General features: G+C 62.3%; 102 protein-coding genes and 2 pseudogenes (2 of these 104 running past the window's edge). 34 read left to right on the forward strand and 70 right to left on the reverse strand.

The features are described from left to right. The 3 genes and pseudogenes from RMR13_RS00215 to RMR13_RS00225 all read right to left on the reverse strand — a co-directional run. Window positions 1-207: the 5' portion of a type II toxin-antitoxin system VapC family toxin gene (locus RMR13_RS00215; RefSeq protein ID WP_310598625.1), read on the reverse strand. It extends 183 nt beyond the left edge of the window; 207 of the gene's 390 nt are visible here — the first part of the coding sequence; the start codon lies at window positions 205-207; its stop codon lies beyond the left edge, outside the window. Then, the gene (locus RMR13_RS00220; RefSeq protein ID WP_310598626.1) at window positions 204-446 is read right to left on the reverse strand and encodes a type II toxin-antitoxin system prevent-host-death family antitoxin; all 243 of its coding nucleotides are present in this window, start codon (window positions 444-446) and stop codon (window positions 204-206) included. The genes RMR13_RS00215 and RMR13_RS00220 overlap by 4 nt, the downstream gene beginning before the upstream one ends. Window positions 447-652: 206 nt before the next feature. Next, window positions 653-820: pseudogene (locus RMR13_RS00225) on the reverse strand (transposase); the annotation flags it as partial. A gap of 64 nt (window positions 821-884) precedes the next feature. On the opposite strand from RMR13_RS00225, the pseudogene RMR13_RS15305 reads away from it, so the two are divergent. Then, a pseudogene (locus tag RMR13_RS15305) lies at window positions 885-1,022 on the forward strand (transposase); the annotation flags it as partial. Here the strand turns inward: RMR13_RS15305 and RMR13_RS15310 are convergent. From RMR13_RS15310 to RMR13_RS00240, 3 genes are all read right to left on the reverse strand, one after another. Beyond that, window positions 987-1,334: a transposase gene (locus tag RMR13_RS15310; RefSeq protein ID WP_409070236.1), complete on the reverse strand. Its 348-nt coding sequence runs from the start codon at window positions 1,332-1,334 to the stop codon at window positions 987-989. The pseudogene RMR13_RS15305 and the gene RMR13_RS15310 sit on opposite strands and share 36 nt — an antisense overlap. Before the next feature lie 174 nt (window positions 1,335-1,508). Beyond that, complete coding sequence (locus RMR13_RS00235) at window positions 1,509-2,855, reverse strand: sigma-54 dependent transcriptional regulator (protein WP_310598628.1); 1,347 nt, start codon at window positions 2,853-2,855, stop codon at window positions 1,509-1,511. Further along, window positions 2,845-4,098: an ATP-binding protein gene (locus tag RMR13_RS00240; RefSeq protein WP_310598629.1), complete on the reverse strand. Its 1,254-nt coding sequence runs from the start codon at window positions 4,096-4,098 to the stop codon at window positions 2,845-2,847. The genes RMR13_RS00235 and RMR13_RS00240 overlap by 11 nt, the downstream gene beginning before the upstream one ends. A gap of 375 nt (window positions 4,099-4,473) precedes the next feature. Here RMR13_RS00240 and RMR13_RS00245 point away from each other — a divergent pair, with 375 nt between their 5' ends. Both RMR13_RS00245 and RMR13_RS00250 read left to right on the forward strand, forming a co-directional pair. Then, window positions 4,474-5,562, forward strand: a complete 1,089-nt coding sequence (locus RMR13_RS00245) for a peptidoglycan bridge formation glycyltransferase FemA/FemB family protein (protein ID WP_310598630.1) — start codon at window positions 4,474-4,476, stop codon at window positions 5,560-5,562. A 69-nt stretch (window positions 5,563-5,631) separates the two neighbouring features. After that, window positions 5,632-7,266 (forward strand): ATP-binding protein, encoded by a 1,635-nt coding sequence (locus tag RMR13_RS00250; protein ID WP_310598631.1) that lies wholly within the window; start codon window positions 5,632-5,634, stop codon window positions 7,264-7,266. Window positions 7,267-7,304: 38 nt separating this feature from the next. Here the strand turns inward: RMR13_RS00250 and RMR13_RS00255 are convergent, their stop codons facing one another. After that, window positions 7,305-7,703 carry a GreA/GreB family elongation factor gene (locus RMR13_RS00255; protein ID WP_310598632.1) on the reverse strand — a complete coding sequence of 133 codons (399 nt, stop codon included), beginning with the start codon at window positions 7,701-7,703 and terminating at the stop codon, window positions 7,305-7,307. A gap of 404 nt (window positions 7,704-8,107) precedes the next feature. Here RMR13_RS00255 and rnk point away from each other — a divergent pair, with 404 nt between their 5' ends. Beyond that, window positions 8,108-8,533, forward strand: a complete 426-nt coding sequence (rnk, locus tag RMR13_RS00260) for a nucleoside diphosphate kinase regulator (RefSeq protein ID WP_310598633.1) — start codon at window positions 8,108-8,110, stop codon at window positions 8,531-8,533. Between the two features lie 104 nt (window positions 8,534-8,637). On the opposite strand, the gene RMR13_RS00265 is transcribed toward rnk, so the two are convergent. From RMR13_RS00265 to RMR13_RS00300, 8 genes are all read right to left on the reverse strand, one after another. Further along, window positions 8,638-9,861 (reverse strand): ATP-binding protein, encoded by a 1,224-nt coding sequence (locus RMR13_RS00265; RefSeq protein ID WP_310598634.1) that lies wholly within the window; start codon window positions 9,859-9,861, stop codon window positions 8,638-8,640. A gap of 307 nt (window positions 9,862-10,168) precedes the next feature. Continuing rightward, complete coding sequence (locus RMR13_RS00270) at window positions 10,169-10,324, reverse strand: hypothetical protein (RefSeq protein ID WP_310598635.1); 156 nt, start codon at window positions 10,322-10,324, stop codon at window positions 10,169-10,171. Between the two features lie 74 nt (window positions 10,325-10,398). Beyond that, complete coding sequence (locus RMR13_RS00275) at window positions 10,399-10,713, reverse strand: YdhR family protein (protein WP_310598636.1); 315 nt, start codon at window positions 10,711-10,713, stop codon at window positions 10,399-10,401. Window positions 10,714-10,762: 49 nt separating this feature from the next. Next, entirely contained in the window at window positions 10,763-11,347 is a 585-nt protein-coding gene (locus RMR13_RS00280) for a DNA-3-methyladenine glycosylase I (protein WP_310598637.1), read from the reverse strand. A gap of 74 nt (window positions 11,348-11,421) precedes the next feature. After that, window positions 11,422-11,889 (reverse strand): Cys-tRNA(Pro) deacylase, encoded by a 468-nt coding sequence (gene ybaK, locus RMR13_RS00285; protein WP_310598638.1) that lies wholly within the window; start codon window positions 11,887-11,889, stop codon window positions 11,422-11,424. A 64-nt stretch (window positions 11,890-11,953) separates the two neighbouring features. Continuing rightward, window positions 11,954-12,478 (reverse strand): N-acetyltransferase, encoded by a 525-nt coding sequence (locus tag RMR13_RS00290; RefSeq protein ID WP_310598639.1) that lies wholly within the window; start codon window positions 12,476-12,478, stop codon window positions 11,954-11,956. A gap of 50 nt (window positions 12,479-12,528) precedes the next feature. Continuing rightward, window positions 12,529-13,641 carry a DUF2157 domain-containing protein gene (locus RMR13_RS00295; protein ID WP_409070237.1) on the reverse strand — a complete coding sequence of 371 codons (1,113 nt, stop codon included), beginning with the start codon at window positions 13,639-13,641 and terminating at the stop codon, window positions 12,529-12,531. A 158-nt stretch (window positions 13,642-13,799) separates the two neighbouring features. Beyond that, on the reverse strand, window positions 13,800-15,527 hold the full coding sequence (locus RMR13_RS00300; RefSeq protein ID WP_310598641.1) for a hypothetical protein: 1,728 nt from the start codon (window positions 15,525-15,527) through the stop codon (window positions 13,800-13,802). Window positions 15,528-15,673: 146 nt separating this feature from the next. On the opposite strand from RMR13_RS00300, the gene RMR13_RS00305 reads away from it, so the two are divergent. Further along, window positions 15,674-17,059 carry an SH3 domain-containing protein gene (locus RMR13_RS00305; protein WP_310598642.1) on the forward strand — a complete coding sequence of 462 codons (1,386 nt, stop codon included), beginning with the start codon at window positions 15,674-15,676 and terminating at the stop codon, window positions 17,057-17,059. Between the two features lie 86 nt (window positions 17,060-17,145). Here RMR13_RS00305 and RMR13_RS00310 read toward each other — a convergent pair whose 3' ends face one another. The 3 genes from RMR13_RS00310 to ptsP all read right to left on the reverse strand — a co-directional run bounded on the left by RMR13_RS00310 (window position 17,146) and on the right by ptsP (window position 22,905). Beyond that, the gene (locus RMR13_RS00310; RefSeq protein WP_310598643.1) at window positions 17,146-18,357 is read right to left on the reverse strand and encodes a Xaa-Pro peptidase family protein; all 1,212 of its coding nucleotides are present in this window, start codon (window positions 18,355-18,357) and stop codon (window positions 17,146-17,148) included. Between the two features lie 69 nt (window positions 18,358-18,426). Beyond that, entirely contained in the window at window positions 18,427-20,334 is a 1,908-nt protein-coding gene (gene ptsG / locus RMR13_RS00315; protein ID WP_310598644.1) for a glucose-specific PTS transporter subunit IIBC, read from the reverse strand. A gap of 12 nt (window positions 20,335-20,346) precedes the next feature. Next, on the reverse strand, window positions 20,347-22,905 hold the full coding sequence (ptsP, locus tag RMR13_RS00320) for a phosphoenolpyruvate--protein phosphotransferase (protein ID WP_310598645.1): 2,559 nt from the start codon (window positions 22,903-22,905) through the stop codon (window positions 20,347-20,349). A gap of 255 nt (window positions 22,906-23,160) precedes the next feature. Here ptsP and RMR13_RS00325 point away from each other — a divergent pair, with 255 nt between their 5' ends. Further along, complete coding sequence (locus tag RMR13_RS00325; RefSeq protein WP_310598646.1) at window positions 23,161-24,006, forward strand: 4Fe-4S dicluster domain-containing protein; 846 nt, start codon at window positions 23,161-23,163, stop codon at window positions 24,004-24,006. Window positions 24,007-24,336: 330 nt separating this feature from the next. Here the strand turns inward: RMR13_RS00325 and RMR13_RS00330 are convergent, their stop codons facing one another. Together RMR13_RS00330 and RMR13_RS00335 are read right to left on the reverse strand one after the other, a co-directional pair. Beyond that, on the reverse strand, window positions 24,337-25,647 hold the full coding sequence (locus RMR13_RS00330; protein ID WP_310598647.1) for a multiheme c-type cytochrome: 1,311 nt from the start codon (window positions 25,645-25,647) through the stop codon (window positions 24,337-24,339). Window positions 25,648-25,657: 10 nt separating this feature from the next. Then, the gene (locus tag RMR13_RS00335; RefSeq protein WP_310598648.1) at window positions 25,658-26,170 is read right to left on the reverse strand and encodes a NapC/NirT family cytochrome c; all 513 of its coding nucleotides are present in this window, start codon (window positions 26,168-26,170) and stop codon (window positions 25,658-25,660) included. On the opposite strand from RMR13_RS00335, the gene RMR13_RS00340 reads away from it, so the two are divergent. Further along, window positions 26,169-26,426, forward strand: coding sequence for a hypothetical protein (locus tag RMR13_RS00340; protein WP_310598649.1), 258 nt, complete (start codon window positions 26,169-26,171; stop codon window positions 26,424-26,426). The genes RMR13_RS00335 and RMR13_RS00340 overlap by 2 nt on opposite strands. Window positions 26,427-26,730: 304 nt before the next feature. On the opposite strand, the gene RMR13_RS00345 is transcribed toward RMR13_RS00340, so the two are convergent. The 3 genes from RMR13_RS00345 to RMR13_RS00355 form a co-directional block, all read right to left on the reverse strand. Beyond that, window positions 26,731-27,063, reverse strand: a complete 333-nt coding sequence (locus RMR13_RS00345; RefSeq protein ID WP_310598650.1) for a PilZ domain-containing protein — start codon at window positions 27,061-27,063, stop codon at window positions 26,731-26,733. Between the two features lie 2 nt (window positions 27,064-27,065). Next, window positions 27,066-27,860 carry a murein L,D-transpeptidase family protein gene (locus RMR13_RS00350; RefSeq protein ID WP_310598651.1) on the reverse strand — a complete coding sequence of 265 codons (795 nt, stop codon included), beginning with the start codon at window positions 27,858-27,860 and terminating at the stop codon, window positions 27,066-27,068. A 79-nt stretch (window positions 27,861-27,939) separates the two neighbouring features. After that, on the reverse strand, window positions 27,940-29,103 hold the full coding sequence (locus RMR13_RS00355) for an MBL fold metallo-hydrolase (protein WP_310598652.1): 1,164 nt from the start codon (window positions 29,101-29,103) through the stop codon (window positions 27,940-27,942). A gap of 368 nt (window positions 29,104-29,471) precedes the next feature. On the opposite strand from RMR13_RS00355, the gene RMR13_RS00360 reads away from it, so the two are divergent. Further along, entirely contained in the window at window positions 29,472-31,400 is a 1,929-nt protein-coding gene (locus RMR13_RS00360; protein ID WP_310598653.1) for an ATP-binding protein, read from the forward strand. A 138-nt stretch (window positions 31,401-31,538) separates the two neighbouring features. On the opposite strand, the gene RMR13_RS00365 is transcribed toward RMR13_RS00360, so the two are convergent. The 6 genes from RMR13_RS00365 to RMR13_RS00390 form a co-directional block, all read right to left on the reverse strand. After that, on the reverse strand, window positions 31,539-31,994 hold the full coding sequence (locus RMR13_RS00365; protein WP_310598654.1) for a hypothetical protein: 456 nt from the start codon (window positions 31,992-31,994) through the stop codon (window positions 31,539-31,541). 20 nt (window positions 31,995-32,014) lie between these two features. Continuing rightward, window positions 32,015-33,334: a DUF2201 family putative metallopeptidase gene (locus tag RMR13_RS00370; protein WP_310598655.1), complete on the reverse strand. Its 1,320-nt coding sequence runs from the start codon at window positions 33,332-33,334 to the stop codon at window positions 32,015-32,017. Beyond that, entirely contained in the window at window positions 33,315-34,298 is a 984-nt protein-coding gene (locus RMR13_RS00375; RefSeq protein WP_310598656.1) for a MoxR family ATPase, read from the reverse strand. Before RMR13_RS00375 ends, RMR13_RS00370 begins: the two co-directional genes overlap by 20 nt. 89 nt (window positions 34,299-34,387) lie before the next feature. Beyond that, the gene (locus RMR13_RS00380; protein ID WP_310598657.1) at window positions 34,388-36,406 is read right to left on the reverse strand and encodes a hypothetical protein; all 2,019 of its coding nucleotides are present in this window, start codon (window positions 36,404-36,406) and stop codon (window positions 34,388-34,390) included. 356 nt (window positions 36,407-36,762) lie between these two features. Continuing rightward, window positions 36,763-37,566, reverse strand: coding sequence for an EI24 domain-containing protein (locus RMR13_RS00385; RefSeq protein ID WP_310598658.1), 804 nt, complete (start codon window positions 37,564-37,566; stop codon window positions 36,763-36,765). A 103-nt stretch (window positions 37,567-37,669) separates the two neighbouring features. Then, entirely contained in the window at window positions 37,670-37,954 is a 285-nt protein-coding gene (locus RMR13_RS00390; RefSeq protein ID WP_310598659.1) for a hypothetical protein, read from the reverse strand. Window positions 37,955-38,108: 154 nt separating this feature from the next. On the opposite strand from RMR13_RS00390, the gene RMR13_RS00395 reads away from it, so the two are divergent. After that, a complete protein-coding gene (locus RMR13_RS00395) occupies window positions 38,109-38,483 on the forward strand; it encodes a DUF202 domain-containing protein (RefSeq protein ID WP_310598660.1) in 375 nt (124 codons plus the stop codon). An 11-nt stretch (window positions 38,484-38,494) separates the two neighbouring features. Here RMR13_RS00395 and RMR13_RS00400 read toward each other — a convergent pair whose 3' ends face one another. The 3 genes from RMR13_RS00400 to RMR13_RS00410 form a co-directional block, all read right to left on the reverse strand. Then, complete coding sequence (locus RMR13_RS00400; protein ID WP_310598661.1) at window positions 38,495-38,626, reverse strand: hypothetical protein; 132 nt, start codon at window positions 38,624-38,626, stop codon at window positions 38,495-38,497. A 61-nt stretch (window positions 38,627-38,687) separates the two neighbouring features. After that, window positions 38,688-39,806 carry a radical SAM protein gene (locus RMR13_RS00405; protein ID WP_310598662.1) on the reverse strand — a complete coding sequence of 373 codons (1,119 nt, stop codon included), beginning with the start codon at window positions 39,804-39,806 and terminating at the stop codon, window positions 38,688-38,690. Then, the gene (locus RMR13_RS00410; protein WP_310598663.1) at window positions 39,803-40,654 is read right to left on the reverse strand and encodes a glycosyltransferase family A protein; all 852 of its coding nucleotides are present in this window, start codon (window positions 40,652-40,654) and stop codon (window positions 39,803-39,805) included. The genes RMR13_RS00405 and RMR13_RS00410 overlap by 4 nt, the downstream gene beginning before the upstream one ends. A 193-nt stretch (window positions 40,655-40,847) precedes the next feature. On the opposite strand from RMR13_RS00410, the gene RMR13_RS00415 reads away from it, so the two are divergent. From RMR13_RS00415 to RMR13_RS00435, 5 genes are all read left to right on the forward strand, one after another. Next, complete coding sequence (locus RMR13_RS00415) at window positions 40,848-42,353, forward strand: Rne/Rng family ribonuclease (RefSeq protein WP_310598664.1); 1,506 nt, start codon at window positions 40,848-40,850, stop codon at window positions 42,351-42,353. 80 nt (window positions 42,354-42,433) lie between these two features. Continuing rightward, window positions 42,434-43,810, forward strand: a complete 1,377-nt coding sequence (locus tag RMR13_RS00420) for a M23 family metallopeptidase (RefSeq protein WP_310598665.1) — start codon at window positions 42,434-42,436, stop codon at window positions 43,808-43,810. Beyond that, entirely contained in the window at window positions 43,800-45,302 is a 1,503-nt protein-coding gene (gene lptF / locus RMR13_RS00425; RefSeq protein ID WP_310598666.1) for an LPS export ABC transporter permease LptF, read from the forward strand. The genes RMR13_RS00420 and lptF overlap by 11 nt, the downstream gene beginning before the upstream one ends. 163 nt (window positions 45,303-45,465) lie before the next feature. Then, window positions 45,466-47,028, forward strand: a complete 1,563-nt coding sequence (locus RMR13_RS00430) for an NAD(P)H-hydrate dehydratase (RefSeq protein WP_310598667.1) — start codon at window positions 45,466-45,468, stop codon at window positions 47,026-47,028. 26 nt (window positions 47,029-47,054) lie between these two features. Next, a complete protein-coding gene (locus RMR13_RS00435) occupies window positions 47,055-47,510 on the forward strand; it encodes a CBS domain-containing protein (protein ID WP_310598668.1) in 456 nt (151 codons plus the stop codon). A gap of 2 nt (window positions 47,511-47,512) precedes the next feature. Here the strand turns inward: RMR13_RS00435 and RMR13_RS00440 are convergent, their stop codons facing one another. From RMR13_RS00440 to rplU, 9 genes are all read right to left on the reverse strand, one after another. Beyond that, the gene (locus RMR13_RS00440; RefSeq protein WP_310598669.1) at window positions 47,513-48,817 is read right to left on the reverse strand and encodes a diguanylate cyclase domain-containing protein; all 1,305 of its coding nucleotides are present in this window, start codon (window positions 48,815-48,817) and stop codon (window positions 47,513-47,515) included. A 68-nt stretch (window positions 48,818-48,885) separates the two neighbouring features. Further along, complete coding sequence (locus tag RMR13_RS00445; protein ID WP_310598670.1) at window positions 48,886-50,598, reverse strand: ATP-binding protein; 1,713 nt, start codon at window positions 50,596-50,598, stop codon at window positions 48,886-48,888. A 3-nt stretch (window positions 50,599-50,601) separates the two neighbouring features. Beyond that, a complete protein-coding gene (locus tag RMR13_RS00450) occupies window positions 50,602-53,892 on the reverse strand; it encodes a UvrD-helicase domain-containing protein (RefSeq protein WP_310598671.1) in 3,291 nt (1,096 codons plus the stop codon). Further along, window positions 53,889-54,569: a nicotinate (nicotinamide) nucleotide adenylyltransferase gene (gene nadD / locus RMR13_RS00455; protein ID WP_310598672.1), complete on the reverse strand. Its 681-nt coding sequence runs from the start codon at window positions 54,567-54,569 to the stop codon at window positions 53,889-53,891. Before nadD ends, RMR13_RS00450 begins: the two co-directional genes overlap by 4 nt. 6 nt (window positions 54,570-54,575) lie before the next feature. Continuing rightward, window positions 54,576-55,844, reverse strand: coding sequence for a glutamate-5-semialdehyde dehydrogenase (locus RMR13_RS00460; RefSeq protein ID WP_310598673.1), 1,269 nt, complete (start codon window positions 55,842-55,844; stop codon window positions 54,576-54,578). Window positions 55,845-55,936: 92 nt separating this feature from the next. After that, window positions 55,937-57,112, reverse strand: a complete 1,176-nt coding sequence (proB, locus tag RMR13_RS00465) for a glutamate 5-kinase (protein WP_310598674.1) — start codon at window positions 57,110-57,112, stop codon at window positions 55,937-55,939. Beyond that, a complete protein-coding gene (gene obgE / locus RMR13_RS00470) occupies window positions 57,093-58,121 on the reverse strand; it encodes a GTPase ObgE (protein ID WP_310598675.1) in 1,029 nt (342 codons plus the stop codon). Before obgE ends, proB begins: the two co-directional genes overlap by 20 nt. A gap of 132 nt (window positions 58,122-58,253) precedes the next feature. Next, a complete protein-coding gene (gene rpmA, locus RMR13_RS00475) occupies window positions 58,254-58,517 on the reverse strand; it encodes a 50S ribosomal protein L27 (RefSeq protein WP_309413010.1) in 264 nt (87 codons plus the stop codon). A 23-nt stretch (window positions 58,518-58,540) separates the two neighbouring features. Continuing rightward, the gene (gene rplU, locus RMR13_RS00480) at window positions 58,541-58,852 is read right to left on the reverse strand and encodes a 50S ribosomal protein L21 (protein WP_309413009.1); all 312 of its coding nucleotides are present in this window, start codon (window positions 58,850-58,852) and stop codon (window positions 58,541-58,543) included. A 349-nt stretch (window positions 58,853-59,201) separates the two neighbouring features. Here rplU and RMR13_RS00485 point away from each other — a divergent pair, with 349 nt between their 5' ends. From RMR13_RS00485 to RMR13_RS00520, 8 genes are all read left to right on the forward strand, one after another. Beyond that, on the forward strand, window positions 59,202-59,360 hold the full coding sequence (locus RMR13_RS00485) for a rubredoxin (RefSeq protein ID WP_309413008.1): 159 nt from the start codon (window positions 59,202-59,204) through the stop codon (window positions 59,358-59,360). Between the two features lie 216 nt (window positions 59,361-59,576). Next, a complete protein-coding gene (locus RMR13_RS00490) occupies window positions 59,577-60,281 on the forward strand; it encodes a lipid-binding SYLF domain-containing protein (RefSeq protein ID WP_310598676.1) in 705 nt (234 codons plus the stop codon). A gap of 13 nt (window positions 60,282-60,294) precedes the next feature. Continuing rightward, window positions 60,295-61,446 (forward strand): ABC transporter permease, encoded by a 1,152-nt coding sequence (locus RMR13_RS00495; RefSeq protein WP_310598677.1) that lies wholly within the window; start codon window positions 60,295-60,297, stop codon window positions 61,444-61,446. Between the two features lie 9 nt (window positions 61,447-61,455). Further along, complete coding sequence (locus tag RMR13_RS00500) at window positions 61,456-62,232, forward strand: ATP-binding cassette domain-containing protein (protein WP_310598678.1); 777 nt, start codon at window positions 61,456-61,458, stop codon at window positions 62,230-62,232. Then, window positions 62,229-63,239 carry an MlaD family protein gene (locus RMR13_RS00505; RefSeq protein WP_310598679.1) on the forward strand — a complete coding sequence of 337 codons (1,011 nt, stop codon included), beginning with the start codon at window positions 62,229-62,231 and terminating at the stop codon, window positions 63,237-63,239. Before RMR13_RS00500 ends, RMR13_RS00505 begins: the two co-directional genes overlap by 4 nt. Next, window positions 63,236-63,859 (forward strand): PqiC family protein, encoded by a 624-nt coding sequence (locus RMR13_RS00510; protein WP_310598680.1) that lies wholly within the window; start codon window positions 63,236-63,238, stop codon window positions 63,857-63,859. The genes RMR13_RS00505 and RMR13_RS00510 overlap by 4 nt, the downstream gene beginning before the upstream one ends. 4 nt (window positions 63,860-63,863) lie before the next feature. Next, entirely contained in the window at window positions 63,864-64,346 is a 483-nt protein-coding gene (locus RMR13_RS00515) for a DUF3124 domain-containing protein (RefSeq protein WP_310598681.1), read from the forward strand. Between the two features lie 31 nt (window positions 64,347-64,377). Continuing rightward, complete coding sequence (locus tag RMR13_RS00520; RefSeq protein ID WP_310598682.1) at window positions 64,378-65,226, forward strand: transporter substrate-binding domain-containing protein; 849 nt, start codon at window positions 64,378-64,380, stop codon at window positions 65,224-65,226. Window positions 65,227-65,349: 123 nt separating this feature from the next. On the opposite strand, the gene RMR13_RS00525 is transcribed toward RMR13_RS00520, so the two are convergent. The 10 genes from RMR13_RS00525 to kdsB form a co-directional block, all read right to left on the reverse strand. Beyond that, complete coding sequence (locus RMR13_RS00525) at window positions 65,350-67,140, reverse strand: ABC transporter ATP-binding protein (RefSeq protein WP_310598683.1); 1,791 nt, start codon at window positions 67,138-67,140, stop codon at window positions 65,350-65,352. After that, window positions 67,133-68,923, reverse strand: a complete 1,791-nt coding sequence (locus RMR13_RS00530) for an ABC transporter ATP-binding protein (protein WP_310598684.1) — start codon at window positions 68,921-68,923, stop codon at window positions 67,133-67,135. Before RMR13_RS00530 ends, RMR13_RS00525 begins: the two co-directional genes overlap by 8 nt. 61 nt (window positions 68,924-68,984) lie before the next feature. Further along, window positions 68,985-69,221: a tyrosine-type recombinase/integrase gene (locus RMR13_RS00535; RefSeq protein ID WP_310598685.1), complete on the reverse strand. Its 237-nt coding sequence runs from the start codon at window positions 69,219-69,221 to the stop codon at window positions 68,985-68,987. 417 nt (window positions 69,222-69,638) lie between these two features. After that, the gene (locus tag RMR13_RS00540; protein WP_310598686.1) at window positions 69,639-70,016 is read right to left on the reverse strand and encodes a hypothetical protein; all 378 of its coding nucleotides are present in this window, start codon (window positions 70,014-70,016) and stop codon (window positions 69,639-69,641) included. 232 nt (window positions 70,017-70,248) lie between these two features. Continuing rightward, on the reverse strand, window positions 70,249-71,259 hold the full coding sequence (locus RMR13_RS00545) for a hypothetical protein (RefSeq protein WP_310598687.1): 1,011 nt from the start codon (window positions 71,257-71,259) through the stop codon (window positions 70,249-70,251). Window positions 71,260-71,322: 63 nt separating this feature from the next. Continuing rightward, window positions 71,323-73,287, reverse strand: coding sequence for a response regulator (locus RMR13_RS00550; protein ID WP_310598688.1), 1,965 nt, complete (start codon window positions 73,285-73,287; stop codon window positions 71,323-71,325). Next, window positions 73,280-73,648: a response regulator gene (locus tag RMR13_RS00555; protein ID WP_310598689.1), complete on the reverse strand. Its 369-nt coding sequence runs from the start codon at window positions 73,646-73,648 to the stop codon at window positions 73,280-73,282. The genes RMR13_RS00550 and RMR13_RS00555 overlap by 8 nt, the downstream gene beginning before the upstream one ends. After that, entirely contained in the window at window positions 73,645-75,396 is a 1,752-nt protein-coding gene (locus RMR13_RS00560) for an ATP-binding protein (protein WP_310598690.1), read from the reverse strand. Before RMR13_RS00560 ends, RMR13_RS00555 begins: the two co-directional genes overlap by 4 nt. After that, complete coding sequence (locus tag RMR13_RS00565; RefSeq protein ID WP_310598691.1) at window positions 75,393-77,744, reverse strand: YvcK family protein; 2,352 nt, start codon at window positions 77,742-77,744, stop codon at window positions 75,393-75,395. The genes RMR13_RS00560 and RMR13_RS00565 overlap by 4 nt, the downstream gene beginning before the upstream one ends. 60 nt (window positions 77,745-77,804) lie before the next feature. Further along, window positions 77,805-78,569, reverse strand: a complete 765-nt coding sequence (gene kdsB, locus RMR13_RS00570) for a 3-deoxy-manno-octulosonate cytidylyltransferase (protein WP_310598692.1) — start codon at window positions 78,567-78,569, stop codon at window positions 77,805-77,807. 188 nt (window positions 78,570-78,757) lie between these two features. Here kdsB and RMR13_RS00575 point away from each other — a divergent pair, with 188 nt between their 5' ends. Further along, window positions 78,758-79,546 carry a class I SAM-dependent methyltransferase gene (locus RMR13_RS00575; RefSeq protein WP_310598693.1) on the forward strand — a complete coding sequence of 263 codons (789 nt, stop codon included), beginning with the start codon at window positions 78,758-78,760 and terminating at the stop codon, window positions 79,544-79,546. A 43-nt stretch (window positions 79,547-79,589) separates the two neighbouring features. Here the strand turns inward: RMR13_RS00575 and RMR13_RS00580 are convergent, their stop codons facing one another. From RMR13_RS00580 to RMR13_RS00590, 3 genes are all read right to left on the reverse strand, one after another. Beyond that, entirely contained in the window at window positions 79,590-80,789 is a 1,200-nt protein-coding gene (locus RMR13_RS00580) for a DegT/DnrJ/EryC1/StrS family aminotransferase (RefSeq protein WP_310598694.1), read from the reverse strand. 67 nt (window positions 80,790-80,856) lie between these two features. Continuing rightward, the gene (gene panC, locus RMR13_RS00585) at window positions 80,857-81,717 is read right to left on the reverse strand and encodes a pantoate--beta-alanine ligase (protein WP_310598695.1); all 861 of its coding nucleotides are present in this window, start codon (window positions 81,715-81,717) and stop codon (window positions 80,857-80,859) included. After that, window positions 81,717-82,412: a tetratricopeptide repeat protein gene (locus RMR13_RS00590; RefSeq protein WP_310598696.1), complete on the reverse strand. Its 696-nt coding sequence runs from the start codon at window positions 82,410-82,412 to the stop codon at window positions 81,717-81,719. The genes panC and RMR13_RS00590 overlap by 1 nt, the downstream gene beginning before the upstream one ends. A 401-nt stretch (window positions 82,413-82,813) precedes the next feature. Between RMR13_RS00590 and xseA the strand changes: the two genes are divergently transcribed. Continuing rightward, window positions 82,814-84,220: an exodeoxyribonuclease VII large subunit gene (gene xseA, locus RMR13_RS00595; RefSeq protein ID WP_310598697.1), complete on the forward strand. Its 1,407-nt coding sequence runs from the start codon at window positions 82,814-82,816 to the stop codon at window positions 84,218-84,220. Here the strand turns inward: xseA and RMR13_RS00600 are convergent. From RMR13_RS00600 to RMR13_RS00610, 3 genes are all read right to left on the reverse strand, one after another. Then, a complete protein-coding gene (locus tag RMR13_RS00600; protein WP_310598698.1) occupies window positions 84,193-84,651 on the reverse strand; it encodes a hypothetical protein in 459 nt (152 codons plus the stop codon). The two genes, xseA and RMR13_RS00600, sit on opposite strands and share 28 nt — an antisense overlap. A gap of 121 nt (window positions 84,652-84,772) precedes the next feature. Continuing rightward, the gene (gene cobT, locus RMR13_RS00605) at window positions 84,773-85,852 is read right to left on the reverse strand and encodes a nicotinate-nucleotide--dimethylbenzimidazole phosphoribosyltransferase (protein ID WP_310598699.1); all 1,080 of its coding nucleotides are present in this window, start codon (window positions 85,850-85,852) and stop codon (window positions 84,773-84,775) included. An 82-nt stretch (window positions 85,853-85,934) separates the two neighbouring features. Further along, the gene (locus RMR13_RS00610) at window positions 85,935-87,674 is read right to left on the reverse strand and encodes a hypothetical protein (RefSeq protein WP_310598700.1); all 1,740 of its coding nucleotides are present in this window, start codon (window positions 87,672-87,674) and stop codon (window positions 85,935-85,937) included. Between the two features lie 504 nt (window positions 87,675-88,178). On the opposite strand from RMR13_RS00610, the gene RMR13_RS00615 reads away from it, so the two are divergent. Together RMR13_RS00615 and RMR13_RS00620 are read left to right on the forward strand one after the other, a co-directional pair. Continuing rightward, a complete protein-coding gene (locus RMR13_RS00615; RefSeq protein ID WP_310598701.1) occupies window positions 88,179-88,733 on the forward strand; it encodes a PilZ domain-containing protein in 555 nt (184 codons plus the stop codon). Window positions 88,734-89,766: 1,033 nt separating this feature from the next. After that, a complete protein-coding gene (locus RMR13_RS00620) occupies window positions 89,767-90,474 on the forward strand; it encodes a PEP-CTERM sorting domain-containing protein (RefSeq protein ID WP_310598702.1) in 708 nt (235 codons plus the stop codon). A 1,371-nt stretch (window positions 90,475-91,845) separates the two neighbouring features. Here the strand turns inward: RMR13_RS00620 and RMR13_RS00625 are convergent. The 3 genes from RMR13_RS00625 to RMR13_RS00635 form a co-directional block, all read right to left on the reverse strand. Continuing rightward, complete coding sequence (locus tag RMR13_RS00625; RefSeq protein WP_310598703.1) at window positions 91,846-92,640, reverse strand: PEP-CTERM sorting domain-containing protein; 795 nt, start codon at window positions 92,638-92,640, stop codon at window positions 91,846-91,848. A 559-nt stretch (window positions 92,641-93,199) separates the two neighbouring features. Then, on the reverse strand, window positions 93,200-93,607 hold the full coding sequence (locus RMR13_RS00630) for a PGPGW domain-containing protein (RefSeq protein ID WP_310598704.1): 408 nt from the start codon (window positions 93,605-93,607) through the stop codon (window positions 93,200-93,202). Continuing rightward, window positions 93,604-94,200 (reverse strand): nitroreductase family protein, encoded by a 597-nt coding sequence (locus RMR13_RS00635; RefSeq protein WP_310598705.1) that lies wholly within the window; start codon window positions 94,198-94,200, stop codon window positions 93,604-93,606. The genes RMR13_RS00630 and RMR13_RS00635 overlap by 4 nt, the downstream gene beginning before the upstream one ends. Before the next feature lie 191 nt (window positions 94,201-94,391). Between RMR13_RS00635 and cdaA the strand changes: the two genes are divergently transcribed. The 3 genes from cdaA (at window position 94,392) to glmM (ending at window position 97,546) form a co-directional block, all read left to right on the forward strand. Continuing rightward, window positions 94,392-95,204 (forward strand): diadenylate cyclase CdaA, encoded by an 813-nt coding sequence (cdaA, locus tag RMR13_RS00640; protein WP_310598706.1) that lies wholly within the window; start codon window positions 94,392-94,394, stop codon window positions 95,202-95,204. Continuing rightward, window positions 95,188-96,123 (forward strand): CdaR family protein, encoded by a 936-nt coding sequence (locus tag RMR13_RS00645; RefSeq protein WP_310598707.1) that lies wholly within the window; start codon window positions 95,188-95,190, stop codon window positions 96,121-96,123. Before cdaA ends, RMR13_RS00645 begins: the two co-directional genes overlap by 17 nt. Window positions 96,124-96,193: 70 nt before the next feature. Next, window positions 96,194-97,546: a phosphoglucosamine mutase gene (gene glmM, locus RMR13_RS00650; RefSeq protein ID WP_310598708.1), complete on the forward strand. Its 1,353-nt coding sequence runs from the start codon at window positions 96,194-96,196 to the stop codon at window positions 97,544-97,546. An 87-nt stretch (window positions 97,547-97,633) separates the two neighbouring features. On the opposite strand, the gene RMR13_RS00655 is transcribed toward glmM, so the two are convergent. Both RMR13_RS00655 and RMR13_RS00660 read right to left on the reverse strand, forming a co-directional pair. Then, the gene (locus RMR13_RS00655; RefSeq protein WP_310598709.1) at window positions 97,634-98,818 is read right to left on the reverse strand and encodes a pyridoxal phosphate-dependent aminotransferase; all 1,185 of its coding nucleotides are present in this window, start codon (window positions 98,816-98,818) and stop codon (window positions 97,634-97,636) included. A 95-nt stretch (window positions 98,819-98,913) separates the two neighbouring features. Beyond that, window positions 98,914-99,756, reverse strand: coding sequence for a DnaJ domain-containing protein (locus RMR13_RS00660; RefSeq protein ID WP_310598749.1), 843 nt, complete (start codon window positions 99,754-99,756; stop codon window positions 98,914-98,916). A gap of 499 nt (window positions 99,757-100,255) precedes the next feature. Here RMR13_RS00660 and RMR13_RS00665 point away from each other — a divergent pair, with 499 nt between their 5' ends. Further along, window positions 100,256-100,696 (forward strand): EamA family transporter, encoded by a 441-nt coding sequence (locus tag RMR13_RS00665; protein ID WP_310598710.1) that lies wholly within the window; start codon window positions 100,256-100,258, stop codon window positions 100,694-100,696. Window positions 100,697-100,903: 207 nt separating this feature from the next. Here the strand turns inward: RMR13_RS00665 and RMR13_RS00670 are convergent, their stop codons facing one another. The 4 genes from RMR13_RS00670 to RMR13_RS00685 are packed head-to-tail and all read right to left on the reverse strand — an operon-like array spanning window position 100,904 to window position 105,736. Further along, window positions 100,904-101,344, reverse strand: a complete 441-nt coding sequence (locus RMR13_RS00670) for a universal stress protein (protein ID WP_310598711.1) — start codon at window positions 101,342-101,344, stop codon at window positions 100,904-100,906. A gap of 34 nt (window positions 101,345-101,378) precedes the next feature. Next, the gene (locus RMR13_RS00675; RefSeq protein ID WP_310598712.1) at window positions 101,379-102,944 is read right to left on the reverse strand and encodes a DHA2 family efflux MFS transporter permease subunit; all 1,566 of its coding nucleotides are present in this window, start codon (window positions 102,942-102,944) and stop codon (window positions 101,379-101,381) included. Between the two features lie 31 nt (window positions 102,945-102,975). Next, on the reverse strand, window positions 102,976-104,514 hold the full coding sequence (locus RMR13_RS00680) for an efflux transporter outer membrane subunit (RefSeq protein WP_310598713.1): 1,539 nt from the start codon (window positions 104,512-104,514) through the stop codon (window positions 102,976-102,978). Then, window positions 104,495-105,736, reverse strand: coding sequence for an HlyD family secretion protein (locus RMR13_RS00685; protein WP_310598714.1), 1,242 nt, complete (start codon window positions 105,734-105,736; stop codon window positions 104,495-104,497). Before RMR13_RS00685 ends, RMR13_RS00680 begins: the two co-directional genes overlap by 20 nt. Window positions 105,737-105,919: 183 nt before the next feature. Between RMR13_RS00685 and RMR13_RS00690 the strand changes: the two genes are divergently transcribed. After that, on the forward strand, window positions 105,920-107,458 hold the full coding sequence (locus RMR13_RS00690) for a sigma 54-interacting transcriptional regulator (RefSeq protein WP_310598715.1): 1,539 nt from the start codon (window positions 105,920-105,922) through the stop codon (window positions 107,456-107,458). Window positions 107,459-107,559: 101 nt separating this feature from the next. On the opposite strand, the gene ftsY is transcribed toward RMR13_RS00690, so the two are convergent. From ftsY to RMR13_RS00710, 4 genes are all read right to left on the reverse strand, one after another. Then, the gene (gene ftsY / locus RMR13_RS00695; protein ID WP_310598716.1) at window positions 107,560-109,188 is read right to left on the reverse strand and encodes a signal recognition particle-docking protein FtsY; all 1,629 of its coding nucleotides are present in this window, start codon (window positions 109,186-109,188) and stop codon (window positions 107,560-107,562) included. Continuing rightward, window positions 109,188-111,566 carry an endopeptidase La gene (gene lon, locus RMR13_RS00700; RefSeq protein WP_310598717.1) on the reverse strand — a complete coding sequence of 793 codons (2,379 nt, stop codon included), beginning with the start codon at window positions 111,564-111,566 and terminating at the stop codon, window positions 109,188-109,190. Before lon ends, ftsY begins: the two co-directional genes overlap by 1 nt. 1 nt (window position 111,567) lies before the next feature. Beyond that, window positions 111,568-112,011, reverse strand: a complete 444-nt coding sequence (locus tag RMR13_RS00705; RefSeq protein WP_310598718.1) for an Hsp20/alpha crystallin family protein — start codon at window positions 112,009-112,011, stop codon at window positions 111,568-111,570. Between the two features lie 224 nt (window positions 112,012-112,235). Then, window positions 112,236-112,373: a hypothetical protein gene (locus tag RMR13_RS00710; RefSeq protein ID WP_310598719.1), complete on the reverse strand. Its 138-nt coding sequence runs from the start codon at window positions 112,371-112,373 to the stop codon at window positions 112,236-112,238. On the opposite strand from RMR13_RS00710, the gene RMR13_RS00715 reads away from it, so the two are divergent. From RMR13_RS00715 to selB, 3 genes are all read left to right on the forward strand, one after another. Further along, a complete protein-coding gene (locus tag RMR13_RS00715) occupies window positions 112,372-113,313 on the forward strand; it encodes an Mrp/NBP35 family ATP-binding protein (protein ID WP_310598720.1) in 942 nt (313 codons plus the stop codon). The genes RMR13_RS00710 and RMR13_RS00715 overlap by 2 nt on opposite strands. 84 nt (window positions 113,314-113,397) lie before the next feature. After that, entirely contained in the window at window positions 113,398-114,030 is a 633-nt protein-coding gene (locus tag RMR13_RS00720) for an MBL fold metallo-hydrolase (protein WP_310598721.1), read from the forward strand. 31 nt (window positions 114,031-114,061) lie between these two features. Next, window positions 114,062-114,483 carry the start of a selenocysteine-specific translation elongation factor gene (gene selB / locus RMR13_RS00725; RefSeq protein ID WP_310598722.1) on the forward strand. 1,504 nt of this gene lie beyond the right edge of the window, so the window shows 422 of its 1,926 coding nt (coding positions 1-422); the start codon lies at window positions 114,062-114,064; its stop codon lies beyond the right edge, outside the window.

The following is a 114,483-nucleotide window of genomic DNA, read 5'->3' on the forward strand; positions in this document are numbered from 1 at the left end:
CTGATTGTCCAGGAGTCCGCGTCGGAGTACTTCCGGATCGACCTTGAAATCGCTTCTGCCAAGGCTTTTCTTGATACCTATTTCCCAAATGCTGGCTGGGCTGAAGTACAGCGTGTTGTCACCATCAAGCACCATTGCCTCGGCTTCTTGCGAAAGCGTTCCAGCCGCAGCCCAGAGCAGCATGTGCGTATCAAGAAGCAGCTTCATTCCGTTCCCTCGAACATGCTCTGGATTGCTTCCTTGCCCATGGAGTCGAAATCCTCCGGCACTTCCAGCCTGCCCTTGAGAAAGCCGAGTCTCTTGGCGGGATTGGGCGGCGGCGTATAGGCGCTCACCGTCACCATGGGCTTGCCGGATTTGGCAATGACAAACGACTCACCCCGAACTGCTTTTTCGATCAGCTTCGAAAGATTTGTCTTGGCGTCATGGATATTTACCTGTTGCATACTTGCCCCCACAAATAAACTAAGTCGTTGACTAAGTCTATTTACAGCGGGCTCGTTTGTCAATATGGTTGAATGGAACTCGGTAATTTTGATGGGTATCTCGAATGGCTGCCGAACGGCACGTTCACCACCAACGCCCTGAAAGGAGCCGCAGGAGCGGACACCATAAAGGAAAAGGGCTCTGAATGAAAGTCAGCAATCTTGGTTGGGGTATGGGCCAGGCAAGCGTTGAGTAAGCGGAACGGGAGTTCCGGTTTCCAAAATCTCCGGTTGAACCGGTAGCAGAATTCATCGAGATACTCTTGGAGGTACCGAGACGAAACCCCATGGAAGGTTCCATTGATAAACTTCTTCATGTTACTGCTCATGATATGACCTGTCCCAGAAAGAGTGGACACAAAGTTAAGAGCGTTTAGGATGCCCTTTGGAGATGTTCACATGGAAAAAACAGTACGCCGGCAATACACGGACGAATTCAAGGAAGGGGCAGTCAATCTGGTCACGGATCAGGGGTACAAGATTTCCGAGGCAGCCAGGAATTTAGGTATCCACACCACGCAACTTCGCCGATGGATCACCCAGATGCTTGGATGCTCGAAGGACGGAAAGCCCACCTTTATCCGAGGCCATGAGATAAATAGCCCAGAACCATTTGACCAGGGAAATTTTGGTGGCATGAAACAAAGTGTCCGCAGTTATCGAAACCTGATGACGACACTGGGCACATTGGTACAAATGGCGCGAAGCGATGGGGTAGGCTTTTGTGCCGCCGCATACGGGACACTGAAATCCATTGGCCCAGCGCACCTTGACCAAAACGCGGGCACATGCGCGCTCCGTACCGGACCGTTTCTGCCATTCTAGCAAACTGCCTCCGGGCATCTGCATGGCGAAGCATCCCTTCGAATATCATTTTGATCTTGCATGCAAATATAGACATCATGCTGTTTTTTTGTTCAGAGCCACTTAAAGGAAAGGTGTCCAGGCCTGTAATGGGAACGCTGTTCGGAAGAAGGGAGAAGGAGGCCACGGCGGTCCACCGGATTCCCGGCCGCAACCGCTTCAGCGGCGGGCGTTGATCTTTTCCCGCAGGGTCTTGCGGTCGATTTTGAGGATGGCGGCCGCCTTGGTCTTGTTGCCCCGCACGCTGTCGAGCACTTCCCGGATATATTCGGCCTCGTGCTCGGCCAGGCTGCGGTCCAGGCGCCGCGCCACCGGCCGGGCAGCCCGCATCTGCGGCGGCAGGTCAACGGATTCGATCCGGGCGCCCTCGCACATCAGCACCAATTTCTGCATCAGGTTCTCGAGTTCGCGGACATTGCCGGGCCAATGGTAGGCCATCAGCTGCCGCAGGGCCTCGTCGCTGAAAAAAGGCACCGGCCGGTTGAGGTCCTTGGCGAACCGGGCGTGAAAACGGTTGACCAGCAGCAACAGATCGTCGCCGCGCTCCCGCAGGGGCGGCAGGGGAATGTCGATCACGTTGATTCGATAGTACAAATCTTCCCGGAACAATCCCTGGCCGATCAGTTGCGGCAGATTTTTGTTGGTGGCCACGATCAGCCGGGTATCGACCTGGATCGCCCGGCTCGATCCTACCTTGTAGATCGTCTTCTCCTGGATGGCCCGAAGCAGCTTGCCCTGCATCGCCAGGCTGGCATCGCCGATTTCGTCCAGAAACAGCGTTCCCCCTTCGGCGATCTCGAAAAAACCGGCCCTGGTGCTCCCGGCGCCGGTAAAGGCACCCTTGACATGGCCGAACAGCTCGCTTTCGATCAGGTTCTCGGGAATCGCCGTGCAGTTGACCGAGACAAAGGGCGCGTTCCGCCGCGGTCCGGCGTAATGGATGGCCCGGGCGACCAGTTCCTTGCCCGTGCCGCTTTCGCCGGCAATGAGCACCGTGGCCGTATTGCCGCCGGCCTTGTCGATCGACTTGAAAACATGCTGCATGGCGCTCGAGGCCCCGACGATGCCATGGGTGCCGCCGGCCTTCGCGCTGCCGTGGGCCAGGCGCTTGCGGCTCAGCTTGTCGACGATCGCCGCCACCGCCTGCAGCAATTCCTGCTCGGTAAAAGGCTTGGCCAGGTAGTGCTCGGCCCCGGTCTTCACCGCCTCTACCGCGCCCTCGATGGAGGGATAGCCGGTGACCATCATGATCTCGACATCCTGCAGATTGGCGCGAACGTGCTGGATCAATTCCAGCCCATTGGCCTTCGGCATGCGGAGATCGGTGATGATCACGTCGAAAACGGCGCGCTCAAGCGCCTGCAGCGCCTCTTCCACCCCGGCACAGGTCCGGACCGCATAGCCCGCGTCCTCGAGATGGGTTTGCAGCACCTCGCGCGCATCGGCGGCGTCGTCAACCACCAGGATCTTGATGGGCCCGGCCGGCCTTTCCGGTTCAATCGCCATGGACTGTCCCTCCCTGCGGTTCGTTTGGTGCGGCGGGATCGCCCCTGTCATGTGTTCCCATCCCGGCGTCGGCCCTGGGGCGGCCATCCGCCCCGTCTTCGCCGCGATGGACGGGAAAGGAGATGACAAAGGCGGTCCCCTGCCCGACCGTGCTGCGCACCTCGATGGTGCCGCCGTGGGCCGTGACGATGCCGTGGACGACCGACAGCCCCAGCCCGGTGCCGTGGTCCACGTCCTTGGTGGTGAAGAAGGGGAGAAAAATCTGCTCCACGGTCGGCGAGTCCATGCCGATGCCGGTATCCTCGACGATCATCCGCACCTGCCCGTCGCCGGCGGCCGTGCGCAGGGTCAGGGCGCCGCCGTCGGGCATGGCGTGGATGGCATTGACCACCAGATTGACCAGCACCTGGGTGAGCTGCGAGGCATCCGCCAGGATCGGCGGCAAATCCGGCGCGAAATGCGATTCGAACCGGACCGGCCCCCTGGCGAACCGGGGCTCGATGAACGACATCCCCTCGGCCAGCACCCGGTTCAGGTCCGTCCGGCATCGCTGCTGCGGCATGGGGCTGCTGAACAGCATCATTTTCTTAATGATCTCCCTGGCGAGGAGCGACGCTTGAATGATCCGGTCGAGATACCGGCCCGCCTGGGCCGGCGAATGGATCTTTTTCAACGCCAGTTGCGCAAATCCCAGAATGCTGCCCAGCGGCTCGTTGAGCTCGTGGGCCACGCCCGCGGTCAGCTGTCCCACCTTGGCGAGGCGGTCGGCATGGCGGAGCTGGCTTTCAAGCTGGGCGCGCCGTTCGTTGGCCAGCTTGGTCTCGACCATCAGGGAGACCTGGCGGGCAATGGCCCGCAGCAGCTGGCGTTCTTCGGGAAAGAACCGGTCGCCTGCCGGGCGGGCCGGTTCCGCGCCCTTGAGGTAGAAGACCTCGATCGCGCCGTGGGGGGTGCCCTCCAGGGTCAGGCCCGCGCGGATCACATGCCGGGATTGAGCGAAGCCGTCGGTGGTGAAAACCTGGCCGTCCACCACGATCCGGACGCAGACCCGGTCGGGATGCTGGAAGGCCGAGGGCAGCAGGGCCACGATCTCCCGCAGCACCTCGGCAAAGCTCATCTCGGTGCGGGCGACGATCTTGGCGATCTCGAACAGGCAAGCCAGTTCCTTGTTGCGCTCGATCAGCTTGGCCCGTTCCTCCAGCAAGGCCTGCGCCGGCAGGGGTTGTTTCGTCGCTCTCGCCATGGCGGATCGTTGGGTCTGCGGACGCGGCAAGCGGAACACCTCTGCCGCTGTCCCTGTTGTCGATAAAGTGGGGAAAAATCGGCCGGTGGCCGAAAATTCCCCGGTGCGGGAATGTCGAGCGGCGCCCATCGTCTTGTTGCCGCAGCCGGCCGCGCCTTGCTGCCGGGCCAAGGATTTTCTTGTCCGCAAGCCCCGGCATCGGCCAGGGTACCGGCTCCGTCCCTCCCGGCCCTTCCTGCGGCGCGGCCATCCGCACTCTTCCCGCGGCGCGGGCGACTTGGCATGTTCATTGCTCCGGTATTGCGAACAACACGGCGGCGCCATCATGGCCAATGCCCATTGATTGCAAAAAAAAGACCGCAAGGAGAAGATGTCGTGAACGTGACCATTGTCCCCAAACGGCCGGGAAAACTATATCCGACGGACATTTTGTTTCAAAGCAGATACTGGAGCGACGTCAAGGCCCGGCTGGGCTGGAAGGCCTATGCCTTTGACATCGAATCCACCGGCATCGACAAGGACATGCTGGTGATCGTCAAGCCCTTCGGCCCCCGGGCCGTGGCCGCCTATGTGCCCCAGGGGCCGGAGTTCGCGCCCGACCAGGAAGACTACGGCACCTACCTGGAGGCCCTGTCCGAATCGATCGTCGAGCAAATCGACGCCGACATCTCCTTCATCCGCTACGACCTGCCCTGGGAATCGCCCTATGCCGCCGAAATGCGGCAGCAGAATTGGCACGATTTCCCCGAGTCGCGGGTACGGGAAATGCGGATGAACTTCGGCACCAAGCACTGGAACCTCAAGAAGGCGCCGGTGGACGTGACCGTTGCCAACAGCTGCGTCGTCGACCTGGACGGCGACGACCGCCACCTTCTGGCCCGGATGAAGCCGAAAACCCGCTACAACATCGGGCTGGCGGAACGAAAAGGGGTGCGGGTGCATATCGCCTCCGCCGAGCAACTGCCCATTTTTTATCGCCTGTACTGCCAGACCTCCCGGCGCCACGGATTCCACACTAACGACTACCAGTATTTTTCCGCTCTTTTTTCCGCAAGCAAACGCCATTACGACTCCTCGGAAGTGCTGTTGCTTTTGGCTTGCCGCGGGCAGGAAGCGCTGGCCGGGGCGATTGTCGTCCTGTCGGGAAAAGGAGCCCTGTTCCTCCATGGCGCCTCGGCCGATCACCAACGGGAATACATGGCCTCCTATCTCATGCACTGGAAGGCGATCCAGTATGCCCGCGCCAGGCAGTGCCGCACCTACGACATGGGCGCGGTCTCGCCCAGCGACGATCCCGGCCATTCCTTCCATGGGCTGTATCGGTTCAAAACCGGGTTTGGCGGCCGGATCGTGCACAACAGCGGTTCCTGGGATTACCCGGTCAAGAAGGAGGTCTACCGGGATTTCAGGAATTGGGAGATGGTCCTGTCGCAACATGAAGGCGGACATGCCATCGGCGAATAAGCCCGATTGTCCGAGGAAAATTTCCCCACCAACAAAAGGGTGCCTTGGGCGCCTTCGGAAGCCAACACCATGAAATCTTGCGACCATGACCGGCTCAAACGCATCCTGGCGGTTGGGATCTGCCTCAGCGGCATCGTGCCCGTGGTATTTTTTGCCCTGAGTTCGATGGGCCAGGTCAGGACGCTGGCACTCGACGGCATGGAGCAGGCCGCGCAACGTTCGGTCGAGCGCGGCGCCAACGACCTGCATGCTTTTTTGCACGACAAGACCGTCTTCCTCACCACCCTGATGCGCCTGCATCCGGTCGAGCACCTGCAAAAAGGCGAAAACCTCGACGCTCTTTTCCAGGCGCTCGGCGACAAGGGACATCCGGGGGAAATAGTGGGCCTGGAACTGCTCGATGCCGACGGCATCGCCCTGGCCCGTGCAGGCCAAATTCAGGAAACGGACGCGCCGACCGGGCAGGATGCCGCCTGGCTCCGGCAGGCCCTGGCCCATGGGATCGCCTTCGACGATGTCGGCGCCGGCCGCGGTAACGGCCCGGCTTTAATCATCGCCCTGGCCCACCCGGACCAAACCGCCGTGTTGCGGGCGACCGTCAAGGCCCAGGTGCTCGACGATCTGCTCCTGAACAGCCGGATCGGGCCGCTCTCCCGGGCCACTCTCCTCAATGCCAGGGGAGAAGTGCTGGCGGCCAGCCCCGGCAAAACCGTGGCGCCCCACGCCGGGGCCGCTTCGTTGGCCGACCCGGCCGACAACGCGGAGCGCGGGTTCTTCACCAGTAAGCGCATCGGCGCCGGCAACTGGACGCTTGTCCTCCACCCCGACCCGAACGATTACCTCGGCACCTATTATAAATACTGCGCGCTAATCCTCGTCCTGGCGCTCGTCTCGACCGCGGGAATCGCCCTGATGGCCGCCGGCGTGCTGCGGGCCGTGAGCCAGCGGCTCAAGCGCCTGGACGACCGCCAGAACACGATGTACAAGCAACAGGTCATTCAGGAAAAGATGACCATGGCCGGCATGATCTCCACCGGCATTGTCCACGATCTCACCGAGCCGCTGCTGCAGGCCAAGCAGCATCTCGACAAGATCCACGGCCAGGTCGGCCGGTATAAGATCGAGAACATCAACCTGTTTAAAAACATCCAGTATTCGATCGACAGGATCGACAACAACATCCTCCGCATCCGGACCGTGCTCGATCGGCTGCTCCGCTTTTCCCACTTGTCGCGGATACAGGAGAGCGGCGATCGGGTGCAGGTGAACTGGATTCTCAGGGAGATCCTCTCGTTTTTAGCCACCGAGGCCAGCGAACACAATATCGCGCTCACCATGGAACTGGAGGAGAGCCTGCCGTCCGTTTGGACCAACGGCTCGCAGGTGCAGCAACTGCTGCTCTCGCTGGTCGAGAGCGCCCTGGAGGCCGTCGGCAGCGACGGCCGGGTCCATTGCGCCACCTATTCCACCTCGGATGAGGTGCATGTCCAGATTGCCGACAGCAGTTCGGGAATCACCTCGGAACGGATGAAACAACTTTGGCAGCCGTTTTTCACCGGCCCCGAGCCGGACGACGGCAAGGGCGCCGGTCTCGATCTTTCCCTGTACAGTGCCATCGTCTACAAACTAGGCGGCAGGATTTCCGCCCAGGACCGGCCCCAGGGCGGGGCGCTGGTCACCTTCAGCCTGCCGGTGCCCGGCTGATCGCCGCCTTCCCCGGCCCCAATCCGGTTCCCCCCTGTTCATGACCGGAGCGGGCGCGATACCGACTTGATGGTGAGGGTGCGAATGCCGGCGGCGGTGCGCTCTTCGATGGTCTCCCCCACCTTCCGGCCCATCAGCGCCGCCCCCATGGGGGTGAGCAGGGAAACCGGATTCAGGTGCGCATCCGCCTCTTCCGGAAACACCGGGGTAACGCCGAATTCCCGGCCGGTGGCAGTCTCCTGCAGCACGACATGCGAGCGCGGGGCCGCGACATCCTCGGGCATTTCCCCGGCACCGACCACCCGGCCCTGGGCCGCGTAGAAATGCAGCCTGCGAATGCTCTTTCTCTCCTGCTCCCTGAAGATATCGCAAAAGAGCATGAGCTGTTCGATCCGCTTTTTGTCGCTTTCCGTGATACAAACGATCGTTTCCGCCATCTGGTCCCCCTTGGCGCGACACGGCTCCGCGAGCCGGCTTTTGCGCTTATTCTGGATTCATCCGGCCATCGGCCGATCCTCCATCGTTACTCAAGCACAAGGCGGGCCAGAATGTTCGCCGGGCGACAAACAGTGCGGCAACATGAATAATATCCCAATATTACTAACTAATTTCGTGAACATTTCTTGGCATGGACGACGGCCGGACACTTTTCGGGATTCGCGTCTGTCCCACCCCGTTTTTATCCTCTCGAAAAACTGCGGAATGCGGTACAATTTGCGCCACTGATCGTTGTTTTCCATTTCCCGACGCCTAGTTCCGTGCCCGGCGCGGATCGGTTGCGGAAAAAATACCCGGCCCGTCCGTTTCAGACGCCAGGACATCTCCACTGATTGAGTGCACCATGAAAAAGAAAGAAGCCGCAAAACCGAACATCATCATCTCCACCCTGGATGCCGAACGACTGGGAACCCTGCTGGAAGCCTTGCCGGCCAATTCGTTCCCCTGCCGGGATGAACTGGAAGAAGAGTTGGACCGGGCCGAAATCCGGGATCCCAAGGACATGCCGCCCAATGTGGTGACCATGAATTCGACCGTCCGTTTCAGGATCGCCCCCTCGCAGGAGGAGTTTTGTCTGAAGCTGGTCTATCCCCAGCACATGGATGACAAGGGTGGGGCGGTTTCCATCCTTGCCCCGGTGGGCAGCGCCCTGCTGGGTCTTTCCCAGGGGGATGAAATCGAGTGGCCGAAGCCGGGAGGAGGGGTGTTGCGGGTTCGGATCGAGGAAGTCACCTACCAGCCCGAACGTTCAGGCGACTTTCACCTGTAATCCGAAGAGGCGGCGCACCGTGCCCGGAGGCGGCGGCCGCAGCGCCTTGCCGAGGGGCATGTTTTTTCAAAAAATCGGCTTGAAACGATGTCGTGTTAACTGCTTCAGATCAGGCTCGCAGGCACGTTCCAAGCCTTTGAGCTCAACGGCAGCGCTTGGCTGGCCAGGCAGATGACGCCACCCATGCCGACCGGCATCCCGAACTTTTCCAAAACTGAAAAATGGCGGATGTCGTGCTTGTCCGGCGAGGCGGTTTTCTTGAACTCCAGAGGAAAGATCGTGCCATTCTGGATGATCAGCAGGTCTATCTCTTTCCGATCTTTATCCCTGTAGTAGTAGAAAGGCGGGCGCAGGCCGTTGTGCAGCCAGCTTTTGAGCAGTTCGCCCATGATCCAGGTTTCCAGGATGGCACCGGACATCGCTCCCGCTTCCAGGGTCTCCGGACTTGACCACTCCGTCAGGTAGACGGCCAGGCCCGTATCCAGAAAATACAGCTTGGGCGTTTTGACCATGCGCTTGGTCACATTGGTGAAATACGGCTCCAGCAGATAGATAAGACCGGAAGCCTCAAGGATGGAGAGCCATTTTTTTCCGGTCACAGGCGAAACGTCCGCATCGCGGGCCAATTCGGAAATGTTCAACAACTGGCCGGTACGGGCCGCGCTGGCCCGCAAAAACCGCAAAAAGGCCATTTCGTCGCCCACCTGCGCCAAATCGCGCACATCCCGTTGCAGATAGGTCTGCACATAGGAGCCCAGAAACAGATCCCTGTCCAATTTGGCATCCAGAGCCAGGGCGGGGAATGAACCGCGCCAGATACGAGTATACAACTCCTTGAGTGACAGGGCTTCCGTCTGGCGCGCCCGCTGGGACAGGAACTCCGCGCTCGGCAAAAATGGCCCCTGGTCCGCCCCATCGCCCACGCTTTCCCTCCGGGAAAGACCAAGCAGTTGCAACACAGCGACCCTTCCCGCGAGTGATTCCGAAACATTCCGCATCATTTGAAATTGCTGCGATCCCGTCAGCCAAAAACCGCCAGTTTTCCGGTCGGCATCCGCCGCCATTTTAATGTACGGCAGAAGCTGCGGCGCGTGCTGCATTTCATCGATGAGCACCGGCGCGGGAAAGCGCTGCATGAACAGGGCCGGATCTTCACGGGCCAAACTCAACACCAGAGGATCGTCGAGGGAAACATAAGCGCGTTCACTGCCACTCAAGCGGCGAAGCAGCGTTGTTTTTCCTACTTGGCGCGCTCCGGTCAAAAGGAGAACCGGGAATTGCGCCGCCGCCTTGCCGATAGAGTCTTCAAGAGTTCTTTCCGAGTACATGGCCCCCCGGTTCGTCTATTTTAAAGTTCAAATAAAAAATAGACGAATCAGCACGAGATTGTCAATGCCAGCGCGCATTTTACGGGGAAAGAATCCGCCGGGTGGCGGCATAGCCGCAGCTTTTTTTCCATCACTGCGCGTAGTTGGGCAAGTTGTCAGTTCGGTTTTATCCCGTTTTCTTGTCTATCGCTGGAATTTCCGGAAACAGCAAGAGACGGAACCGTGCCCGGAGGCGGCCCCAGCGCCTTGCCGAGGGGCATGTTTTTCTGGGGTTTGAGGGGTGGAGAGGGTCAAGCTGCCGGCAGGCTCACTTACCGCTGCCATCGCCGGGTTCCAGCCCGGCCGCGTCGTCGGCAGCCGGCTCGGTTGCCGGTGGGGCAATGCAGTAATCGTTGGCGCTGTCCATGCCGGTATGGCCGTGCCAGCTCTCTTCCGCCCAATCTTTTTCCTGAATATTATTCATGCGATACCTCTTTCGCTCCGATTTGGTTGACTGGGCCGCACTCCCCGGCGGGCATCGCCGTCGGGTGTGGGGCTTCAATCGTCGGCAATGATCCGGTCGATGACATTGTCGACCACCACCGGCGTCTCCAGGTAGGTGAGCTTGGGTTCGACACCGTATTTGCCACGGACGAACGCCTTCCACTCCTCGGTATACAGGCGGTCCGCATCCTGGCGGGACTGCCAGAGATACACGCCCCCCGACCTGGTTCCGTCCGGGTCGATGAAGTAGTATTTCCGAATCAAGCCGGCCATGCCTTGGTATTTGGGCGCGGTGCTCAGAAAAATCTCCTTGGCCTGTTCGCGCGAAAGCGGCTGGGCAAGTTCAAATTCCACAATGGCGGTGATCATCGCTTCCTCCTGCGAAGGTGAAAAAAATGTCCGATGCGAGCTGTCGGGTTTACTCGCCCAGGCGGGCGACTTCCCGGTGGCGGAAACAGCCGGCCAAGTGGTCGTTGACCATGCCGACCGCCTGCATGAAGGCATAGCAGATGGTCGAGCCGACAAAGTTAAGCCCTCTTTTTTTCAAGTCCTTGCTCATCAGGTCCGACGCCCGCGTCCGCGCCGGAACTTCCTCCAGTCGCTGCCACCGATTCTGCACCGGCATCCCGTCCACATAGCGCCAAAGGAAGGCGTCGAGGGAACCGAACTCCTCCTTGATGGCCAGAACGCCCCGCGCGTTCTTGACCACCGAGGCGATCTTGAGCCGGTTGCGGACGATGCCGGGATCGGCAAGCAGGCGGGCGAGATCGTCTTCGGTGTACCCGGCCAGGCGCTCGCAGGCAAAGTTCTCCAGGGCGTGGCGATAGTTTTCCCTTTTGCGCAAAATGGTCAGCCAGCTCAACCCGGCCTGGGCTCCTTCGAGCACGAGAAACTCGAACAGGAGCCGGTCGTCATGCACCGGCACCCCCCATTCGGTGTCGTGATAGGCCACGTACAGGGGATCGGCCCCGCACCATCCGCATCGTGTTTTTTCCCGGTCCATTCGCATCGAATCATCTGAAATTATTGAAAACCATTGCCGAAAGCAGTCGCACCCCAGGGGGTACCGCCCAGCACCTATTTGCCGATCGTGACGAACCGGGCCTTGGTCAAGCGTCCCAAATCGGCCGGGGCAAGCTCCACTTCCAATCCCCGGCGGCCGGCGCTGACGAAGATGGTGCCAAAGGTGGCGGCCGAGGCATCGACGATTGTGGCCAGCCGTCTTTTCTGCCCCAGGGGGCTGATCCCGCCCAGCACGTATCCGGTCATCCGCTCGGCGTCGTGGGCCGTGGCCATGGCCGCTTTCTTGGCGCCCAGGGCCCTGGCCATGAGCTTGAGATCCAACTGGCACGAAATCGGCACGATCCCGACGGCGAACTGGTGATTGTCGATTTCGACCACCAGGGTCTTGAAGACCCGGTCGGGTTCGAGGTGCAGCTTATGGGCCGCTTCCTCGCCATAGGACGCCGAGCCGGGATCGTGAGCATATTCATGCACCCGGTAGGAGATGCCGGCCTTCTTGGCCGCATTGATCGCTGGCGTCATGGCAAGGCGATACGGCAGGGGAAGAAATGTCCGGGGTGTTTTCGTGGCGACAAACCGCCCTTCCTCAGGCCGCCTGCGGCCCCTTGGCCATGAAGGCCGGATGGAAATGCACCACGCCTTGGGGAACGGGACCGGCCAGGGGCAAGACGAAAAAAAACTCCGGTGGAATGCCTTCATAGGCCAGCCCCGCGGCACGGACAAACCCGAATCGGCCATAATACTCCGGATGCCCCACCAGACAGCAGCCCTTGGCGTCCAGCCGCCGCACGCGGGTCAGGCCCTCCTCGATCAGGACGGTGCCGATACCCTGCCGCTGGTACGCAGGCAGCACCGAAACCGGCCCGAGCCCGTACCAATCCGGCGTGCCGTCCGACATGGTCACCGGCGAGAAGGCCACATGGCCGACGATCCGCCCTGCCCGTTCCGCCACCAGCGAAACCGTAAGCGCTCCGGCGGCGCGCAGGGCCTCGACCACGAACTGTTCCGTCTGATCGCTGACGGCCAGGGTCTTGAAGGCCGCCGCCGTCACCTCGGCAATGGCGGCCGTATCGCCGGCGGCTTCATCCCTGATACTCGTGGCCGATTGCATGCGACGCTCCCTTGGTCATGTTTTGTGCCGTCCGGATCCGCAAGCCGCGGTCAATCGCGGCCGGCTCCGGGCTGCGGCGGCTCATCGATGCGAGGCTGCGGCCGGTGCTGGCCGAGGCGCCAGATCGCTTCGGCCCGGCTGCCCAGATACCAGAAACTGGCCGCGAGCACCGCGAAAAAAATCGCCTTGTGGGTTGCGTTCCAGAAGTACTCGAAAAACCGCGTGTACAGGTTGATGAACAGGAAGGTCAGGCCAAAGCCGCGCATCACGCCGTCATCGTGTTTCAGGCCATACCAGATGGCCGCGACCGAGGCGGCGGCGAACAGCAGCGACCAATGGAGGAGTTCGTACTGCCGGGCCCGGTACCAGTGGTCGATATCGCCGTAATTGCCGAAGATCGACATGATCCAGAGCGCGATGAACAGGTGCAGCAGGCCGATGACCTTGGTCTGGGGCGACAGCAGCAGCAAGCGGTCGACCAGGCTTGCCCCGCCTTGGCGGCGCGAGGCGTGCTGGCCCGCCACGCCCAGGCCGGTCAGCAGGGCTCCGAACAGGACGAACCGGAGCGGATAATTCATGCCCAGATAGTACATGCCATGCCCCGAGACGTAACCGGTCTCGGTGCCCATCCAGGCCCCCAGGGACAGCAGGCCGAACACCCAGACCAGTGCCGACGGAAACCACAAGCCCAGCAAGGCGTACAGAATCGAGGCGATCAAAAACAACACCGCATAGTGCCCGCTGCCGCTGTCAAAGGCCACCCCGAGAAAGCACACGGCCGCCGCCAGGGCCAGGACCCCGACGAAAAACACGGCTTCGTTGCTGTAGGTGCGATACGGATATTTTTTCCGGAGAAAGAGCCCAAATCGGAATACCCCGGCGGACACGGCCGCGAAAAAGCCGCATTTCATCAGGGGCGGCGTCTGGAAGATGCGCGACAGCAATTCCATCAGCAGGCGGTCGGCCAGGATCGAGCCCACCGCGATCACCAGGCAGCAAATCGCGATCACAAAGGCATAGCGGGCGGCCCGTTGCCAGTCGAAGGGAGCGATGGCGATCGAGCCGGCCAGCCGCGTACCGGTTTGCTCGTCGACGACGCCATGCGTCTGCCAAAGTTTGATCATCCGCGTGACGACGCGATGCTGCCGGCGCGAAATCGCGATGCGCCCCGGCTGTTCCCGTTCTTCCATCTCCATCTTTCCTCCTCGTGTCGGGCGGTTCGTTCCCTCCGGACCATGCGATCCGTACCGCCCTTGTGCCGCCATCTCGGCGGGATCGTAGTGTTGTTTTGTTCAAAACCAACGGCACTTCGCACCCCGGTTCAGCGGGCCGGCCGCCTCGCTTCCCGGAACCAGTCGCGCACCGCCTGCATCTGCTTGGTCTGCGCCGCCGGGGCATGCCGCCGGCATGACGCGTACTCCTCGCTTCCCGGTGCCGCTCCCCAGCGGATCTCGACGCAGTCGTTGGGATTATACCCCATTTCGAAGGCCGATTTGCGCGCCAGCACTTCGGCGACGCTCAATTCCCACCCCTCGCCGTTGCTGCGGGTGTACCGAATGGTCCGCTCCGCGGTCAGACGCGCATGCAACTGTTCGATTTCCCTGCCGGCCTGCGGAGCTTCCTCGGTGGCCAGTTGGAACAACTCGGGGTAGTTCCGCACCTTCTGGGGAAAATCGGCCAGCACGTTCATGGCGATGATCAACCGCATGTCCCGCGAAGGGGTGGAATAGTCTTCCCAAGGGCCGACAGTCTCGAAGATGGCCGCCCCTTGCGGCATGGCAATGGGAGCGCCGTTCTTGCGAAAATAGGCCTCGCCGTTGTCCACCGACTTGACCCGCGTCTCCAGCTGCTCCACCAGGGCGGTCAAGGCCGCTTCATAGGCCTGTTTGGCATCCAGCCCATCGGGATTCATCAGGCCATACATCCGGGCGTAAAACTCCTCGGGCGTCAGTTCGGCCTGTTCCAGGGAATAGTTCGGCAACTCGCTATTGCCCAGCAGCCGGTTGTTGCCGCCAAGGGGGCGGAAGGCCTTGAACCCGGGGCCGGCGCCGGCAACCTGGGCAAACAGGAAGGTGCCTTCCCAGAACCGTTTCCGAGCGATGGAATTGTCCGGCTGGGCATCGACCGCGAACAGGATGCCCGGCCCATCGGACCCCTGATCGACCCATTTCGCCAGCACCAGCACATGGCCGTAGGGGTCGGCGAAAATCGTTCCCGGCCACAGCACCTCGCGCCGCAGGGGCACGGGATAGAAATCGGTTTCCTGGCTGGTAAGCCCGGTGCGGCCGTTGCCCGACTGCACCGCATCCATCAGCCGGGCGCTCACCGCCCTGAAGGCCGAGGCCGGGGCCTGCCGCCGCACGAAGTCGGTGTTGACGACGGCGGCATCGCAGGTGGGCGGCTTGGTTGCCGAACCGCGATTGCAGAACCGGTAGCTGAACGGCAGGCCGTTTTTCCAGGCAAAATAGCTGCGGAGATAATAGGGGAAATCGGCGCAGTCAGGGGTGGCGGGCAGATTTTTGTCTTCCTGCATCCCCAGGGAATTGTGCAGGAAATTACGTTCGGGATCGCGCAGCACCGGCTCCAGGGAAGGAAAACTCAAATCCTGGTCGATCGGCCCGTCGAACAGATGCTCGATCCAGGCGGCGAAAAAGGCCTCGTGCGCCTGATCCCAGACCGGCTTTTCCCGGTCGGTGGCGCCGAGATACAGCTCCCGGCAGGCCGACGAGTCGCTGTTGGTCCGCGCCTCCACCCGGTAATGGCCGTTGTCCGCCAGGGGATCGATGGTGGAGGCGCTCCACCACGGGATGCCGTCCAAACCCAAGGTCGCCATCAGGGCCGTGGTCGTACCCTGGGGATCGGTCAGGAGCATCTCGGTAATCGGGCCGGCGGTGGAAACCGCCATAACCCTGACCGGCACGCCGGGTTTGATCGTCTGGGGGGCGATCCAGATGCGGGTTGCCTCACCCTGAACGCAGTCGGCGGCAAAAGCGCCCTGGCCCAACATGCCGCCCAGGAGGATCGTGACCAGATAAATGATTTTTTTCACGGCGCATTCTCCACAAAAGTGGTTACGTTTCCAGAGAAACCGGCAAGGGAAAAAAGCTGCGACCACGGCGCGGGCCGCATCCGGCGCCCGCCTTCCCGCCCGGCGAATCCCGGCACCGCGATTTCCCTCGCGCAGACGATAATACCATGAGCCGATTGCAAAGCAACTGCATCCTTGTCGCCATCACCGCGGCGATCACCGCCGGCTGCATCTTCCTGTTCAGCGGATGCCTTGTCCAACCGGTGCCGCAGCAAACCGCCCCGATCCAGACCGCCTGTCCGGATGCGGTGGAACAAACGGCGCCGGTCGAGGATCTTCGCACCATTGCCCAGGATATGGCGCCCTTGGCCGAGCGCTTCAGCCAGCCGATGGGCGCCGAGGCCGCATACCGGCTCAAGCAGCAGTTTGACCGGCGCTACTTCGCGCCCTGGACCTCGGCCGAACCGCTGTTCAGGGTCCGGGCGGTGGCCGAAGGAATCGAGCGGCTCGCCGACCGAACCTGGTACGGCGAAAACAGGCTGCGGATCGAACCGGAGCGCATGCGGCAGCTGCTGGACCTGGTCGACCGGGAACACATGCCCTCGATCGACCGGCCGGGCATCGTGGTCAAGCCCGCATTCGTGCGGGTGCTGCCCACCACTCGGCCGTTTTACGAGGCGCCGGACGACGTGCCCTTCGACCAGCTCCAGTTCGCCGAGATCAAGCCCAACGAACCGGTTCGCATCCTCCATGCCAGCAAGGACGGGGCCTGGCTCTACGTCGAGGCTTCCTATGCCAACGGCTGGGTGGATCCCGATGCTATCCGCCTTGCCGATGCCGCCCTGCGCGACCGCTTGCTCAAGGCGGACCAGCTGGTGGTGGTCAGGGATTTCGCGGAGGTGCGGACCGAGCAGGGCAAGATTCTGCCCCAGCCGAAGATCGGCACGCTCTATCCGCTGATCGGCGAGGAGCACGACCACTGGGTGGTGGAGGCCGCAACGGGCGCCGACGACCGCCGCGCCGTTTTCACCGTTGCCCGCATCGCCAAGGCCGATGCCCGCCGCCATCCCTTGCCGTTTACCCCCGAGGCCGTGGCCGATATCGGCAACCAACTGCTCAAGACGCCCTACGGCTGGGGCGAGATGTACCGCAACCGCGACTGCTCGGCCACCACCAGGGATTTCCTGCTCGCCTTCGGCATCTGGCTGCCGCGCAATTCGTCCAAGCAAATCAATGCGGGTCCCTCGGTGCCGCTGACCGGACTCTCCGCCATCGACAAGGAAACGCGCATCCGCGAGCAGGGAATTCCCTTCCGGACCCTGCTCCACTTTCCGGGCCACATCATGCTGTATGCCGGCCTGCGCGACGGCAAGCCGGTCGTCCTCCACACCATCTGGGCGCTTCGCGCCAAGACCGGCAACTGCTCCGAACAAAAATATATCATCGGCAGGACGGTCCTGACCACCCTGGAGGCCGGAAAAGAACTGCCCCTCTCCAAGGGGACCCTGCTCGACCGGCTGGAGGGAATGCTGGTGCTGCCCGTGGCGGATTGACCCCCGCAACCGATCATCCCACCACATTCGGAAACGCGGATTCCCGCCCGCATCGGTGCCGCGCAAGACACACCCAAGCCGCCGGTTCAGGCGACGATCAGCTCGTCCGTTCCGGGCGTCAGGTTTTCCCCGCCCGCGGCGGTGACCAAAAAGGTGTTCTCCACCCCGACCAGGCCGATGCCGGCCAAGCCTTTCTTGGGTTCCAGGGCAATGACCATGTTGGCCTCGAGCGGCGTGTGGATCTTGCCGGCAATGGCCGGGAATTCGTCGATCGCCAGGCCGATGCCATGCCCCAGAAACGGCACCTGGTTGCCGCCGAAGCCCATGAAATGCTCGGCAAAACCGCGACCGTGCACGAATTCGTCCATGATTTCCCGGTACATTTGGGAGGGCACGACTCCGGGCTTGAGGCGGCTGCGGGCCGCCTCCTGGATCTCCAGGCAGAGCCGGTGGGCCGCAAGCGCCTCGGCCGGCGGTGCACCCAAGGAGAAAACCCTTGTTTTATCGGTAAAATATCCCTCGTAGCCGAACCCGACATCGATGAAGATGGGCTCGCCCCGGCCCAGCCGCCGCCTGCCACCCACCAGGGGAAAGGCCGGCGACAGTCCCATCTGGCCGCCCGGCCCCACCGAGGCGGTGGGATAGTTGCCCGATTCGCCGAAACTGACGATCCCCAGAAACAACTCGGCGCCGCTGGCGACAAACCGGGTGATGCCGGTATAGCCCAGGGCCATTGCCTGCCGCTGGATCTCGGCCCCGAGCTCCCATTCGCTCATGCCTTGGCGCAGCATGGCCGGGATGGCGTCGTAGACCTGTTGGTGCAGGAGCCCGGCTGTGCGGATGAGCCCCACCTCGTAGTCGGATTTCACCGCCCGGATCAGGCTGAGGATGTCGGTGATGTCGGTGAAGGCAGCTTGGGGAAAGGCCTTGGCCAGGGTGCGGAACAGCGCGACCGACAGATGTGCCTCGGCCATTCCCAAGGCCGTGGCGGCCAGCCCCAGATCGGCCAGGGTGGCCGGCAGCTGGCTGAACCCTTTCAGGGGCAATACCCTGGACAAGGGCGATTCCAGCCGGGCCCGCTCGTAGCTGCGCCGGACCAGGAAAACCGGCTCCCCGGCCGTCGGCACGAACACCAGCCCCTGCTGCATGGTCCCGGTGTAGTAATACATGTTCAACGGATCGAGGATCAGGGCGCCGTCCAGCGATTTCTCCTCCAGCCGCCGTTGCAGCCGCAGAACGCGTTGGGCGATTTCGCCGGCCGGGACGAGCTGGCCGGGCAAGGGGGCATTGGTGCTCATGGATAACCTCGTTGACCGCGTGTCGCGGCGATGCGGCGCCGTGGACGGTAGCGGGAAATGGATTTCACGTTACGGCCGAAGGGCCAGGGTCATTTGCGCCCGCATCTCGGCTGCATACTGATCCGCATTCAAGCCGACAATCACATGCAGGGTGGCGGAATCGACGAACACCTGCCCCGCTGCCCCGGCCTCGCGCAAGGCGGCCTCCGAGATCCGGCCCGGCTCCTTGACCACGACCCGCAGCCGGGTCGCGGCCGCGGCCTCCACCTGGGCGATATTGTCCTGCCCGCCGAGGGCGGCCAGGTAATCGCGGGCCTTGAGCGGCGCTTCGGGGTCGCGCAGCTTGGGTTCGATACCCTTGGGCTCGTAGCTCACCGCGGCCACATCGGCCTCGCTCAGTTCGGCATCGGCACCGGCCACCTTGAGATATTCCTCGATATCGGTTTTCAGGTTTTCCGACCGGGTGCCGAAAATCGCCTGCATGTTGCTACCGACCAGCACCACCCCGGCCGCGCCGAGCGCCTTCAATTTATTCTGGTCCGCCTTGGCGATATCGGCCAGGCCGACCCGCAGCCGGGTGATGCAGGCATCCAGATCCTTGATGTTGCTGCGGCCGCCAAAGGCCAGCACCAGTTGGCGGGCAAAGTCGTTGGCGGCGTCCGCGCCGGAGCTCCCTTCCGCCGTCGTGGCTTCGCGCCCCGGCGTCTTGAGGTCCATGGCGACGATCATGGTGCGGAACACCCCGTAATAGAGCCCGAAATAGATCGGCCCCAGGATCAGGACCATCCAGGGCTTGGCGGCCAGGGGATAGTAGAGGGCGTAGTCGATGAACCCCTGGGAAAAGGTGTAGCCCAGCCGGGCGCCGAGCATCACCATCAAGGGAAAAGCCAGGCCAGTCATGATGACATGGGCGCCATAGAGAACCGGCGCCACGAACATGAAGGAGAATTCGAGCGGTTCGGTGATGCCGGTCAGAAAAGAAGTCAGCGCCGCCGAGGCCATGATCGAGCCGACCTTGAGCCTGTTTTCCGGTTTGGCGGTATGCCAGATGGCCAAGGCAGCACCGGGCAAACCGAACATCTTCACCAAAAAACCGCCGGCCAGAACGCCGTACTCCTGCTTGCCGTAAAAAAAGCAGGTCAGCCAGCCGGTGGCGGTGGTGCCGTCGCTCTTGACGCATTGGCCCAGTTCGTAGAAAAAGGGCGCGTTCCAAATATGGTGCAGGCCAAAGGGGAGCAACAGCCGCTCGACCGTACCGTAGATCCACACCGCAATGGGCGCCGACCCCGCCGAGGCCCAGCGACCGAAGGCGGAGATCACGTTCTGGATCGGCGGCCAGACGATGCTGAGCGCGATGCCGACGCCGATGGCGGCAAAGGCGGTGATAATGGGGACAAAGCGCTTGCCGGCAAAGAAGCCGAGATAGGGCGGCAGGCTGATGCGGTAGAACCGGTTGAAGAGCGAGCCGGCAATGGCGCCGATGATGATGCCGCCGAAGACGCCGGTGCTGATGGTCGGCAGGCCGAGCATGGTGAAGGGCGCCTGCTGGGAGGTGGCGGGCAGGTGCGGATCCAGGGGGGTGATCAGGCCGAAGTTGATGCCGATGACGCCCAAAGTGGCCGTCATCACCAGAAAGCCGATGGTGGCGGCCAGGGCCGCGACGCCGTCGTTCTTGGTCAGGCCCAGGGCCACGCCGATGGCGAAGATCAGCGGCAGGGCGGCGAAAATGGGGTCGCCGGAATCGCGCATGATCTGCAGGAGCACCTTGAGGGCAAAAGGCAGGTGCCAGCCGTTGGTTTCCGCGCCGGTGAGCACGGCCCCGCCCACGCCCAGCAAAATGCCGGCGACCGGCAGCACCGAAACGGGCAGCATCAAGGCCTTGCCCAGCTTCTGCATCACGCCGAAGATGCGGGTGCCGAGGGTGCTTACTGTCTGGGTTTCGCTTGTCGAAATTGGTTGCGGAACAGTCGTTGTCATATGCTTCCCCCTTTAGATCTCGTCGACCGGTACAAGGGCGCGGACCGCGGCCGCGGAATCCAGCCGCAGGGCCGTTGCCGCCAATTCCTGGCAGTGCGCGAGGGAAATTGCCCGGATCTGCGCCTTGACCGCCGGGATGGCCGGGATGCTGACGCTGAGTTCGTCCACCCCCAAACCGACGAGCAAGGGCACGGCCTGCGGGTCCGAACCGATGCCGCCGCAGATGCCCACCCACTTGCCGTGCCGGTGCGCGGCCTCGACCGCGGTGGCGATGAGCGCCAGCACCGCCGGATTCAGGCCGTCCACCTGGGGAGCCAGCTTGGGATGGCCCCGGTCCATGGCCAGGGTGTATTGGGTGAGATCGTTGGTCCCCACCGAGAAGAAATCGACCTCCGGGGCAAACTGCGCCGCCATCACCGCCGCGGCCGGCACCTCGACCATGATGCCCAGCGGCACGGGATCGACGCCCAGTTTTTCCCGCTCCTCTTCAAACACCTGTTTGGCCAGACGGAATTCCTGCAGGGTGGCGATCATCGGGAACATGACCTGGATTTTGGCGCCGCTCTTGACCGCACCCAGTATCGCCCGGGCCTGCGCCCGGAGGATGTCGGGCCTATCGAGCCCGACGCGGATGCCGCGCTCGCCGAGAAACGGGTTTTCCTCGCGGGGGATGGGCAGATAGGGCAGCGGCTTGTCGCCGCCAACGTCCAGGGTGCGGATGACCAGCGGCTGGCCCGGGGAAAGAACCTGGGCGATGCCGGTGTAGATCTGCGTCTGCTCCTCCTCCGACGGGGCGGTGGCCCGCCCGAGAAAGATGAATTCGGAGCGGAGCAGGCCCACCCCTTCCGCGCCGTGGCCGAGCGCCTCAAGGGCGTCGCGCTGGCTGCCGATATTGGCCACCACTTCGACTTGGTGGCCGTCGGTGGTGACCGCAGCCGCTCCGGCGGCTGCCAAGTCGGCGGCGCGGCGCTTGGCCAGGCGCTCCTGCCGGTCCTTGATCTCCCGGATCTCCGCTTCGGTGACGTTGATCCGCAGCTGCCCCTTGCCGCCGTCCAGAATGACCCGGAGCCCTTCCTCGAGGCCCAGGGCGCGGGCCTCGATGCCGGCAATGGCCGGGATATCGAAGGAGCGGGCGAGAATCGCCGCATGGGACGAGGCTCCGCCCGAGGTGGTGCAGAAGCCGGCGACCCGGGTTCGGTCCATCGAGGCGGTATCGGAAGGGGTGAGGTCTTCGGCGATGAGGATGCAGCCGGTCGGAAGATTCGATTCCCGGTGCGGTTGGCCGGTCAACTCCTCCAGCACCCGCTGCCCGACATCGCGCACGTCGGTGGCACGCCCGGCCAGGATCGCGTTCTTCAGGTTGGCGAGCCGGTTGGCATAGGTTTCATAGGCGTTCCGCCAGGAAAAAGGCGCCGACTTACCCTTGTCGATGAGGCTGGTGGCCAGGTCGAGCAGATCGGGATCGGCCAACAATTCCTGATGGGCGGCGAAGATCGCGGCCTTGTCGGGAAAGGCCTCGGACTTGAGCTGGGTTTCCAGGGCGCGCAGCGCCAGGATCGCCCGGTCGATGGCGGTATTCAGCCGGCGCCGTTCAAGGTGCTTGTCCGGGGCGAACTCCTCCACCTCGATTTCTTTGTGCCGCAACTGCACGATGGTGCCCACCGCCAGTCCCGGCGAGGCCGACACTCCCACCAGGACGTTCGGATCGCCGGAACGCGGACGAACAAGCGGCGCCTCTTCCGCGGCCGGGGGCGCCTGCGCCTCGACCACCGGCACCACGCCCTCCTCGCCCAACCCGGAGGCAATGGCCGCGGCAATGGCCGCAACCGCAAGGTTCGCGTCTTCGCCGTAGGCGATCACCCGCACCGTGTCGCCGTGGCCGACCTCAAGCCCCATCACCGCGACCAGCGATTTGGCGTTGGCCTGGCTATCGCCCCGCTGCAGGCGGATCTGGCAGGCATACTGTTTGGCCAGGGTGGCCAGGGTGGCTGCCGGGCGGGCATGGAGGCCGGTGGGATTGGGCACCAGGATCGCCTCCGACATGACCCGTTGCCCGGCCTGCTGATCCCCTTCCGTTTGGCCGCCGCCCAGAATCGCCCGGGCGACCACCCCTTCCCCGGCGGTCACCGCGCCTGTTTGCGGGATGAATTGACCGAGCAGCTCCGAATTCGAGATCACGATCTGGGTGAGAAGGCTTTTAGCCGAGGTGGCGATGGCGTCCAGGTCGAATTCGATCAGCACCTGGCCGGTGCGGACCGCAGCGCCGAGTTCCACCTTGGGGGTGAATCCGGCCCCCCGCAGCGACACCGTGTCCAGGCCGATATGCATGAGCACCTCCAGGCCGGAAAGGTGCCGCACGGTGATGGCGTGGCAGGAGGGGTGGATGAGGATCACCTCGCCATCGCACGGCGCCAGCAATCGGTTGCTCAAAGGGTCGATCGAAACCCCTTCGCCGACCATTTTTTCAGCGAAAACCGGATCCGGCACCTGCTCGATCGGAACGAGCACGCCGGTCAAGGGGGCGAGGAGCGTGATGCTGCCAGGGAAAGAAGAAGTCGATTGTGCGTCCACGAGGTCCCTCTTGTTCAAATGAATAAGAACAACAACTCTACACAGTCGGACAAAACGTTATTCGGTACCCACGAAAAAGCTGGGAGATGGCCGGCACCTTGACTTGGGCGCCGAGCACCCGGTTACCATGAAGCAACGGTACGCATTTTGGCTGGAAAAAACAGAGCAAACATTTTATTTTCACTACAAATAAACAGAAAACACCCTCGGCCTGAGATCCCTCCGATTCACCCCAGCAAAAGCGAGTCGACTGCCATGCACAAGCACATCGTTGCCTTTTTTTCTCCAGCGGGAACCACCCGCCGGATCGCCCAGATCATCCAGGATCGTCTCATCCGCAACAACTGCGATGCCGTGCTGATCGATCTTGGCCGAAACGAGCAATTACCGCAGGAACAAGTGCCATACATACGGCAAAACGCCTGTTGCCTGTGGATCGGCTCGCCGGTCTACTGCGACCATGCGGTCCCGTTGGTTCATGCCTTCATCGACCGATTGCCCGCGCCTGCTTCCCGCTGCGATGCCGTGCCCTTTGTCACCTGGGGCGGAGTGACCAGCGGCCTGGCCCTGTTGAAAATGGCGCGGCACCTCCAGGAAAAAGGCTATACCCCCCTTGGGGCGGCCAAGGTGCTGGCGGTACATTCCTCCACCTGGAGCGCGGCGCGACCACTGGCGGCAGGACATCCGAACCAGGACGACCTGGCGCAAATCCAAGACCTGGTCGACCATGTCGTCGCCGCCCTTAACCGGCCGCCGGCGCCTGTTCTCGCCCTCGACCGGTTGGACTACCTCTCGCCGGCCCTGCGCGCCGATGCCGCAACCAAGAGTTTGGCTGCGGCCAAGGCGGCCATGCCTCCTTTGGCGGCCGACGAGGAGCGATGCCTGCAATGTGGTGACTGCGCCGAGGGATGTCCAGTGGCGGCCATCACCCTGCATCCTTTTCCCGCAATCGACCGTGCCGCCTGCGTGCTGTGCCTGCAATGCGTTCGCAACTGTCCGCAGCAGGCCTTTCCCTTCAATGGCGAGCAGTTAGCGGCCCGGATTGCCGACATGGCGGCCAAAAGCGACGAGGACAAGGCCACGGAAATCTTCTGTCCGTAAAGGTCCACCCGCCGGTTCGGAGAGCCAGGCACACCTGACAGCCAACGACGCCCCTTGCGGGCACGGTTTTATCGGCGAGATTGTGCCGACGCGGTTTCGACGCCACAAAAAAGGGAGCGGTTTTCACCGCTCCCTTTGTCGATCTCTTCCCTTTTCACTGCAACAACGCAGGGCATCTTCCGGCCGTTTCGACGAACGCCGCAGGCGCCGGCGGGACAACCGGCCCGCCGAAACCTCATCGCGGCAAGTGGCTTCTCCCTTCGGGCGAAAGGAGAAGCCGCTTGCGCCGGGTTTCGCTATTCACATCGCATCATTCGATTCGGAATCGAATCATTCCTCGATGGTCCCCGTTTTCAGCCGCTTGTTATAGATACTCTTGAGTTTGTAGATATCCTGCTGCAGCTCGAAGACTCCATGCCAGTGGGCGTAGTCCGGTCCGTTCATGACCGCACCCTGCCGCATGCGGCGGCCTTCGTGGTGCCAGAGATAGTAGTAGGTTCTCTGGAATTCGTCGTCCCAGGGATTGGCTTTCAGCAGTTTCTTGTCGGCGAGTTCCTTGCGCATGGCCTCGGCCGGCTGGAAGTAGCCCTCGTTGTACAGCTCGACATTGAGGTCGGCCTGCTGGAAAAAGTTTTCGGTGTGCAGCGAGCTGTGGCAGTTGGCGCAGACCGCCATCATCTTCTTGCGCCCTTCCGCCCCGTCGCCGGTAAGCGGGTTGAGGGGATCGGGCGAGTTGCGGATCTTGGATTCCGGCAGCCAGAGATTCCATTTCAACCGTTCCGAGATATTGTGGGTCGTGGTCAGCCCGCCGATGCCGCTCATGTGGCAGACCGCGCAGGTCGGGGCGCGGTAGTCGCCCGGTTCCCAGGCGTCCGGCGCGCTGTTGAAATTCCAACTGGCCCCTTCGGCGTTGTAAATATGCCCGTGCTTGCTGTTTTCGTAGATTTCGATATCGGGATGGTCCGGACCGAGGTGGCAGGAGGCGCAGGCCGCCGGCTTGCGGGCCTCGGCGATGTTGAAACGGTGCCTGGTGTGGCAGGCCACGCAGTTGCCCACCGTCCCGTCGGGCCAGATGGTGCCGATTCCGGCGGCGGGCCATCCTTCCTTGGTCGGCCGCTTGTCGGCGCCGAGCGTAATCTTGGAGCCGTGGCACTGCATGCACCCGGCCATTTCCGGGGCTCGTTTGTATTTCTCGATGCCCTGGGCTTCGTGCTTTTCGATCAAATCGGACATGCCCTTGAAATTCAGCCCTTCCTTGACATTGTATTGCAGACTGCCCCGATGGTGCCCGCTCCGGCCGAACTGCCCCACCTCGTTGGCGTGGCACCGGCCGCAGGTCGCCGGGGTGACCATCACCGTCACATACAGTTCCGTGCCCTTGACGCCGGGACAATTCTGGGCCGCCATGGGCGAGCTTTTGTCCACGCTGTGACAGTCAATACAGGAGACGCCGACATGCCCGTGCCGGCTCGCCGCCCAGTCGGCGACAATGCCCGGTTGCTTGTCCGCGTGGCATTCGACGCATTTCTGCGCATCCGGGGTGAGGCCACGTTCGACCTTGAGGGTCTTGATGCCGCTGTCCAGGGCGAACGCCGGAGCGACCATGCCGACAGCTACGATCACCGCGAGTAGTAAACGCATTTTCCTCCTCCTATGGCTGCTGTTGAGAGAGATATCCCGTGATATCCTTATGACCGACATGCCGATGGCAGTGCACGCAGGATGCGACGATGCCCATCTTGTAGTCCCGATGGGCAAGAAAGGCCTTGGGGATTTGGTAGCGGATGGCGTCTAGGTCGTGGCATTGGCGGCAGCCCGAGGAATAGGTGAATCGTTCCCGGTGCTGGAGATTCCCGGTCCAGTCAAAGGTCTTGACCCAGAACAATTCGCCCAATACGTCCTTGGTGCCGCTGTAGGCCTTGGCAACCACGTAGCTCACAACATTGTCGTGCGGCAGGTGGCAGTCCACGCAGCGGGCCTTGACGCCGAATCTGTTGTGTCCGCCATGGATATCCTCCCGGTAGGCGCGGGCCATGGGCCGCATGGAGTGGCAGGACGAGCAGAATTCGACCCCGGAGGTCCGCTCGATCATTTCGGCACTGCCCAGGGCCAGGCCAATCCCTACCAGGGTTCCCACAAGGAGGAAAAGGAGCATTTTCTTCATGTTTATTCCTGGAATTTGGAAAAATGAACGCCTTACGGTCGCAACCATGAATAAACTACACAATCGCCCTGAAAAAATTCAGCTATGCCGAAAACAATCAGGTCAAACAGGAACCAAGCACTCCATTATGCAACAATCTGCCAACCAGTCTGCTTCAATCATGAAAATGCAGTACAGCATCGAAGCGAATCAAGCAAAACAGAGTTTTATGTCGATGTCAAGTGGTTGCCTGTTGAATATTCATTCGCTTGCATGACCGCCATGGGCACCAATGGCAACGACTGCAGCATGGTGCTTGTCGACACTGAATTAAGAAGAATAACGGAATAGAATATTGGGCGGCTGGCGTATCCGCTCAATATAGTGAATGAAACGGGAGTGGAAACAGTCAACAGTCCCGAACCCGCCCGTGTCGGGGCGTGCGATTCCCGGACCCCGGATAGCTCTGCCAACCGTTTCGTCCCGCCGGGGAAATGCCGAGGCAGAAGGTAAGCGGGAAATCGCTCCGGCGGAGCTGGAAGGAAGGGGGGAGGAAACGGAAACAGGGGCGCCCCAGCGCCCTATTCCGCTTCGTGAAGTTTAACCAGATTGAGGATGTGCAGGAAACTGTCCGGATCGAGCTGGGTAAAGGCCACTGCCAGGCCGTCAGACTCGTGGCGTCGGACCACACCCTGGACAAGGACTTCCATCCGGCTGGTGGTGCCAATCAGGCTGATCTCGACGGTACAGGGTGTCTCCAGGGGTAACCGGACCTCGGTGACGAGGAAAAGGCCGTGGAGGCTGATATTGCGGGTATCGACCTGTACTTCCAACGATTCGTCATCGCCGTAGCGCAACACGGCGGTACTGCTGAAAACAATGCGCTGCGATCGGCGGCGTCCCGGAGTAGTCATGGTCATCGTCCTTGCTCAAAGGTATGCTGCATGGCCAGCTTATGGCTATGCGTCTCCACCACGTACTCACCGTTGTGGACCGACACCTCGGGAACCTGTTTCGATTGCTCGAAGGCGGTGTATCCCGGCTCCAGGGCCTGCCAGAACTTGATCCAGGGAGAGGCGGCGAATTTCTTCAAATTCAGTGGGGTCAGGGGAAAGGGGAAAATATGCACGGCAAAGCGTTCCTGCCCGTTTTTGAGCGCCTCGTGCGCCAGCAAGTAAATCTCTTCGATGCGGCCGTCGGTCATGGCGAAGCAGCCCACCGACTGGCAATCGCCATGCACCATGATCAGGCTGCCGGTCCGGTTTTTGGACATGTCGAACTCGTTGGGATAGCCGACGTCAAAGGCGAGGTGGTAAGACGATTTGGGATTCATCTGTTCGGCACTGACGCTGTAGAACCCTTCGGGAGACTGCCAGTCGCCCTCGTTGATCTTGGGCCCGAGAAAACCCGAATAGTTGCACACCCGGTAGCTCTTGAACAACTCAAACCCCCGGCCCTTGTCCATCCACACTTCCAGGATGCCGGGGAGCTTGAAAATACGGACAAATATCGGCTCGCCCAGGGCAAATCCCTTACTCCGCAGCTCCTGCTGGATCTTGGGCTTGGTTTGGGACATCAGCTGGTCCGCCTTGGGCGTGCTCGGCGGCTCGACGCTGGCGGCCGGTGGCGGACCGCCCAGAGCGGCGATGGTCAACAACGAACAGAACAGCAATCCTTTGCCAATGATCGATCGAACAGGTGTGTAAGCCATAATCCTCTGATGAAAAAGGAGACAAATCTTTCGCCGGCCCGGCAGGCGGGTCGACCCCTTTGCCACCGGCCCGGATTGCTCAGGCGCTCCGGGGTTGCTGCGCCTTGGCGTAGGCCGAGGCGGCACATTCGTTTTTTCCGAGATCCAGTTCCTCCTGCCGTGCCTGCTCCTCTTCGCGAAGATTGGCGTTGACCAGGCGGATAATGGCGTATTCCTCGGGTTGCGGCCGCATGTTCTCCTGAATGAAGGCGACAAACGCGGCCGGGTTGTCGATTTCGTAGATGGCGCGGTTGCGCTCCAGAATCCCGCCCAGGCTGCGGCTAAAGACCAAGTCCTCGTTCGCTTCCCGCCAATCGATGTAATGGCCGGGCAGCACCTGGAGATTCGGGTCGAGGCGCTTGATCGACTGGATCGTCTCGTAGAGCATCACGGCCCATTCTTCCGCCTTGCCGCCCAAATCGGGCCGCCCCACCGAGTCGATAAAAACGGTGTCGCCGGACAAGAGAAATCGTTCGTCGATGAGATACGAGGTGGAACCGGGCGTGTGGCCGGGCGTGAACACCGCGCGCACCTCGGGGCCGCCGAGGCCGAATCGCAGGGTCTCGCCGTCCCGCAGGGAGGTGTAGGAATTGTTTGAAGTCTTGAAATCGCCGTCGTTGGCGTAAAAGGTGGCCCCGGTTTGGCGGGCGATGTCCCGGCTGCCGGCAATGTAGTCGGCCTGGAGGTGGGTCTCGAAGGTCTTGGTGACCATGCATCCCTGCTGCGCCGCGAACTCCAGGTAGAAATCGAGGTTGCGCGAGGGATCGAACAGCATCATTTCCTTGCCGCTGATCAGGCCGTAGCTGCACGAGGCCTTGCCCGGCCGGATGAACTGGAACAGTTCGTAGTCGGCTCCCCGGCCGACCAGCCTCGGCACCAGCAGGTTGCCCCAGGAGGAAATGCCGTCTTGCAGATAGCCGACCCGATCGAATCCGTGCCGGTCGAGAATCTCGGCAACGTAGCGGGCCGAATTCTCCTTGGCGCAGACGATGCGCACCGCGCGGTCCCGGGGAATGCGGGCCACGGCCTCCTCCTCGTCTTCCATGAAATCGAAGTAGGAGATGTTGACCAGGGTGAACGGCCGGGGGCTTTCGACCTGGAACCGGGCGAAATCTTTGGCGTTTCTTACATCAAGCACCACCATGTCCGTCCCGGTGGACAGCCAGTGGAACAGATCCTTGGCCTCATATATATAGATTGCCATGATGCTCCTCCCCTTGATACCGCCCGAAACACGTTCGCAGCAGGCTATCGAACCTGTATGTAATTGTCAATATTATAATGAGGTTACCCCGGACAATCGCCACATTCGCCCCTTCGAACGGCCGCCGGCCCCTTCTTGCCACCCGGCGGCCGCCCTTTGGCTCGATTCCGCATTGGCGGGAAAATGCGAATCCAGGTGGCCGGAACAGGCAACAGTTGGCCGCACCGATTTGACGGCGAATATGCCCTTCCGCCCGGCCAGGCACGATTTCTTTTTGACAGCACGCCAATTTTTTTCATAAGATACGGCATGCTGTCTCATGCGATCCCCCCAGCTCCCCCACGATCCTGACCCGAGGCGCGACCACCATGTTGCGAGCCCTTGCGCTCTTTGCGCATCGCATGCTTTCCCGGAAGCGGCTGACGGCCCGTTTGGTGCGGCTCAGGCTTTCACTGCCGGCCCGGTCCGGCGCGATGATGTCGATCCTGCTTGCCCAGCCGCTTCATGCCGCCACCGCGCCGTGCAATGTGGCTCCCCGGCTCAACCTCGACCTTCCCGATCTCTATACCATCTCCGGTCTGGCGGTGGCCACGCTCCTGATCTCGACCCTCATCGTCCTTAATCTCCGAAAAAAATCCATCATATCGAATACCTCGAAAGCACTTGAGGAAACAGAGGCCCGCTATCGCCTGCTCTTTGAGCACTCGCCCGTGGCCCTTCTCGAAGAAGACTTAAGCACGGTCAAGACCTTCCTCGACCAGTTGCAGGCCCAGGGCGAAACCGATCTTCTGCGCTACTTTGCCGACAACCCCGAAAGCCTGGCCCGCTGCGCCGCCATGGTCCGCATCATCGACGCCAACCGGACGGCGCTCAGCCTGTACGGTGCCGCCGCTCCGGGCTCCCTGGGACAGCTGACCTCGGTGCTGCCCACGGACCAGTTGCTGCAATTCAAAAAGGAACTGCTGGGGCTCATCCGGGATGGCAGGAGCGAAATCGTGTTGGCCAACAGGACCTTGAACGGTGACCCCCTGACCGTCGAACGACGGGCGGTGGTGGCCGCCGGATTCGAGCAGAGCTGGCGCAAGGTGTTCGTCACCATCATCGACATCACCGAGCAGGTCCGGCTGCGCAACGAAAACAAGGCCTTCGAGAAGAAGCTGCAGCAGACGCAAAAGCTCGAGGCCATCGGCAGCCTGGCCGGTGGCATCGCCCACGATTTCAACAACATCCTGGCGCCGATCATGGGCCGGGCCGAGCTGATGCTCATCGAAAACACCGACAACCCGCAGCTGCGCGAGCATTGCCGGGGCATTGTCGACGCCGCCAAGCGGGCGCGCGACCTGGTCAAGCAGATCCTCACCTTCAGCCGCCAGGTCGACCAGGAAATCAGCCCGGTTTCGCTGACCGATATCATCCAGGAGGTCATCGGCCTGGTCCGCCCCACCCTGCCCGCGACCATCGAGATCGAATACGACCTAGCCGACCAATGCCCGCTGGTGATGGCCGACGCCACCCAGCTGCACCAGGTGATCATGAACCTGGTCACCAATGCCTTCCATGCCATGGAAGACCAGGGCGGCCGCCTGTGCTTCCACTTGAAAACTGTCACCCTCGGCAGGGAGGAAGCCGCGGAGCTGTCCATCGGCCCTGGAATCTATTTGCAACTGCGCATCGGAGACACCGGCCACGGCATGGACAAAGCCACCATGGGCAAGATCTTCGAGCCCTATTTCAGCACCAAGCCGCGCGGCAAGGGCACCGGCCTGGGCCTGGCCGTGGTGCTCGGCATCCTGCGGGGATACGGCGGCGAAATCCGGGTGGAGAGCGAGATCGGCCGGGGCACCACCTTCATCCTCTATTTTCCGGTGGTGGAACTGGCCGCCGCCCGACAGTCCGCCGCCTACGACCCGCAACAACCGCTGCCGCGGGGCACCGAGCATATCCTTTTGGTGGACGACGAAAAATCGATTGCCGACGTCACCACCGGCATGCTGGAACGGCTGGGCTACAAGGTGACGGTCCGGATCAGCAGCTACGACGCCCTGGAGGCCTTCCGCAGCCTTTCCGACCGGATCGATCTCCTCATCGCCGACCTGACCATGCCCCAGATGACCGGACTGCAACTCTACCGGGAAATCAAAAAAATCCGCCCCGATATCAAGGTGATCGTCTGCACCGGCTTCAGCGAACAACTGGACGACGGCAGCGCCCATTCCATGGGGATCGAGGGCTTCCTGAACAAGCCGGTGGTCCTGTCCGATCTGGCCCGCTGCGTCCGCTCGGTCCTCGACAGCTGATTGCCCTTCCCGACGTTCCGAGAGTATACTTGGTCAAGGGCCTGAAAATGCGAAAGGACGCCCGGAAAAATCCGTACGTCCTTTTTGTCCTTCCAAGGATCGACAAGCCCCGGAGTCTCCGCGCCGGCATAACGCCGCTCAAAACGCCAGCAACCGTTCCGCGGTAAGTTTGGCGGCGATGGCCCGACGGCCATCCGGGGAGATATCCATGCGATGGCTTTCGCTGATCGGTTCCCAGCTGTAGGCCTGACGCACCACCTCTTCGTGGGTTTCACGCAGCAGGGTAAAGGATTGTTCCACCTCGGGGTAGCTGCCGGATTCGCGAAACGGCAGGCGGATAAAACCGTGGCGGCTGCCGTCGCGGAAAAAGGGGGCGGCCAGCCAGTGGTAATCGAGCGGACACCAGCCGGCGGCCCGTTCGAAACGCCCGGGCAGACAGTACATCTGATGCGGGGCTTCTATGCGAGGAATGAGGCTGCGCACGTTGACCGCCTCCACGGCCAACCGTTGTTCATACTCTTCCAATTCCAGGGTAAAATTGAGACTGGGCCGATAATTGCCCCGTTGTTTTTCGATTTGCCAAACGATGCGCATGGCTGTGCTCCACAATGCGTTCAGGGAAGTGGGGAAAGCGGTTCGAAGGCGGGAAGCGGCACGACCTCGCCAAAAGGCGGGGTCATGCCGCCATCGCCCGCCTTGAGCCAAAGCACCGGATACGCCGGCCAGCGGGCTGGAAAGAGATCGCATTCGAGATCGGTGAGATAGATCAGGCAATCGGGTTGAATCCCCTCCCGCTCGATCAGGGTGAACACCGGCCGGTAATCGGTGCCGCCGCCGCCCTTGGGCTTGAGCAGGATCGACGGCTCGTGGGGTTGGAACAGTTCGCGACGGACAATCGCCAGGTCGCAATACAAAAGATGTACCGTGGCCGGGCACTGTTCCAGCACGGTGCCCGCCTCGGCGGCAAACCGCTGCAATTGTTCCTCGTCGATGCTGCCCGAGGTGTCCACGGCCAGCACGATCTCACCCAACTGGTGGTTGGCCAGCGAAGGCAGATACAGCTGATGGTGCAAGTGGCGCCGATTGGGCCGCACCCATGAGTAATCGGAACGGGCATTGCGGAGGATGAAGCGTTGCAACAAGTCCCGCCAGCTCAACCGGGGAGCGGCGGCGCCGGTGACCAGCCGTTCCAGCCCGGCCGGCAGCAGACCGGCGTCGCGGGCGTTGAGCGCGGCCTGGACCATGGCCCGCTCCCAGTCGATTTGCTGCAGTGGATTGCCGGGGCCGTGTTCGCCGGGGTCGTCACGCACCTCGCCGGCGAATCCCGGATCAAAGGAGCCGGCCTCGTCCGCATCGGCCTGGCCGTCTCCCTGGCCATCACCCGCGCCCTGGTCCGGCTCGCCCTTGCCAGGCTCTTCCTCGTCGAGTTCGGCCTCCTCCTCGCCAACCGGTTCTTCTTCCTCGTTTTCCTCCCCGCGCAGTTGCCGATAAACCGCCTCGGCGCTGGCGTCGCGGTATTGCTCCAGAAAGAGATAGCCCTCGGGCAAGCGCAAGCCGGCATCGAGCAGGAGACCGTTGATCACGTAGTCGCAAGCCCGGTTCCAGTCCTGCTGGTCGCGACCCTGGCGGCGCAGGTGGTGGCCGCAGGCCGGGTGCATCACCAAATGGGCGATCAATCCTTCGGTCTGTTCCGGGGAGAGCGCGTTGACATAGTCGGGATTAAAGCCCATCACCCGCCCGTTGGTCCAGGCGGTTCGACAGGAGGGATCGACCTTGAGCGGCATGCGCAGGGAAAGGGTGGCGAAAAATGGATGCTTGAGGAGCAGCGCCACCCGGGCGCGGGCGATTTTACGGCCGGCACCCTCCTGTTGGCTGGCCGCCGGTTCTGGAATCGGCGACGCCTTATCCTCTCCTTCAGACCAAGACTTCGGCATGGCGCTCGGCCCATCGGGCAAAATCGTCGCTCTCGGCGATCTGGCGGCAGACGCGCACCGCCTCCCGCACCAGCAGCACGCTGAATTCGTCGGGCAGGCGGCTGGCGAAATCGAGCAGGGGGCGGACACGCTCCGCTTCGGCGGCTCGACCGGCCATCTCGCACAGAGCGAAGAGGACCGCCGGGTCGGAGGGGATCTCCAGGTCGTGCGGGTTGGCGAGGATCTCCTCCACTGTGGGCAGGCTGCGGCGGATGTCGAGGAAGGCGCTCAATTCGGCGGCGGCCGCCGGGCCGACGGTGCCGGTGAGCAGATCCCGAACCAGGGGCGGATGCGGTTGCCGCTTAAGCAGGCGCGAGGCAAACTCCCAGGAGCGGGGCGAGGGAAAGGCGCGGCCGCTACGCTCGGGATCGAAATCGTGCAGCAACGAGGGCCGAAAACGCAAAAAAGCGATCACCTCCTCGCTGATGCCGCTCGTCTCGGCCCAGCGCAGCCATTGCTCCAGTTCGACGTCGAAGTCGATATGGACGAAACGGTTGGCCAGGGCCGAAGGCATGCGATGGGCCACGGCCCGGTCGCTCTCGCGGTTGCCGGCGCCGATTACCGTCCACTCCCCGGGCAATTCGTATTCGCCCAGGCGGCGGTCGAGCACCAACTGGTAGCAGGCGGCCTGCACCAGCGGCGGGGCGGCGTTGAGCTCGTCGAGAAAAAGAATGCCTCTGCCCTCCTGGGGCAGAAAGGCGGGGGCGCACCACTGGGCGGTCCCTTCGGCGGTGATGCGCGGCAGGCCGCGCAGATCGACCGGATCGAGCAGCACCGCCCGCAAATCGATCAGTTGCAGGCCAAGGCGTTCGGCACTTTGCCGCACGACCTGGCTTTTGCCGATACCGGGCGGCCCCCAGAGAAAAACCGGTTGCCGGATGGCGATGAGCAATTCCAGGGCCTGGGTGATGGCTGAAGCATTCATGGAAGGTATCGATAATGGGCTAAGGACAATGGAAAACGCACCAGCCCCGCGCAGTATCCGCAAGGCTGGCCGGTGGCGGGCTTACCCGGTTACAGGGAGCGGATGGTGTCGGCCAGTTCGCGATCGCCCAGGCTGCGCATGATCGATGCGGCGGCGGCAAAGCGTTTGTCATGGCCCCCCTCGCCGAGCACCGCCTCGCGGTAGATGCGGCTGCTCCACGGGCTGTCCTGGCAATGCCGGGCAATGGATTCTGCCAGCAAAAGCAAGTCATCGGGCTGACTGAGCGACTTCTCGGCATGTTCGTGCAAAAGGCGCATCAAATCGGGCGAACACAGGCGGCTGGTGGCGACAGCTTTCACCAGGCCAACGAATTCGAGGCCGTTGCGGCACAGGGTTCCTGCCCTTGCATAGAGGGATTCCACCCAGATGCGGTCCTGAAGGCGTTCCTCGATGTAACGGGCCAAAACCGTCAATTCGGCCCGGGTGGTGGCGGCCTGTTCGGCGGCCCGGTACAGTTCCCGGCACCATTCCTTGTCGCCAAGCAGCTCAAGGACACTGTCGGCCAGGCGGATAAAGCAACCCGATTCCACGCATTCGTTTTTTTTGCTCTGGTAAAGGGCATGGGCGCGATCGCGGCCATCGGGGAGCAACATGACCATCTGCGCCACCACCGCGTTGACACCGGCCAGATCGTCCTTGCGCGAGAGCAGCTGCCGATGGATATCGGCGATCCAATCGTTGTCGCCGACATGCCGGGCAACCCCTGCGGCCACCGCCAGCAATTCCTCGAAAAAGACGGCGCGCTGCCGGGCTTTGCCATAGAGGCGGCGGCAGTACTCCACGTCGCAGCTCAACCGATGGACATCGCCGGCCAGGTGGCGCAGACAGGCGCAACTTTGGCACTCCTGCTCCCGTTTCATGAACGCGGCGTACTCGTCCTTGTACTGTTCCCGCAGTGCCAGTTGACGCTTGATGGCCGCGCGCCAGACGGGATCGTCGGTCATGGCCAGGATGGCCTGGGCCACGACGGCAAAGGCAGCCATGGTCGCGGCCACGCCCTCGGCCTTGCGCAAAAGGACGCAGGCTGCGTCGCGGTTGCTTACCTTTTCGGCCAGGGCCGTGGCTGCCGCGATCAACTGCTCGGCGTTGACGGCGGCATCGCCCGCCTGCTGGAACCAGAGATCGGCCAGGGCCTGGTCGCCGGTCACGGCCAGGGCCGATTGCGCCAGCTTCATCAGGCCGGCGTGACCGTCCAGCTTCCGGGCGGCCTGGCGGTAGATCTCCAGGCTCAATTCCTGGTCGCTGATGTGGGCCATCACCGTTTCCGCCAGCTTGATCAATTCGTCGCCGGAAGACGACCGTTCGGCCGCGGCCCGGTACAGGCGGACGGCCGTGGCCGAATCCTGCAACGCCCCGGCGCTGAAATCGGCCAACGCGGCAAGATCCGAGCTCTTTTCCAATTGCCCGGCCGCCTCACCGATCAAGTTCAAAGCTTGGGGCCGATCGTCGAGCACCTCCAGAACGGCACCGGCCAGGGTCTGAAAATCGGCCACACTGGCGCAGACCTGGCGCGCCGACTCAAGCAGGCTCCTCGCCTGCTCCGGCTCCCCGCCGGAACGCAGGACCGCTTTCGCCAATTCGGTGAAATCGCTGCACTTTACGCATCTGTCGGTGGCCATGGCAGCGATTTCGGCGGCCAGTGCGCCGTTCTCCGGCTGTTTGCCGATACTGCGGGCCAGAGAGAAGATTTCCACCGCAGAGGCGCACTTCTCCGCCGCGGCCCAATAGATCTCTCGGGCGGTCTGCAGGTCGCCGGCGGCGGCCGCGGTTTCCGCCAGCCTGCTCAATTCCGCCGGGGTACGGCACATTTCCCTGGCTCTGGCCATGAATCGAGCGCCCAAATCGCCACTGTCCAGCACCCGCAGGGCACAGTCGGCAAAGCCCAGCAACTCTTCGGCGGTCGCCGCCCACTCGGCGCCGCTCTCCAACACCTCCGCCGCCCATTGCCGGTCATCGACATCGTTGACAATATCCGTGGCCAACTGGATGTACTCCTCGCTCACCTGGCAGTCGTCGACCCGTTCTTCCAGTTCCTCTCGCGTGCTCATGTTCAAACCTCTTGTTCAATGGTTGATAGGTGAGAGAGCCGATGGCAACGCGGCAGCGCTCGCAACAGGTATTAGGGAATCGACATTTTATTAGACATGTCTAAAATATATGTCAAGAAAAAATAGCCGCGCAAGGCGATATCCATCCTCCGGCTGCCGCCTACCCTCACCAGGCAAAGCCGTTACCCGGGGGACGGCCGCCCCTACGCAGGGCAAACGACACCGACAAAAATGCGGCGCCGCTCCAGAGCGTGCGTAGAAGCGGGACAAGGCGTAGCGTTGGACGCGCCGGGAAAGCGGCCGCCTCGACGGCAGCCGAGCTCGTCTCACCCAGCACACCGGAGCCCAACCCGTTTTCAGGGAGAGGGGACGATCTCCTTGCGGCCTTCGATGGTCAGGAAATTGAGGGTGGTGTGGATGGTGAACAGGGGGAAGAACAGGGCCATCAGGAAAATATTCAGCAAAGGCACCATGCTGATCAGGGCCGGAAAAATCCCCAGGCGGAAGGCCTGGCCGCTGTGCAGCCGCAGCCAGCCGAGTTTTTGCCCCAGGGTCCAGCGATAGCGGGAGGCGGGATAGTCGACGAACATCAGGGCCGAATAGTAGGAATAGAGCACAAACACCGTGGCCTGGCCGATCACCGGCACGAAGTTGGCGAACAGGGCGGCAGCCGTGACCACAAGGCCCATGGCACCGATCTTGACGCCCTCGCGCAGGTCGACCAGGGCGCCGGCCAGGCTGAACACCGCCTCGCCCTCCCCGGCCGCCTGGGCGCAATAGCGGTTGCCGGCCCAGGTGCTGAGAAAGGCGTAGCCGGGCGTGGTCAGACTGTAGGCCAGAATAAAGGCCAGGTAAAAGGCGGCAACCCGGGTGAGGAGCAAAAAGCCCCATTTCAGGGCGGTCCAGCCCCACAACAGCGGCCAGTGCCAGAATTTCTCCACCGTGGGCGGGGTGGTGAAAAACGAACCGGTGAAGTGGTTGATCAGATCCACGGTGAAAAGATAGCCCAGCCAGGTGAAGGTGCCGGTCAGGAGCACCAGCAGCAAACTTACCCCCAGCAGGCGGGGGTGGCGGAACAGAAAGGCGCAGGAAGCGGAAAACGGCACCCAGGAGGGCGTATGCGGCCGGTTCTCCGGCTGCCCATTGGCTGTATCATGCATGGCGAATCACAAATCTCCGTAGAATGGAAAAGCGTCGAGGAGGGCGGAGCACCGCTCCCGTCCGGTCATCCGGTGCCTGCCCGCCGGGCAGGAAAAGGCGCTATCACCCCTGGTAGACGCAACTGACCAGGTCGGCCGTATCGCAGTCGATCGCCCTGGCGCGCAAGGCCGACACGATGGCCGCGACCTGATCCTTGCCATCGACCTCCAGCACGGTGCCGCGCTCGTCGGCGTGCACGGTGTAGCCGTCCGAGCGCAGAACCGAGAGGGCATCCGCCAGCCGGCTGACCACCAGGCCCAGCCGTGAAAAATCGTTCATGTAGAAAAGCGGCCAATCCGCATGGCAGGCCACCGGCTTTCCTTTCTCGACAATCGGCAACAAACCCATGGATTTCACCTCCTGCTTGTTGTATGGATTGCATCCGGTCCGGGCAAAAACCGCTCCTGGTCCGGTTACGGCCCCGCGTTCCTGCGCCGGCCGGACTGCCTTCGGCGCACGGCAAATCCGCCCGGCCCCGACATTTCCGTCCTGGAGAAACAGTATGTCCTCACTCAACGATCCACGGGTCTTTTTCGCCGCGGAACGCACCCTGATGTCCTGGACCCGCACCTCGCTGGCCCTGATGGGCTTCGGTTTCGTGGTGGAGCGGTTCGGCCTGTTCGTCACGACCCTCGTCAGCCAGCACAACGAACCCCTGCAACGGGGCCTCTCCTTCTGGATCGGCCTTTCCTTCATCCTGCTCGGCGCCCTCGCTTCGATAGGGCCGGCAATGCAATTCCGCTCGGTGCTACGCCGCCTCCGGCCCGAGGAGATTCCCGATGGCTACTTCATCGGCCTGGGCCCCTGCATCAACCTGGCGGTCGCGTTCCTCGGCTTGGCCCTGGCCGTTTACCTGGTTCGAAGCTCGCTGCTCTAAACCGCCAGCTCTCAGCCGGCGACATCCGCCACCTCCTGAGCGGTCTTGGTGCTGGCGGCCTCCACCCGTATCCGGCAGTCGAGGCCGTTGTCCCGCAAAAACCGCTGCATCTGGCGGCAACCGGCCGGCAGTTCGTCGTCCATCCCGCATTCCATGAGCGCTACCATACCCAATGCGGTCCGAAAAACCAAGAGGCGGCCGAACTCATCGCCAGCGGGCCGCCCGGTCGAGCATTGCCGGCAAACCGCCATGGTCGCCGGGGACGAAACCGAACACATCCCGCCAGATCGTATCGTTTTCCATGCAGAAATAGAGGCAGGTCCGGGGATGGACCTTCCGCCCCAGGGCATCGACCAGCATCCGGTACATCTCCACCCGCTGCGGGCGGACATAGCGGCGCTTGCCGTCGAGGCCGTCGATGAACTCCTGATAGAAAAAACGCGAGGCCGGGAAGCGCTCGGCCGCGATCTGCTTGAGCGGCGGCAGGTAGCGCAGGGCCCCCAGGCTGATCCAGGCGATGGCCTCGGCCGGGACCGTGGCGAACAGCCGGTCGACGGTGGCGCGGTAGCCCTCCTGCCAGCCGGGATGGAGGATGACCGGGTCGAAGTGGAAGGCAAGGCTGTATCCCCAGTCGGCGCACCGGGCGGCGGCCTGCAGCCGCTCGTCCAGGGTGGCGGTACGGATCTCCTCCCGGGCCATGATCGGCGGGCTGTTGAGCGACCAGGCGACCACGGTCCGGCCCCGGTGGTCGAGCCCTTCCAGGTTGCCGATGTTGGCGCTCTTGGTTTTCAGCTCCAGCACCGCGTTGGTTTGGCCGGCCATGTAGGCGACCAGGCGGGGACTCAGTCGGGTGAGGCTGTCCAGGGCCAGGCTGTCGGTGAACTCGCCGGTACCGATGCGGAAGAAGCGCTGCGGCTCCGCTGCGAGTGCCCGGTCAAGCTCGGCGAACAGCTCCTCGACATTGACGAAAAAGCTGAGCCAGGGGTTGTTGAGATAGGCCTGGAGGATGCAGTAGACGCAATCCATGGGGCAGTTCATGCCGATATTGAGCACCTGGTAGTCGCAGCAGCGGTACTCGCGGGTGCCCGGACAGGGCTTGAAAAAGATGCCGCGGTTGCGGCAGAGCAGGAGATGGTGCTTGCCGGCGGTGAGATTGGCCGGATAGTCGCCGTCGATGGCCGGCACCTCCCGGGCGCCGACCACGGTCACCGGCAGCTTGGCCCGGTCGACGATTTCCCTGGTGTAGGGCAGATCGAGGCAATCCTCGGCCACGTGGAGCCGGGTGACGAAACGGGCCGGGTCGCCGTAGGACGCCTGGTTCATGCGGACTGATCTCCTGTGGGCCGATAGCGAGCGGCCAGGTTGAAATATCGCTCGCCCTCTTCCGGGCGGCCGTGCTTGTCGCATCCCTGGCCGTAGATTCGGCACTTGCGCGCCAGTTCGGCTGCGGCCGCGCGGCGCTGGTCCGGCCGCAGCACGCCCGAGTCGAGCAAGGCGGCCAGGGCGCGGATGCGAAAGACATCCATGCCCTGGCGATGGATGGCGGAGAGCTGGTCGGGCCGGCCGCCGTCCTTGCCGGTCAGTCGGTCGGGAACCAGCAGGAAAGGCTCGCGGCAACCGATCCGCAGCCAGAGATCGTAGTCCTCGCAGCAAGGCAGCGACTCGTCGAACAGCCCGTACCGGTCGAACAGCTCGCGCCGGGCCATGACCGTGGACATGCCCACCACGCACATCCCCAGGCTGGCGGCAAAGATGTCGCCGTCGGGCGGATCGTGCTTCTTCTTCTGGTTGACCCGCTGCCCCCGGCGAAACCAGATTTCCCGGGTGTGGGCGACGAGCGATTCCGGCCGGGCCGCCATGGCCGCCGCCTGCACGGCCAGCTTGTCCGGCAGCCACCAATCGTCGGAATCGAGAAAGGCGAGCAAGCGTCCCCGCGCCAGGCGGATGCCGGCGTTGCGGGCCGCGGCCGCGCCCGAATTGCGCTGGCACACCAGCCGGACCGGCACGGCGGCGCGCGCGGCCATCCGTTCGACCAGGGCGGCGGTATTATCGGTGGAGCCGTCGTCGACCACGATCAGCTCGCCGCAGGCCAGCCGCTGGGCCAGCACCGAGCCGATGGACCGCTCCAGGAAGGGCTCCCGGTTATGGGTGGGAATGATGGCCGAAATCACCTGGCCCGTGCCGAAACCCCGGCCGCACCAGGCCTTCCCGGCCGGATGGGCGCGGTTGCCGTGGCCAATTTATTATGGCGGTTTGCCCACGGTATAGTATAGTGACACCCTTGATTCATGCTCTCTGCCACGCCTCGGCCCTTGCGTTTCCGGCGTTTTTGGTTGCGCCCCTGGAATTCGATCAAGCTCTCCTATGTACACAGACATTCTCATCAATGCAACCTTCTACGAGAACCGGATCGCCCTGGTGGAAAACGGCAAGCTGCGCGAATTCCACCTCGATCGCATCTCCGAACAGGGCCTGATCGGTAACATCTACCTGGGTCGGGTGGTCCGGGTGCTGCCGGGCATTGACGCCGCCTTTGTCGACATCGGCCTGGAACGCACCGGCTTCCTCTACGTCGACGAGGCCTTCTACATTTTCTCCGAGAATTACCAGCGGCTGGCCAGGGGCCACAAACTGCGGTCCACCCCGCCGACCTTCCTGTCCCCTGCCCCGGCGATCAACGAAATCCTCCGGGAAGGCCAGGAAGTCCTGGTGCAGATCGCCAAGGAGCCGATCGGCTCCAAAGGAGCCCGCCTGACCTGCAACATCACCCTGCCCTGCCGCAACCTGGTGTTCATGCCGCTGACCGACCATATCGGCATCTCCCGCAAGATCGAGGACGAAACCACCCGCCAGCTGCTGCGCGACCGGATCGAGGTGCTGCGGCCTCCGGGCACCGGCTTCATCATGCGCACCGTGGCCGAGCACATCGACAACGAGGCCCTGGAAGCGGACATGGAATTCCTCCTTCTGCTCTGGGACGAAATCCTCACCAACGTGCAGCGGTCGCCGGCCCCCTGCCTCATCTACAAGGATCTCGACATCATCCTCCGTTCGGTGCGCGATTTCTTCACCGAGGACATCAACGAGCTGGTGATCGACAATTTCGAAGTCTACGAGCAGCTGCTGTCCTACGCCAAGACCTTCGCCCCCCAGCTGCAGGACAAGATCACCTACTACGACTCCGACCTGCCGCTGTTCGAGCGCTACGGGGTGGAGGCGGACATCAACAACGCCCTGGACAAGAAGGTGTGGCTGCGCTCCGGCGGCTACATCATCATCGAGACCACCGAGGCCCTGACCGTGATCGATGTCAATACCGGCCGCTACGTCAATGCCTCGGATTTGAACGAGACCATCTTCAAGACCAACATGGAGGCGGTCCACGAGATTGCCCGCCAGCTGCGTCTGCGCAACCTGGGCGGCATCATCATCATCGATTTCATCGACATGGACAACGAGCAGCACCGCGAGGAACTGTTCGCCGCCTTCCAAGAGGCGATGCGCGCCGACAAGAGCAAGGTCAACATCCTCAAGCTCTCGGAATTCGGCCTGGTGCAGATGACCCGCAAACGGCAGTCGGAAAGCCTCATTCAGACCATGTGCGAGCCCTGCCACTACTGCGGCGGCGACGGCTTCATCAAGTCGCGCCGGACCATCTGCCACGAGATATTCCGCAAGATCAGCCGCGACGCCCGCAAGATCGGCGGATCGCACGTCACCATCAAGGTGCATCCCCACATCGCCGAGATGCTGCTCGACGAGGAATCGTACACCATCGAGCAACTGGAACTGCGGACCGCGAAACGATTCACCATCATTCCGGTGCCCGACATGCACATCAAGCGGTACGACGTCATCTGGAACGAATAGGACCCCGGCATGCCCGTCCCGCGGATTGATGCGCCTTGCCGCGCTTTTCGATTTTACGATCATCAACGTACAGACTGACCATGGCACACTACATCCGGCTGCGCCGTTCCTCGCGGAGGGGCGGTTTCCTCAAGACCCTGGCGCTCGCCCTGGCAACGGCCGTCGTCCTGGCGGCGGCGGGAGCGGGCGTGCTGTTGTTCGAATTCGAGAAGCCGACCTTGACGCTGAACAGGGAGATCAAATACCTGGGCGGCAAGGTCGAGCTGCCCCTGCGGGCCACCGACCAGAAAAGCGGCATCCGCTCGCTTACCATCACCCTGACCCAGGGCAAGACCTCGGTGGTGTTGCTGGAGAAATCCTTCCCCCGCCAGGCCTGGTTCAAAACGGCCGGACCGACCTCGCTCGACGAAAAGGTGGTGATCGACGCCCAGAAGGCCGGCATCAAGGAAGGCGAGGCGGAATTGGACATCTCGGTGCGGGATTTCTCGCTCAGCGGCTTGTTCAAGGGGAACGAAACCCTGCGGCGGCTGCCGGTGACCATGGATACCCGACCGCCGGCGGTCAAGATTCTGCACGCCGCGCGCGCCATCCATTCCGGCGGCAGCGCCATGGTTCTCTACACCATCTCCGAACCGCCGGGTAAACACGGGGTCGCCATCGACAACGCCTTTTTCCCGGGCTTTCCGGTCGGCAAGAAAGATGCCTACGTCTGCTACTTCGCCCTGCCCTGGGATGCCGGCCAGCCGGAAAAGATGCGGCTGGTGGGCAGCGACGAAGCCGGCAACGAGGTCCTCCTGCCGCTGCCCACCGTTTTCAAAAAGGAAACCTTCAAGCGGGACAGCATCAATCTCTCCGAGCAGTTCCTCCAGCAGAAAATGCCGGAGTTCGCGCAGCATTACCCGGAACTGAAGGGAACCCTGCTTGAGCAGTATCTCTATGTCAACAACCAGATCCGCCGGAGCAACGCCGAAACCATCGTCCAGCTCAGCGCCGAAACCGATGCGCAGCAGCTGTGGTCCGACCGTTTCCTGCGCATGTTCGGCTCCGGCCGGGCCGGATACGCCGATCAACGCACCTACATGTACAACGGCCGGGCGGTCGACACCCAGACCCATTTGGGGGTGGATATCGCCTCCCTGGCCCAGGCCGAAGTCCGCGCCTCCAACCGGGGCAAGGTGGTGTATGCGGGCTATCTCGGCATTTACGGCAACACCGTCATCATCGACCATGGCCAGGGCATCTTGAGCCTGTACTCCCATCTGAGCAGCATCAGCGCCACCGTGGGCACCCTGGCGGAAAAAGACCAGCCGATCGGGCGCTCGGGTGCCACCGGCATGGCTGGCGGCGACCACCTCCATTTTTCCATGCTGGTGCACGGCATTTTCGTCACCCCGGTGGAATGGTGGGACCAGCACTGGATCGATGTCAACATCAAGTCCGCCCTCAATGCGCTCTGAGTCGACGCTGAACAGAACCGCGACCGCCGGTGACACGGGCGACGGCAAGGGCTGGCGCTGGCGCCCGCCGCTGCTGCTCTACAGCTATATCGCCAACGAGCTGCTGGCCCCCTTCTTCGCCAGTTTCCTCATTCTCTACTGCGTCTTTTTCCTGGTCCGCCTCATTCCGCTGCTGGAAATCGTCCTTTCCCTGCGCATCGGCCTGGCCGACTTCATCCGGCTGTTCGCCTACATCTTTCCGCACATGCTGCTCTACATCATCCCCATGGCCAGCATGGCCGGGGTGATCGTCGGCTTCACCCGTTTGACCAACGACCGCGAAATCCTGGCGTTCAAGGCCTGCGGCGTCAGCCTCAAGCAGATGCTGCCGCCGGTGGTGCTCATCGCCGCCGCCACCGCCTGCCTGACCGGATTCTTCGCCGCCAGCCTGATCCCGGCCGGGGCGCTCGGCGTCAAACATCTGATGTTCCAACTGGCCAAGGAGAAAATCGACAAGGGCCTCAAGGCCAAGGAGTTCACCGAGGCCCTGGGCGACATCGTGCTTTATGTCGATGAAATCGACGACCAGCAGCGCTGGCACGGCGTTTACGTCTCCGACATGCGGGGCCGGACCCAGCCGTTGATCACCGTGGCCCAGTCCGGCCACCTGGAGGCCGACATGGATCGGATGCAGGTGACGGTGATCCTCAACAACGGTACCATCCACAACAACGAGGGGACCGACAACCAGGTGATCCGTTTCGGCCGCTACCAGCTGCAGATCTCCCTCCAGCCGCCGACCCAGATCGGCAAGGAGGACATCACCAGCCAGAGCCGCGGCGCCATGAGCCAGGAACAACTGCTGACCGCGTCGGAAAAGCTGCCGCCGGACTCCAGACTCGCCCGGAGCTATTTGTCCGAATACCACCATCGTCTGGTGCTGCCGGTCGGCTGCTTTATCCTCAGCCTGATCGGCTTGCCGCTGGGACTGCAAGCCGCTCCGGGCCGGCGCGCCGTGGGTCTACCGCTGGGCTTGCTCGTCTTTGTGGGCTACTACATCACCCTGACCGTCTGTCGCAACGTCAGCGAAGCCGGGGTCATGCCCCTGGTGCCCGGCATGTGGCTGCCGAACGTTCTCTTTTTTCTGCTGGCCCTGTATCTTTTTCAGCGGGTGTATGTGGAGCGGCCCCTGGTGCCGGAACGGATCGCCCATCCCATCCAGGATCTGCACGATCGCCTGCTCCTGCCGGTCTGGAAACGGCTTGGCCGCCTGGCGGCCGACATCCTGGCCCGGTGGCAGCCGCAGGCGCCCTCCACGGCGGACCACGATGCCGGCAGGCTTGCGGTGCGCGCCGACCGGACCACCGGCCTGTACCACCTGCCGCACTGCGTCCATTACTACGATGCGCACTGCCGGCTGCAATTCAGGAATGTCGGGATCGCCCGGGAAGCGGGATTCGCCCCCTGCCCTCTCTGCACCGGCGCCGACGAAAACAGGGAGCCGGAACGCTGAGTTGGCCTGCCGGGCATTGCGCCGATGGGCAATTGTCGGCGCATTGAGGCGTTATGCCGCCTGGCCCACCGGGCCCCGGCCGGCCGGCCGTACTGCACGAAGCGCGGAACGATATTTTTTTAGGAGGCTATGACCATCGATGCAAGTTGCTTTGGCAGCGCAGATGCGCGAACTCGATCGGCAGACCATTGAAGAGATCGGTATTCCCGGCATGGTTCTGATGGAAAATGCCGGCCGGAGCACGGTCGACCGGATGGAACAGGTGTTGGGGCCGGTGGCGGGCAAAACGGTCTGCGTTTTCGCCGGTCCCGGCAACAACGGCGGCGACGGCCTGGTGATCGCCCGCACGGTGCACGGGCTGGGCGGTTTTCCCTTTGTCTTCTTTCCGGCCGACCCGGAACGGCTTGCCGGCGACGCGGGCCTGAACCTCGAGATTTTTCGGCGATTGCGGCTGCCGTACCAGGTGCTCGACAACCAGGAAAAATTTTTCACCCTGGCCGACACGGTGCTCACCCTCAACCGGATGCACCCGATCCATTCCCTGGTAGACGCCCTGTTCGGCACCGGTCTCGAACGCGAGATCGGCGGCGGTTTTCTGGAAACCATCACCTGTATCAACACCCTGCGCCACAGCCATCGGTTGCCGGTGGTCAGCGTCGACATCCCCTCGGGCCTGCACAGCGACACCGGGGCCATCCTCGGCGGCGCGGTCCAGGCCGACCTGACCGTGACCTATGGCCTGGCCAAACCCGGACACTATCATCATGGCGGCGACCGCTGCGGCCGGCTGGCCTGCATCGACATCGGCATCCCGGCCAAGCTGGTCGCCCGGATGCAGTTGCAGGGAGCGCTGATCGACCGGACCATGCTGGCCGGCCGGCTAGGTCTGCGGCCCGCCACGGCGCACAAGGGCAGCAACGGCCACCTCCTCGTTCTCGCCGGCTCCAGCGGCAAGACCGGCGCGGCCCTGCTCTGCGGTCAGGGCGCGCTCCGCAGCGGCGCCGGCCTGGTGACCTTCGCGGTGCCCGGCGATCTCAACCCCATTTTCGAAACCGCCGTTGCCGAGGCCATGTCGGTGCCGCTACCCACCTCGAACGGTTTCCTCTCCATCGACGACTACCCGCAGATCGAGGTTCTCTGCACCGGCAAAAACGGCATCGTGCTCGGGCCCGGCATCGGGACCGAACCGGAAACCAGGGAACTGGTGCTGCGCCTCTACGGCTCCTATGCCGGTCCCATGGTGGTCGACGCCGACGCCCTTTCCATCCTGGCCGCCCACCCGGACCTGCTGCGCAATCCTCCCGGTCCCAGGATCTTCACCCCCCACCCCGGCGAGATGGCCCGGCTGCTCGGCACCTCGGTCGAGACGGTGCAGGCGGACCGGCTCAAGGCGGCCCAATGGCTCAATGCCAGCGGCGCGGACCGGCGGCCGCCGATGATCACCGTGCTCAAGGGTGCCGGGACCGTGGTCGCCGCCACCGGCGGCGCCTGGGCGATCAACGCCTCCGGCAATCCCGGCATGGCCACCGGCGGCATGGGCGACGTGCTGGCCGGCATTATCGGCGGCCTGCTGGTCCAGGGCCACGATCCCTGGCAGGCCGCCTGTTTCGGAGTCCACCTGCACGGCCTGGCCGCCGATCGTCTGGCCGCCGACCGACCCTACGGCTACACCGCCACGGAAGTGGCGCTGCAACTGCCGCGGGTCATCGGTTCACTCTGCCCATAACTGTATCAACCGAATAAGGAGAATCCATGCTCAAAGCGAAAGACATCATGACCCGCGAGGTGATCACGGTCAAGGAAAGCGCCACGGTGCGGGAATTGGCCGCACTGCTGCTTACCAGCAACATCAGCGGCGTGCCGGTGGTCGACGACAACGGCAAGGTCATCGGGGTGGTCACCGAAAGCGATTTGATTTTTCAAAACAAGAAGGTGCACCTGCCCACCGCCTTTGCCCTGCTCGATGCCTTCGTCTTCCTCGAGCGGCCGGGCAAGATGGAACAGGAATTGAAAAAGATGGCGGGGTCCAAGGTTGGCGACATCTGCAGCCGCAAACTGGTGTCGGTGGCCCCGGAGACGGAACTGGACGAGTTGGCCACCTTGATGGCCGAGAAGAACATTCACACCTTGCCGGTGATGGACGAAGGGCAGCTGGTGGGGGTAATCGGCAAGTCGGACATCATCCGCACCATCGCTCAGGGAATGTAAGCTTATTCGGTGTAGAGCTGCCAGCAGTTGCGGCCTTTTTTCTTGGCCTCGTACATGGCGATGTCGGCATGGCGGAGCATGGTCTCGGCATCCTGGCAGTCGAGGGGAAAGACCGAGATACCGATGCTGGCGCCGATGAAACAGACGTGGTCGCCCGCCTCGATCGGCTCGTTGAGCGATTCGATCACCTTCTGGGCCACCAGGGTGGCACCGTCGAGGGCCTCGGTGCTTTCCAGGAGGATGACGAACTCGTCGCCTCCCAACCGGCACACCGAATCCGAGGTCCGCAGGACGCTGCGCAGCCGTTCGGCCACCTGCATCAGGACGATGTCGCCGACCCCGTGGCCGAACTGATCGTTGATCGGCTTGAACCGGTCGAGGTCGATGAACAGCAGGCAAAGGATGCGGCCGTAGCGCCGGGCCAGGGAAATGGCCTGGGGCAGCCGCCGCCGGAAATAGTTGCGGTTGGGGAGATTGGTGAGCGGGTCGTGATTGGCCATGTAGCGGATCAACTCCGCCGCCTCCTGCCGCTCGGTGACATCCTGGAACACCAGCACCCCGCCGATTAGCCGGTGTCCCTGACGGATCGGGGTCGACCGGAAATCCACGGGGAAGCTGGTGCCGTCCTTGCGCAGCATCCTGGCTTCGTCGAAGCAGGTGGTGCTCTTGATGTCGGTCTTGGTGAAATACGGACAGCAATCCTCGGAAGACTCCTCGCTGCCGGGCAGGGAAATCTTGAACACCGTCCGGTAGTCGCGCTCCCGGACCTCTTCGATCCCGTAGCCCAGCATCTTCAGGGCGGCGGGATTGATATAGCTGATCAATCCCCGGTCGTCGACCCCGCAGATGCCGTTGGCGGCGGCATCGAGAATCATCTCGTAATTGCGCGACAAGAGTTCCAGTTCCTGCTTGGCCCGGTGCGACCCCAGGATGTAGCGGATGCGGTTTTTGAGAACCGGCCAGCGCAGCGGTTTGCGGATATAGTCCACGGCGCCGGCGCCGTAGGAACGTTCGATGCTCTTTTCGTCGTCAAGGGCGGTCACCATCAGGACCGGCGGCGGATCGGCCATGGCGGAGCGGATGTGCTCGCACACATCCGGGCCGTCGATGCCCGGCATGGCGATATCGAGGATCACCAGGTCAAACGCCTGCTCCGCCAATTTTTCCAGGGCCGCGGGCCCATCCTCGGCCTCAACCACGGCATAGCCCTCGCCCTCGAGAAACTGGCGCATGAGCATGCGGATGACTTCGTCGTCATCGACTATCAGAATAACCGGAGTGGAACCGGCAAGCAGGGAAACGGTCATAAGCAAAAATGAAAAAAAGGGTGGGATATTTCGCGGCTGTACATGACTATTGTATAAATTACAGTCTATTAATCAAGGAGTTCCGTAAAAAAACGTTTTACCCGGTCGACCGAACGGATGATTTGGCCGTGGAGCCGGTCGATCTGCTGCATCTTCCCGCTCTTGCCGATCTGTTCGGCCAACAGGCACAGTTGCGCCAACTCCTCGGCCCCGAACTGGCTGCTGCTGCCTTTCATCGTGTGCGCCACCTTGTTGATTGCCTCGGGATCTCTGGCCCGCACCGCCTTGTCCAGCTCGGCCAGACGCCGGTCGAGCGAGCGGAGGAATACCGCCACCACCGGAGTGATGTCGCCGACATTTTCCCGCAGGCGCAGTAAAACCGCCTCGTTCACCGCCACCGGCTCCCGAACCGCCGGTTTGTCGTTTGCTTCCGCCCCCGCCGCCCCCGGAACGATGGAGCTGGGCAACTCGGGCAGCCAGCGGGCCAGCACCGCCTGCAACTTGTTGAAGTCCAACGGCTTGACCAGGTAATCCACCATCCCCACTTCCCGGCATTTCTGCTGCGCGGCCGTGGTGGCGTCGGCGGTCAGGGCGACCACGGGAGGGACGACGTACCGATGCCGCTCGGCCTCGTCGAGAATGATCCGGGTGGCGGCGAAACCGTCGAGCACCGGCATCTGGCAATCCATGAAGATGAGATCGAACCGGCCGGCCCGGCACAGATCGATGGCCTCCAAGCCGTTGCAGGCCAGCACGATCTCGGCATCGGTGCGGCGAAAGGTTTCCGCCATCACGATGCGGTTGGTTTCTTCGTCGTCGACAATCATGATGCGGGGATTGTGCGGTTCCTGGCAAGAAGGCGGCGGCACGGTTGCCGGCGCTTCCATCGGACTCGGCGCAGCCATCGTTTCCTCCGGGCGCGTTTCTTCGGCGGCCGGCGCCGCCACCTCGTGCGCCGCCGGCATCGGGCCGGCCACCGGCAGGGCGATCACGAACCAGAAGGTAGTACCGCTCCCGTATTCGGACCGCACCCCGAAGGTGCCGCCCATCAGCTTGACGAGCCGGGCGCAGATCGACAGTCCCAGGCCGCTGCCGCCGTAGCGGCGGGTCGAGGAACTGTCCACCTGGCTGAATGGCTGAAACAGTTTGTCGAGCGATTCGGTGGGGATGCCGATTCCCGAATCCTCGACCTCGAACCGGAGCCGTTCTTTCCTGCCCTTTGTCTCCTCCCGGCTCACCCGCAGGGTAATCGTGCCCCGTTCGGTGAACTTGACCGCATTGCCGAGCAGATTGACCAGCACCTGGCGCAGACGGTAGCTATCGCCCTGGTAATGGGACGCCAGCTTGGGATCGATCTCGGCGGCGACCGTCAGCCCCTTGCTCCTGCCGGTCACCTTGTACAGCGACAGCAGCTGTTCGATCAGGCCCCGTAGGTCGAAGGGCTCGATGTCCAGGGCCATCTTCTCCGCCTCGATCTTGCTGAAATCGAGCAGATTGTTGATCAGGGTCAGCAGGCTCGAGGCCGAGGTGCGGATCAGCTGGGCGAAATGCTTCTGCCGGGGCTGCAATTCGGTGTCGAGCAGCAATTCGCTGATCCCGATCACCCCGTTCATCGGGGTGCGAATCTCGTGGCTGATCATGGCCAGGAAATCGGACTTGGCCTTGTTGGCGGAATCGGCCTGCCGCGCCTTCTGCCGCAGGGCACGATTTTCCCTCTCCAGCCGCTGGACCTCGGCCTCAAGCTCGGTAACCCGGTTGGGTGCGGACGTGCTGTCTTCCATGACTCACGAAAAAAGGGAGAGTTGGCGCATCGCGGGTTTCTTGCGCCGTACCCGCGGCTTGAGGATTGGGGAAAAGACGTCGGCGGGCAGCTCGTCCACGAACCGGGACGGTTGCCTGGCCTCGGCCGGCCCGCCATAGAGGGCGCGCGACCGGCACCAGCTGAGGGTCAGGCTGTCGATGGCCCTGGTGATGCCCACGTAAAAAAGGCGGCGTTCCTCTTCCAGCTGGCTGGCCTGCTTCTCCGGGGCTGCCGCTGCCCGCGGCGCCAGCGGCAGCAGGCCTTCCTCGCAACCGGCAATGAAGACCACGGGGAATTCCAGCCCCTTGGCGGCATGAAGGGTCGAGAGGGTCAGGGCCTCGGCGCGCGGATCGTAGAGCACCGAATCGCTGAAGCGGTGCAGATGGACGGCAAATTCGGAAAGCGACCGATCAAAGGTCAGGGCCTGTTGCCGCAGGCGCTCCATGTCCGGCTGCTTGGGATCGAACCCGTAGCGGGCGGCCAGGGCGTCGAGCACCACGGCCACCGGTTCGGTTGTGGCCAGATCGCGCATCTGGATCAGCGTCCGCCGCAGGGGCTCGAGCACCGCGTCGATGGGTCCGCCCATCAACGGAATTGCGGCCAGTCCGCCCCCCTGTTCCCGGGCCGCCTGCCGCAGCACCAGCCGCATCAAGCGCAAGGCCTGCTCGCCCAGCCCCTGTTCCCGCCGCACCAGCCCCAGCAGCTGTTCCGGCTCAGCCAGGCCCGCGATCAGCAACAGCCACCAGTACAGCAGGCGACAATCGTCCTTGGTGTAATAGGCTTCGAGATCGACCAGTTGAAAGGGCAGGCCCCGTTCCGTCAGCACCTTGCCGATTGCCTCGGCCTGGCGGCCGGTGCGGTAGAGGATGCCGATGTCGCGCAGGCCAACCGCGCCATTGCCGGTGTGGTCGAACCGTTCGAGGCCGCGGTGCGAGGTGCCGCCCAGGCGGATTTCGATCTGTTCGGCAAGGAAGCGGGCCTCGTGCTCGGGCGTGGCGCATTCCTGGCGTTGGATGGTTCCCTCGCGGGCGGAACAGGGCTGCATCGCCGCCAGCGGCAGGGGGTGGCTGTTGCCGGCGATTAATTGTTCGGCCGCCCGGACGATGACCGGAGCGCTGCGGTAGTTGCGGACCAGATGATGCACCTCGGGATGCATCTCTTGGATAAAAGTGTAGAACCACTGCGGATCGGAACCGCGAAAGCCGTAGATCGCCTGATCCGGGTCGCCGATGGCAAACACGGTCGAGGTGTGCGCCAGGAGCGCGACCAGGGCGTACTGCGCCCGGTTGACATCCTGGAACTCATCGACCAAGAGATGGCCGGTGGCGGCCCGGATGGCGGCGGCCTCCGCGTTGTCCCGGCGCAGCAAATCCACGGTACGCGGCACCACCGCCTCGATGTCGACCAGGGACCGTTCCTCCAGGGCGGCGAGATAGCGGCGGGTTTCGGCGGTATATTCTTCTTCCGGATCGAAGCGGCTGAACAGCTCGCCCAGGGCGCGCGAAAAGCCCTCCCGCTCCTTGGCCTGCCAGCCGGGAAAAAGCTCTTCGATCAAGGCGGCCCGCTCTTCCGGTCCCGCCACCTGCAGGCCGGGGACGCCGCGCCGCAACTGGGCCAGGCAATAGCCGTGGAAGGTGGCGACCGTCACCGGCAGCCGCTCCGTTCCCGCGCCTTGCAGCCGTTCCCGCACCTCGTCCGCCGCCTTGTTGGTGAAGGTGATCACCGTGCAGGGACGGTCCGCCTGCGCGGCCAGCCGTTGGGCCCGGCTCACCAGGGTGTGAGTCTTGCCGGTACCCGGTCCGGCCTGGACCAAGATCAAGGCGGCGGCGCTGTCCACCGCCTGCCGCTGTTCGCGGTTCAATTCCCTGGCCGCCTGGGCTGTTGCCGCTTCCTGCTTTTCCTCGCGCACTTCCAGCTGCTGCCTTTTTCTGGCCGCTTTTCGAGCCGGACCCATTGCCGCGCCGAACAGGCTGGCCTGGCCGCACAACTCGGCGCGCTCACCTTCGGAAAAAACGGTGATCACCCCGAATTCGCCATCATAGCCAGGCTTGCGGATCACCCGGTTGGACCGTACCCGCTCGATTGCCTCGGCCAGCAGCGCAAACCCCTTGGCCCGGATATCCTCCACCGGGGTCTCGAGCAGCAGCCCGAATTCGGAACCAAAGGCGTTGATCAGGCGGACATAGCCTTCCATCACCTTCTTGCTGGCCGGGCCGCAGTCGAGCAGTTCGGCCACCATTTCCGCCAGGGGCACCAGGCTGTGCACCCGTGGGCTGCCCGGCGGCAACAGCGGCCGCTCCCGGTCGGCCAGCTCCATCACCCTGTGGAGCACGCCGACGGTCAAGGGTTTGCCGCAAACCGGACAGAGCCCGCCGGATGCCCTGGTTTCCCCCGGCTCCAGGCAGACCTGGCACTTGCGGTGGCCGTCGCAGTGGTACTTGCCCTCCTCGGGATAGAACTCGACCGTGGCGGCGAAGACCTGCTGCCCCGCCGCGTTGACCGGCTCTTGCAGGGCTTGCCGCATGGCGAAATAATCGAAATCGGTGGCGAACAGGTTGGCTTCGCGGCCCAGTTTTGCCGGCGAATGGCAGTCCGAATTGGAGATCAGGGTGAAGCGGTCCAAGGCGGAGATCAGTCGGTTCATCTCTGGATCCGACGACAAGCCGGTTTCCAGGGCAAAGATATGGGAACTGAGGTCGCCGAAGCACTCTTCGATCGAGTCGAATCCCGATTTCGAGCCGAAAAGCGAAAACCAGGGAGTCCAGATATGGGCCGGAACCAGAAAACCCTGTGGCGCTTTTTCCAGAAGAATCTCAAGCAGATTTCGGGAATCGAGCCCCAGGATCGGTCGGCCATCGGCGGTGATGTTGCCCAGGGTGGCCAGGGTGGCGTTGATTCGGCGGACCGCGTCGAAATCCGGCGCATAGAGCAGGTTGTGCACCTTGCGGACCTTGCCGCCGCGCTTGTAGATGGAGCTGATCTCGGCGCTGAGGACGAAACGGATGGAGCTCAGCGGCATTGCCGGCTTGATGCCCACGGGCAGCAGCTCGCCGATTGCGGCGGCCGGCTCGTTCTTCAGCCGAAAGAAGCCCGGTTCGGCCGCCTCCAGGCACTCGTGGAGATGGGCAAACCAGGCGGGATGGGTGAAATCGCCGGTACCCACCACGCCGATCCCCTTGACCGCGGCCCAGGCTGCCAGGCCGTACAGATTGCTGGCCTTGCTGGTGGCCCGGGAATAGTGGCTGTGGATGTGGAGATCGGCAATGTAGTTCACACGGTCTCCTTCCAGCCGTAGAGCCGGTGGCGCCGGATATGAGCCAATACCGGCGGCGGCAGCAGGGCCGGCGTCGCGCCTTCCGCCAGTTCTTCCCGGATGGCCGAGGAGGAAACCGGCAACTCGATATCGTCGAGGTAGAGTGCGATCCGGCCGCCTTGGCCATGCCATCGGTCACAGTGTCCGGGTTCGCGGACAAAGGCCGGAGTCAGGGCGGTCAGCGCCCGGTCAACGGCCGTCCGGTCGATTTCGTCCCGCTTGACCACGATCAGGTCGACCGTTTGCAGCAACTCGTCGATCCTGTGCCAGTGGGGCAGGTCGAGCAGCGAATCGGCGCCGATGACCAGGCTATACCGGCATCCCGGCTCTTCCCGAATCAGGGCCTGCACCGTGTTGAGCGTGTAGGAGGGGGCCGGCAACCGCTCCTCGATACGCGCGCAGCGGATGCGGCCATCGGTCTGCCGGCAATCGGCCAGGGCGGCTTCGATCATGGCCGCCCGATGGGCAAAGGAGGCCAGCGGCCGTTGTTTGTGCGGCGGCAGCAGGGCCGGGATGAACCACAGCCGGTCGAGCCGGCAACGGGCCAGCACGCGCAACGCCAGCTCGATATGGCCCTGGTGGACGGGATCGAAGGTACCGCCGAACAGTCCGACCCTCAGTGCTGCATCCGCTGCCACCACGGATCAGGCCCGGGTTTCTCCGGCACCGTAGACGATGAACTTCTGGGTGGTCAGCTCTTTCAGGCCCATGGGGCCGTAGGCGTGCAGCTTGGTGGTGGAAATGCCGATCTCGGCCCCCAGGCCGAACTGGCCGCCGTCGTTGAAGCGGGTGGAGGCGTTGACCAGCACCGCCGAGGCGTCGACCTCGCGCAAGAACCGCTGGCTGTGCTCATAGGAACGGGTGAGAATGGTCTCGGTGTGTTTGGAACCGTGCTGGTCGATATAGTCCATGGCCTCGCCAAGGCCCGACACCACCTTGACCGTCAGGGCCAGGTCGAGGAACTCGGTGCCCCAGTCGCTGTCGGCCGCCGGCTCGATGGTTTCGTTGCAGATCAGGCAGCTGGAATGGCAACCGAGGATGCGCACCCCTTCCTTCTTCAGGGCGTGGACCGCCTTGGGCAGGAACTCCTCGGCGATTTCCCGGTGGACCAGCAACCCCTCCAGGGAATTGCAGGCGCTCGGCCGCTGTACCTTGGCGTTGAGGATGATCGGGATGGCCATCTCCTGGTCGGCATCGGCGTCGACAAAGCAGTGGCACACCCCCTTGTAATGCTTGAGCACCGGGATGCGCGATTTCTCGGTCACCGCCCGGATCAGCCCCTCGCCGCCGCGGGGAATGACCAGATCGATATAGGCCTCCTGCGTCAGCAGGACATCGACCCCTTCCCGGTCGGTGAAATCCAGGACCTGGGCAACGGCGGGATCGACCCCGTGTTTGGCCAGCACCTCCTGCAGCACCTTGGCCAGGGCCAGGTTGGAATGGATGGCCTCGGAGCCGCCCCTCAAGATGACGGCGTTGCCGGCCTTGAGGCACAGGGCCGCCGAGTCGATGGTCACGTTGGGCCGAGATTCGTAGATCATCAGGATGACGCCCAACGGCACCCGCATCCGGCCGACCACGATGCCGCTGGGCCGGCGGCGCATATCGCTGACCTCACCCACCGGATCTTCCAGGGCGGCCACCTCGCGCAGGCCCTGGACCATGTCCGTGATGCCCTTTTCGGTGATCCGCAGGCGATCGAGCATGGCGGCGGACAGCCCCTTTTGCTCGCCGGCGGCCATATCCTTGAGATTTTCGGCGATAATATACGGCTGCTGCGCGATCAGCGCCTCACCGACATCGAGCAGGACGGCGTTTTTCAAGGCCGCCGGCATGGCGCTGAGGCTACGGGCCGCGCCCTTGGCTTTCTTTACCATCTCCAGGACTGTTGCTTCGATCTGTGCCCGTTCCATCGCCGTCGTCTCCTCCTGAGATCTTCAATCTTGATGCCTGCATGCCAGGCGCCTTCCACTATGACGTGAAGCGGAGGCATTGTAAAGCGGCTTTATAGCACGCCCTCCCGCCCAAGCACCACCAGGTTGTCGCGGTGGATGATCTCGTCGGCATCCTTGGCCCCGAGAATGGCGGCGATCTCACCGGTTTTTCGCCCCTTGATCCGCTCGATGTCCGCCGCGCCGTAATTGCTCAGTCCGGCGGCGATCATCGTGCCCTGGCGATCGAGGCAATGGACCGGGGCGCCGACCGAGAAATTGCCGCGGACCTCGACGATACCGGAAGGCAGCAGGCTTTTGCCCTGCTCGACCAGAGCCCGGCGGGCGCCGTCGTCGACCACCAGGTAGCCCTGCGGCTTGAGCACGTAGGCGATCCAATGCTTGCGCCGGTTGATGGTGCCCTTGCCGGGAAGGAAAAAAGTGCCCACCAGCTCGCCGCTGAACAGGGCCTTGAGAATCTCGGGGTGCCGGCCGGGGCCGATGAAGGACGAGCCGCCGCAGGCCGCCACCATCTTGGCGGCGCGCAATTTGGCCATCATGCCGCCGGTGCCCAGGGCGCTGGCCGAGTGGCCGGCCATGCGCTCGATTTCCCGGGTGATGGCGGCCACGGTATAAATGGGCCGGGCCTCGGGATCTTCCGCGGGATGGCCGGTGTAAAGACTGTCGACATCGGTGAGGATGATGAACATGTCGGCGCCGATCATGTTGGTCATCAGCGCGCCCAGGTTGTCGTTGTCGGAAAAGCGCAGTTCCTCGGCCGAAACCGTGTCGTTCTCGTTGATGATCGGCACCACCCCGAATTCGAACAGGGTGCGGATGGTGTTGCGGACATTCAGATAGCGGCCCCGGTGGGACAGGTCGGCATGGGTGAGCAGCACCTGGGCCACCGGCTGCCGGAACTCGGCGAATGCCAGTTCGTAGGCCTGCATCAACAGGCCCTGCCCAGTGGCGGCCAGGGCTTGCTTGACCCTGAGTTCCTCGTGCGGGGTCTTGACCACCCCCAACCGCTTGCGGCCGGCGGCCACGGCACCGGAACTGACCAGGATCACCTCGCGGCCCGTTGACTGGAGAAAGGAAATCTGGCGGGCGATGTTGGCGACGACCGCTTCATCCAGGCCGTTGTCGTCGGTCAGCACGGCGCTGCCGACCTTGATCACCACCCGTTTGGCTTGGTCGAAAAGGGTTTGCCGATAGTAGAGCCCGTCTTCCTTATTCACCTGAAAGGTCATGGCGCGCCTCCGCCCGCTGCTGCTCCAGCAGGTCGCCGAGCAGCTCTCGCAACGATTCCAGGCCATCCCCCTCTTCCGCCGAAACGGCAAGCAGCGGCAGGTCAAGGCCGGCAAATTGTTCTTTGACCTGCTCAAGCCGTTGGCCATCGACCAGGTCGATCTTGTTGAGGACGACCACATGGCGCCGCTCGAGCAATTCCTGCTTGTAGGCGGCCAATTCCCTGGCCAGAGTCAGGTAATCCTCGTAGGGCTGCTCCCCTTCGCCGGCAACGTCGATGAGGTGGAGCAGAATCGAGGTCCGCTCGATATGGCGGAGGAACTGATGCCCCAGGCCCACGCCCTGATGCGCCCCTTCGATCAGCCCCGGTATGTCGGCGATGATGCAGGGATCGATGTATTTGAACGGAAGTACCCCGAGCTGCGGCTCCAGGGTCGTGAAGGGATAGGGGGCGATCTTGGGGTTGGCGGCCGAAAGCCTGGACAGCAGCGTCGATTTGCCGGAGTTGGGCAATCCGATCAGGCCGACATCGGCCAGCAGCTTAAGTTCGATCAACAGCCAGCGCTCCTCGCCCGGCTGTCCTGGTGTGGCCTTGCGCGGCGCCCGATTGGTGGAGGTGGCGAAACGGGCGTTGCCCAGACCGCCCCTGCCGCCCTCGGCCGCGCAGAAGGTTTGCCCGTGCTCGGTCAGATCGGCCAGCACCGCACCGGTTTCGGCATCCTTGATCAAGGAGCCCATTGGCACCCGCACCACGCAATCCCCGCCGCTGCGACCGTGCTTGTCGCTGCCTTGGCCGCCGACGCCGGATTCGGCCTTGAAGTGGGATTTGTAGCGAAAGTCGATCAGGGATCGCAGATTGCGGTCGGCCCGCAACAGGACATCGCCGCCCCGGCCGCCGTCGCCTCCGTTGGGACCGCCCTTGGGCACAAATTTCTCCCGCCGGAAACTGACGCAGCCATTGCCGCCGTCGCCCGCCTTGACGAAAAATTTGGCTTCATCGACAAAACCCATGATCTATCCGCGAGCCGCAAAGGGGAAGACAATACGAAAAAAACCCGGCATCAACACATCGTGATGCCGGGTTGCAACGTGACGAGGGGAAGCCGCGCCGGACAAGGCGCCGCGCCTCCCAGGCAAGAACGATCAGTCCTGCTCGACGGGATAAACGGAAACGCGCTTGCGGTCCTTGCCGAAATCCTCAAATTTGACCGTGCCGTCGATCTTGGCGAACAGGGTGTAATCGCGGCCGCAACCGACATTGGTGCCGGGATGGATCACCGTGCCCAACTGCCGCACCAGGATATTGCCAGCCTTGACGACCTGGCCGCCAAACCGCTTGACCCCGCGCCGTTGGCCGGCGCTGTCGCGGCCGTTGCGGGAACTGCCGCCTGCTTTCTTATGTGCCATGGTATACTCTCCGGATGGACTTGTTATGCAGAAATTGTCTCGATATTCAAGGCGGTATACATTTGCCGGTGGCCTTTCTTGACCTGATAGCCCTTCCGCCGCTTTTTCTTGAAGACGATCACCTTCTTGTGCCGTCCCTGCTCCACGATCTTGGCCACCACCTTGGCGCCATCGACCACGGGCTGGCCGATCTTGACCGTCTCGCCGTCAACCAGCAGCAGAACATCCGCCAACTCAACCGTATCGCCCACTTCGCCCAGCAGCTTCTCGACGCGAAGCGTATCACCGGCCTCTACCTGATATTGCTTGCCGCCGGTGCGGATTATTGCATACATGCGACTCCTCCTCTCTTTCCTCAACTAGAACGTCATGCGTGGAAATAATTAGTCGTAGAACTTGGTATTTAACTCGATATCCCCCGAGCTTGTCAAGAATTATATTCATCGCCGGCCCTTTTCTCGCGTTTTCCACCGCCCTGCCCTTCTACGCCGCAATTTCCAGGGAGGAGCAAGCAAGCGATCAAGTACCACAATGAAGGAGAAAATTTTCCCTCGGCCAGGGTTTTCCTTGTCGCGGTCGGGAAATAATTATACTGTAGCCGCAAAGAAGTGGCAGCCTCCGCCTCTTTTTTTTTGTAAAAGATGGCGGAAAGTTTTCATCAACCCCTATTTCAGGAGAAGCCCCATGCAGAAGATGGAATGCCCCTGTGGTTATGTCTACGATCCCGCCGAAGGCGATTATGAAAACGGCGTGGCCCCGGGCACGGCCTTTGCCGACCTGCCGGACGACTGGGTCTGCCCGAAGTGCGGCGCGGAAAAGGAATACTTCTACGCCGTCGACTGATCGCCCGGCCGACGATTTCCCCGCAAACCGGCCGACAACACCGGTTTGCGGCCGTTGCTCCCACCGTTTCCGCCCCCCCTGCCTCGTCGCCCCGGTCCTTTCGGCCGCCCGCCCCGGCCATCGGCCATTTTTTGCTTGTGCAAAAAAGATCGATACAATAGCATCATTCCTTCCGGCAGCAAAAAACGTTTCCCGTTTTTCCCAGGAGGCTTTGCCATGTTATTATCCCGTCGCTTATTTCTGATGGCCGCGGTTGCCATTCTGGCCACGGCCCTCCTCCGGGTTCCGGCCAGGGCCGACTACTACGGCGAACCGGCCGAACTGGTGGACCGGGCGACTTCGGTGTACAAGGGGTTTCTGGCCGATCCCAACATGGCATGGTTCCGGAACAACGTCGGTTCCGCCCGCGGCATCCTCATCGTGCCGCAGATGCTGCGCGGTGGTTTCATCGTCGGCGGCTCCGGAGGCCGGGGTCTGCTGGTCGCCCAGGATGCCGCCACCAGCAAATGGAGTTCGCCGGCCTTCTACAGCATGGGCTCGGTTTCCGTGGGATTCCAGATCGGTGCCGATGTATCGGAAATCATTCTCTTGATCATGACCGACCGGGGGCTCGACGCCATGCTGTCCACCGACTACAAGATCGGGGCCGACGTGGCCATCGCCGCCGGTCCGATCGGCGGTTCGGCCAAGGCCCAGACCGCCGACATCCTCGCCTTTGGCCGCTCGCAGGGCGCCTACGGCGGGGTCAGCCTCGAAGGAGCCGCCATTTCCCCGCTGGACGGCTGGAACGCAAGCTACTACGGCCAACCGGTGCAGATTTTCGACATCCTCATCAACCAGAAATGGAACAACCGCCAGGCCGATGCCCTGCGCCAACTCCTGCCCAAACCGCGGCGCAACGCCCAGCCGCTCGGCAGGTAACCGAACCGTCTCCATGCAGCAGGAGCCTCTCCGCCTCACCACCGGTTCCGCGACCCGGCCGCCGGTTTTCACTCTGCAACGGCCAGATTCGGACCATCTCGTCGTGGCCCTGGCCGGCTCCTGGACCCTGCATGCCCACCCCCCGGTCCCGGCCGACCTGCTCGCCGCCCTCGACGGGACCGTCCACCGCCTGGGTTTTGCCTGCGACGGCCTTGAACACTGGGACACCCGGCTGCTCATTTTCCTGGCGACTGTCATCAAAACCGCCGGCCAGCGGCACATCGACGTGGACCGCGCCGGACTGCCCCCGGGCGTGCGACGCCTGCTGACCCTTTCGGAGGCGGTTCCCGAACAGGTCACCTACAGCCCGCCGGGCCGGGATTTCCTGCCCACCCGCATCGGCCGCTGCGTCCTGGCCCTGATCGGGCAGAGTCGCGAGGTGGCGGCGTTCACCGGCGAAATCCTGCTGGCCCTGCTGGCCCTGCTGGCCGGGAAGAAGCCGTTCAAGCCCCAGGATTTCCTCTATTTCGTTCAGAATTGCGGGGTCGGTTCCCTGCCGATCGTTTCCCTGATCGCCGTTCTGGTGGGGGTGATCCTCTCGTTCGTGGGCGCGGTGCAGCTGCAGATGTTCGGAGCCCAGATCTATGTGGCCAACCTGGTCGGCCTGGGCATGGTCCTGGAAATGGGCGCCCTGATGAGCGGGGTGATCATCGCCGGCCGGATCGGCGCCTCCTATGCGGCCCAGCTGGGCACCATGCAGGTGAACGAGGAAATCGACGCCCTGCGGACCATGGGCATATCGCCGGTGGGCTTCCTGGTGCTGCCCCGGATTCTGGCCCTGATGCTGATGCTGCCCCTGCTCTGCGTCTATGCCGACATCATGGGCATTCTGGGCGGCTCGGTGATCGGCGTGGCCATGCTCGATCTCTCCCTGGTGGAATATCTGGAGCAGACCCGGAAAACCATCCAGCTCTACCAGTTCGGCCAGGGCATCCTCAAGGCCTCGGTGTTCGGCGTCCTCATCGGCTTTGCCGGTTGCCTGCGCGGCATGCAGTGCGGCCGCAGCGCTCTGGCGGTGGGCGAGGCCACCACCTCGGCGGTGGTGACCTCGATCGTCTTGATCGTGGTTTCGGATTCGTTCATCACCTATCTTCTCTACCGCTGAGGCCCGTCCATGACCCCGCCCGCACCCGCCATCGTCGTCAAAGGGCTGACCATGGCCTACGGCAGCTTCGTGCTCCAGCGGGATCTCGACTTCACCATCAACCGGGGCGACATCTTCGTGATCATGGGCGGCTCGGGCTGCGGCAAATCCACCCTGCTGCGGCACATGATCGGCCTCAAGCAACCCGCCTCCGGCTCGGTCTGGTACGGCGAGGCCGACTTCTGGGCCCTGGACGAGGACGAACGGGCGGCGATCATCCGCCGGGCCGGGGTCCTCTATCAATCCGGCGCCCTGTGGAGTTCGATGACCCTGGCCGAAAACGTGGCCCTGCCCCTGCAGCACTACACCGAACTGGCCCCGGAGGTGATCGACGAACTGGTGGCATTCAAACTGTCGCTGGTCGGGCTGGCCGGCTTCGAGACCTTTTATCCGTCCGAGCTGTCGGGCGGCATGCGCAAGCGGGCGGCGCTGGCCCGCGCCATTGCCCTTGATCCGGATTTTCTTTTTTTCGACGAGCCCTCGGCCGGTCTCGACCCGATCAGCGCCCGCAACCTTGATCAGCTGATCCTGGAATTGCGCGAAAGTCTGGGGGCCACCGTGGTCATCGTCACCCACGAGCTGGCCTCGATCTATGCCATCGCCACCAACTCGGTCTTTCTCGACAGCGAGGCCAAGACCATGCTGGCCACCGGCGATCCCAAAACCCTGCTGCAGGAATGCACCGACCCCACGGTGCTCAATTTTCTCACCCGGGGAACCGGGCAACGGGAGGTTCGAACGGTTTGAGCAAGAAAGCCAATCCCACCCTGGTCGGCGGCTTCGTCCTGGTTGCCCTGGCCTTGGCCCTGGCGGCCGTGATCGTTCTGGGCAAGATCAAGTTCAAGGACAACCGGCTGCGTTGCGTCGCCTACTTCACGGGCTCGCTCTACGGTCTCGACGCCGGCGCCCCGGTGACCTTCCGCGGGGTGACCATCGGCCGGGTCTCCGCCGTCCAGATCGACTTCGACAGTCGACGCAACAACTATGTCATTCCGGTCTACCTGGACATCGAGCAGAAATCCGATCTCACCGGCAAGCACCGAACGGACTGGGGACCGGAGGAACTCCGCGCCATGCTCCGGCAGATGATCGGCCAGGGCCTGCGCGCCCAGTTGAAGATCACCAGCCTGCTGACCAGCAAACTCTACATCGATCTTGCCTTCTTCCCCGAAGCGCAAGTCCCGCAGGTTGCCAAGGAGGAGGGCTTGCTCGAGATTCCCACCCAACCCTCCGGCCTGGAGCAGATTACCCAGAAGCTGGAAAAGCTGCCGCTCGACGAGATCCTCCATAAAACCGCCGCGGCCCTGGACGGGATCAGCAGCATCGTCAACTCCAAGGAAACCCGCAACATGCTGGCGTCGCTGGACTCCACCATGGACCGGGTCAACGGGCTGTTGGCCCGGGCCGATGCCGAATTTCCCGCCCTGGCCGCCGAGCTGAAAAAGGGGCTGGCCAATTTCTCCACCCTTTCGGCCACGGCCACCACCTTTCTCCGCACCGCGGACAAGGAGATTCCGGAGGCCAGCGCCGAGTTGAAACATCTCTTGTCCGGCTTGAACGCCACGGCCGGAGCCCTGACCAAGACCTTGCACAACATTCAGCAGCTGACCGAGAAGGATTCCATGTTCGCCTACCAGGTGACCGCCTCCCTGCGAGAAATCGAGCGCACCGCCGTCTCGGTCCGGCAGTTGACCGACTACCTTCAACAGCATCCCGATGCCTTGATCTTCGGCCAGCGGGAGGACAACCCATGAACAACCGCCGCCCTTGCCTGCGCGCCCTGTGCCTGGCCGCGCTTTGCCTGTTGTCGCTCGGCGCCTGCATGGCACCGGTCGCCACCACCCTCCACAGCCTGCAACCTCTCCGCCAGCAGCCGCTGGCCCGGGATTTCGCAGGCTTTTCCGGATTGATCCTGATGATGCCGGTACGGCTGGCGCCGCAGCTGCAAGGACGCGGCCTGCTCGACCGGCTGCCCGGCGGCGCGGCTCACGCCTCGACCACCCATCTCTGGTCCGGCCCCCTCGACGAACAGATCGGCCAGCAGGTGGTCGGCGACCTCAGGGACCTGCTGGCCACCGACAACATCGCGCTCTACCCCGGACCGCGCTTCGGCCGCGCCCACTATCAGCTGGAAATCGAGATGAACGAGTTCAGCAGCGACGGCCAGTCCTTCACCATCGTCGCCGTCTACACCGTCAGCGATAGCGCCGCCAAGACCATCCTCACCAGAAAAACCTTCCGTCAGACACGGCTTATCGACAAAACGGACTATTCCGGCTATGTTGCCAGCGCATCCCAGGCCATTGCCGATCTGAGCCGGGAAACGGCCGCCGCCCTGTTGGCCGCGCACCGCTCCCGACCAGCAACCAGGTGAGCTTATGCCGCCCCGATCTCTTGTTGTCATCCTGTTGCTCGTGTTCGCCCTCGTTCGGCCGGCCGCCGCCGACATGCTCGGCAAGTGGCTGGGACAAACCGTTTATGTTCCAGTTTATTCACATATTTACGGAGACGACCGCTACCGCGGCACCCCCTTTCTCCTCACCGCCACCTTGAGTATCCGCAACACCGATCCGGACAAGGCGCTGCTCTTGAAGAGCATCCGCTACTACGACTCGAACGGCGTGCTGCTGCAGGAATACCTGGAAAAGCCAGTGGCCGTTCCTCCCTTCGGCTCCACCCGGTACATTGTGCCGGAATCGGAATCCAAGGGCGGCTCCGGCGCCAAATTCCTGGTGGAATGGGAGGCGGACAGCCCGGTCGTGGAACCGATCATCGAATCGGTGATGATCGGCACCAAGATGCAGCAAGGCATCTCCTTTATTTCCACCGGCCGGGCGATCAAGGGAACCCCGGTCCGCTGACGTGCGGCCTCCTATCAGGCAAGCAACCGCTATGAACAACACCGACTCGCCCAGGATCGACATGGCCCGTTTCTTCCACCTGCTTTTTCCGCCGCTGCTGGCGGCCCTTCTGCTCCTGACCGGCTGCGCGCCCAAATCGAAGGATCTGTTCGGGGTGATCATGTCGGCCAAGCCCCTCAAGGTGGGCACGGTCATCGACGCGCCGCCGCTCGCCTATGCCAAGGACGGCACGATCGCCGGCCTGGAACCGCTTTTTGCCGAAGGCCTGGCCGCGGCCATGAACCGCCGCCTGGAACTGGTGCCGCTGTCCAGAGGGGAGCTGTTTTCGGCCCTGCGGGACAAGCAGATCGATATCGTCATGGCGGGGATGACCGTGGCCGAGGCGCAACGCCACAGGATCGCCAGCACCACCCCCTATCTGGTCTCGGGCCAGACCACCTTGGTGCGGCTGGGCGACTACGACGGAATGGGCAACGGCATCAGGTACTTGACCGAACCCTCAATCCGGCTGGGCGTGGTTACCGGCGGCACCGCCGACGCCTGGCTCAAGGGACTCCGGCCCAGGGGATCGGTCAGCCGGTTCGCCACCGCCCAGGACGGGGTGCAGGCCCTGATGAAAAAGGGCATCGACGTCTTCATCTTCAACCAGACCGCCAACTACTACTATGCCTCGCTCTATATCGACAAGGGGCTGACGCCCGGCAATATCCTGCTCACCAGGGAGGAGTTGGCCTGGGGGGTGCGGACCGACAACGACGAGTTGCGCGAGGCGGCCAACAAGTACCTGGCGTCCATCGATCAAAGCGGCGACCTGCTCAAGATGCTGGAACAGACCATCCCCTTCTACCGCGACACCGCCTACAGCCCGGTCCAGCAATAACACCCGCCTGGCCGTGCCCGTCTGACCGTGTCTGCCGATGGCCGCCACGGCCGGATGGGCGGGCAATCCTCTTTGCAACCGTTCGACCCGGCGGGGCAGGAGGCATGGGCCGCACTCCCGCCGTCATTCCCCATCCAGCCGCACCAATCCCCGATAGACACTCTCCCTGGCCATCAACTGGTCGTGGCTGCCCTGCTCCACGATCCGCCCCTGGTCCATGACCACGATCCGGTCCACCCGCCTGATGGTGGACAGCCGGTGGGCGATCACCAGCGAGGTGCGGCCGCTGAAACCGGCGGCAATGGCCTGCTCCAGCATGTTCTCCGATTCGGTGTCGATGGAGGCGGTGGCCTCGTCGAGCACCAGAATGGCCGGGTCGCGGTACAGGGCCCGGACAAAGGAAAGCAACTGCTTCTCGCCCAGGCTGAGGTTGAGGGCGCCCTCGCCGATGCGGGTTTCCAATCCCTGGGGCAGGCGGTCGACGAAGGCCCGCAGGCCGGTCCTGGCGAGGATGGCGGCCAGCCGCTGTTCGTCCGGCTTCCGGTCGAGGACGATGTTGGCCCGCACCGTGTCCGGCAGGATGAAAATATCCTGCATGATCAACCCCACCCGCTGCCGCAGGGTTGCAAGAGGCAGGCCACGGACATCCTCGCCGTCGACCAGCACCTGTCCGGCCACCGGATCGTAGAAGCGGACCAGCAGGGAGATCAGGGTCGACTTGCCGGCACCGGTGGCCCCGACCAGGGCCACGGTCTCGCCGGGATCGATGCGCAGGTCGATCCCGCGCAAAATCGGCTGCCCCGGTTCATAGCCGAATTCGATGCCTTTGAACTCGATGGCGCCCGCGACCGGGGCCGGCGCGGCGGCTATCGACTGGGCCGGTGCCGGCAGGGCGGAACGGGCGTCCAGGGTTTGGAAGATGCGTTCCGCCGAGGCCATGGCCGCCTGGACAATGGAATACTTCTGGGAGAGTTCGCGCAGCGGCTGAAAAAAGAGCCGCATGTAGGAGACAAAGGCGGCCAGCTCGCCGATGGTCAGGTGGTTGCGGATGACCTCGCCGCCGCCGTACCAGATGATCAAGGCGATGGCGGCCGAACTCATCAGGTCGATCAGGGGCATGAACAGGCCGAACACCTTGATCTGGCCGAAGGAGCGCGTCAGGTATTCCTGGGTGAGGCCGCCGTGGATGCGGCGGCTCCGTTCCTGGCCGCCAAAACTCTGGATCACCGCCACTCCGGCCAGAGATTCGGCCAGGAAGCTGTTGATCCGGGCCAGCTGCGAACGGATGGCCCGGAATTTCTCCCGGGCGAAGCGGGAAAACACCATGGTGCTGATCGTGGCCAGCGGGATGAAGACCGCCATCACCAGGGCCAGCGGAGCGTTCATCAGGAACAGGAACCAGAAAATGCCCACCAGCTTGAGGCCGTCGTTGAACAAGGTGACCATCACCGAGGTGAACATCTCGTGCATGTTCTCGATGTCGTTGGTCAGCCGGGTCACCAGGCGGCCGGCGGGCTGGCTGTGGAAATAGTGGAGATCGAGGGTGAGGAGGTGGGTGAAGAGATGCTGCCGCAGGCGATGCATGATCGACTGGCCGATCCATTCCAGCACCATCACCTGGAGAAAGGTGGCCAGGAACACCACCCCGACCAGCAGGCCGTAGGACAGGGCCGTGCGGCCGAGTGCGGCAAGGCGCTCGGGTCGGCCGATCCCTTCGGCGACGATGGCGGTGTCGATGCCGGTCTGCATCAGTCTGGGCAGGGCCAGGGAGGCCACGGTGATGATCAGCGACAACAGGATCGCGCCGGACAGGGCCGGGGCATGTCCCCGGCAGTAGCCGAGAATCCGCCGCCAGAGCCGGGCATCGCCCATCGAGCCGGGATGCCCCTCTTCCGAATAGCCGAAGTTATGCATGGTTCTGCTGCTTCTCCGCCATGGCGCGGTACAACGGGTTGGCGAGCAGGCTTTCGTGCCGGCCCTGGTCGACGATGCGGCCCTGGTCGAGGATGACGATCCGGTCGGCATGGCGCAGGACGTTGATCCGGTGGGACACGAGCAATACGGACTTGCCGCGCAGCCGCTCAAGCAGGCCGCGCAGCACCTGTTGCTCGGTTTCGACATCGATGGCCGACAGGGCGTCGTCGATGATCAGCATCGGCCGGTCGCAAAGCAGGGCCCGCGCCAAGGCCAGGCGCTGCCGCTGGCCGCCGGAGAGCTTCACTCCCCGCTCGCCGATCATCGCTTGGTACCCTCCGGCAAAGCCCCGGATGTCGGCATCGATGGCCGCCGCCCGGGCCGCCGCCTCGATCTCGGCCATGGTGGCGCCGGGACAGCCGAAGGCAATGTTTGCGGCCACGGTATCGGCAAAGACCACCGGTTCCTGGCCGACATAGGCAATGCAGTCGCGGACATCCGCCTGGCCGAGGCGGTTGACGTCGATCCCCCGGAAAAAGAGCATGTTGTCGGCCACCGGGTACAGCCGGAGCAGCAGTTTGCACAGGGTGGACTTGCCCGAACCGGTGCGGCCGGTCATGCCCACCAGGCCCGGACCGATGGTCAGGTCAAGTCCGGCCAGTGCCGGCCGCATGCCCGACGGATAGGTGAAATGCAGCCCCCGGCAGACGTATTCGGTCGACCGGGTGGGGGGCAGCGGCTGGGTACGACCGGTTTCGACCACCGGCCGTTGCGCCAGCAGACGATGGATGCGGCGCAGGCTGGTGATCCCCCGCTGGGCGAGGTTGGCCACCCATCCCACGGCCATCATCGGCCAGATCAGCATGTAGAGGTAGCTGATGAAGGCGACAAAGGCGCCGATGCTGATCCGGCCGTCGATCACCAAGACGCCGCCATAGTAAAGCAGCAGCAGCATGCCGATATTGCCGACCAAGGTGGCGATGGGGAACAGCAGGCCCTGGATGGCCGCCACCTTGAGATTGCTCCGCACATAGCCCTCGCCCAGGGTGCGGAAACGCTCTTCCTGGAAGCGCTCCAGAGTATAGGCCTTGATCAGCCGGATCGAGACCAGGGTGGCGCGGCTGAACTCGGTGAGCAGGGCGAACTGCTCCTGCACCAGGTTGAAACGGTGGTGGAGGCGGCCGGACAGGATGCGGGTGCACACGATCAGCATGGGCATCGGCAGCAGGGCGATAAGGGTCAACTTGACATCGATCGTCAGCATGAACCCCAGGGCGGCCGCCGACATCACCAAAGAATCCACCGCCGCCACCAGCCCCATGCCGCATGCCATCTGGATGGTGGCCAGATCGTTGCTGGCATGGGCCATGAGATCGCCGATGGTCCAGCGCTCGAAAAAAGGCTGGTCCATGCGGAGCACGTGCGAAAACAACCGGTCGCGCAGCTTTTTTTCCAGGATGCGGGAAAAGCCGATGATCAGGTAGCGCCAGACGAAACGAAGCCCGGCCACCGCCACCGCCACCGCCAAAACGTACAGACTCAGCTCGATCAGGCGCGCCTGGGTGGCGGTTTGCGCCGCCAGGCCGTCCACCGCCGATTTGACGAAACGGGGAATGATCAGTTGCAGGAAATCGACCGCCACCAGGGCCAGGAAGCCGATCGCCAGGCGCGGCCAGTGGTCGCGGAAAATGGGCGCGAGCAATCCCAGCAGGGAGGCGCGGGAGGCGGTTTGGCCGTCCGCGGCGTCATGGCCGGTCCCGGTGGTGGAGGCGGAGGCGGTCATCGCAGTAAGGGCAGCAGCTCTTCGCAGGCCATAATTTTCGCCCGTACCTGCCGAAATGTTTTCACTGTATTTTCGCGACCGCCGATAACGGGTTACCAAGGCGGGAGATGGCATCGCGGCGCAAGGCGATGCTGGTGTGCTGGTATACTCGGCGGGTCATGTCCGGACTGGCGTGGCCCAGGATCTCGCTCACGCCTTTGAGGTTGGCGCCGGCGGCAAGCATTTCGCTGGCGGCCTGGTGGCGCAGGTCGTACAAACGCATCTTTCTGGTGATTTCTGCCTTGGCTTTCGCGGTCATCCGACTTTGCCCATCTGTCCCACCCGGCGCCCGTTGTAAAGAATAACCGCTCCCAGGGTGCTCAGCTTCAGGTCTTCCGCCATCCATGTGCGCATGAGCACCATCAGCCCATCAGCCATAGGCAATGGGAAGTGTCCTGGCCGCCATGCCGCCTTTTCTGGCACCCTCAACGACACGTTCAACAAAAATGGTGCCAGTAATCGAATCGACCTGCTCCCGTCTGAGGGTAAGCATCTCCGACCGGGCCGGACGAATCCCGGTATAGTACCCCAGCCTGATGGTCCTGCGCAAGGGCGGCGCGGCCATCTTGGTAGATGACGACTACATAGCGGCTACATGGCGGCTACCGGAGCTGCCAGTTTCGCCGAGGTGGGCGGGCTGATGACGGCGATACCTTTTTGCGGGAACCAAGAGGGTTCAGCGGGATTCGCAATCCAAGCGTCTCATGTTATAGAAGTATTGCTCGGGGTCTTGATTGATCTGGCGTCTGAGTTCAGCGAACCATCTCTGCACCCGATACTCGCACGTCGAGCTGGGGTCGGGCGTGCACTCGCCGAGCTTTGCGCACAGCATCGCATCTTGTTGCTCGCGGGTCAGGTTAGGAACGCGGCAAGCAGCAATTGCTGGATCGTATTTGGTTTCCTTGACATATTTCAACTCCAATTCGATTCTTTTGGAGTCACTGAGATGTCTCAGATCCAATTTTCTATGGGAGGAGTCCGCGCTCCCTGCCACGGCAGGGGTAGACAGAGCAAGAGCCAGCATCATTGCACACCATATGCTTGTTTTTTCCATAGCGACCTCATTTTATTGGTTATTTTCCGGCCAAACGGTTGAAGTCCGATCCATGTCGTCTTTGCATTTTCTGCCACTTCAACCCTCTGAAATGATATCTACGGAATATCATATCAGCGGAAATACATAGTGTCCATCATTGCCGACCACCTCGATCTTTTCCTCACCCCGGGGACACCGAGGCCGAGATCACCTGCGCGAACCAGACAAGCACTGCAACCATGCACAAATATTAGCTTCTCAACGAGGGCAGCAGCTCTTCGTAGGCTGCGGTCAAGCGGATGAACAGTTCGGGATCGCCGCCCTTGTCCGGATGCAGTTCAAGGGCTTTTTGCCGATAGAGGCGGGTGAGATCCTGTTTCCGCATCGTTGCCAACTGCCCGGCGTCGATCCCGAAAATGACGAAGGCCTGGCTGCGGGACACCGCTGCCGAAGGAGGCGTCGACCGCCGGTGAAATCGTCCGGACCGGGCCGAATTGCCGAAATTGGCCCAGGACACCGGCTCCTCGGGCAAGGCGTCGAAGTACATGATCAGATAGCGGACCAACGGGTACGGCAGCCGGCTGCCGCGGGGAAAGCCCTGCCAGAACGTCGCGTCCGCCGCCAGCCGGCAGATCTCCTCGACAAAGACCGCATCCAACCGTTGCCGGTCGAGGGCCTGGGGAATGGAACGGGCGTAGCTTTCGCGGAAAAAGCGCTGCAGGTCGAAGATGGTGAACAGGTAACTCTGGTATTCGCGGGGCAGCAGGGTCAGTTCCCGCTCAAGGATCATCTGTTCGATCTCGTCGCGGCTCTTGTCGAGCAGCACGGTGTACATGGCCAGGGTTTTGTCCACGGTCTCGGCCGAGGTCCGTCCCAGGCGCAGGAAATGGATACGGCGCCGATCCATGGCCTGGGTTTCCGCCATGATCCGGGCCAGCAGGCTCTGGTTCGCCGGCTGCCAGTTGCGGTAGCGGTGCCGTTGGCGAAAGGGCTGCAGTCGATTCTTGATGTAGGGATCGACAAAGGGAAAAAACAAATCCTCCAGCTCAGTATACGATGCGGTCACCCCCCGTTCGCGCAAGCGACAGAGGAAGTCTTCGTCGAGATGGAAGGAGGATTCGTCGGGATAGACGAGACAGCGGCCGGGGTCCGGCCCCAGTTCGGCCACTTCGCGGGAGTAGAGCACGCCGCCGCTGCGGTAGGATTCGCGGAGCACATACTGGTATTGCCGGGGACCGGTTTCCTTTCGGGCTAGGTACATACGGATTCACGCGCAGACAACGGAAAACGAGGGCGGTAACTATACCCCGTTTCCCCCGGCAACTCAAAGGAAACGATCCACCAGTCGCTCGACCGAGTCGATGGAAAAAGGTTTGGCCAAGGCGGCGACAAAGTGATGTTTGCCGTAGTTGCGCATGATCTCGCTGGCGCTGTCGCCGCTGATGGCCACCAGCGCGGCCTTGGGATCCATGGCCTTGATGGTGCGGGCGGTTTCCAGTCCACCCATGCCGCCGTGCACCACCAGGTCCAACAGCGCCAGATCGAAGCGGCCGCCCTCGGCCAGCTGCTGCCGGTACAGTTCGATCGCTTCCTCGCCGCTGCTGGCCAGCATCACGGTGCAGCCGAAGTGTTCGAACATCTTTTTGTTGATCGTCCGCATCACTTCCTCGTCGTCCATGACCAGAATCCGCAGGCCGGCCCCTTTTCGGGCACGGGCCTGGGGATCGGCCGCCATCGCCTTCTGGGCCGGAAAATACATCCGGACCGCGCAGCCTCCCTCGGGTGGATTCTCGATCCAGACCACGCCGCCGTGCTTCTTGACGATGGCGTGGACAATCGTCAACCCCAGGCCCATTCCTTTCTGGGCGCCCTTCTGCTTGGTTGAGAAGTAGGGGTCGAAGACCTGGTCGAGAATGGACGGGGCAATGCCCGGCCCGGAATCGAAAAACACGATCCGCACCAACTCCCCTTCCGGTAGGTGACGACCGATTGCCGCCGCCTCCCGGCCGCCGTCGACCCGCTCGGCCGTCACCTCGATCCGGCCCTTGCCGTCCAAAACGGCGACAGCGTTGCTGGCCAGATTGCTGAACACCTGGCCGACCAGGATGGGATCCGCGGACATCGCCAGGTCGTCGTCGTTGCAGGCCACCTGGAATTCGATCGAAGTGGAGGCCAGTTCCTGCTCCAGGATCGCGCCGATGAGGCCGCACAGCTGCACATGGGATCTCTGGGGCAGATAATTGTCGGAAAAGGTGGTGAACTGGCGGATCAACTGGGTGGTCAGATTGATCGCCTTGACCGCCTCGTTGAGCAGATGGTTGACGTTTTCGTCCCGGCCGACATAGCGGGCCATTTCGACATTGCCGCTGATGATGGTCATCAGGTTGTTGAAATCGTGGGAAATACCGCTGGCCATCAACGACATGGCCTCCAACTTGCGAATCCGCTGCAACTCCTTTTCCAGATGACGCTGGCGCTCTTCCATGAGCTTGCGCCGGGTCACGTCCTGGAGAATGCCGACGATGAAAAAGGTGGTCTCTTCCGTCACCGCCACCAGGTTGCAGGTCACCTGGCGCTCGCCCATCCGCACCGGGTCGTCGTAGGGAAAAGACAGCGGCTCAAGCTCCGATTGGGAGCGGAGCCGCTCGATCCAGGCCATGATCCGGTCGCCGGCCACCGGCGACACCAGGGAAGCGAGACGACGCCCCAGAATCCGGGCCTCGGGCTCGTCGAGCAGGGCGATGGCGGCGTCGTTGGCCATGACGATCCGGCCTTGATGATTGAGTTCGACCACGCCCTCGGCCATCCGGGCCAGGATCACCTCGCGGTGCTTCTTGCTGAGCAGCAATTCACTGGTGACCTCGCGCGGGAAGAGCCCATCCAACCCGTGGATGATCCCGCCCGTTTCCCGCCGGTTGGCGCGGAAACAATCTAGGGCGGCCTTGATGTGGGCCTTCATGGCCGAGCCCGGTCCCTTGGCAATGCACATGTCGGCCTCGATCCGCTTGATGACCTCGTCGTCCTCCAGGGCGACGCCGGACAGGACCACCAGAAAAATATCCTTGAGTTCCGGAGTATTGCGAACAATGAAACTCAATTTTTCGCCGTCGATCTCGGGCATGATCAGATCGGTGAAGATGATGTCCGGGCGTTGTTCGGCCACCCGATCCAGGGCGTCCAGCCCGTTTTCGGCCAACCGCACGGCACAGCCCTCGGCCACCAGGACGTATTCCAGGAGCCGGCGGATCACCGGACTGTTGTCGACCACCAGCGCGTGAATGTCACCCATGGCTGAGGAGCTCCTTGACCGCTTCGGCCAGTTCGCGAACGTCAAACGGTTTGCTGAACACCCTGTCCGCCCCCAATTCCTGGGCCGCAGGCAAGTAGGCCTCGGGCCCGATGCGGCCGCCCCCGGAAATGGCGATGATCTTGAGAGCCGGGCATTCCTTTTTCAGCGAACTGATGGTCTCCAGCCCTTCCTGCTCGGGCATGATCAGGTCGGTAATCACCAGATCCACCGGCTGCTTGCGGTATTTCTGCATCCCTTCCCGGCCATTGCCGGCCTCGATCACCTCGTAGCCGGCCCATTCCATTACCTGGCGCAGCAGGGTGCGCATTTGCTCGTCGTCGTCGATAACCAAAATTCTCATACATCTCTCCCCTTGCGCTCGGGCAAAATCTCCCGGATGGCAAAGGCCAGCAGCCGCATGTCCACCGGTTTGGCCAAAAACCGGCGCACCCCGTACTGTTGGGCTTCTTCCATGGTCAAGGCCTCGCTGTACCCCGAGCAGAGAATCACGGGCAGATCCGCCCGGAACGCATGGACTCGGGCGGCCAACTGCAGGCCGGTCATTCTCGGCATGGTATGGTCGGTGATCAGCAGATCGACCCGCTCCTCGCCCCGGGCAAGAATATTCAGCGCCTGCTCGGGGCTGGTGGCCGGCAGCACCCGGTATCCCAACAGGGAAAGCATGCGGGTGCGCATGGCCACGATATCTTCCTCGTCGTCCACGAACAAAATGGTGCCGGTCCCGTGCGGCATGCCGTTTTCCTGCTTGTCCCCGCCGTCTTCCGCATCGGGCAGGCGCGGAAAGAACACGGTGAACACCGTGCCCTTGCCCACGGCGGAGGTGACATCGATCACCCCGTCATGGGCCACGATGATGCCGTGGAGCACCGCCAGCCCCATACCGGACCCCTGCCCCACCTCCTTGGTGGTGAAAAAGGGATCGAAGATGCGTTCGATCGTTTCCGGTGACATGCCCCGGCCGGTATCGGCGATGGTCAGCACCACGTAGCTTCCCAGGGCAAGCTCATGGTAGCGGAGCTGCTCGGCCCTTCCGGCCTCGATCTCGCGCAGGGAGACCTCGATCACCCCGGTCTCGTTGTCCAGCGACTGGGCGGCATTGGTGCACAGATGCATGATCACCTGCTGAATCTGGCCGGGGTCGGCCTGGATCTTGCCGATCCCATGCGGAACGGCGACCTTCAGCTCGATGGTCGTGGGCAGGGTGGAGCGCAGCAGCCGGCAGGACTCCTTAACCACCGGGCCGATCAACAGCGGGTGCCGTTGGTAGGTCGACTGGCGGCCGAAGGCGAGAATTTGCCCGACCAGTTCCTTGGCCCTGACCCCGGCCCGCTTGATGGCCTGGAGATGCTCGGTGATTTCCCCCTGGGTCAGGGCCGGGCCGGAGTGATACCCCTGTTGGCCCTCGGCCCGGAGGCGGTAGAGCAGCAAATCGGCGTTGCCCAGGATGGCGCCGAGAATATTGTTGAAATCGTGGGCAATGCCTCCGGCCAGGGTGGCGATGGACTCCAGCTTGTGGGCATGGATCAGACGTTTTTCCAGGTTCCGCTGGTGGCTGATGTCCTTGGGGGAAGAGATATAGCCGACAATCCGGTCGCCATCGAACAGGGGCGAACAACTGACCGAAAAAGTCTTGCCCAGATAGCGATGGCTGACCTCCTGGCTATGGGGTTTCTTCTCCTGGAGAACCGTCTGGACGGGACAGCCGGGGCAAATCTGACCGCTGTCCGCGAAGAGTTGGTGGCAGTGCTGGCCTTCGATGGATTCGCCACCGACCGCCAGCAGTTGGCGGGCGGCCCGGTTGCCCTTGACGATTTTCAGGTTGGTATCGAGGACCAGCACCGGATCGACGATGGCATCGAAGGTGTATTGCCACTCATCCACGACCCGCTGCAGAACGGGCTCGATTGCGGCGGCGGCCCCGGTATGCGGCGTGGAGGGGGCGCCGTCTCCGGCCGAGGATGGGGCCGGGGTGGCGGCAAGGGCTCGGCTTGCCCGTCCGGGTCTCAGCCGGAGGACATAGTAGAGGATCGAGCAGACGGTGTAGACTGCCAACAGACAGCAGATCGCGATGAGAAGAGAAGTGTTCACCCGCCTGCTCCGGATTGGGAGGGGGAGCGCTGCCGAAAGATCCGTTCCCGGAAAAAATCGATCGTCCGGCGTCTCCGGTCAACAATCCTGACCTGTTCGGGAATCAGGTCGGAAATGGTATCCCGCATGATGGACATCTTGTACTCTATGTTGGCGGCGAAGCGATTGTCCAAATACCAGGCGTAGAAAAGGCCAAAAAACAGGCCGGGCGGGGTGAAGCCCTCGCCGGGATTGATCACCCGGGCATAGACCCGGGCATCGGATTGGAGTCGATGCATCCGGGACAGCCACAGGTAGCTGTCAATGTCATCGGGAGTGAGAAAACTCACCAGCTGCGCCTTGTCCCTGATCTGCATCCGGTACATCCGGCCCACCACGTCGCTGCCGTGGAGCAGATCCTCGATACGCTTCTCCTGAATATAGTTACCCAACAGCGATTGGCCCAGGGCCACCAGGAAAACCATCTCGAAACGGTTGAGGTTGCCCGCCTGATCCTGGCGGATCTTGATGCGCTGGTCGTAGGGATCGTAAAATGAGTAGATGCTGTCCCACTCCTGGCAACGCTTCCACGATTCCGGTTCCACCAGGGCGATGCCGCGGATGAACTGCAGGTGTTCCATCGAGATGTCGGGATGACGGAACACGATTTCCACCAGCCGGTCCATCAGCCATTTCCGCTCCATTTCGGTCATTTTGACCATGTTGAGCGAACCGGAGGTTATCAACTCGGTACTGAGGCAATGCAGGATCGAGCTGATTTTTTCGTAGCGCAGGCAGGGCGCCGGTTTGGTCCCGTACTCGCTGGCAACGACAAAATCGGCGGCCGGCAGCGCCTCCTTGCGCTCGGGCTGCTTGAGATAGCCGGCCTGCCGCAGGGCCCACAAACCCTTGATGGCCAGGGCCAGGGCGTCGGGATCGTGCTGGATCGCGCCGCGCTGCTGCAAGAGGTCATGGTTGAAGATCCTGGCCTCCACCGAACCGAATCCCAGGGCCCGCACTCGGTTGCGGTCGATGAAGATCGGCTCCTTGTCTTCCAGGGCGTAGCGCTGGAGGGTCGAGCCGGGAATATCACTCATGTCGAGGGCCACCACATGGGAAAAGAGGTCGTGCACCCCGTCGGGGATGTTGCGGTGATAGGCCCGGATCAGGTCGGAGACGTAGAATTTTCGGTCCGGCGCGTCGTGGGTGGCGTCGGTCTCCCCTTTCTGCACCCAAATATTGGCGATCAGCACCTTGAGGGCGGCCGTGTTGGCGCGGATGGCGCCCGCCAGGCCGGGGATCTGGAGGATGGGGATGATCGAGGTGTACAGACTGCCCGGCGCGAACAGAATGATATCCGCCTGCTGCACCAGCTGCACCACCTCCGGCGGAAGAAAGGGCGGGCGGCTGAACTCGACCAGCACCCGGTCCACCGGATAGCCGCGCCGCGCCTTGCTCGACTTGTATTCGCTGGTGACCAGCACGCCGTTGCCGTACAAAAGCCGCAGCTGGGACAAGGTGGTGGTGCACGGCAGCACCGAATGCTGCTGCACCCCGAGGCAGGCCGAGAGCTCGCCCAGGCCGCGGATGGTCGCCGTCCGCACCACCTGATGCGAGGCGAGCAGTTCGGTGGAGCTCAGCCCCGGGTCCAGTTGGCGGTAGATGGCGGCGGCCAGCAGCAGATTGCCCAGGCATTGGGGGCGGTGCAGGGTCGGGGTAAGCCGGGGATCGCGGGTGAGCAGTTCGGCCAGCTCCGAAAGATAGGCCAGAATGGGACCGGGCACGTCGTTCAGAACCGCGTCGGTGTCGCGCAACAAGTCCGCGGCCGAGGCGGGCGGCGAGATGAAACGGTAGTTGAACACCGCATAGAGGGCGGCGGCGCAGCGGCGGGCACCCGCGCGGTCCAGGTTGTAGGCCCGGATGAGGTTTTCCCGCCGGATCGAGGAAAGAAGCACATGGCGGAGATCGCCCAGGGCGATCAGCGGCAGGTCTTTCTGCACCTCGCCGGTGGAGCCGCCGTCGTCGGTGACGCAGACCACCGAGCTGACCCGGGGGAAGACTTCCTTCAAGCCGCCGAAGGGATGCCGCGCCCAGCCCAGCCGGCGGGAATCGCCGCCGACGATATTGGAAAGGCCGGTTCCGCCGCCGAACACCACCATCCGGACCGCGCTGGTGTCAAGCGTCTCTATTTTTTGTTTCAGTTTGGTGAACAGCGAGGTGATCACCGGGGGCAGGCCGCCGGGAGTGCTGCCGAGGAGAATGGAGGTGACCTTCTCCTCCAAGGTCGCTTCCGGCAGGACGTCGAGGATGGAAAACCCCTCGGAGGTCAGGAATTGCAGATGGTTCTTGAACTGTTGCCGCCCGACCATAAACGCTTGCTCCGGGAAAAAGAAAAAGGGGGCACGGCTCCGGGCTTCGGGTATAGGTGCCTATGCCGCTTGCGTCAGAAGCAGTTGTTCCACCCGCAACAGATCGTTCGGGGTGTCGACCTCTACCGAATCGTGGCTGGTCAGCACCACCCGGATAGTATAACCGAACTCCAGGGCGCGCAACTGTTCCAGTTTTTCGAATCGCTCCCATTGCCCCTCGGGCAGGCCGACAAAAGCGAGAAGAAATCCCTTGCGATAGGCGTAAAAACCCAGGTGTTTGTAATAGGTCGGCTGCTGCGGTTCGCCCGGGTCGCGCTGAAACGGGATCGGCGAACGCGAAAAGTACAGGGCGTTGCCGTGGCAATCGAACACGGTCTTGACATGGTTGGGGTCGGCGATCTCCTCAGGCCGGACGATCCTGTAGATCAGGGTCGCCATCGGCAGGGAGGGATCGGCGATCAACGGCCCGGCCACCTGCTCGACAATGGTCGGGGGAAAGAGCGGCTGATCGCCCTGGATATTGACCACCACGTCCTGGTCCGCTATGCCGATGCGTTCCGCCGCCTCGGCCAGCCGGTCGGTGCCGGTGGTATGGTCGCGCCGGGTCATCACCCAGGAGCCGCCGAAGCCTTCCACCGCCTTGGCGATCCGCTCGTCGTCCGTGGCCACCACCACCTGGGAAAGCATGGGCACCCGCCAGGCCCGCTCTACCACATGCTGGATCATGGGCTTGCCCTGAATCAGGGCCAGCGGTTTGCCCTCGAAACGATTTGATTGGTAACGTGCCGGGATAATTGCAACTACCTTGGGTTCAACAATGCTCATCGGCTTATGTGCGGTTGTTCGGGAAGACGGAATCCGGCGCAGGGGCATCGTCGGCTCCTGCGCGGCGGCCGATCCAGCCCCAGGGACGGGCTCGGCCAACATTGGTTTGCTTTTCAGTGATTATCTATGATACTGTGTGGGCATCCAAAAGGCAATCGGCAACCATTCATCCCCCCTTCCCGCCTCCCTTGACGACGCCCGATCCTCTTCCCCTCGCCCTGCTCGCCGATTCGCATCGCGGCGAGGATCGTCCGCAATGCCTGGCCGAGGCGCTCGGCCTCCCGCTGGTCGAGGATTCGCGAGCGGCAACGCTTCTGCTTCGATTCGGATCGGAGGGATTGGAGCTTGTCAAGCCGAACGATCCGCTGCTGCCGGGCCGGCTGATGGTCGATTTTTCCGCGCGGGATTTCCGCCGCCGCTTGCTGCATCCCGGCCGGGAATTGCTGGTCCAGGCCGCCAAGGTGCGGGGCTGCCGCCAGCCGCTGGTCATCGACGCGACTGCCGGTCTCGGCCGCGACGGTTTTCTGCTGGCCGCCGCCGGGTGCCGGGTGCAGATGTTCGAGTTGAATCCGGTGGTGGCCGCCCTGTTGGCCGACGGCCTGGAACGGGCGCGCAACAGCCCCGCCCTGGCACCAACGGCCGGCCGCATCGAGTTGATGGTGGGCGATGCCCGCGAGCAGCTTGCCCGGCTAGCCGAGTTGCCGGACGTGATTGTTCTCGACCCCATGTTCCCGGAGCGGACCAAGTCCGCCCTGGTCGGGCAGGAACTGCGGCTGCTGCAGCTGCTCGACCGAAAGGACTGCGATCCCGAAGCGTTGCTGCCCTCAGCCCTGGCCGTTTCGCCGCGAAAGGTGGTGGTCAAGCGGCCACTCAAGACAGGCCCGCTGGCGGCCCTGGTCCCCAGCTACACCCTCAGGGGCAAGGCTGTCCGGTTCGACGTCTACGTGGGAAAGGGAAAGGAGAACTTATCCGGTTGACGCGGCCGCCTCGGTGCCCGCATCAACCGGAGGCAAAGGATGTTCAGATGGCGGCCGCTTTTTTCAGCGCCGCGGCGATCTTCGTTTTCTGCTCTTCCGGCAGCAGGATCGGCACCTGGTAGGTCAAGGCCCGCTCGATGAGCGCCGCCGAAGCCGGCAGGGCCTGGGGATCGTAGACCACCCGCCGCTTGCCGCCCACGCTGAAGGGCCAACCGCCCTGGCAATAGGTCTTGCTGCCGAGCAAATGCTCCCAATTGGGATAGTAGTGCCAGCCGTTCTCGCTCCAGCGAACCGCGCTCGCGCCGGCCTCGCGCAGCGCCTGGTTCACCGCCGTGGTCCGCTGCGCATCCGGCAGGAGGAAAGTGAGAAAGGTGGCCGAATCGCCCGCCTCGTCGAGGATTTCCCGGAATTGGACGTCGGGCAGCACGCTCACCGCCTCCCGGAAAAAGGCCTTGTTTTTTTTCTGGGCCGCGACGATTTGGTCCAGCTTGGCCAGCTGGGCCAGGCCGATGGCGCCCTGGATCTCCATCATCCGGTAGTTGAAGCCGACAAAGGAACGGCTCTCGCCGCCACGGCCGCCGGGATTGGGCACGTGGTCGTGGCCGTGGTCCTGGTATTCGGACATGCGCCGCCACAGGGTTTGATCGTTGGTGATGCACATGCCGCCCTCGCCGGTGGTCATGGTCTTGACTGCGTCGAAGGAGAAGGTGCCCACCGCGCCGAAGGTACCGAGATGCCGACCGTTCAACCGGCCGCCGGCCGCCTGGGCCGTGTCCTCCAGCACCGGGATGTTGTGCCGGTCGGCCACCGCCTTGATCGCCTCGATGCGCGCCTGGGCACCCATCATGTGGACCGGGACGATCGCCTTGGTCCTCGGGGTGATCTTCTTTTCCAGGTCGACCGGATCCATGTTCAGGGTCAGGTCGACCTCGGTGAACACCGGCACGGCGCCGCAGTCGAGAATCGCCTCCCAGGTGGCGACAAAGGTGAAGCCCTGGGTGATGACCTCGTCGCCCTCGCCCACGCCGAGCGCCGCCAGGGCAACCTTGAGGGCGGCGGTTCCCGAAGTGACCGCCTGGGCGTGCCCCGCCCCGGTGTAGGCGGCAAAGGCCCGCTCGAATTCGAGCACCTTCCACATCCCCTTGCGTTGATCCGCAAACTCATAGCGAAAGAGCACGCCGCTCTCCAGAACATCCATCACCTGCGCTTTTTCCTCGGCGCCAAAAATCTCGAAACCAGGCACAATCAACCTCTTATCTGTTCGTAGGAAAAGCCGGGCGCCACGCAGCCCGGCCACACGTATCGCACCGCTATTGCGGCAGGATGAAACCGTTGTCGATCAGGCGCACCTTGCCGGCCTTGCCCTCGACATGTACCGCCAGGGCCAGGATGGTCCGCTCATCGACCGCCTCGACCGCCTCCAGGCTGTCGCCATCGACAAAGCTGGCATAGTCGATGGCCGTGCCGGCAAAGGAATGGATATGCCGCGCCACCAATCGCTCCAGCTCGGCCGTGGCCCGCACGCCGCGGGCCGCTTCGTCCCGGACCAGTTGCAAGGCGGTGGACAGGCTGAGCGCCGCCGCCCGGTTGGCCGGGTCGAGGTTGGCGTTGCGGGAACTCATGGCCAGGCCGTCGGCCTCCCGGACAATGGGATGGCCGACGATCCGCACCGGGATGTTGAGGTCGGCCACCAACCGGCGGATGATCGCCAATTGCTGGAAATCTTTCTCGCCGAACACCGCCGCCTCGGGCCGGACGATGTTGAACAGCTTGGTCACCACCGTGGCCACCCCGGCGAAATGGACCGGCCGGCTTTTGCCGCAGAGACAGGTGGACAGCTGCTTGACCCGCACCTCGGTCTGGAAGCCCGAGAGATACATCAGCTTCGGGGTCGGGGCGAACACCGCGGCCACCGGCTCCTTGCGGACCAGCTCCATATCGCGCTCAAAATCGCGGGGATAGCGGTCCAGATCCTCGTTGGGCCCGAATTGGGTGGGATTGACGAACAGGCTCACCACCACCGTGTCGCACAGCTCGGCCGCGCGCCGCATCAGGCTGAGGTGTCCTTCGTGGAAAAACCCCATGGTGGGCACCAGGGCGATGGTCCCGCCTTCCCGGGACCGGGCCTGCGACCACGCCTGCATCTCCTCAGGCTTTTGAATAATATCCATCACTTTTTCAACTGGTTGAGTCGTGCCTGCACCATGTCCCGCATCGGGCTGGCCATCGACTGTCCCGGCTGGACAACGGTAAGTTCCATATATTTGTTGTACATGGCCACCGCCTCGTCCTTCTTGCCCATCTGCTCGTTCAACCGCCCCAGGGCCTGATAGGCCGTGGCGGCAAAATTGTCGCCCAGGGCGACCAATTCGGTGTTGAAGGCCACGGCCTTGTCGAACTGCTTGTCGTTTTCGCACAACCCGGCCAGCTTGGTCAACACCAGCGGCTTGAGGGGCGTCCCCGCCGCCAGGCTGGCGTTGATCTCCGTCAACCGGCCGATCGCCTGGGCCCGCTGCCCTTCTTTCTCATCGAGAAAGGCCAGCTCGATCCGCGCCCAGCGCCCCGAGGCGGTCGAGCCGAAATCCTGCACCACCTGGTCGAGCAGCTTCCGGTTGTCCTGCTTGGCGGCAAGAGCGCCATCCAAGGCCGCAGCCGCCTTTTCCTCCCGGTATTCGCGCCAGGTGGAAAACCCTGCCGTGCCGAGAATCGCCGCCAAAACCGCCACGACCACCAGCCAAATGAGTTGCTGATATCGCCGGATGAAAAAAACGGTCTTGCGGGGCAGGTTGAACTGTTCCAGCAATCCCACCGGGGTGAGGGGCTGGAATTTGATTGCATCCCGATCGATGGAATTCTGGTCCGCCATGCGGCACGAGCTCCCTGGTGATGTTGATCTGATCTGGCCGCGCGCGGCCGTGGGGAAAAAGGGAAAACCGGCTGCCGGCATCCCTTCGGTGCCGGTGCCGTGCCGGAAAAATACCCGTTGCACGGAGCCGGCCATGCCGGTACAAAAGGAAAAGTTTTGTCCTGGCACACAGCGTGCCGATTATACCCCGGCGAGAAAAAAAAGCATCAGGCAAAGGCGACCATGTCGCAAAAACCAACCCCCAACACGGCCGGCCTCCAACCAGCCGCCGGCAATGGGCGCGGACCTGGCCGCGCGTTTTTCTGACCGGAGCCCCTCCATGGCAAGCCCGCTTCATTCTTTTTCCCGGCCGACACCCCGTCATGCCTTTGCGCTCGGCCATTCCGCCTCCCGAACCGTTCATGGATGACCGCCGCGTCCTCACCGTCACCGAGTTGAACAGCTCCATCCGCACCTTGCTGGAGGGCCGCTTTCCCTTTGTCAGCGTCGCCGGCGAGATTTCCAATCTCCATCGGCCCTCTTCCGGCCACCTCTACTTCACCCTCAAGGATGCCGGCGCCCAGATCAGGACGGTGCTGTTCAAGATGCAGCAACGATACCTGGCCCAGCCTCCCAAGGACGGCATGCACGTGGTCTGCCGGGGCCGGATCTCGGTCTACGAACCGAGGGGCGAGTATCAGTTGATTGCCGACACCCTGGAGCTTCAGGGCGCGGGCGCGCTCCACGAGGCCTTCGAGGCGCTCAAGCGGCGACTGGCCGCCGAAGGCCTGTTCGACGAACATGTAAAACGCCCCCTGCCGCCCTTCCCGGCCCACATCACCCTGATCACCTCACCCCAGGGGGCTGCGGTCCACGACTTCATCCGCATCGCTACCCGACGTTTTCCGCCGATCCGCATCGCGGTCTACCCGGCGACCATGCAGGGCGACCGGGCGGCGGCGGAAGTGGGTCGGGCCATCGAGATCGTCAACGCCCGTCTGGCCACCGACTTGATCGTCCTCTGCAGGGGAGGCGGTTCGACCGAAGATCTGTGGGCCTTCAACGACGAGACGCTGGCCAGGATGATCCGGGCTTCAACCGTGCCGGTGGTCAGCGCGATCGGCCATGAAATCGATTTCACCATCGCCGACCTGGCCGCCGATTTCCGGGCCCCGACCCCCAGCGGGGCGGCGGAGCTGCTGGTCCCGGACGGCGAGGCCCTGCGCGTCGGCCTGGCCCGGTTGCAGGCCCAAATGTGCCGCAACCTGCGACACGGGATCGACCGGAACGAGCAACGGTTGCGGCTGGCCCGCCAGCGGCTGATGGCCATGCCGTATCCCCTGGATCGGCTGCGACTGCGGCTCGACCAGTTGCACGCGCGCCTGGACCGTGGTCTGAACACCCTTCTGGCCGAACGGACTCATCGGTTCAACCAAACCGTGCTCCGGCTGGCGCCCTTCCATCCCGGCCGTCTCCTGGCCCTGCGCGAACAACAGCTGCACGGGCTCGGCACCCGGTTGGTTCGAGCCGTTTCCACCCGAATCCGCACCGGCCAAGAGCAACTCGCCCGGACCGCGGGAATCCTCCAGGCGGTCAGTCCGTTGGCCACCTTGGCGCGGGGTTATGCCATCGTGCGGACTTCAGGAAAAAAACAACGGCTGGTGACCGAGGCGGCGCAGGTCCGTCCCGGCGACGAACTGACAATCATGCTCCGGCGGGGACAGTTGGCCTGCAGGGTGGAACGAAGCGAAGACGGGACGGAACAACCGGAAAGCGGTGAACAACGGGAACAAGAAGACGATCAATCAAGGGCGGCGTCGACTTTCTGATCGATATAGGCAATGGCCATGGCGAGCTGCTGCGGATTTTTGCGGGCGGTGGTGCGGAGGATGTCGCCCCATGCCACCAGCATGGAGGAATCGACTCTGCGTACCGCATTGGGACGGCACCATTCCATGCCGATTTTCTTGCCCAGGTTATCCAGCGCCACCTTCTGGGCCGGACGCTGTTCCGGCGGGGTTTTGGCGAGGATCTCGGCGGAGATGTCCTGCCAGCCTTCGGACAGGAGATTGCCCTCCTGAAAGATCTGGAACCATTTCCGCTCTTCCGAATTCAACGAAGACGGTATTTCATAGGAATAGGTATGGCCGGCGGCCGGTCCTGTCGCCACCGACGCCAAGGCATCTCCGGCGGTGACGGGCGGGATATTGCCACTAAACACGGCAACGGATAATGTGAGGGCGGCAATGGCGTTCTTCACAACTTACTCCCCGGATTCTAGTACGTTAGCCACAGTGCTAATGTAACATGCCCGATCGCGAGCGTCAAGAATCGCCCCATTGGGGAGACAACTTCCCGTACTTGCATCACACCCACATCGATTAAGCGACGCCGCTGACCCCGGCCTCGGCAAAGGTCGCCACCTCGGTCAGAACCGCCACCGCCGCATCCAGCAAGGGCATCGCCAAAGCAGCGCCGGTACCTTCGCCCAGCCGGAGGTTGAGATCGAGCAGGGGCTTGTGCCGCAGGTTCTCCAGCAGCGCGCCATGGCCGGGCTCGGCGCTTCGGTGGGCGCAAACGAGAAAATCGCGGACAAAGGGCTCCAGGGAAACGGCGATCATCGCCCCGGCGGTGGCGATCAGGCCGTCGATGAGCACCGGCTTGCGCTGGGCTGCGGCGCCGACGATCAGGCCGGCGATGGCCCCGATCTCGAAACCGCCCACCTTGGCCAGCACATCAAGGCCATCCTTGGCGTCGGGCTTGTTGACCGCCAGGGCTTTTTCGATCACCTCGATCTTGCGCTGCAGCCGCATATCGTCAATGCCGGTACCCCGGCCGGTGAGTTCCGCCACGCTCCTGCCGGTGAACGCCGCGGCGATGGCGGTGCTGGGGGTGGTGTTGCCGATTCCCATCTCGCCGGTGGCGAACACGTCGGTGGTTGCGGCCAAACTGCCCGCGATTTCGATCCCGGCCTCGACCGCCATGACCGCATGGGTCCGGCTCATGGCCGGCCCCAGGGCGATGTTGGCAGTGCCCCGGCCTATTTTTTTGGCGATCACCGCTCCGCTGCGCACCAGATCGGCAAAATCGTCGTGGGCACCGACATCGACCACGCAGACCTCGGCCCCGGCGCAACGGGCCAGGGCGTTGATCCCGGCGCCGCCGCGGACGAAGTTGTGGACCATCTGGGCGGTAACCTCGGCCGGATAATGGGAAACGCCCTCGGCAACCACGCCGTGATCGCCCACCATGACCACCACTTTCTTCCGGGCCACCGGCGGCGCAAGCGAACGGGTCATCCCGGCCAGGTCAACGGCCAGATCCATGATATCGCCCAAGGCCCAGTGGGGCATGGTCAATTGCCCCAGCCGTTCCTCGGCCTGCTGGCGACAGGCCGCGTCCTGGGGATAGATGGCGCGAAAGGTCGCGTCGAGAAAACTGAGTCCACTGGTGCTTGCCATGCCGTCATCCTACTGAAAATACGTGATCCAATCCTGCTTCCATCCGGGCCGGGCCGCCCGGTGATCGACTGTCCGCCGCGCCTCAGGCCAGGGTGCGGTCGTACAGTTTGCCCACGCCGTATTCCTTGCGGCGCTGGAATTTTTCGTAGCCCGGGCCGATCAGCTGCATTTCCGGGTACTGCTTCTGAATCTGGAGCGCGATCTCCATTTCCTTGGTGCAGCCGGTGGAATAGGTGGCGTCCTTGCCGGTCCACTCGGGCGGCACCTTCCTGCCCATCAGTTCGAAAGACTTGACGATGTCGTCGACACTCTGGAAGCGCCAGATGTCGATATTGCCCGACCGCTGGAAAATCTCCCACATGTACATGATGTCGTCGGCGTCCATGCCCTCGATAAAATGCTCGCCCGGATTGATGATGACCACCTCGTGAAGCGAGGAGCGCAGGTATTCGACAAAGACGTTCAAGATTTCCTTGGCAGTGGTGAGCTGGCCGGGAATCGAGCCGACGATGGCCGAGTAGAACATGATTTTCTTGCCCCTGGCCTTTTCCTGCTCGACCATGTCGATCAGATCCTGGGCCATGCGCCGCAACTCGGCGCGGGAGAAGCGAACCGCCTTGGGGTGGCGGAGCTTGAGCAGGATATCGACCTCGCCGTCATCGGCGGGGATGATGGAAATAATATCGCGGGTGAATTGAAAATGGTTGGAGATGCTCTCCCTGCCGCCCGGATTGCGGTAGACCACCAGATCGGCCTCCTTGAACGCCCGGGCATAGGTGACCGAGGTCAGCAGCGGATTGAAGGGCTCGCGGGTGCCGTCGGAGATGACCAGAAAGCGGTTGTCGCTGTCGAGTTGCCGCAGCAGTTCGTTCTTAGAAATTTTCGGATCGCCGATGATGTGGGCATCCTCGATCAGCTCGTCCAGGGTCGGGTCTTCAAGCAGATCGACAAAGGAAACCCGGTGGTAATAGAAATCCTGCTTGACCGCCAGGATCACCTTGATGCCGATCTTCATGAAAATGCGGAGAATGGCCAAATCGAAGACAATCTCGCCCGAACGGCCGCCCACCCAAAGCACGCAGGGTTGCCTCCGACCGGCGATCACATCCCGCAGCCAGTTGCAGAGCCATTGCCACTCCGGGGTTTCCAAGGGCTTATTCATCACTTTGCGGATGGTGTCGATGTCCGGTGGCTGGTCCTGCCGCCAAAGGGGCCGCATGGAACTGAGCTGGAACAGGCGACGCAGCCGCAGCAGGTGCAATTGCAGATCGATGTCGGTCAAGGTGGTTTGATCGGTTATTTCAAGGCCTTCCTGGGAATTGAAGGCCTGCTCGAACGCCTCCGATCTCAAAAAGGCGGCCACCCGCTTATTTTCCTGCTCCCGCTCGATTGCCAGCGGCCGGCCGATCTCGCTGATAGTGGTGAAGATGCTCAGCAGCCGTTTCTCGATCCGCCCCGGTAGCTGGATCTTGTGCATGGTTTCGTGGTTGAACTTGATGGTCAGCAGGCTCAGCAGGTAGCTCTGTTTGTAGGGATCGGTGACCACCTCGCGCACCAGCTTTTCCAGCCGGGTCCAGATGCCGATATAGGCCGAGGTCAGCACCGTGTCCGCCCGCTTCTCGATGATGGCGCGAAATAGTTCGTCCGAACACGGATAGTACACCTGCTCGTCCTCGAGATGGACGATGAACTTAAGCTGCTCCGGCGAGGCGACCTCACCGGGGAAGGTTTCGTAGGCCAGGTGGTTTTCGGTGAAAAAGTTCGTCAACCAGGCATCCCGGTCCGGGTCCTGGCCCTTGACGTAGCGGGCAAGATCACTCACGGTTTTTTCTCCTCGATGCAAGGGCATCGTCCAGCAAAGTCCCGCCCGTGCCGCGGCACAAGAAATGGAGGGGCAACGCGTTCCCGGCACGGGAATTCTCGTTGCGCGCAGTCACGGCAGGCCAGGCGGCTTCAGATTTCTGCGGGGCCATGCATTCCGGTCCCGCTGACAGCATGGCTTCTGTATATACCTGTGGATTTGGCAAATGTCCAATTCTGTCGCACCAAAGGCGAGGACACGAAAAGGCTTCGCGCGGCCATTGCCGTGAGATCGCGGGAAAAATGATCAAAGGAGGAATCGGGCGCCATGGCCTTGCCTCACTCGTTCCCATCCCGGCCACACGGCAACGAAGGCAAGGGCGCCATGGCCAACCGTCCTGCCGCCTGCCGTCATCAGTGCCCGCCTCTTCCCGGTTCCGCGCTTGCAGCCAAAAGCCCCCGCCGTTGACAGGAAAAGAAAAATATCCGCCCGACAATTCGGTATGTTCCTTGCAGAAAACAATTTATGCACGCTTATGAACTTCTTGAAAAGACCAGGCGAAAGGGCGGAATCATCAAGTCCGGTCCTGAATTTGTCTGCCCCTATTGGGAACCGGAAAGCCGCTCCTGCCTGTTGATCGAGGAGGGGATTTATCTACCCGTTTGCGCCCACATAGCCACCTATTGCCAGACCAGCCAGTATGCCTTGTGCGGTCAGTATGAACTGTTGGCCGCAGCCGATCGGCTGCGTGCGTCAAACGGGCTCCTCGCGAGCAACCGGCGCCGTTCGGTGCGGATTCCGACCCACCATGTCTTCCGTTTTTCGGAAATAACCGACAATGATCAACTCCCCTCGATTCGTGAGGATGACGCCTGGACCGTGGACTTCAGCGCCCATGGCATCCGTTTTGCCACCAGGCAACTGCTTCCCCCTGAAACCGCCCTCCGGTTTGAGGTAATCAAGGACAGCACCGATTCCCTCGCAGGCATCGGTCGGGTGGTTTGGTCAAAACCCATTGAAAGTAGCTTTCTTTTCCACTCCGGCATCGCTTTTACCGGGCATCATCCCGCCGTCCCCTGAGGTCCAGTCTTCAGCACTGGACTCCAATCAACCCAACATTCCCAATTTTCTCCATTTTTTGCCTGACACCGACCACGGCACTTTTCCGCTCCGGTGAACGATTTCACCCCGCCCGCGTCACCTTTTTCCGGAATACCGAAATATATCCATCAGGATAACATCTTAGAATAACAGTAATAAATTCCACCTTTCCACCTTCCCTGCCCCAAACTTCGATTAATGGCGCAAGCATGACCTCACTTGTGCCAACAACTGCCGAAATAACGAGTAGCAGCTCCCGCCAAGAAGTAGCCAGCCATCTTGCGTGCCACCCCAAGGCACCAGACGGTGCCGCCATCTTTGCCCCCGGAGAACATTTTTTTCCGTTTCCGCAAACAAAACCGCCCCGAGCCCCACTGTTTTTCCGAAACCCCGGAACTATTTTACGAGGATATCATCCTGAAATTAAACAAAAAATATATCTTTTTCCACATCCAAACACAAACAAAGACAGCAATTGCTCGCTTTTTCCAGACTCCCCATCTTGCAGACACAGCGATTAACCAGAATAACGAACAAGAGAACAGCCCGTTCCACCTCCATCCCATCCCTTGAAAAAGGGCAAGAATAAATTCATAAAAACAGCAAATTACGAAGCAGAACTTTTAATTGCCAAGGCAAATCGAACCATTTGCCCCAATTCGTTTTTCCGAAAAATCGGAACTAAAATTCACAAATAACCATATGAAATATATATAATAATTTGAAAAATTCCGTTCTTGTCCCGTGGAAAAAAAGCGACTATGTATTATTTCTGCTGATCGGGCTAACCCCGAAATACTAAAAAAGCCTTGTTCGGAATAAACTTTGTTTTGCCAGAGAAAAACCGTAGCTTGGTTAATCAAGCAACGTGTTGAATTAACAAAATATATTGAAAAATAACAAGCGCCAAAGAAACAACCTCTGCCAAACTGGCACGAATGATGAATAAAGTTGGCAACGAAAAAAATGTTCCTTGTCTTGATCAAATACATCACACCCATAGGAGGGAAACATGAAGAAGCAATTGTTGAAGAGTGCGTTGATCGCAGTGGCAGGGCTTGGGTTGTTGGCAGGTACTGCTCAGGCAACCTTGCAAGACACGTTGAATGGCATCACTGTCGGAGGCCCAAGTAGCGTCAATGCTACCACAGACATGATGAGCGATACCAATGATTCTTATTGGAATATCACGGCATCGGGTGGGTCATTTGCGACTATGGTTCTCAATATAGCGGGATTGGGCACTGGAAGTACTTTTGGTATTTACGACTCCAGCAATAAAAATAATTTTGTTGAATTGTTTTCCGGATCGCAAACATCTGCCGGACAACACGCAACCGTAAGTATTTTAGACGATGGTACTGTTGTGAGAAATTTGTTCGACCAAGCAGGAACCTTTACAGGCGGAACATTTGGTTACTACATCAACTTTAACGGTATAACATACTATTCCGATAGCACCTTGAATCAAGGTGGCATTGATCATATGTATGCTTTCCGTGGCACAGGAGATACGGTACAAATTGGTGACTGGAAACCTGGTCCATGGACAAACAATGAATATGTTCTCGCCTTTGAGAATGGCAGCGATTTTGATTTTAACGACCTGGTCGTAATGGTCGAATCCGTTGACCCCGTTCCCGAACCAACCACCATGCTGCTCTTCGGAGTTGGCCTGCTCGGTCTGGCTGGCGCAGCTCGCCGCAAAAGCTCCAACTGAGCTATACACCAAAAGTAGGTATTGCTTGAACAAAGCCCGGCAGGATTCCTGCCGGGCTTTGTTTTTATAGGTATTCAAACCCGTTACCACTTCTTCCTGACTGACAACCAAGTCGTCCCTGATAATAATCTGCCGTGCTCTTCCGCAACTGCGGAAAAATTACCGTCTCTCCAAGTTGCGATGGCGAAAAACCCGCTACCCTGAACGCGATGCAGCTCGATCCGCCTTGCCAGGTCTGCGAGCCTCGTCTCGCGGACTTTCACCTGCCCATCGGCAGCCGATTTCTTTTCGCCGGGCCTGCCAATTCGGAGGAACAGCCATAGCTGACAGCATCTCCGCCCCTGTTGCTGAATGCCCGAATACAAGCGACTTGCTATACAGCTTTCTCCACGAGCAAGGCTTCATTTACCGGGTCAACGCGGAGGCATCCATCAGATCGCGATGACGTCATTAACCATTTCCCCCCACCTACATCTTTCACCACCTCCCTCATATCAACAGAAGCAAGGATGCGACACATTCGACAGTCAAATGTCATCGGACCGCAGGCCGGTCTCACAACGCTCTCGACAGTTGGTTACTTCGGCTGATCATTTCATGGCGTTTTATTCCCGATGCCGCCGCAAGCCACAACTGCTACCGACATAAAGTCGCATCGCCGATACCGGCTGCAACAACCCACCTTGCTCTTGCCCGCACCAGCGCAGTCGGACAAAATCCGTAGTAATGCGGACGCGGTATTCGAACCTCTCAATGCGCCACTTTACGACGTCATTGTCATAGGCATTGCGCTTCTTCACAATTTTCCAGTTGCCATTATCCTTACTTTATGCGGTACTTCAGGAAAATCTGATTACCAGCACCTCAATCAAGCTCGTTTACACAGCGATCGGCGGTGTTCCTGACGCTCCGGAAAGCCGTTGAGCAAACGAGATCTCTCACTACGTTCGAAATGACCATGCGGCCAGCGTTATCCGTGTCCCGAACGCCCTTTGTTGGTCGTTTCAACAAACGCGGCGAGGAAAATTCTCAAGAAATTTCAGTAGAATACCATCCAGGATGCAATCGGCAGAATTTGAGTGGCAATCAATCAGGAAAATGACGAAGACCTTTTTATGGCATGCTCAAAACCTCTCAAGCTGCCAGCCCACGCCAGGCCAGACGGCATTCTGTCCAAATTTCATGCGACTATGCGAGTCCTGCTCTCTGCGTTCGTCGGAATGACCAACAGACGTCAATCGCGGTCAAGTTGTTTGCGGCCAGACAGTATGAACGGAATCGGGCTTAGCCCGAACTTTGAACAAAAAAAAGGAGCAAGCGGCGCGCTTGCTCCTGGAAGGAGGAAAAAAGATAGGGAGAATGTTTGGAAGCTTACTTTGCGGCCTGTCGCCTGCGGGCGGCACCGGCCAAACCGAGCAGGCCGGTACCGAAAAGCAGCATGGTCGCCGGTTCGGGAACCGGGTCGACCTGGGCAACGCCCTTGACCGCATCGTTACCGCAGGACATGGTCCAATGCGTTCCCAGGGTCAAGCCCTTGCTTGCCCAATCGACACCAAGGAGCGCGGCAAGATCAAGTTCGACGATGGTCCAATAGGAAGTCTGCAAACCGGAAATGGCGTCGACAACGGTGTCGACATACTGCCCGCTGCCGTTGCTGATTCCCTGCAGCACCCCGGCGATCACGGAACCTTCGGTAACGAGATAGGGGCCGGACTCTCCATAGGTCGGACTGCTGGATTTGCTGACTTGCTTGAATGCCTCGTCGCCGCTGTTCGTGCCCCTACCGCCATTGGTCTGGAAATCGACCGCATATTCATAGGTGGTGGGCGAATTGTCGAAGGAAAGATACAGATCACCGGAATAATACCACGAGCCGTCATATTTTTGCTGGCCGTCAATGAGATTGAAGCCGGTCTGCAGCCCGACGAAAAGGCTGTTGCCCTGAATCTTATACAAGAAATATTCGGCATCGAAGGGCTGGCCGCCATAGCCGGGATACACCTGGCCGTTTCCGGGAACATAATCTTCCGGATGGCCGTTGTTCCCCGTTTGCACGGTCATGTCGCTCCAGCTTGCATCGAACACGGAGAGCCTGTCCGCCAAAGCCGTATTGCTGACCCCAACCATCATCGCGGCAACCGCCATTCCCATCAGTACCTTTTTCATTGTGTCCTCCTTGAGTTCAAGCCATTAGCGACAGGTGTTCATCCCATGCAACCCGTACCGACAAGGCTGCTCTGTGGCGCCGTTTGCAGTATGGGTGCTTCTCAATTCATTGCTTCCGGGAAATGCACACGCCATGCCAAGTTGGACATAAAAAAATACATCAGATAATCAGTAAGTTAAAAAATAGGGTCAAAAAATTTCGTTCTTTTCTCCGCCTTTCACCTTTTCGCTAACACAGAAAAACGGAAAAGACCGGAAACACCGTCGAGATACCACGACAGTTACATCGACATCCCGACACCTTGCCGGCAACAACAAAAATAACTTTACAATATTTCAATTAATAACAGATAGATACCGTCATCACCCCGCAATACGGCGACCTCGCTCCTTTATGGCGGAAAAAAGTATCCGCAAACCAACCGCAGGCTTTTTTTCATATTTTCGGATAAAAAATGCCCATTTTCCGTTTTCAAGAAAAAAACGAAAAATGGGCAAGCACAAGGCGGTTTTCAGGTTATCAACAAACCAAACCCGCCTTTTTCGTATCGCGATGTGTTCAGTCGTCCCGGTTTCGAAAAACGAATTCCTCCTTTCCCTGCTTCCGCCGCACCCAGTTCAGGGCGGTTTGGATGCTGTCATAACCGATCAACCGATCAAGAAGGCGGCGCTTGCCGGGGACGTCCATCATGCAGATGGCGACCAGCATGGTGAGCAGCCCCTGCCCGGGCAGAAACAGCATGGCGATACCGGCCACCAGCAGACACAAGCCGATGCCGTTGCGCGCCAGCCAAATCGCCACCGCCAGGGCCGGGTGTCGTCGATGACGGTCGTTGACCCGGTGCCAGTGGGTGACGAAGTAATCGGGCTGCATCCGGCCGATCAGCCAGGGCACGGCGACCAGACTGCCGACAAAGGTGACCAAGGAGAACAAACCGAGCAGCTGCAGCATGGCGGTGTGGCTCATTTCGGCATCGGAGGGCAGACCAGCACCTCCGTCAACGATCGTTTGGGCACGTGATGCACTCCCAGCGCGTCGTGCCAATAGCGGATGTCTCCATCCGGCCCCACCTCTTCCACCACCACGGTCTCGGCCGGATAGCCAAGCGCCAGCACCAGCAGCACCTTGAAGCGCTGCTCCAGTTCGAGCAGGCGATGAACCTTGTCCGCGGAAAAGGCGCCGATGCGACAGCCGAACACTCCGTGCGTCGCGGCACCGAGCAGAAGATTCTGGGTGGCGATGCCCAGGTCGAAATGGGCCTCGCTCTCCGGCCCCCGGGCCAAGCCGGTGTCGAGCAGGCAGACGATATAGGCCGCCGGACGTTCCCCCGGACCGGGACCGGGCCAGTCGGACAGATATCCGGCCCAGCCGAGCAGGGGGAAGAGCCGGGTTCGCTGCGTTTCTTCGGTGACGATCATGTATTTCAGCGGCTGGGCGTTCCGCGCTGAACCGCCGAGCCGGGCAAGATCGACCCAGGCGCGCAGAAGCGTCGTCTCGACCGGCTTTTGTTCCACAAAACGGCGCACGGTCCGTGTCCGGCGCACCAATTCCTCGATCATGATGGCTCCTTGGTTTTTGCTCGACCTCCGGGCCTAGGCATCGCGGACTCGCCCCATCGCGGATCGCCAGCCGCCCCATGCGTTTCAATGCATTTCGCCGGGGCCGAAAACGACTTTCCCCTGTTCAAGCGACAGCGGGCATGCTACAAATAGCTACCTGTTCTTCTTCATTGTTTTCCACGTTACCAGGCATGCTCGACGCGATCCATTCCATCCGATTGCGGGATATCCTCGATATCCTCATCGTCGCCTACGTCATCTACCGGACCATGCTGCTCATCCGCGGCACCAGGGCCGTGCAGATGCTGGTCGGCATCGCCCTCATTATTATCATCTATGTCCTGGCGGGCAAGTTCCAACTGCAGACGCTGCATTGGCTGCTCAAGACCTTCCTCGGCTCGATCCTGCTGGTGCTCGTCATCCTTTTCCAAACCGATATCCGCCGCGCCCTCACCCAGATGGGCAAGACGCCGTTTCTGCACAAGGCCAGCGACGCGGCCGAGAAGGATATCGAGGAAATCGTCCGTGCCGCCGCCTACATGGCCAAACGGCGGATCGGCGCGCTGATGGTTATCGAGCGCGACACCGGCCTGCGCGACCTGGTCGCCACCGGCCACCGCCTCGACGCCCGCCTGCGGCACGAGCTGCTGGTGGCCATCTTTCTTCCCGCCTCCCCCATGCACGACGGCGGGGTGGTCATCCACAAGGGCCGCATCCATTCCTCCGGCTGCCTGCTGCCGTTGTCGCAGAACCAACGCATAGACAAACGCTACGGAACCCGCCACCGCGCCGCCCTCGGCCTGTCCGAGGAGACCGACGCCATCGTCATCGTGGTTTCCGAGGAGACTCAGGAAATCTCCCTGGTCCAGCACGGACGGATCACCCCGTTCCACGACGACAAATCGCTGACCGCCACCCTCAAGGAACTGCTGGTTCCGAGCGCCGCCACCGGCGGCTGGCTCTCCTGGCTGACTCAATTGCGAGCCCATGACAAGAAAGCCTGATTTCTCGTTCATCACCAAGCACTGGTTGCTCAAGCTGCTGTCCCTGCTCATCAGCGCCAGTCTCTGGTATTTTGTCGTCGCCGAGGACCGCCTGGACCTGGCCGTGACCATTCCGCTTGAACTTCGCAATCTTCCGTCCAACTTGGTTGTCGGCAATCAGTACAAGAAAGACATCGAGGTGGTGGTCAGCGGTCCGAGGCGGCTGATCCAGGAGATGCGGCAGCAGAACATTTCCCGGCCGGTCGACCTGAGCAAGGCCGAGCCCGGTCCCCTGGTGGTGAAAAACGACGAGGACTCCATCCCCCTGCCGAACGGGATCGCGGTGCAACGGGTGCAGCCGGCCAACATCACCCTGCTGATTGACCGGCTGGTCCGCAAGGATTTCCCCATCATTCCGGTGACCAAGGGCAAGCCGGCTGCCGGTTTCGTCCTGGAAAGCCTGACTCTCAAGCCGCCGCAAATCACCGTGAGCGGACCCCAGGCCGCGCTGGAAAAGGAAAGCGTGCTGAAGACTTCGGTGATCAATCTGGACGGGCTCGACAGCTCCGGCACCTTTCAGGCCCATCTCAACCTCAGCGAAGCCCTGCTCAACCTGATCGGCGAAACCGTGATCGAAGCCAACGTCACCCTCAAGGAGACCATGCTGAAAAAAACCGTGCGCGGCATCTTGATCGACGGCAAGGACATCGGCAGTGCCGCGAAATTCTCGCCAACCACGGTTACGGTCGAGGCTGAGATTCCGGAGCAGATCGTCCAGATCACCCCGGAATTGTCGGTCTTGTTCCGGGCCTCGGCCGGGCCGCCCGCGGATAAGGGCGGCGGCGAGGCCCCGGTCCAGGTTCGCGGCGTCAGTCTTCCGGGCCACAGCCCCATTGTCATCCGCACCGTCACCCCGAGCAAGGTGCGGCTGCAGCCCTGACCGTGGCCCCATTTCCCTTGATCTTTCCCCAGGAGTGCATTTTTTCTCCCAACCCCAACAGGATCGACCCATGAAAAAACTTTTCGGAACCGACGGCGTGCGCGGCGTGGCCAATATTTATCCCATGACCTCGGAGATCGCCATGCAGATCGGCCGGGCCATCGCCTTCATCGTCAAGAACCAGGTCAAGGGCAACACCATTGTCATCGGCAAGGACACGCGGCTTTCCGGCTACATGATCGAAAACGCCCTGGCCGCGGGCATCTGCTCCATGGGGGTCAACGTGCAGGTGGTCGGCCCCCTGCCCACCCCGGGCATCGCCTTCATCACCACCTCGATGCGGGCCGACGCCGGAGTGGTGATCTCGGCCTCGCACAACCCCTTCCAGGACAACGGCATCAAGATCTTTTCCGCCGACGGCTTCAAATTGCCCGACGAGCTGGAGGCCGACATCGAGGACCTGATCTTCTCGCAGAAAATGGCCGCGCTCCGGCCGGTGGCCGACGAGGTCGGCAAGGCCTCGCGGATCGAGGACGCCGCCGGCCGCTATATCGTCTACCTGAAGAATACCTTCCCCAGGGACTACGTGCTCGACGACTTCCACATCGTCCTCGACTGCGCCCACGGCGCCACCTACAAGGTCGCGCCCCACGTCTTCTCCGAGCTGGGCGCCAAGGTGACCGCCATCGGCATCGACCCGGACGGCAAGAACATCAACCACGAGTGCGGGGCCCTGCATCCGGAACTGATGGCCGCCAAGGTCAAGCAACTGGGGGCCGACATCGGCCTGGCCCTGGATGGCGACGGCGACCGGCTGATCGTCTGCGACGAGCACGGCAACATCGTCGACGGCGACCACATCATGGCCATCTGCGCCAGCGAGTTGATGCACCGCCGCAAGCTGAAGAAAAAGACCCTGGTCGCCACAGTGATGAGCAACATGGGCCTGGAGCAGGCCATGCACGCCATGGGCGGCCTGATGGTCCGCACCCAGGTGGGCGACCGCTACGTGGTCGAGGCCATGCGGGCCAAGGGCTACAACTTCGGGGGCGAGCAATCGGGGCACCTGGTCTTCCTCGACCACAACACCACCGGTGACGGCACCCTGGCGGCCCTGCAGCTGCTGGCGATCATGATCAAGAGAAACAAGCCCCTGTCCGAGCTGGCCACGATCATGTCCACCTTCCCCCAGGTGCTGAAAAACGTGCGCATGGCCTCGAGAATTCCGCCGGAACTCATCCCCGGCTTTTCCGAGGCCCTGGCCAAGGCGGAAGGACAACTGGGCGAACGCGGCCGCGTCCTGGTCCGCGCCTCGGGCACCGAACCGGTGATCCGGGTGATGACCGAGGGCGAGGACGAACAGGAGATCACCGCCATCGCCCACGACCTGTGCGAGGTCATCCGCAAGGCGGACCGAGGATAGCGAACCAAGGTGGAAGGGCAAACAAAAAGGCCGTCTTCTTCGCGAAGACGGCCTTTTTGTTTGTTGTTGAGAGATGGTTGCGGGCGCCTATTTCCTGGCCAGCGCCATCGCCTTCTTGAAACCCGCGGCCGAGCCGGCGATCACCTTCTCGTCGACGCAGAACGACAGGCGGATGTAGCCGGGCAGGCCGAAGCCGCGGCCCGGCACCGCCAGGATCTTCTGCTCGGTCAGCAGGCGGCAGAATTCGACATCGTCGATCGGCGATTGGGGAAAAAGATAAAAGGCACCCTTGGGGCGGACATAGCTCATGCCCGCCTCGTCCAGCACCTTGCAGAACACATCCAGTCGCCGGGCATAGACCGAACTGTCCGCCGACACGTCCTGCAGCTGCGCCACGGCCCGCTGCATCAGGGCCGGGGCATTGACGAAACCGAGGATGCGGTTGGCCAGGGTCAGGGCTCCGACCACCTCCGCCTTGCCAGCCATGTCGGGATGAACGGCAAGATAGCCGATGCGCTCGCCGGGCAGGGCCAACTCCTTTGAGTACGAAGAGGCGATGATGGCGTTGGTGGTAGTGGGCATCAACGGCGGCACCTGGTGGCCGTCGAAGACGATGTTGCGGTAGGGCTCGTCGGACACCAGAAAGATGGTCGTGCCCAACCGCTTGCCCGCCGCGTCGAGCATCTGGCCGAGCTGGCCGAGCGAGGCCGCCGAATAGATCTGGCCGGTGGGGTTGTTGGGCGAGTTAATCAGCACCACCTTGGTTTTGGCGGTCAACGCCGCCTCGATCGCCGCCAGGTCGAGGTTGAATTCCTTGTCGGTGGGCACGACCTTGGCCACGCCGCCGTGATTGTCGATATAGAATTTATATTCGACGAAAAAGGGCGAGAGGATGATCACCTCGTCGCCGGGATCGAGCAAGGCCTTGAAGATCACGTTCAAGCCGCCGGCGGCGCCGCAGGTCATGAGGATGTCGCCCTCGCCCAGCTTGACGCCCTGCTCGACCCCGAGCCGCTTGGCCAGGGCTTCGCGGACAAAGGGATAGCCCGCGTTGGGCATGTAGCCATGCACGCCCGGCTGTTCGTTGGCGGCCAGTTCGCGGAGCACGGTATAGAATTTGACCGGCGGCGGCACATCGGGGTTGCCGATACTGAAATCGAACACCTTGTCGGCACCGAACTCGGCCTTCATCCGGGCCCCTTCCTCAAACATCTTCCGAATCCAGGAGGATTGCTCCGCAAACGCCTGCATCTTCTTGGCCACACCGCTCATTGCTTGCCCTCACTTGTTGGGGTTGGTGAAACGTGACTCCGTGACGCCTCGCGAAAAGCCGCGGCGCCAGGCCGCGTCTCCCGCTCTTCGCCCGGCTATCTGCCGTTGGCGAACTTCTTCTCGAAATAGCCGTACGCCACGTTGATTTCCTTCATTTTCTCCTCGGCCACCTTCTTGAACTCCTCGCCCAGATGGCCGACCTTGTCCGGGTGGTACTGCATGGACAATTTCCGGTAGGCTTTCTTGATCTCGGCGAAATCGGCTCCGGGTTCCAGGCCGAGCACCGCGTAGTACTGCTCCTCCAGCTGGCCGGCGCTGGCGGCCTCCTGCCGCTGGCGGTACATGTACTTGGCCTCGATGGTCCGCTGGTCGTACACCGAAATCTGCAGAACCTGGGCGACCTCGCGGGCCAGCCGCAATTCGTCGGCCGGCGGCGGCTGCTTGGTATGGATGATCTGATAGATGAGCTCCAGGAGGATCAGTCGGGGTTCATAGGCGAATCCGTTGCGGAACTCCTCCAGCAGTTGGCCCAGGTCGGTGGGATTGTCCCGCGCCTCCTTGACCAGTTGCTTGACCCAGTACATCTGCTCCTGGTTGTAACGGAGATGGTACTGGAAAAAATTGAGGATGGCGTTCAACTCCGGCCGGGTGAAATGGCCGTCGACCTGGGCGATCTTGACCAGGATGTTGACCAACAAAAACACGAAACGGTTGTGGCTTTCGGTCTGCGAGGCCTCGTAGCTGGCGACTTTCCGCCGCATGTAATAGGTAAAGCCCCAAAACGCGGCGAACAGCACCAGCACCCCGGCCAGGCCGGAATACAGCAAAAAGCCGAACAGGTTGAGCAGGGCGGGGGCGCCGCCGGTGACCAGGGCCACCATGACGAGAATGAGCAGACAACCGCCACAGCCCGGTTGATTCTGTTGTCGGTAGTACACCAAATCGGATTTCCTTCAGCGTTGAGCGAATTGAAAAAGTAGGGGGTCGCGCCGCCGCTCCGGTAAGGCCGGCCGTGGCGGATTTCATTGCGGAGGCCTCGGCACTCCTTGGGCGGCACAGCGAGGCTTGCCAGCCCGGGCCGCCTGGACGCATGCGGCACAGCGACAGGTGGCTCCGTCGAACAGCCTCGGATTTTCACCCAGTTGACTCGGCCGGTCGCATGCCGGCCGGTTCCGGGCCCTGTCCCGCACCACAATCAGACAATTTTCACGCTCTGTCAATTACCATGGCATCAAATTGCTGTGCAAATTAAAAAAACAGCAACAAAAACGAACTTTGCCAACCCAGGGCCGCTTGCGGTACAGTTGCCGGCGGGCGGGTCTTGCCGCCTTGGCAATCTACGCCGGGAGGCAGGAAGAAAAACGCCGCCGCCCTTCCCGGCCGGCTCGGCACTCGGGGCCAAACCGGTACAACTTCATGTTTTTATAGGTAAAGACCATGCACCACCTGCTGCCGATCGTGTATGCGGCCATTGCCGCGATAGGCAACGCCATGTTTGCCCTGGGCCAGAAAAAATCCGCGGACTGCGAAAACGGCCTGCTGTTTGTCGGCCTGTCCGCCCTGATCGCCGCCCTCCTGGCCTTTCTTTTCGCCCCTCTGGTAGGCGCCGTCGATCTTGGCCAGGCGGTCAAGGGCCACGGCCAATCGATCGTGCTGTCTGGATGCGGACTGTTCCTGACCTATCTCGGCTTCAACATCCTGTATGCACGCTACGGCGCCTCGCAGTATGTGCTGTACGCGGTGCTCTCGATCATCACCACCACCATCGTGGTCGGGGTGCTCTTTCTCAAGGAGCCGGTCAATATCTACCACAAACTGGCAATCGTCGTCTCCCTGGCCGCGGTCATCCTGTTTTCAATCGGCCAGGCAAAAATATAGGGCATGCCCCTATCCGGCAAGATACCGGAGACGGAAAAAAACGGATACCAAGGCGAGGGGCGGCGCGGGCGATTGCGACCGCCGAGGCGGCCAGGCCCACGCCGAAGAAAATAGCGAGGAGAGGCGGGATTGGGGATGAACGGACCGTTGCCGCCGGCCGATCCGTTGGCCTGGCGGCAATGCCGGAATCGGCCCGGAATGTTTCGGTCAGACCGGCTTGCCGTCCCTGACGATCATGACACTGCACGGCGACTTGTCGATCAAGCCCTTTGCCGCCGAACTTTCCAGCAGCCGCCGCAGCCCGGTGACGTGGCGGTGTCCCATGATGACCAGATCGGCATCGAGCCGTTGGGCCAGAATTGCAATCTGTTCGATGACCGGACCTTCCAAAAAATGACATTGCGAGGCGATACCCATGGCCGAGAGTTCCCGCTGGGCCTCTGCAAGCGGCTTTTTGCTTTCCGTGGCCAGCGTTTCGAAAATCTCGGGGCTCGGTTCGGGCACCTTGGTCTCCCACATCTGGTCGATGTCATAGACGGAAACCAGGTGGAGATTGGCGGAGAAGCGACGCGTTATCTCCGCCGCGTGCAGCAGGACGCCGCCCCTTTGGTCGGAGGCGTCAACGGCAACGAGAATCGTGTCGAACATGGGCAATCACCTTGTTTGCTGGTGCACAGTGGGTTCAGCGGGCCTGCCTGAGCTGGCCCGGCCGCCGTTTCGCCCGCATGTACCAAGTGGGAAAGAGCGCGATGAAAAAGATCACCGCCACGAACAGGAAACTCTCGCGGAAGCCCATGACACTGGCCTGGGCCGCAATCATGTGCGACAAAAAGCGGTGAGCCTCGGTAACAGCGATAGAACCGGCCACCCCGGCCCGGTCGAGCGCGGTGACCAGCTGATGAAACAGGGCGGAGGCGACATGGCCCCCTGTTTGCATCGCATTGATTTCGTGCGCATAAATGGTTGTTTCCCGTTCCAGGTAGACCGAGAGGATATCGACCCCGATCGCGCCGCCCAGCTGGCGGACGAAATTGATCGCCCCGGCTCCGTGGCTGAGCAGGTGCGAATCCAGCACTCTGAGGGCGCCGCTGTTGAGGGACGGCAGAATGAATCCCAGGCCGATGCGGCCGACCACGACGTAGTAGGCAAAAGTCCAGAACTCGGTATCGGTGTCGACATGGCTCATCAGGTAGTTGGAAACCGAGAACAGGGCCATGCCGAAAAAAATCAGGACATGCGGGGGCAACCTGTCGCTGAGCCGGCCAGCCAGGGGAAAGACCAAGGCCAGGACGATGCCGGCGGGCATCAGGAGCAGCCCCGACTCGGTCGGGGAGTAGCCCTGGACCGTCTGGACAAAAAGCGGCACCAGATAGGTGGAGCCGTACAGGCCCATGCCGAGGATGAAGGCCACGACAAAGGCGGCAACAAAACGCGGGTTATGATACACGTCAAGCGCCAGCAGCGGGGTCTGCGCGCGCCGCTCCTGGGCCACGAACGCGCACATGCTGAATGCGGCCAGGCAGAACGAGCCCCTGACGAAGATCGAGTCCCAACCCATGCGCTGCCCATTGGACAGGCCGGCGAGAAAGGAGGCGATGCCCACCGACAGCAGGATGAAGCCCAGCCAGTCGAAGGCAGGCCGCTTGCTTTCCCGAACCGTGGCCAGGAAGGCCGCTGCCAGGATCAGCCCCACGGCGCAAAACGGCAGGCCGAGAAAGAAAACGTCGCGCCACGAATAGTTGTCGATCAGTATGCCGCCGACCGTGGGGCCGAGCGCCGGGGCCAGGACCACTCCCATGCCGTAGAGCCCCATGGCCGAGCCGCGCCGGTCGGCCGGAAAGGCCTGAAACATGGCCACCATGCCGAGGGGTTGCGCCAGTCCGGCGGCAGCGCCTTGGATGATCCGAGCCACCACCAGCACAGTGTCGTTGGGGCTGAAGGCCCCCATCAGCGAACCAAGGGCAAAGGCGATGAGCGCCATGCTATAGGTGCTCCTACTCCCGAACGATTTGACCGCCCAGGAGGCCACCAGCATGGCCGCGGTCATCGAGGCCAGAAACGCCGTGGACAGCCATTGGGCCTGGTCCTGGCCCATGCCGAACTCGCCCATGATGTCGGGCATCGCCACGTTGACAATGGTGGCCGAGGCGATCATCGCCATCAATCCCACCAAAACCGTCGCGGAAACGTACCACTTGTACGCGGCGCCGTAACGGGCGGACAGTTCTTCGGTCGTCACCTGGTTCACATTCCACCTCGACAACTTGCCAACAAGCGCCTCACCATCCGCCGCCCAGCGACCTGAACAGGCGGACCGCGGCCCGGGCGGCGTCGGTCCGGGCGCGGGGCAATTCCCCTTCGGCGACCAGCAGTTGCCGGTCGGCATCCAGCACGTCGGTCAGGGCGATCATCCCGGACTTGTAGGCCTGCTGCGAATCCTCGCGGACCCGTTTCAGGGCGTCGATCTGCCGGCTCACGTCCTGGCTGTAGACTTCGTACTGCACCAGGTCGGCGCAGGCGTTCTCGACATCCTCGGCTGCGCGCAGGACAACCTGCCGGTAATGGAGGAGCGCCTCGCGGGTCGCGGCGTCTGCCTGTTCGACTTCGGCGTCGATCCGGCCGAAATCGAACAGCCGCCAGCGCAGCCCGACGATGGCGGCCGGCTGGAAGGTGGCGCTCTTGAACATATGGCTGGCTGTGAGGGCCTCGTACCCCAGGACGCCGGCCAGGGACATTTCCGGATAGTAGCCGGCCAGCGCGGCACCGATCCGGGCATTGGCCGCGGCCAGGTTGCGCTCGGCGGCCATGACATCCGGCCGTCGCCGCAGAAAATCGGAAAATTGCGTGGTGATGCGCGGGACCGGCGGAACGGCCGCGGCCGTGTTCAGCTCGGCGGCATAGGTTCCCGGCTGCGCGCCCAAGAGCACATCGAGGCGATTGAGCTGCGCCTCCAGATCAATCCGCAACAGCGGCACGATGCCCTGGGCATGGGCCAGCAGGGCCTCACCCTGGGCCACTTCCCGGTCGGTGGCCATGCCGTGGGCCCGTTGCTCCTTGAGCATTGCCAGCAAATCGGTATCGGTGTCGATCCGGGCCTGGGCCACCCGCAACTGCTCCTGATCGCCGCGAATCCGGAAATAGGTATCGGCGACCTCCGCCGCGATCGAGATCCGCACCCCGGCATGCATGGCCTCGGCCGCACCGGCCATGGCCAGGGCCGCTTCTTCCCGGCGCTTGAGTCCGCCGAACAGATCGGTTTCCCAGGAGGCGCTGAGGCCGGCATCGTACAACTCGAAGTTGCGGTTGAAATCCGGCATCGTCCGGGCAATGGCCCCGATCGGGTTTTCAAGCGACATGCGCTCGTAGGTGGCCTGGGCATCGGCATCAAGTGCGGGCAGCAGCTTCGCGCCCGCCCCCTTGGCAACGGCCCGCGCCTGGGCGACCCGCTCCAGCGAGGCCTGGATGTCCAGGTTTTGCCGCAGCGCACGCTCGACCATCCGGGTCAGCTGGGGATCCTGAAACCCTGCCCACCACCGATCGAGCTGGATCTCACCTTGGGTACCCGGGCGGGATGCCACGGCCCCGGCATTGTGCAGCGGCGCCAGTTTCGCTTCGGGCTTGACGTAATCGGGCCCCACCGTGCACCCGGCCAGGGCTGCCACGCACCCCAGCAGGAACGCGGCCCGCGCAACCTTGGCCATGCTGCCGCTCATCCGTAAGGCCGCACCTTGCCGGCATTGCCGTCCTTCCGGGCCGAACTTGCGCACCAGGGCGGGCCCGCGCTCGGGATGCGCCTGATCAATGCTGAGCCGTTTCAATGTCCACCTCGACCATCATGCCCGGACGCAGGGGGTTGTCATCCGGTTGTTCGACCGCAATCCGCACCGGCACCCGTTGGGTGATCTTGGTGAAATTGCCGGAAGGATTGGGACTTGGCAGCAGGGCGAATTCGCCGGTGGCCGCGTTGCCGATCCGTTCGATGCGGCCGGTGAATCGGCGATCCGGATAGGCGTCGACACTGACGTCGACCACCTGGCCCGGCCGCAGGCGGCTGAGCTTGGTTTCCTTGATGTCCGCCTCGATCCAAACCTGTTTGGGGTCGTGGACAATGAACAGCCGCTGGCCCGGAAGGACATATTCCCCCGGTTGCACAAACTTCTGGTCCACGATGCCCTTGATCGGGCTGCGCACCCGCCGGTCGGCCACGTTGATTTCCTGCTTGCGGATCTGGGCGTTCACCTGGACCGCCTCCTGGGCAAGGGTATCCAATTCCTTATGCAACACTTCGATATCGCCTAGTTTTACCTGGGCATCGGCCAGGGCGGAGGAGGCCGACAAGGCCTCGGCCTCGGCCTGCCGCAGCTGGGTCTGCCGCTGTTCCCACACTTCCCTCGAAACCATCCGGCCGAGCAGTTCCTCGGCCCGCTGGAATTCGCGCCGGGCCTGTTCCAGCTTCGAAGCCGCCGCTTTCTGGTTGGCTTGGGCGGCGGTCACCGCGTCGTGGGCCGTGGTTTTTATCATCCGATACTGGATGGCAATCCGTTCCTGGCGCAGGCGAATCGCTTCGGCCTTGGCCCGTAATTCGGCCAGCTTGAGTTCGGCTTCCCGCTGGTCGATCACGATCATCTCCTGGCCTTGCGCCACGGTCTCGCCGTCGGTGACCGGACGCTCGACAATCCATCCGTCGACCCGGCTGCTGACGATAACCATGTCCGCCTTCACCCGGGCATCGTTCTCGGTCACATGCCCCAGGCGCCCAATCCCCCACCACCCGAAAGCCACCAGGCCGAGGAGTGCGGCGCCGACCACGGCGAATTTGCCGAAGTGGCGCACTGCGGAAAGCAAACGGCCAAGCCGCAGTTTTTTTTTCCCCCCGGCAGCCGGCGGCGGCCCGGGAGATGGAGACGAGGCAATAGCATCGAGATCGTTGGGTGTCATGGTCTGAGTCTGCTTGCGCGGCTGGTTGGACGAGAGTTGGTCGAGCCCGTGGACGGCGGTGCCGTACACTGTAACAGTAGTCTTGGTTTTTACTCCAAGCAATGGCGCAAGCGATAATCATGCCACTTCTTGTTCACACAGAATATCAACCAATTACCAACAAAAGGATATCAAATGGCAATATACTGATGTTTCACCATCAACATATTGTTATTCTCAACGAAATGTGCAATATGTTGCCATTGAGATTGACCACATCGCCCACGGGCGGGAGAGCGGACTGGCATGGACGGCAAGGACGATTTTTTTCGGGAAGTGACCATCAGGATTTGCAGCAGCCTCGACATCAAGACAGCCTTCAGAAAATCCTTTGACTATCTGAAACTGTATTTCCCTTTGGACATCTTGAGCCTGACCATTTTCGATCCGGACATGACCGCCATCAGGCGGGTGGCGCACGTCACCGCCCATGACACGGTAACGCCGGACGAACTCGTGCCCCTGCCCAAGAAAGTATGGAAAGACATCCAGAAATTGAGGCCGAAAGTCCCGACCATCATCGATGCCAACACCAGCGAATATTATCGGCTGCTCGCTCCCTATGTTCAATTGGAGGGCAATTCCCGGATGTCGCTGCCCCTGCTGCTGGACGAAAAACTGCTGGGTTCGCTCTCGCTCTGCGCCTTCGGCGAGGGGAGATACCATGCAAAGCACCTCGACCTGTTGGCCACCGTCTCGGTTCCTTTCGCCATTTCGCTCGCCAATACCCTGTCCTACGAAAAGGTCGTCAGATACAAGGACCGGCTGATCGACGACAACTACTTCCTCCACCGGGAAATCGCCAAAAAAGCCAGCGGCGACATCATCGGCGCGGACGGCGGCCTGAAAAACGTCTTCGAGATGGTCAAGCACGTGGCCCCTTTGAGCAGCACGGTCCTGCTGCTGGGGGAAACCGGGACCGGCAAGGAGATCATCGCCAACGCCATTTACCACGCCTCGCCCCGCCAGAACGGGCCGTTCATCAAAGTGAACTGCGGGGCCATTCCGGAGAACCTGATCGACAGCGAACTCTTTGGTCATGAAAAGGGCGCCTTCACCGGCGCCTTCGGGGAAAAACGGGGCCGGTTCGAACGCGCGGACGGCGGCACGATTTTTCTGGATGAGATCGGCGAGTTACCGCATCAGGCCCAAGTGCGCCTTTTGCGGGTTTTGCAAAGCCATGAAATCGAGCGCATCGGCGGCACCAGATCGATTCCGGTCAACATCCGGGTGATTGCCGCCACCCATCGCAACCTGGAAAACATGGTCGCCGACAAGAAATTCCGCGAGGATCTCTGGTTCAGGTTGAACATCTTCCCCATCATCATCCCGCCGCTGCGCCAGAGAAGAGGGGATATATCGCAGCTGATCCACTATTTCATCCGGCAAAAGACTCTGGAACTGGGCCTGGACGCCCCCCGGCAAATCGCCCCCGGCGCCATGGACCGTCTGGTGGCGTACGACTGGCCCGGCAATGTGCGCGAGCTACAGAACCTGGTGGAACGCGAGTTGATCCTGCATCGGGAGGGGGGGCTGCTGTTCAACGGCGTGCAGCCGACGGAAGATTCGAGGGCGGCAATCGGCGGCCACAAGACCGCCGGCCGGCAATTGCCGCTCCGGCTCGACGAGGTGATCGCCTGGCACCTGCGCACGGTCCTCGATCTGACCAACGGCCGGGTCAATGGCCCGAACGGCGCGGCCGAACTGCTCGGGATGCATCCCAGCACCCTGCGGTGGCGATTGGATAAGCTCGGCATCCCGCATGGCCGGCAAGGCCGGCAATAGCCGCAGGCGGTGGTGCCAAGCGTGGCTGGAGCGACAGGGCAGCCCGGTGAGGGGGAAGGAGATCGGCGGATCAGGGGAACGGGCGGATGGCGCCCGTCCCTTTAATCCGTCTGGCTGGCAAACAACGCCTCGACAAACTCGTTGGCATCGAAATCGCGCAGGTCGTCGATCTGCTCGCCAATGCCGATGAACCGCACCGGAATCTTGAGTTCCCGGCAGACATTGGCGACAATGCCGCCCTTGGCGGTGCCGTCGAGCTTGGTCAGGGCCAGGCCGCTGATGCCCACGGCCTGGTGGAAAAGCTTGGCTTGGGCAATGCCGTTCTGGCCGGTGGTGGCATCGAGCACCAGCATGATCTCGTGGGGGGCGCCGGACATCTTCTTGCCGATGACCCGCTTGATTTTTTTCAACTCTTCCATCAGGTTGACGCTGGTGTGCAACCGGCCGGCCGTATCGATGATGATCACCTCGTGCCCATGGGCAACCCCGTAGGTCAAACCGTCGAAGACCACCGAGGACGGATCGGCGCCCGGATGCTGCGCCACGACCTCGACCCCGACCCGTTCGCCCCAGATCTTGAGCTGGTTGATGGCGGCGGCGCGGAAGGTGTCGCCGGCCACCAGGAGCACCGACTGCCCGGAGCGGACGAATTTGGCGGCGAGCTTGCCGATGGTGGTGGTCTTGCCCACCCCGTTGACCCCCACCACCATGATCACGAACGGTCCATCTTCCGGCATCACCAATTCGGCCGGCTGTTCCGAAGCCTCGATATAGGCGAAAATCTGGTCGCGGATGATGGCTTTCAGGGCCTGGGGGTCGCTTAACTGGTCCCGCTTGATCCTCTTGCGGGCCGCCTCCAGCAACTCCATGGTGGTGGCCACGCCGAGATCGGCGGTGATCAGGATCTCCTCCAACTGGTCGAACAGGTCCTGGTCGATTTCCTTCTTGCCCAGGAAAAGCCGGTCCAGGCGATAGGCCAGGGCGTCTCTGGTCTTGCCCAGCCGTTCCTGCAAACGCTGGAACAGGGATTTGGCGGCCGGTTTCTCCTGGGTACGGCCGGCCGTCGGCACCATGGCCGGCTCGGCCTCCGGTTCCGCGTCCGATTCGACGGACGGTTCAAGGGCCAGTTCAGCCTCGGCTTGCTCCGGTTCTGGCAAGATCGCTTCGCCGGCGGACGGTAGTTCCGCCTCATCCGTCGTTTCTGCTTCCTCAACCGTCTCCGCAGGCGGTTCGCCGACGGCTTCGACGGTTGCTTCAACCACGGTTTCGATGGTAGCTTCGGCCGCGTTCGGTAGGGAGCCGGTTTCCTCTTCTTGCGCTTCTTCGGAAACAGTGGGGAGCTCGATCGCCTGCTCCGCCTCGACCGGTTCAGGAGCCGGAGGTTCCAATACTGCCGACTTGGCCGATTCCTCCGGTGGTTCTTCCGATTCGAGGATCGGCTCTTCCGCCGGTGCGACAAGTGCCGGTTCAAGCGGTTCGGAAGCCTCTTCCTCCGCCTCCGCCGCAGGCGGTTCCATCGCCACCGGCAACGGTTCTTCGCCGGCAGCCGGTTCGGCCGGCGCTACCTCCTCGGCCAAGACGGGCGGCGCCGGTTCGAGCTCGACGGCCGCCTCCGGTCCGGCAACGGCAATTTCCTCCTCGACCGGCGGTCGGATGCCTTGTTCGGGGGCTGTGGTCTCGACCGTCTCGGTCTGTTGCTTGCCGAATTTCTTCTTGAACCAACCCAGCATCAGCTTTGTGCCTCGCTTTTCTCCATGGCGATTTCCAGCACCTCGCGGATGGTATGGGGATAGTGAAATACGACACCTTGCCGGATATCCTCGGGAATTTCCAGAACATCCTTTTCATTGAGCGCCGGCAGGATCAGTTCCCTGATCCCAGCCCGCAACGCCGCCAGCACCTTCTCGCCGATACCGCCCACCGGCAGGACATCGCCGCGCAAGGTGATCTCGCCGGTCATGGCCACATCCTGCCGCACCGGCCGGCCCAGAATCACCGAAACCAGCGACGACACCATGGCCACCCCGGCCGAAGGACCGTCCTTGGGGATGGCCCCCTCCGGCACATGCACGTGCAGGTCGATCCCGGCGAACAGCTCTTCCTCCACGCCCAGGTCCGTGGCATGGGCCTTGATGTAGGTCAACGCCGCCGTGGCCGATTCCCTCATCACCTCGCCCAGCTTGCCGGTCAGGGTCAGGCCGCCCCTGCCCTTCATCTTCGAGGTCTCGATGAACAGAATCTGGCCGCCCACCGGCGTCCAGGCCAGGCCGGTGGCCAAGCCGGGACCCCAGCTGCGAGCCTTCATCTCGGGATAGAAGCGTTGCGGCCCGAGGAAGTCGTACAATTTCTCGGGGGTGATCACCGTTTTCTCGGTGCGGCCCCGGGCGATTTCGGCGGCCGTTCCCCGGCAGATGGCGGCGATCTCCCGCTCCAAGTTGCGAACCCCGGCCTCGCGGGTGTAGGAGGCGATCAAGGCCCGGACGGTCTCCGCCGGCATCTCCAGGTCGTCGGCGGTCAGGGCGTGGGCCTCCAACTGCTTGGGCAGGAGATGGCGGGTGGCGATGGCCACCTTTTCTTCCTGGGTGTAGCCGGACAGCTCGACCACTTCCATCCGGTCGCGCAAGGGCCCGGGAATGGTGTCGAGCACGTTGGCGGTGGCGATGAACATCACCTTGGACAGGTCGAATTCGATGTCGAGGTAGTGGTCGGTAAAGGTCGAATTCTGCTCCGGGTCGAGCACCTCGAGCAGGGCCGAGGAGGGATCGCCCCGGAAATCGTTGCCCAGCTTGTCGATCTCGTCGAGCAGGAAAACCGGGTTGTTGGAGCCGGCCCGCTTCAGGCTTTCGATGATCCGGCCGGGCAAGGCGCCGATATAGGTGCGGCGGTGGCCGCGGACCTCGGCTTCGTCGCGGACGCCGCCCAGGGCGATGCGCACGAACTTGCGGTTCATGGTCCGGGCGATGGACTGGCCGAGCGAGGTCTTGCCCACGCCGGGCGGGCCGACCAGGCAGAGGATCGGGCCGTGGATGTCTTCCTTGAGCTTGCGCACCGCCAGGAACTCGAGGATGCGTTTCTTGATCTTCTTCAGGCCGTAATGATCGTGTTCCAGGTCGGCCTCGGCCGTGGCCAGGTCGAGGGTGTCGACGGTGGAATCGGTCCAGGGCAGATCGAGGATCCAGTCGATGTAATTGCGGGCAACCGTGTACTCGGGCGACGAGGGCGGAATGCGCTCCAGCCGGGTCAACTCCTTGTCGACCACGGTCCGGGCCTGGGGGGTGAGCCCCTTTTCCGCCACCTTTTCCTTCAGTTCCTTGACCTCGACCTTGTCGTCGTCGCCTTCGCCCAGTTCCTTGCGGATGGCCTGCAGCTGCTGGCGGAGGAAGAACTCGCGCTGGCGCTCATCCATGTCCTTTTTCATCGAGGCCTGCAACTGGTTGCTCATCTCCACGGTTTCCAGCCGCTTGGCTAGTTCCCTGGCCACCCGGTGCAGCAGATCGTGCAGCGGGGTCATCTCCAGGATTTCCTGCTCTTTTTCGAGCTTGAGATTCAACTGCGAGCTGACTAGGTAGGCCACGTAGAAGGGATTGGTCAGGCTGTTGATGGTGGCCACCAGCTCCTGGGGCAGTTCGGTGGCGCCGACCAGCTTGGTGAATTGGGCCCGGATGTTGAAAAGCAGGGCCTCGATTTTCTTGTCCTCCACCACCTCCATCGGCACCTCGACCACCTTGGCCCGCATGTAGGCGTCGGATTCGACAAACTCGCTGATGGCGAACTTCTTGGTCCCGCTCACCAGGATCTGGTAATGCCCTTCCGGGGCCTTGTTCAGCTTGTGCAGATAGCCGACCACCCCGACCTTGTAGAGGTCGTCGGGACCGAGGGCGTCGTCGTCGGCCACCTGTTCGCGGCGGCTGGGCACCAGGCCCATCATGCGGTCGCCTAGGAGCACGTCGTCGATCAGTTGTTTCGAAGCCTCGCTGGAAACCTGCAGCGGGAATCCCATGCCGGGGTAGAACACAAACCCGTGCAGCGGCAGGACCGGCAAGATTTCGGGGACGACTAGCTCGGCTGGATCCATCTTCTTCTGAGGGGGCTGTTGTTCGTTTTCCATGTTATTCTCCTGGCGTTATCCGAATCTGCACCTTGCCTTTCCTGATCCGCTTCGGCAGACTGACCATGAGAATGCCGTTGGCATAGGTCGACTCGATCCCTTCGACTTCGACCGGCGACGGCAGATTCAAGGTGCGCTGGAAGGCCCCCAGCTCGATTTCCAATTGATGGATGCAGGCGATCGACGGTTGCGGCGGCAATTGCCGCAGGCCGCTGACCGTCAGCCGCTTGCCGTCCACGGTCACCCGTAGGCTGTCGCCCACCACGCCCGCCAGTTCGGCATAGACAAAGACATGGGTTTCCGACTCGTAGATATCCACCGCCGGCTGCCAGCCCTCGGCCTCCATCGGTATCATCCGGGACAGCGACATGGAACGCAGGATGCGGCCCGTCTGCTGCTGCATCTGCTCCAGTTCCTCCAAAAGTTTCCTGCTGAACGGATCCATCGGGTCCCCCTTGCGCCTTTCTCCGCGACATCAGTGATTTGCCCGCAGCGAACCTGCTTTCGCGCGGGTATCGGTGCATCGGTCATCCAGGCCGGTCGCAGGCCGGCCAAGTCATGCGATACAAATAAACACTATAACTTTTCCGGCAATCCCAAAGCAACAAAAACACAGGGTAAATCAGGGCGGTGACCAGGGCCCAGCCGCTTTGTTTTTTTCTTTGCTTTTCAAATGTCCGGCATTAGTGTATAGGCCCACACTACGACGAGTTCGCACCCCGCGCCATCTCCGGATTTTTCCGGCAGCACTGCGCGGGTTTCATTCTTTTTCCGGAATTTTTTCATTTTTTTGTTGGAGGCAATCATGAGCAGTTCTTGTGGAAGTTCCTGCGGGAGCGATCAAAAAGGCGGTTGCGGTTCAAAGGATGCCCAACTGGCCCAGCAGGAAATCGCCATCACCAAGTCCCTGGGGAAAATCAAGAACAAAATCCTGGTGATGAGCGGCAAGGGCGGGGTCGGCAAATCGACCGTGGCGGTCAACCTGGCCCTGTGCCTGGCCAAGAAAGGCCACAAGGTCGGCCTAATGGATGTGGATCTCCACGGCCCGGACGTCTGCCGCATGCTCAACCTCACCGGCACCCTGACGGCGCCCGAGAATCCCGACGACCTCATCCCGCCCCTGACCTTCAACGACAACCTCAAGGTGGTCAGCCTGGAATACATGATGAAAAACCGCGACGACGCCATCATCTGGCGCGGCCCGCTCAAGATCCAGGCCATCCGCCAGTTCGTCGCCGACATGGATTGGGGCGAGCTCGACTACCTGATCGTCGACGCCCCTCCCGGCACCGGCGACGAGCCCCTGTCCGTGGCCCAGACCATGCCCGGCGTCCACGCCGTGGTGGTCACCACTCCGCAGGCCGTGGCCCTGGCCGATGTCCGCAAGTCGATCAACTTCTGCAAGACGGTCGCCATGCCCATCGTCGGGGTGGTCGAGAACATGTCCGGCTTCATTTGCCCCCACTGCGGCGAGACCGTGGACATTTTCAGCAAGGGCGGCGGCGAGCAGACCGCCCGCGATTTCGACCTGCCCTTCCTCGGCCGGGTGCCCATGGACCCGCGTGTGGTCATGGCCGGCGATTCCGGCACCCCCTATCTTTCCTCGGACGAGGACAGCCCGGCGATCAAGGCCTTCGACACGGTGGTCACCGCCATCGAGCAACGGCTGCCGCCCGGCCCGGTCACCGTCAACCCCTTTGCCGCGCCGGGCTGCGCCTGCGGACCCAGCGGCTGCGGCAGCAAATAGCTTGGGCGGCGTTGAGGTTGGAGGCAGGTCGACTCCAACCCCAACGCCTCTTCCAACCCGCCAACCACCAACAGGATCGTGGCCATGCTTGTCAAACAATTCACTGTCGGCATGATGGGTGTCTGCTGTTACGTCGTCTCCTGCGAACAGACCAAGGAGGCCGCGATTATCGATCCGGGCGGCGATGAGGACCGCGTTCTCGACTACTGCCGCGAAAAAGACCTTAAAGTCACCTATATCGTCAACACCCACGGCCATCCGGACCATGTCTGCGGCAATGCCCGCATCCAGGAGGCCACCGGCGCCAAGATCGTCATGCACGCCGAGGACGTGAGCTATTTCAGCGACCCGCGAATCAAGGGCTTCTTTTCCTCCCTCGGCCTGCCCGAATCGCCGCCGATCGACGTGATCGTCAAGGATGGCGCCAAGATCGCCATTGGCAAGGAGCACCTGCAGGTGATCCACACCCCCGGCCACACTCCCGGCGGCATTTGCCTGTACAGCCCGCCCCACTGCTTCACCGGCGATACCCTCTTTGTCGGTGCGATCGGCCGCACCGATTTCCCGGGCGGTTCCATGCGCCAAATGATCGACGCCATCAAGTCGCGGCTGATGACCCTGCCGCCCGACACCCTGGTCTGGCCCGGACACGGGTACGGTGGCTCGCAGTCCACGATCGCCCGCGAGGCGAAGACCAACCCCTACCTCGAACTCTAAGACTCCCGCGGCCGCAGGCCTTCTGCCAGCCATGCGCGAAATCATCCTCGGCACCGCCGGCCACGTCGACCACGGCAAAACCAGCCTGATCCGGGCCCTCACCGGCATTGAGACCGACCGGCTCAAAGAAGAGCGGGAACGCGGCATCACCATCGAACTGGGGTTTGCCCACCTCGATCTTCCCTGCGGCCATCGGATCGGCATTGTCGATGTGCCGGGCCACGAAAAATTCATCCGCAACATGGTTGCCGGCGCCGCCGGCATGGACTTGGTGGCCTTCGTCATCGCCGCCGACGAGGGCATCATGCCGCAGACCGTCGAGCATTTCGAGATCTGCCGTCTGCTCGGCGTCCGGGACGGACTGATCGTCCTGACCAAGAAGGACACGGTCGACCGGGAATGGCTCGACATGGTCAGCGAGGAGGTGCGGGACTTTTTCAGCAACAGTTTTCT

The sequence above is a fragment of the Desulfobulbus sp. genome, from assembly GCF_031547805.1.
Classification (GTDB): Bacteria; Desulfobacterota; Desulfobulbia; order Desulfobulbales; family Desulfobulbaceae; genus Desulfobulbus.

Excerpts from the sequence above, each read along its gene's own strand:
- RMR13_RS00240 (WP_310598629.1), bottom strand. The coding sequence starts at position 4,098 with ATGGCGAGAGCGACGAAACAACCCCTGCCGGCGCAGGCCTTGCTGGAG.
- RMR13_RS00325 (WP_310598646.1), top strand. The coding sequence starts at position 23,161 with ATGCACAAGCACATCGTTGCCTTTTTTTCTCCAGCGGGAACCACCCGC.
- RMR13_RS00385 (WP_310598658.1), bottom strand. The coding sequence starts at position 37,566 with ATGCATGATACAGCCAATGGGCAGCCGGAGAACCGGCCGCATACGCCC.
- RMR13_RS00275 (WP_310598636.1), bottom strand. The coding sequence starts at position 10,713 with ATGATCACCGCCATTGTGGAATTTGAACTTGCCCAGCCGCTTTCGCGC.
- RMR13_RS00515 (WP_310598681.1), top strand. The coding sequence starts at position 63,864 with ATGCCGCCCCGATCTCTTGTTGTCATCCTGTTGCTCGTGTTCGCCCTC.
- RMR13_RS00255 (WP_310598632.1), bottom strand. The coding sequence starts at position 7,703 with ATGGCGGAAACGATCGTTTGTATCACGGAAAGCGACAAAAAGCGGATC.
- rnk (WP_310598633.1), top strand. The coding sequence starts at position 8,108 with ATGAAAAAGAAAGAAGCCGCAAAACCGAACATCATCATCTCCACCCTG.
- RMR13_RS00390 (WP_310598659.1), bottom strand. The coding sequence starts at position 37,954 with ATGGGTTTGTTGCCGATTGTCGAGAAAGGAAAGCCGGTGGCCTGCCAT.
- RMR13_RS00355 (WP_310598652.1), bottom strand. The coding sequence starts at position 29,103 with ATGGCAATCTATATATATGAGGCCAAGGATCTGTTCCACTGGCTGTCC.
- RMR13_RS00365 (WP_310598654.1), bottom strand. The coding sequence starts at position 31,994 with ATGCGCATCGTTTGGCAAATCGAAAAACAACGGGGCAATTATCGGCCC.
- RMR13_RS00350 (WP_310598651.1), bottom strand. The coding sequence starts at position 27,860 with ATGGCTTACACACCTGTTCGATCGATCATTGGCAAAGGATTGCTGTTC.
- RMR13_RS00380 (WP_310598657.1), bottom strand. The coding sequence starts at position 36,406 with ATGAGCACGCGAGAGGAACTGGAAGAACGGGTCGACGACTGCCAGGTG.
- RMR13_RS15310 (WP_409070236.1), bottom strand. The coding sequence starts at position 1,334 with ATGCAGATGCCCGGAGGCAGTTTGCTAGAATGGCAGAAACGGTCCGGT.
- ybaK (WP_310598638.1), bottom strand. The coding sequence starts at position 11,889 with ATGACGCCAGCGATCAATGCGGCCAAGAAGGCCGGCATCTCCTACCGG.
- RMR13_RS00370 (WP_310598655.1), bottom strand. The coding sequence starts at position 33,334 with ATGCCGAAGTCTTGGTCTGAAGGAGAGGATAAGGCGTCGCCGATTCCA.
- cobT (WP_310598699.1), bottom strand. The coding sequence starts at position 85,852 with ATGGCAAGCACCAGTGGACTCAGTTTTCTCGACGCGACCTTTCGCGCC.
- RMR13_RS00235 (WP_310598628.1), bottom strand. The coding sequence starts at position 2,855 with ATGGCGATTGAACCGGAAAGGCCGGCCGGGCCCATCAAGATCCTGGTG.
- RMR13_RS00540 (WP_310598686.1), bottom strand. The coding sequence starts at position 70,016 with ATGGAAAAAACAAGCATATGGTGTGCAATGATGCTGGCTCTTGCTCTG.
- panC (WP_310598695.1), bottom strand. The coding sequence starts at position 81,717 with ATGGATATTATTCAAAAGCCTGAGGAGATGCAGGCGTGGTCGCAGGCC.
- RMR13_RS00440 (WP_310598669.1), bottom strand. The coding sequence starts at position 48,817 with ATGACCGTTTCCCTGCTTGCCGGTTCCACTCCGGTTATTCTGATAGTC.
- RMR13_RS00565 (WP_310598691.1), bottom strand. The coding sequence starts at position 77,744 with ATGGTCGGGCGGCAACAGTTCAAGAACCATCTGCAATTCCTGACCTCC.
- rplU (WP_309413009.1), bottom strand. The coding sequence starts at position 58,852 with ATGTATGCAATAATCCGCACCGGCGGCAAGCAATATCAGGTAGAGGCC.
- RMR13_RS00340 (WP_310598649.1), top strand. The coding sequence starts at position 26,169 with ATGTTTATTCCTGGAATTTGGAAAAATGAACGCCTTACGGTCGCAACC.
- RMR13_RS00400 (WP_310598661.1), bottom strand. The coding sequence starts at position 38,626 with ATGGACGACGAACTGCCGGCCGGTTGCCGCCAGATGCAGCGGTTTTTG.
- RMR13_RS00720 (WP_310598721.1), top strand. The coding sequence starts at position 113,398 with ATGCTTGTCAAACAATTCACTGTCGGCATGATGGGTGTCTGCTGTTAC.
- RMR13_RS00265 (WP_310598634.1), bottom strand. The coding sequence starts at position 9,861 with ATGTACTCGGAAAGAACTCTTGAAGACTCTATCGGCAAGGCGGCGGCG.
- RMR13_RS00535 (WP_310598685.1), bottom strand. The coding sequence starts at position 69,221 with ATGACCGCGAAAGCCAAGGCAGAAATCACCAGAAAGATGCGTTTGTAC.
- RMR13_RS00495 (WP_310598677.1), top strand. The coding sequence starts at position 60,295 with ATGCAGCAGGAGCCTCTCCGCCTCACCACCGGTTCCGCGACCCGGCCG.
- RMR13_RS00520 (WP_310598682.1), top strand. The coding sequence starts at position 64,378 with ATGAACAACACCGACTCGCCCAGGATCGACATGGCCCGTTTCTTCCAC.
- RMR13_RS00625 (WP_310598703.1), bottom strand. The coding sequence starts at position 92,640 with ATGAAAAAGGTACTGATGGGAATGGCGGTTGCCGCGATGATGGTTGGG.
- RMR13_RS00290 (WP_310598639.1), bottom strand. The coding sequence starts at position 12,478 with ATGCAATCGGCCACGAGTATCAGGGATGAAGCCGCCGGCGATACGGCC.
- RMR13_RS00655 (WP_310598709.1), bottom strand. The coding sequence starts at position 98,818 with ATGAGCGGTGTGGCCAAGAAGATGCAGGCGTTTGCGGAGCAATCCTCC.
- RMR13_RS00615 (WP_310598701.1), top strand. The coding sequence starts at position 88,179 with ATGCACGCTTATGAACTTCTTGAAAAGACCAGGCGAAAGGGCGGAATC.
- RMR13_RS00395 (WP_310598660.1), top strand. The coding sequence starts at position 38,109 with ATGTCCTCACTCAACGATCCACGGGTCTTTTTCGCCGCGGAACGCACC.
- RMR13_RS00220 (WP_310598626.1), bottom strand. The coding sequence starts at position 446 with ATGCAACAGGTAAATATCCATGACGCCAAGACAAATCTTTCGAAGCTG.
- RMR13_RS00630 (WP_310598704.1), bottom strand. The coding sequence starts at position 93,607 with ATGAGCCACACCGCCATGCTGCAGCTGCTCGGTTTGTTCTCCTTGGTC.
- glmM (WP_310598708.1), top strand. The coding sequence starts at position 96,194 with ATGAAAAAACTTTTCGGAACCGACGGCGTGCGCGGCGTGGCCAATATT.
- rpmA (WP_309413010.1), bottom strand. The coding sequence starts at position 58,517 with ATGGCACATAAGAAAGCAGGCGGCAGTTCCCGCAACGGCCGCGACAGC.
- RMR13_RS00430 (WP_310598667.1), top strand. The coding sequence starts at position 45,466 with ATGCGCGAACTCGATCGGCAGACCATTGAAGAGATCGGTATTCCCGGC.
- RMR13_RS00345 (WP_310598650.1), bottom strand. The coding sequence starts at position 27,063 with ATGACTACTCCGGGACGCCGCCGATCGCAGCGCATTGTTTTCAGCAGT.
- RMR13_RS00460 (WP_310598673.1), bottom strand. The coding sequence starts at position 55,844 with ATGGAACGGGCACAGATCGAAGCAACAGTCCTGGAGATGGTAAAGAAA.
- ptsG (WP_310598644.1), bottom strand. The coding sequence starts at position 20,334 with ATGACAACGACTGTTCCGCAACCAATTTCGACAAGCGAAACCCAGACA.
- proB (WP_310598674.1), bottom strand. The coding sequence starts at position 57,112 with ATGACCTTTCAGGTGAATAAGGAAGACGGGCTCTACTATCGGCAAACC.
- lptF (WP_310598666.1), top strand. The coding sequence starts at position 43,800 with ATGCGCTCTGAGTCGACGCTGAACAGAACCGCGACCGCCGGTGACACG.
- RMR13_RS00590 (WP_310598696.1), bottom strand. The coding sequence starts at position 82,412 with ATGGCGGACCAGAATTCCATCGATCGGGATGCAATCAAATTCCAGCCC.
- RMR13_RS00645 (WP_310598707.1), top strand. The coding sequence starts at position 95,188 with ATGACAAGAAAGCCTGATTTCTCGTTCATCACCAAGCACTGGTTGCTC.
- xseA (WP_310598697.1), top strand. The coding sequence starts at position 82,814 with ATGGATGACCGCCGCGTCCTCACCGTCACCGAGTTGAACAGCTCCATC.
- RMR13_RS00310 (WP_310598643.1), bottom strand. The coding sequence starts at position 18,357 with ATGAGCACCAATGCCCCCTTGCCCGGCCAGCTCGTCCCGGCCGGCGAA.
- RMR13_RS00690 (WP_310598715.1), top strand. The coding sequence starts at position 105,920 with ATGGACGGCAAGGACGATTTTTTTCGGGAAGTGACCATCAGGATTTGC.
- RMR13_RS00435 (WP_310598668.1), top strand. The coding sequence starts at position 47,055 with ATGCTCAAAGCGAAAGACATCATGACCCGCGAGGTGATCACGGTCAAG.
- RMR13_RS00270 (WP_310598635.1), bottom strand. The coding sequence starts at position 10,324 with ATGAATAATATTCAGGAAAAAGATTGGGCGGAAGAGAGCTGGCACGGC.
- RMR13_RS00335 (WP_310598648.1), bottom strand. The coding sequence starts at position 26,170 with ATGAAGAAAATGCTCCTTTTCCTCCTTGTGGGAACCCTGGTAGGGATT.
- lon (WP_310598717.1), bottom strand. The coding sequence starts at position 111,566 with ATGGAAAACGAACAACAGCCCCCTCAGAAGAAGATGGATCCAGCCGAG.
- RMR13_RS00545 (WP_310598687.1), bottom strand. The coding sequence starts at position 71,259 with ATGTACCTAGCCCGAAAGGAAACCGGTCCCCGGCAATACCAGTATGTG.
- RMR13_RS00305 (WP_310598642.1), top strand. The coding sequence starts at position 15,674 with ATGAGCCGATTGCAAAGCAACTGCATCCTTGTCGCCATCACCGCGGCG.
- cdaA (WP_310598706.1), top strand. The coding sequence starts at position 94,392 with ATGCTCGACGCGATCCATTCCATCCGATTGCGGGATATCCTCGATATC.
- RMR13_RS00485 (WP_309413008.1), top strand. The coding sequence starts at position 59,202 with ATGCAGAAGATGGAATGCCCCTGTGGTTATGTCTACGATCCCGCCGAA.
- RMR13_RS00670 (WP_310598711.1), bottom strand. The coding sequence starts at position 101,344 with ATGTTCGACACGATTCTCGTTGCCGTTGACGCCTCCGACCAAAGGGGC.
- RMR13_RS00420 (WP_310598665.1), top strand. The coding sequence starts at position 42,434 with ATGGCACACTACATCCGGCTGCGCCGTTCCTCGCGGAGGGGCGGTTTC.
- RMR13_RS00280 (WP_310598637.1), bottom strand. The coding sequence starts at position 11,347 with ATGGACCGGGAAAAAACACGATGCGGATGGTGCGGGGCCGATCCCCTG.
- RMR13_RS00715 (WP_310598720.1), top strand. The coding sequence starts at position 112,372 with ATGAGCAGTTCTTGTGGAAGTTCCTGCGGGAGCGATCAAAAAGGCGGT.
- RMR13_RS00500 (WP_310598678.1), top strand. The coding sequence starts at position 61,456 with ATGACCCCGCCCGCACCCGCCATCGTCGTCAAAGGGCTGACCATGGCC.
- obgE (WP_310598675.1), bottom strand. The coding sequence starts at position 58,121 with ATGGGTTTTGTCGATGAAGCCAAATTTTTCGTCAAGGCGGGCGACGGC.
- RMR13_RS00635 (WP_310598705.1), bottom strand. The coding sequence starts at position 94,200 with ATGATCGAGGAATTGGTGCGCCGGACACGGACCGTGCGCCGTTTTGTG.
- RMR13_RS00555 (WP_310598689.1), bottom strand. The coding sequence starts at position 73,648 with ATGAGAATTTTGGTTATCGACGACGACGAGCAAATGCGCACCCTGCTG.
- RMR13_RS00375 (WP_310598656.1), bottom strand. The coding sequence starts at position 34,298 with ATGAATGCTTCAGCCATCACCCAGGCCCTGGAATTGCTCATCGCCATC.
- RMR13_RS00620 (WP_310598702.1), top strand. The coding sequence starts at position 89,767 with ATGAAGAAGCAATTGTTGAAGAGTGCGTTGATCGCAGTGGCAGGGCTT.
- RMR13_RS00510 (WP_310598680.1), top strand. The coding sequence starts at position 63,236 with ATGAACAACCGCCGCCCTTGCCTGCGCGCCCTGTGCCTGGCCGCGCTT.
- RMR13_RS00415 (WP_310598664.1), top strand. The coding sequence starts at position 40,848 with ATGTACACAGACATTCTCATCAATGCAACCTTCTACGAGAACCGGATC.
- RMR13_RS00705 (WP_310598718.1), bottom strand. The coding sequence starts at position 112,011 with ATGGATCCGTTCAGCAGGAAACTTTTGGAGGAACTGGAGCAGATGCAG.
- RMR13_RS00665 (WP_310598710.1), top strand. The coding sequence starts at position 100,256 with ATGCACCACCTGCTGCCGATCGTGTATGCGGCCATTGCCGCGATAGGC.
- RMR13_RS00710 (WP_310598719.1), bottom strand. The coding sequence starts at position 112,373 with ATGATTGCCTCCAACAAAAAAATGAAAAAATTCCGGAAAAAGAATGAA.
- RMR13_RS00550 (WP_310598688.1), bottom strand. The coding sequence starts at position 73,287 with ATGGGTGACATTCACGCGCTGGTGGTCGACAACAGTCCGGTGATCCGC.
- RMR13_RS00530 (WP_310598684.1), bottom strand. The coding sequence starts at position 68,923 with ATGACCGCCTCCGCCTCCACCACCGGGACCGGCCATGACGCCGCGGAC.
- RMR13_RS00360 (WP_310598653.1), top strand. The coding sequence starts at position 29,472 with ATGTTGCGAGCCCTTGCGCTCTTTGCGCATCGCATGCTTTCCCGGAAG.
- ftsY (WP_310598716.1), bottom strand. The coding sequence starts at position 109,188 with ATGCTGGGTTGGTTCAAGAAGAAATTCGGCAAGCAACAGACCGAGACG.
- RMR13_RS00330 (WP_310598647.1), bottom strand. The coding sequence starts at position 25,647 with ATGCGTTTACTACTCGCGGTGATCGTAGCTGTCGGCATGGTCGCTCCG.
- RMR13_RS00250 (WP_310598631.1), top strand. The coding sequence starts at position 5,632 with ATGAAATCTTGCGACCATGACCGGCTCAAACGCATCCTGGCGGTTGGG.
- RMR13_RS00405 (WP_310598662.1), bottom strand. The coding sequence starts at position 39,806 with ATGAACCAGGCGTCCTACGGCGACCCGGCCCGTTTCGTCACCCGGCTC.
- RMR13_RS00445 (WP_310598670.1), bottom strand. The coding sequence starts at position 50,598 with ATGGAAGACAGCACGTCCGCACCCAACCGGGTTACCGAGCTTGAGGCC.
- kdsB (WP_310598692.1), bottom strand. The coding sequence starts at position 78,569 with ATGAGCATTGTTGAACCCAAGGTAGTTGCAATTATCCCGGCACGTTAC.
- RMR13_RS00525 (WP_310598683.1), bottom strand. The coding sequence starts at position 67,140 with ATGCATAACTTCGGCTATTCGGAAGAGGGGCATCCCGGCTCGATGGGC.
- RMR13_RS00490 (WP_310598676.1), top strand. The coding sequence starts at position 59,577 with ATGTTATTATCCCGTCGCTTATTTCTGATGGCCGCGGTTGCCATTCTG.